Annotated in this window: 120 protein-coding genes and 2 pseudogenes (2 of these 122 running past the window's edge); 43 read left to right on the top strand and 79 right to left on the bottom strand. The window is 50.6% G+C overall.

Features of this window, described 5'->3' with window-relative positions; translation table 11 throughout:
• Positions 1-788, top strand: partial view of a Gfo/Idh/MocA family protein gene (locus J2I47_RS08145; protein WP_207364068.1) — the 3' portion only. It extends 667 nt beyond the left edge of the window; 788 of the gene's 1,455 nt are visible here — the last part of the coding sequence; the start codon falls outside the window, past its left edge; it ends in the stop codon at positions 786-788.
• A gap of 286 nt (positions 789-1,074) precedes the next feature.
• Here the strand turns inward: J2I47_RS08145 and J2I47_RS08140 are convergent, their stop codons facing one another.
• From J2I47_RS08140 to J2I47_RS08110, 7 genes are all read right to left on the bottom strand, one after another.
• Positions 1,075-2,358 (bottom strand): OmpA family protein, encoded by a 1,284-nt coding sequence (locus tag J2I47_RS08140; protein WP_207364067.1) that lies wholly within the window; start codon positions 2,356-2,358, stop codon positions 1,075-1,077.
• A 152-nt stretch (positions 2,359-2,510) separates the two neighbouring features.
• Positions 2,511-3,434 carry a YsnF/AvaK domain-containing protein gene (locus J2I47_RS08135; protein ID WP_207364066.1) on the bottom strand — a complete coding sequence of 308 codons (924 nt, stop codon included), beginning with the start codon at positions 3,432-3,434 and terminating at the stop codon, positions 2,511-2,513.
• A gap of 139 nt (positions 3,435-3,573) precedes the next feature.
• Positions 3,574-4,611 carry a YrzE family protein gene (locus J2I47_RS08130; protein ID WP_207364065.1) on the bottom strand — a complete coding sequence of 346 codons (1,038 nt, stop codon included), beginning with the start codon at positions 4,609-4,611 and terminating at the stop codon, positions 3,574-3,576.
• A 304-nt stretch (positions 4,612-4,915) separates the two neighbouring features.
• The gene (locus tag J2I47_RS08125) at positions 4,916-5,251 is read right to left on the bottom strand and encodes a hypothetical protein (protein ID WP_207364064.1); all 336 of its coding nucleotides are present in this window, start codon (positions 5,249-5,251) and stop codon (positions 4,916-4,918) included.
• Positions 5,252-5,356: 105 nt separating this feature from the next.
• Positions 5,357-5,647, bottom strand: a complete 291-nt coding sequence (locus J2I47_RS08120; RefSeq protein WP_207364063.1) for a hypothetical protein — start codon at positions 5,645-5,647, stop codon at positions 5,357-5,359.
• 41 nt (positions 5,648-5,688) lie between these two features.
• The gene (locus J2I47_RS08115; protein ID WP_207364062.1) at positions 5,689-6,240 is read right to left on the bottom strand and encodes a YceI family protein; all 552 of its coding nucleotides are present in this window, start codon (positions 6,238-6,240) and stop codon (positions 5,689-5,691) included.
• A 31-nt stretch (positions 6,241-6,271) separates the two neighbouring features.
• Positions 6,272-7,045 carry a DUF5777 family beta-barrel protein gene (locus J2I47_RS08110; protein ID WP_262899007.1) on the bottom strand — a complete coding sequence of 258 codons (774 nt, stop codon included), beginning with the start codon at positions 7,043-7,045 and terminating at the stop codon, positions 6,272-6,274.
• A gap of 81 nt (positions 7,046-7,126) precedes the next feature.
• On the opposite strand from J2I47_RS08110, the gene J2I47_RS08105 reads away from it, so the two are divergent.
• Positions 7,127-7,924, top strand: coding sequence for an IS5 family transposase (locus tag J2I47_RS08105; RefSeq protein WP_207363904.1), 798 nt, complete (start codon positions 7,127-7,129; stop codon positions 7,922-7,924).
• Here the strand turns inward: J2I47_RS08105 and J2I47_RS08100 are convergent.
• Positions 7,921-8,277: an ATP-binding protein gene (locus J2I47_RS08100; protein WP_207364060.1), complete on the bottom strand. Its 357-nt coding sequence runs from the start codon at positions 8,275-8,277 to the stop codon at positions 7,921-7,923. The two genes, J2I47_RS08105 and J2I47_RS08100, sit on opposite strands and share 4 nt — an antisense overlap.
• Here J2I47_RS08100 and J2I47_RS08095 point away from each other — a divergent pair.
• Positions 8,276-8,617: a hypothetical protein gene (locus tag J2I47_RS08095; protein WP_207364059.1), complete on the top strand. Its 342-nt coding sequence runs from the start codon at positions 8,276-8,278 to the stop codon at positions 8,615-8,617. The two genes, J2I47_RS08100 and J2I47_RS08095, sit on opposite strands and share 2 nt — an antisense overlap.
• A gap of 181 nt (positions 8,618-8,798) precedes the next feature.
• Here the strand turns inward: J2I47_RS08095 and J2I47_RS08090 are convergent, their stop codons facing one another.
• The 6 genes from J2I47_RS08090 to J2I47_RS08065 form a co-directional block, all read right to left on the bottom strand.
• Positions 8,799-9,296 carry a hypothetical protein gene (locus J2I47_RS08090; protein ID WP_207364058.1) on the bottom strand — a complete coding sequence of 166 codons (498 nt, stop codon included), beginning with the start codon at positions 9,294-9,296 and terminating at the stop codon, positions 8,799-8,801.
• A gap of 23 nt (positions 9,297-9,319) precedes the next feature.
• A complete protein-coding gene (locus tag J2I47_RS08085) occupies positions 9,320-10,570 on the bottom strand; it encodes a sulfite oxidase (RefSeq protein ID WP_207364057.1) in 1,251 nt (416 codons plus the stop codon).
• Between the two features lie 65 nt (positions 10,571-10,635).
• Positions 10,636-11,643 (bottom strand): YeiH family protein, encoded by a 1,008-nt coding sequence (locus tag J2I47_RS08080; RefSeq protein WP_207364056.1) that lies wholly within the window; start codon positions 11,641-11,643, stop codon positions 10,636-10,638.
• A 75-nt stretch (positions 11,644-11,718) separates the two neighbouring features.
• The gene (locus J2I47_RS08075; RefSeq protein WP_207364055.1) at positions 11,719-12,615 is read right to left on the bottom strand and encodes a LysR family transcriptional regulator; all 897 of its coding nucleotides are present in this window, start codon (positions 12,613-12,615) and stop codon (positions 11,719-11,721) included.
• 26 nt (positions 12,616-12,641) lie between these two features.
• A complete protein-coding gene (locus J2I47_RS08070; protein WP_207364054.1) occupies positions 12,642-14,093 on the bottom strand; it encodes a YncE family protein in 1,452 nt (483 codons plus the stop codon).
• Between the two features lie 118 nt (positions 14,094-14,211).
• On the bottom strand, positions 14,212-15,369 hold the full coding sequence (locus tag J2I47_RS08065; RefSeq protein WP_229374410.1) for a hypothetical protein: 1,158 nt from the start codon (positions 15,367-15,369) through the stop codon (positions 14,212-14,214).
• Positions 15,370-15,470: 101 nt separating this feature from the next.
• On the opposite strand from J2I47_RS08065, the gene J2I47_RS08060 reads away from it, so the two are divergent.
• The 4 genes from J2I47_RS08060 (at position 15,471) to J2I47_RS08045 (ending at position 19,442) form a co-directional block, all read left to right on the top strand.
• Positions 15,471-15,788 (top strand): efflux RND transporter permease subunit, encoded by a 318-nt coding sequence (locus J2I47_RS08060; protein ID WP_229374409.1) that lies wholly within the window; start codon positions 15,471-15,473, stop codon positions 15,786-15,788.
• A 35-nt stretch (positions 15,789-15,823) separates the two neighbouring features.
• Complete coding sequence (locus J2I47_RS08055; protein ID WP_229374408.1) at positions 15,824-16,522, top strand: COG4705 family protein; 699 nt, start codon at positions 15,824-15,826, stop codon at positions 16,520-16,522.
• Between the two features lie 824 nt (positions 16,523-17,346).
• On the top strand, positions 17,347-18,603 hold the full coding sequence (locus J2I47_RS08050) for an AAA family ATPase (protein WP_207364052.1): 1,257 nt from the start codon (positions 17,347-17,349) through the stop codon (positions 18,601-18,603).
• Positions 18,600-19,442: an HNH endonuclease family protein gene (locus tag J2I47_RS08045; protein WP_207364051.1), complete on the top strand. Its 843-nt coding sequence runs from the start codon at positions 18,600-18,602 to the stop codon at positions 19,440-19,442. Before J2I47_RS08050 ends, J2I47_RS08045 begins: the two co-directional genes overlap by 4 nt.
• A gap of 2 nt (positions 19,443-19,444) precedes the next feature.
• Here J2I47_RS08045 and J2I47_RS08040 read toward each other — a convergent pair whose 3' ends face one another.
• The 6 genes from J2I47_RS08040 to J2I47_RS08015 are packed head-to-tail and all read right to left on the bottom strand — an operon-like array spanning position 19,445 to position 25,639.
• Positions 19,445-20,599, bottom strand: coding sequence for a hypothetical protein (locus J2I47_RS08040; RefSeq protein ID WP_207364050.1), 1,155 nt, complete (start codon positions 20,597-20,599; stop codon positions 19,445-19,447).
• Between the two features lie 5 nt (positions 20,600-20,604).
• Positions 20,605-21,009 carry a hypothetical protein gene (locus J2I47_RS08035; RefSeq protein ID WP_207364049.1) on the bottom strand — a complete coding sequence of 135 codons (405 nt, stop codon included), beginning with the start codon at positions 21,007-21,009 and terminating at the stop codon, positions 20,605-20,607.
• A gap of 4 nt (positions 21,010-21,013) precedes the next feature.
• Complete coding sequence (locus J2I47_RS08030) at positions 21,014-23,503, bottom strand: argonaute/piwi family protein (RefSeq protein WP_207364048.1); 2,490 nt, start codon at positions 23,501-23,503, stop codon at positions 21,014-21,016.
• Positions 23,457-24,467 (bottom strand): PD-(D/E)XK nuclease family protein, encoded by a 1,011-nt coding sequence (locus J2I47_RS08025; RefSeq protein WP_207364047.1) that lies wholly within the window; start codon positions 24,465-24,467, stop codon positions 23,457-23,459. Before J2I47_RS08025 ends, J2I47_RS08030 begins: the two co-directional genes overlap by 47 nt.
• A gap of 3 nt (positions 24,468-24,470) precedes the next feature.
• Positions 24,471-25,028, bottom strand: coding sequence for a hypothetical protein (locus J2I47_RS08020; protein ID WP_207364046.1), 558 nt, complete (start codon positions 25,026-25,028; stop codon positions 24,471-24,473).
• Complete coding sequence (locus J2I47_RS08015) at positions 25,025-25,639, bottom strand: RNA polymerase sigma factor (RefSeq protein ID WP_207364045.1); 615 nt, start codon at positions 25,637-25,639, stop codon at positions 25,025-25,027. Before J2I47_RS08015 ends, J2I47_RS08020 begins: the two co-directional genes overlap by 4 nt.
• 1,315 nt (positions 25,640-26,954) lie before the next feature.
• On the opposite strand from J2I47_RS08015, the gene J2I47_RS08010 reads away from it, so the two are divergent.
• Complete coding sequence (locus J2I47_RS08010; protein ID WP_207364044.1) at positions 26,955-27,551, top strand: outer membrane beta-barrel protein; 597 nt, start codon at positions 26,955-26,957, stop codon at positions 27,549-27,551.
• A gap of 498 nt (positions 27,552-28,049) precedes the next feature.
• Here J2I47_RS08010 and J2I47_RS26530 read toward each other — a convergent pair whose 3' ends face one another.
• From J2I47_RS26530 to J2I47_RS07990, 4 genes are all read right to left on the bottom strand, one after another.
• On the bottom strand, positions 28,050-28,439 hold the full coding sequence (locus tag J2I47_RS26530; RefSeq protein ID WP_229374406.1) for a transposase: 390 nt from the start codon (positions 28,437-28,439) through the stop codon (positions 28,050-28,052).
• A 75-nt stretch (positions 28,440-28,514) separates the two neighbouring features.
• Positions 28,515-28,781 (bottom strand): hypothetical protein, encoded by a 267-nt coding sequence (locus J2I47_RS08000; protein WP_207364043.1) that lies wholly within the window; start codon positions 28,779-28,781, stop codon positions 28,515-28,517.
• Positions 28,782-29,057: 276 nt separating this feature from the next.
• Positions 29,058-29,447 (bottom strand): response regulator, encoded by a 390-nt coding sequence (locus J2I47_RS07995; RefSeq protein ID WP_207364042.1) that lies wholly within the window; start codon positions 29,445-29,447, stop codon positions 29,058-29,060.
• A gap of 2,123 nt (positions 29,448-31,570) precedes the next feature.
• Positions 31,571-31,927: a hypothetical protein gene (locus J2I47_RS07990; RefSeq protein ID WP_207364041.1), complete on the bottom strand. Its 357-nt coding sequence runs from the start codon at positions 31,925-31,927 to the stop codon at positions 31,571-31,573.
• A 452-nt stretch (positions 31,928-32,379) separates the two neighbouring features.
• Here J2I47_RS07990 and J2I47_RS07985 point away from each other — a divergent pair, with 452 nt between their 5' ends.
• The 7 genes from J2I47_RS07985 to J2I47_RS07955 all read left to right on the top strand — a co-directional run bounded on the left by J2I47_RS07985 (position 32,380) and on the right by J2I47_RS07955 (position 36,746).
• Positions 32,380-32,913: a hypothetical protein gene (locus J2I47_RS07985; RefSeq protein WP_207364040.1), complete on the top strand. Its 534-nt coding sequence runs from the start codon at positions 32,380-32,382 to the stop codon at positions 32,911-32,913.
• Positions 32,914-33,826: 913 nt separating this feature from the next.
• Positions 33,827-34,321 carry a hypothetical protein gene (locus J2I47_RS07980; RefSeq protein ID WP_207364039.1) on the top strand — a complete coding sequence of 165 codons (495 nt, stop codon included), beginning with the start codon at positions 33,827-33,829 and terminating at the stop codon, positions 34,319-34,321.
• Positions 34,322-34,751: 430 nt separating this feature from the next.
• The gene (locus J2I47_RS07975) at positions 34,752-35,150 is read left to right on the top strand and encodes a hypothetical protein (RefSeq protein ID WP_207364038.1); all 399 of its coding nucleotides are present in this window, start codon (positions 34,752-34,754) and stop codon (positions 35,148-35,150) included.
• Positions 35,151-35,234: 84 nt separating this feature from the next.
• Positions 35,235-35,489 (top strand): hypothetical protein, encoded by a 255-nt coding sequence (locus J2I47_RS07970; RefSeq protein WP_207364037.1) that lies wholly within the window; start codon positions 35,235-35,237, stop codon positions 35,487-35,489.
• A gap of 121 nt (positions 35,490-35,610) precedes the next feature.
• Positions 35,611-35,868 carry a hypothetical protein gene (locus J2I47_RS07965; RefSeq protein WP_207364036.1) on the top strand — a complete coding sequence of 86 codons (258 nt, stop codon included), beginning with the start codon at positions 35,611-35,613 and terminating at the stop codon, positions 35,866-35,868.
• Positions 35,869-35,980: 112 nt separating this feature from the next.
• Positions 35,981-36,346, top strand: coding sequence for a hypothetical protein (locus tag J2I47_RS07960; RefSeq protein ID WP_207364035.1), 366 nt, complete (start codon positions 35,981-35,983; stop codon positions 36,344-36,346).
• 13 nt (positions 36,347-36,359) lie between these two features.
• On the top strand, positions 36,360-36,746 hold the full coding sequence (locus J2I47_RS07955) for a hypothetical protein (RefSeq protein WP_207364034.1): 387 nt from the start codon (positions 36,360-36,362) through the stop codon (positions 36,744-36,746).
• Between the two features lie 166 nt (positions 36,747-36,912).
• Here the strand turns inward: J2I47_RS07955 and J2I47_RS07950 are convergent, their stop codons facing one another.
• The 13 genes from J2I47_RS07950 to J2I47_RS07910 form a co-directional block, all read right to left on the bottom strand.
• Positions 36,913-38,475, bottom strand: a complete 1,563-nt coding sequence (locus tag J2I47_RS07950; RefSeq protein WP_207364033.1) for a thiol-activated cytolysin family protein — start codon at positions 38,473-38,475, stop codon at positions 36,913-36,915.
• Positions 38,476-39,050: 575 nt separating this feature from the next.
• Positions 39,051-39,785: a transposase gene (locus J2I47_RS07945; protein ID WP_207364032.1), complete on the bottom strand. Its 735-nt coding sequence runs from the start codon at positions 39,783-39,785 to the stop codon at positions 39,051-39,053.
• Between the two features lie 342 nt (positions 39,786-40,127).
• A complete protein-coding gene (locus tag J2I47_RS26855) occupies positions 40,128-40,928 on the bottom strand; it encodes an ABC transporter permease (RefSeq protein WP_310587645.1) in 801 nt (266 codons plus the stop codon).
• On the bottom strand, positions 40,925-42,262 hold the full coding sequence (locus tag J2I47_RS26850; protein WP_310587644.1) for an ABC transporter permease: 1,338 nt from the start codon (positions 42,260-42,262) through the stop codon (positions 40,925-40,927). The genes J2I47_RS26855 and J2I47_RS26850 overlap by 4 nt, the downstream gene beginning before the upstream one ends.
• A 63-nt stretch (positions 42,263-42,325) precedes the next feature.
• Entirely contained in the window at positions 42,326-42,511 is a 186-nt protein-coding gene (locus J2I47_RS26845; protein ID WP_310587643.1) for a hypothetical protein, read from the bottom strand.
• Positions 42,512-42,767: 256 nt separating this feature from the next.
• A complete protein-coding gene (locus tag J2I47_RS26525) occupies positions 42,768-43,301 on the bottom strand; it encodes a transposase (protein ID WP_229374404.1) in 534 nt (177 codons plus the stop codon).
• A gap of 164 nt (positions 43,302-43,465) precedes the next feature.
• Entirely contained in the window at positions 43,466-43,669 is a 204-nt protein-coding gene (locus J2I47_RS26980; protein ID WP_374759899.1) for a permease prefix domain 2-containing transporter, read from the bottom strand.
• Entirely contained in the window at positions 43,666-43,992 is a 327-nt protein-coding gene (locus J2I47_RS07930; protein ID WP_207364031.1) for a PadR family transcriptional regulator, read from the bottom strand. Before J2I47_RS07930 ends, J2I47_RS26980 begins: the two co-directional genes overlap by 4 nt.
• 802 nt (positions 43,993-44,794) lie before the next feature.
• The gene (locus J2I47_RS07925) at positions 44,795-46,426 is read right to left on the bottom strand and encodes an AAA family ATPase (protein WP_207364030.1); all 1,632 of its coding nucleotides are present in this window, start codon (positions 46,424-46,426) and stop codon (positions 44,795-44,797) included.
• Between the two features lie 252 nt (positions 46,427-46,678).
• Positions 46,679-47,242, bottom strand: a complete 564-nt coding sequence (locus tag J2I47_RS07920) for a transposase (protein ID WP_229374402.1) — start codon at positions 47,240-47,242, stop codon at positions 46,679-46,681.
• Positions 47,243-47,252: 10 nt separating this feature from the next.
• Positions 47,253-47,390 (bottom strand): transposase, encoded by a 138-nt coding sequence (locus tag J2I47_RS26520; RefSeq protein ID WP_229374441.1) that lies wholly within the window; start codon positions 47,388-47,390, stop codon positions 47,253-47,255.
• A 252-nt stretch (positions 47,391-47,642) separates the two neighbouring features.
• A complete protein-coding gene (locus tag J2I47_RS07915; RefSeq protein ID WP_229374400.1) occupies positions 47,643-49,625 on the bottom strand; it encodes a beta strand repeat-containing protein in 1,983 nt (660 codons plus the stop codon).
• A 771-nt stretch (positions 49,626-50,396) separates the two neighbouring features.
• Positions 50,397-50,615 carry a hypothetical protein gene (locus J2I47_RS07910; protein WP_207364029.1) on the bottom strand — a complete coding sequence of 73 codons (219 nt, stop codon included), beginning with the start codon at positions 50,613-50,615 and terminating at the stop codon, positions 50,397-50,399.
• A 942-nt stretch (positions 50,616-51,557) separates the two neighbouring features.
• Here J2I47_RS07910 and J2I47_RS07905 point away from each other — a divergent pair.
• Positions 51,558-52,304, top strand: coding sequence for an SIMPL domain-containing protein (locus tag J2I47_RS07905; protein ID WP_207364028.1), 747 nt, complete (start codon positions 51,558-51,560; stop codon positions 52,302-52,304).
• A 951-nt stretch (positions 52,305-53,255) separates the two neighbouring features.
• Here the strand turns inward: J2I47_RS07905 and J2I47_RS07900 are convergent.
• The 4 genes and pseudogenes from J2I47_RS07900 to J2I47_RS26500 all read right to left on the bottom strand — a co-directional run bounded on the left by J2I47_RS07900 (position 53,256) and on the right by J2I47_RS26500 (position 54,700).
• Positions 53,256-53,582: a hypothetical protein gene (locus J2I47_RS07900; RefSeq protein ID WP_207364027.1), complete on the bottom strand. Its 327-nt coding sequence runs from the start codon at positions 53,580-53,582 to the stop codon at positions 53,256-53,258.
• A gap of 188 nt (positions 53,583-53,770) precedes the next feature.
• Positions 53,771-54,160, bottom strand: a pseudogene (locus J2I47_RS26510) (RES family NAD+ phosphorylase); the annotation flags it as partial.
• Positions 54,161-54,276: 116 nt separating this feature from the next.
• A complete protein-coding gene (locus J2I47_RS26505; protein WP_229374396.1) occupies positions 54,277-54,429 on the bottom strand; it encodes an MbcA/ParS/Xre antitoxin family protein in 153 nt (50 codons plus the stop codon).
• Complete coding sequence (locus J2I47_RS26500; RefSeq protein WP_229374462.1) at positions 54,404-54,700, bottom strand: antitoxin Xre-like helix-turn-helix domain-containing protein; 297 nt, start codon at positions 54,698-54,700, stop codon at positions 54,404-54,406. The genes J2I47_RS26505 and J2I47_RS26500 overlap by 26 nt, the downstream gene beginning before the upstream one ends.
• 369 nt (positions 54,701-55,069) lie before the next feature.
• Between J2I47_RS26500 and J2I47_RS07885 the strand changes: the two genes are divergently transcribed.
• The 6 genes from J2I47_RS07885 to J2I47_RS07860 all read left to right on the top strand — a co-directional run bounded on the left by J2I47_RS07885 (position 55,070) and on the right by J2I47_RS07860 (position 60,203).
• Positions 55,070-57,004 carry a tetratricopeptide repeat-containing sensor histidine kinase gene (locus J2I47_RS07885; protein WP_207364026.1) on the top strand — a complete coding sequence of 645 codons (1,935 nt, stop codon included), beginning with the start codon at positions 55,070-55,072 and terminating at the stop codon, positions 57,002-57,004.
• Positions 57,005-57,069: 65 nt separating this feature from the next.
• Positions 57,070-57,708: a response regulator transcription factor gene (locus tag J2I47_RS07880; protein WP_207364025.1), complete on the top strand. Its 639-nt coding sequence runs from the start codon at positions 57,070-57,072 to the stop codon at positions 57,706-57,708.
• A 150-nt stretch (positions 57,709-57,858) separates the two neighbouring features.
• Entirely contained in the window at positions 57,859-58,746 is an 888-nt protein-coding gene (locus J2I47_RS07875; protein ID WP_207364024.1) for a DUF4190 domain-containing protein, read from the top strand.
• Positions 58,747-58,842: 96 nt separating this feature from the next.
• Positions 58,843-59,235 carry a hypothetical protein gene (locus J2I47_RS07870; RefSeq protein ID WP_207364023.1) on the top strand — a complete coding sequence of 131 codons (393 nt, stop codon included), beginning with the start codon at positions 58,843-58,845 and terminating at the stop codon, positions 59,233-59,235.
• A gap of 443 nt (positions 59,236-59,678) precedes the next feature.
• A complete protein-coding gene (locus J2I47_RS26975) occupies positions 59,679-59,831 on the top strand; it encodes a T9SS type A sorting domain-containing protein (protein WP_207364022.1) in 153 nt (50 codons plus the stop codon).
• 9 nt (positions 59,832-59,840) lie between these two features.
• The gene (locus J2I47_RS07860; protein ID WP_207364021.1) at positions 59,841-60,203 is read left to right on the top strand and encodes a hypothetical protein; all 363 of its coding nucleotides are present in this window, start codon (positions 59,841-59,843) and stop codon (positions 60,201-60,203) included.
• A 39-nt stretch (positions 60,204-60,242) separates the two neighbouring features.
• Here the strand turns inward: J2I47_RS07860 and J2I47_RS07855 are convergent, their stop codons facing one another.
• On the bottom strand, positions 60,243-60,683 hold the full coding sequence (locus tag J2I47_RS07855; protein WP_229374394.1) for a recombinase family protein: 441 nt from the start codon (positions 60,681-60,683) through the stop codon (positions 60,243-60,245).
• A gap of 5 nt (positions 60,684-60,688) precedes the next feature.
• Between J2I47_RS07855 and J2I47_RS07850 the strand changes: the two genes are divergently transcribed.
• The 3 genes from J2I47_RS07850 to J2I47_RS07840 all read left to right on the top strand — a co-directional run bounded on the left by J2I47_RS07850 (position 60,689) and on the right by J2I47_RS07840 (position 63,617).
• Positions 60,689-61,201, top strand: a complete 513-nt coding sequence (locus J2I47_RS07850; RefSeq protein ID WP_310587642.1) for an AAA family ATPase — start codon at positions 60,689-60,691, stop codon at positions 61,199-61,201.
• Between the two features lie 109 nt (positions 61,202-61,310).
• Positions 61,311-62,330 carry a tyrosine-type recombinase/integrase gene (locus tag J2I47_RS07845; RefSeq protein WP_207364020.1) on the top strand — a complete coding sequence of 340 codons (1,020 nt, stop codon included), beginning with the start codon at positions 61,311-61,313 and terminating at the stop codon, positions 62,328-62,330.
• Between the two features lie 375 nt (positions 62,331-62,705).
• On the top strand, positions 62,706-63,617 hold the full coding sequence (locus J2I47_RS07840; protein ID WP_207364019.1) for a DUF1016 N-terminal domain-containing protein: 912 nt from the start codon (positions 62,706-62,708) through the stop codon (positions 63,615-63,617).
• Between the two features lies 1 nt (position 63,618).
• Here the strand turns inward: J2I47_RS07840 and J2I47_RS07835 are convergent, their stop codons facing one another.
• From J2I47_RS07835 to J2I47_RS07825, 3 genes are all read right to left on the bottom strand, one after another.
• Positions 63,619-64,506, bottom strand: coding sequence for a replication initiation protein (locus tag J2I47_RS07835; protein WP_207364018.1), 888 nt, complete (start codon positions 64,504-64,506; stop codon positions 63,619-63,621).
• A gap of 497 nt (positions 64,507-65,003) precedes the next feature.
• Complete coding sequence (locus tag J2I47_RS07830) at positions 65,004-66,284, bottom strand: Y-family DNA polymerase (RefSeq protein WP_207364017.1); 1,281 nt, start codon at positions 66,282-66,284, stop codon at positions 65,004-65,006.
• Positions 66,285-66,289: 5 nt separating this feature from the next.
• The gene (locus J2I47_RS07825; protein WP_207364016.1) at positions 66,290-66,736 is read right to left on the bottom strand and encodes a LexA family protein; all 447 of its coding nucleotides are present in this window, start codon (positions 66,734-66,736) and stop codon (positions 66,290-66,292) included.
• A gap of 128 nt (positions 66,737-66,864) precedes the next feature.
• Here J2I47_RS07825 and J2I47_RS07820 point away from each other — a divergent pair, with 128 nt between their 5' ends.
• Complete coding sequence (locus J2I47_RS07820; protein WP_207364015.1) at positions 66,865-67,761, top strand: DNA/RNA non-specific endonuclease; 897 nt, start codon at positions 66,865-66,867, stop codon at positions 67,759-67,761.
• A 57-nt stretch (positions 67,762-67,818) separates the two neighbouring features.
• On the opposite strand, the gene J2I47_RS07815 is transcribed toward J2I47_RS07820, so the two are convergent.
• Complete coding sequence (locus J2I47_RS07815) at positions 67,819-68,103, bottom strand: hypothetical protein (RefSeq protein ID WP_229374392.1); 285 nt, start codon at positions 68,101-68,103, stop codon at positions 67,819-67,821.
• Between the two features lie 39 nt (positions 68,104-68,142).
• On the bottom strand, positions 68,143-68,394 hold the full coding sequence (locus J2I47_RS07810) for a hypothetical protein (RefSeq protein WP_207364013.1): 252 nt from the start codon (positions 68,392-68,394) through the stop codon (positions 68,143-68,145).
• A gap of 302 nt (positions 68,395-68,696) precedes the next feature.
• On the opposite strand from J2I47_RS07810, the gene J2I47_RS07805 reads away from it, so the two are divergent.
• The 5 genes from J2I47_RS07805 (at position 68,697) to J2I47_RS07785 (ending at position 71,254) form a co-directional block, all read left to right on the top strand.
• Complete coding sequence (locus J2I47_RS07805; protein ID WP_207364012.1) at positions 68,697-68,879, top strand: hypothetical protein; 183 nt, start codon at positions 68,697-68,699, stop codon at positions 68,877-68,879.
• A gap of 10 nt (positions 68,880-68,889) precedes the next feature.
• On the top strand, positions 68,890-69,117 hold the full coding sequence (locus tag J2I47_RS07800; RefSeq protein WP_207364011.1) for a hypothetical protein: 228 nt from the start codon (positions 68,890-68,892) through the stop codon (positions 69,115-69,117).
• 167 nt (positions 69,118-69,284) lie between these two features.
• Positions 69,285-69,908 (top strand): hypothetical protein, encoded by a 624-nt coding sequence (locus tag J2I47_RS07795; protein WP_207364292.1) that lies wholly within the window; start codon positions 69,285-69,287, stop codon positions 69,906-69,908.
• Positions 69,909-70,150: 242 nt separating this feature from the next.
• Positions 70,151-70,543, top strand: a complete 393-nt coding sequence (locus J2I47_RS07790) for a DUF3846 domain-containing protein (RefSeq protein WP_229374390.1) — start codon at positions 70,151-70,153, stop codon at positions 70,541-70,543.
• Positions 70,544-70,636: 93 nt separating this feature from the next.
• The gene (locus J2I47_RS07785) at positions 70,637-71,254 is read left to right on the top strand and encodes a PD-(D/E)XK nuclease-like domain-containing protein (RefSeq protein ID WP_207364010.1); all 618 of its coding nucleotides are present in this window, start codon (positions 70,637-70,639) and stop codon (positions 71,252-71,254) included.
• Between the two features lie 154 nt (positions 71,255-71,408).
• On the opposite strand, the gene J2I47_RS07780 is transcribed toward J2I47_RS07785, so the two are convergent.
• The 15 genes from J2I47_RS07780 to J2I47_RS07710 all read right to left on the bottom strand — a co-directional run bounded on the left by J2I47_RS07780 (position 71,409) and on the right by J2I47_RS07710 (position 84,603).
• On the bottom strand, positions 71,409-72,656 hold the full coding sequence (locus tag J2I47_RS07780; protein ID WP_207364009.1) for an HNH endonuclease: 1,248 nt from the start codon (positions 72,654-72,656) through the stop codon (positions 71,409-71,411).
• A gap of 104 nt (positions 72,657-72,760) precedes the next feature.
• A complete protein-coding gene (traN, locus tag J2I47_RS07775; RefSeq protein WP_207364008.1) occupies positions 72,761-73,789 on the bottom strand; it encodes a conjugative transposon protein TraN in 1,029 nt (342 codons plus the stop codon).
• 40 nt (positions 73,790-73,829) lie between these two features.
• Positions 73,830-75,125, bottom strand: a complete 1,296-nt coding sequence (gene traM / locus J2I47_RS07770; RefSeq protein ID WP_207364007.1) for a conjugative transposon protein TraM — start codon at positions 75,123-75,125, stop codon at positions 73,830-73,832.
• Positions 75,079-75,360, bottom strand: coding sequence for a hypothetical protein (locus J2I47_RS07765; protein WP_207364006.1), 282 nt, complete (start codon positions 75,358-75,360; stop codon positions 75,079-75,081). The genes traM and J2I47_RS07765 overlap by 47 nt, the downstream gene beginning before the upstream one ends.
• Positions 75,361-75,364: 4 nt before the next feature.
• On the bottom strand, positions 75,365-75,997 hold the full coding sequence (gene traK / locus J2I47_RS07760; RefSeq protein WP_207364005.1) for a conjugative transposon protein TraK: 633 nt from the start codon (positions 75,995-75,997) through the stop codon (positions 75,365-75,367).
• 12 nt (positions 75,998-76,009) lie between these two features.
• Complete coding sequence (locus J2I47_RS07755) at positions 76,010-77,035, bottom strand: TraJ family protein (protein WP_207364004.1); 1,026 nt, start codon at positions 77,033-77,035, stop codon at positions 76,010-76,012.
• A gap of 12 nt (positions 77,036-77,047) precedes the next feature.
• A complete protein-coding gene (locus J2I47_RS07750; protein ID WP_207364003.1) occupies positions 77,048-77,917 on the bottom strand; it encodes a hypothetical protein in 870 nt (289 codons plus the stop codon).
• 33 nt (positions 77,918-77,950) lie between these two features.
• Positions 77,951-78,703, bottom strand: a complete 753-nt coding sequence (locus J2I47_RS07745; RefSeq protein ID WP_207364002.1) for a hypothetical protein — start codon at positions 78,701-78,703, stop codon at positions 77,951-77,953.
• Between the two features lie 36 nt (positions 78,704-78,739).
• Entirely contained in the window at positions 78,740-79,207 is a 468-nt protein-coding gene (locus J2I47_RS07740) for a hypothetical protein (protein ID WP_207364001.1), read from the bottom strand.
• Position 79,208: 1 nt separating this feature from the next.
• A complete protein-coding gene (locus tag J2I47_RS07735) occupies positions 79,209-81,725 on the bottom strand; it encodes a TraG family conjugative transposon ATPase (RefSeq protein WP_207364000.1) in 2,517 nt (838 codons plus the stop codon).
• Between the two features lie 19 nt (positions 81,726-81,744).
• Entirely contained in the window at positions 81,745-82,077 is a 333-nt protein-coding gene (locus J2I47_RS07730; RefSeq protein WP_207363999.1) for a DUF4133 domain-containing protein, read from the bottom strand.
• A complete protein-coding gene (locus J2I47_RS07725; RefSeq protein ID WP_207363998.1) occupies positions 82,077-82,379 on the bottom strand; it encodes a DUF4134 family protein in 303 nt (100 codons plus the stop codon). Before J2I47_RS07725 ends, J2I47_RS07730 begins: the two co-directional genes overlap by 1 nt.
• 51 nt (positions 82,380-82,430) lie before the next feature.
• Positions 82,431-83,318, bottom strand: a complete 888-nt coding sequence (locus tag J2I47_RS07720; RefSeq protein WP_207363997.1) for a hypothetical protein — start codon at positions 83,316-83,318, stop codon at positions 82,431-82,433.
• 29 nt (positions 83,319-83,347) lie between these two features.
• Positions 83,348-83,902 carry a DUF3408 domain-containing protein gene (locus J2I47_RS07715; protein WP_207363996.1) on the bottom strand — a complete coding sequence of 185 codons (555 nt, stop codon included), beginning with the start codon at positions 83,900-83,902 and terminating at the stop codon, positions 83,348-83,350.
• Positions 83,903-83,919: 17 nt separating this feature from the next.
• Positions 83,920-84,603 (bottom strand): ParA family protein, encoded by a 684-nt coding sequence (locus tag J2I47_RS07710; protein ID WP_207363995.1) that lies wholly within the window; start codon positions 84,601-84,603, stop codon positions 83,920-83,922.
• Between the two features lie 480 nt (positions 84,604-85,083).
• On the opposite strand from J2I47_RS07710, the gene J2I47_RS07705 reads away from it, so the two are divergent.
• The 4 genes from J2I47_RS07705 to J2I47_RS07690 all read left to right on the top strand — a co-directional run bounded on the left by J2I47_RS07705 (position 85,084) and on the right by J2I47_RS07690 (position 90,345).
• The gene (locus J2I47_RS07705; protein ID WP_207363994.1) at positions 85,084-85,527 is read left to right on the top strand and encodes a hypothetical protein; all 444 of its coding nucleotides are present in this window, start codon (positions 85,084-85,086) and stop codon (positions 85,525-85,527) included.
• Positions 85,494-87,719: a relaxase/mobilization nuclease domain-containing protein gene (locus J2I47_RS07700; protein ID WP_207363993.1), complete on the top strand. Its 2,226-nt coding sequence runs from the start codon at positions 85,494-85,496 to the stop codon at positions 87,717-87,719. Before J2I47_RS07705 ends, J2I47_RS07700 begins: the two co-directional genes overlap by 34 nt.
• Before the next feature lie 238 nt (positions 87,720-87,957).
• Entirely contained in the window at positions 87,958-89,958 is a 2,001-nt protein-coding gene (gene mobC, locus J2I47_RS07695; protein WP_207363992.1) for a conjugal transfer protein MobC, read from the top strand.
• 42 nt (positions 89,959-90,000) lie between these two features.
• Entirely contained in the window at positions 90,001-90,345 is a 345-nt protein-coding gene (locus J2I47_RS07690; RefSeq protein WP_207363991.1) for a helix-turn-helix domain-containing protein, read from the top strand.
• Here J2I47_RS07690 and J2I47_RS07685 read toward each other — a convergent pair.
• On the bottom strand, positions 90,342-91,052 hold the full coding sequence (locus tag J2I47_RS07685; protein WP_207363990.1) for a hypothetical protein: 711 nt from the start codon (positions 91,050-91,052) through the stop codon (positions 90,342-90,344). The two genes, J2I47_RS07690 and J2I47_RS07685, sit on opposite strands and share 4 nt — an antisense overlap.
• Positions 91,053-91,081: 29 nt before the next feature.
• Positions 91,082-91,396: a M23 family metallopeptidase gene (locus tag J2I47_RS26970; RefSeq protein WP_374759902.1), complete on the bottom strand. Its 315-nt coding sequence runs from the start codon at positions 91,394-91,396 to the stop codon at positions 91,082-91,084.
• A 478-nt stretch (positions 91,397-91,874) separates the two neighbouring features.
• Here J2I47_RS26970 and J2I47_RS07675 point away from each other — a divergent pair, with 478 nt between their 5' ends.
• Together J2I47_RS07675 and J2I47_RS07670 are read left to right on the top strand one after the other, a co-directional pair.
• Positions 91,875-93,350 (top strand): DUF3945 domain-containing protein, encoded by a 1,476-nt coding sequence (locus J2I47_RS07675; protein ID WP_207363988.1) that lies wholly within the window; start codon positions 91,875-91,877, stop codon positions 93,348-93,350.
• 10 nt (positions 93,351-93,360) lie between these two features.
• Positions 93,361-94,731 (top strand): toprim domain-containing protein, encoded by a 1,371-nt coding sequence (locus J2I47_RS07670; protein ID WP_207363987.1) that lies wholly within the window; start codon positions 93,361-93,363, stop codon positions 94,729-94,731.
• Positions 94,732-94,808: 77 nt separating this feature from the next.
• On the opposite strand, the gene J2I47_RS07665 is transcribed toward J2I47_RS07670, so the two are convergent.
• From J2I47_RS07665 to J2I47_RS07655, 3 genes are all read right to left on the bottom strand, one after another.
• Entirely contained in the window at positions 94,809-95,141 is a 333-nt protein-coding gene (locus tag J2I47_RS07665; protein ID WP_207363986.1) for a hypothetical protein, read from the bottom strand.
• 268 nt (positions 95,142-95,409) lie between these two features.
• Positions 95,410-95,727 (bottom strand): hypothetical protein, encoded by a 318-nt coding sequence (locus J2I47_RS26495; RefSeq protein ID WP_229374388.1) that lies wholly within the window; start codon positions 95,725-95,727, stop codon positions 95,410-95,412.
• Complete coding sequence (locus tag J2I47_RS07655) at positions 95,720-96,079, bottom strand: hypothetical protein (protein WP_207363985.1); 360 nt, start codon at positions 96,077-96,079, stop codon at positions 95,720-95,722. The genes J2I47_RS26495 and J2I47_RS07655 overlap by 8 nt, the downstream gene beginning before the upstream one ends.
• Before the next feature lie 245 nt (positions 96,080-96,324).
• Here J2I47_RS07655 and J2I47_RS07650 point away from each other — a divergent pair, with 245 nt between their 5' ends.
• Positions 96,325-97,608, top strand: coding sequence for a GIY-YIG nuclease family protein (locus tag J2I47_RS07650; RefSeq protein ID WP_207363984.1), 1,284 nt, complete (start codon positions 96,325-96,327; stop codon positions 97,606-97,608).
• 216 nt (positions 97,609-97,824) lie between these two features.
• Here J2I47_RS07650 and J2I47_RS07645 read toward each other — a convergent pair whose 3' ends face one another.
• The 10 genes and pseudogenes from J2I47_RS07645 to J2I47_RS07600 all read right to left on the bottom strand — a co-directional run bounded on the left by J2I47_RS07645 (position 97,825) and on the right by J2I47_RS07600 (position 109,027).
• Positions 97,825-98,793 carry a sugar phosphate isomerase/epimerase family protein gene (locus J2I47_RS07645; protein WP_207363983.1) on the bottom strand — a complete coding sequence of 323 codons (969 nt, stop codon included), beginning with the start codon at positions 98,791-98,793 and terminating at the stop codon, positions 97,825-97,827.
• 137 nt (positions 98,794-98,930) lie between these two features.
• The gene (locus J2I47_RS07640; protein WP_207363982.1) at positions 98,931-99,386 is read right to left on the bottom strand and encodes a hypothetical protein; all 456 of its coding nucleotides are present in this window, start codon (positions 99,384-99,386) and stop codon (positions 98,931-98,933) included.
• Positions 99,387-99,896: 510 nt separating this feature from the next.
• Positions 99,897-100,223, bottom strand: a pseudogene (locus J2I47_RS07635) (helix-turn-helix domain-containing protein); the annotation flags it as partial.
• A gap of 7 nt (positions 100,224-100,230) precedes the next feature.
• Complete coding sequence (locus J2I47_RS07630) at positions 100,231-100,923, bottom strand: HD domain-containing protein (protein ID WP_229374385.1); 693 nt, start codon at positions 100,921-100,923, stop codon at positions 100,231-100,233.
• A gap of 197 nt (positions 100,924-101,120) precedes the next feature.
• Complete coding sequence (locus tag J2I47_RS07625) at positions 101,121-102,635, bottom strand: TolC family protein (RefSeq protein WP_207363981.1); 1,515 nt, start codon at positions 102,633-102,635, stop codon at positions 101,121-101,123.
• The gene (locus J2I47_RS07620; protein WP_207363980.1) at positions 102,613-105,858 is read right to left on the bottom strand and encodes an efflux RND transporter permease subunit; all 3,246 of its coding nucleotides are present in this window, start codon (positions 105,856-105,858) and stop codon (positions 102,613-102,615) included. The genes J2I47_RS07625 and J2I47_RS07620 overlap by 23 nt, the downstream gene beginning before the upstream one ends.
• A gap of 34 nt (positions 105,859-105,892) precedes the next feature.
• The gene (locus J2I47_RS07615) at positions 105,893-107,029 is read right to left on the bottom strand and encodes an efflux RND transporter periplasmic adaptor subunit (protein ID WP_207363979.1); all 1,137 of its coding nucleotides are present in this window, start codon (positions 107,027-107,029) and stop codon (positions 105,893-105,895) included.
• A gap of 39 nt (positions 107,030-107,068) precedes the next feature.
• Positions 107,069-107,479, bottom strand: a complete 411-nt coding sequence (locus tag J2I47_RS07610) for a GreA/GreB family elongation factor (RefSeq protein WP_207363978.1) — start codon at positions 107,477-107,479, stop codon at positions 107,069-107,071.
• Positions 107,480-107,564: 85 nt separating this feature from the next.
• Complete coding sequence (locus J2I47_RS07605; RefSeq protein WP_207363977.1) at positions 107,565-108,248, bottom strand: MCP four helix bundle domain-containing protein; 684 nt, start codon at positions 108,246-108,248, stop codon at positions 107,565-107,567.
• Between the two features lie 605 nt (positions 108,249-108,853).
• Positions 108,854-109,027, bottom strand: a complete 174-nt coding sequence (locus J2I47_RS07600; protein WP_207363976.1) for a hypothetical protein — start codon at positions 109,025-109,027, stop codon at positions 108,854-108,856.
• A gap of 69 nt (positions 109,028-109,096) precedes the next feature.
• On the opposite strand from J2I47_RS07600, the gene J2I47_RS07595 reads away from it, so the two are divergent.
• The 5 genes from J2I47_RS07595 (at position 109,097) to J2I47_RS07575 (ending at position 112,838) form a co-directional block, all read left to right on the top strand.
• Positions 109,097-110,074: a hypothetical protein gene (locus J2I47_RS07595; protein ID WP_207363975.1), complete on the top strand. Its 978-nt coding sequence runs from the start codon at positions 109,097-109,099 to the stop codon at positions 110,072-110,074.
• 51 nt (positions 110,075-110,125) lie between these two features.
• Positions 110,126-110,479, top strand: a complete 354-nt coding sequence (locus J2I47_RS07590) for a tellurite resistance TerB family protein (RefSeq protein ID WP_207363974.1) — start codon at positions 110,126-110,128, stop codon at positions 110,477-110,479.
• Positions 110,480-110,523: 44 nt separating this feature from the next.
• Positions 110,524-111,231 carry a TerC family protein gene (locus J2I47_RS07585; RefSeq protein ID WP_207363973.1) on the top strand — a complete coding sequence of 236 codons (708 nt, stop codon included), beginning with the start codon at positions 110,524-110,526 and terminating at the stop codon, positions 111,229-111,231.
• A gap of 21 nt (positions 111,232-111,252) precedes the next feature.
• A complete protein-coding gene (locus J2I47_RS07580; protein ID WP_207363972.1) occupies positions 111,253-112,131 on the top strand; it encodes a YitT family protein in 879 nt (292 codons plus the stop codon).
• A gap of 71 nt (positions 112,132-112,202) precedes the next feature.
• Entirely contained in the window at positions 112,203-112,838 is a 636-nt protein-coding gene (locus tag J2I47_RS07575; RefSeq protein WP_207363971.1) for an MCP four helix bundle domain-containing protein, read from the top strand.
• 29 nt (positions 112,839-112,867) lie between these two features.
• On the opposite strand, the gene J2I47_RS07570 is transcribed toward J2I47_RS07575, so the two are convergent.
• Together J2I47_RS07570 and J2I47_RS07565 are read right to left on the bottom strand one after the other, a co-directional pair.
• Positions 112,868-113,404, bottom strand: coding sequence for a hypothetical protein (locus tag J2I47_RS07570; RefSeq protein ID WP_207363970.1), 537 nt, complete (start codon positions 113,402-113,404; stop codon positions 112,868-112,870).
• Positions 113,405-113,451: 47 nt separating this feature from the next.
• Positions 113,452-114,175: the end of an NACHT domain-containing protein gene (locus J2I47_RS07565; RefSeq protein ID WP_207363969.1), read on the bottom strand. The gene runs 2,849 nt beyond the window's last position; only the last 724 of its 3,573 coding nucleotides appear in the window; its start codon lies off the right edge, out of view; the stop codon is at positions 113,452-113,454.

Genomic DNA, 114,175 nt, shown 5'->3' with positions numbered 1-114,175 from the left:
TCACCACGCTGGACTGGGACCGTTTCCTGGGCGACGCCCCCAAACGGCCCTTCGACGCCAAGCGATTTTTCCGGTGGCGCAACTACAAAGATTACGGCACCGGCGTGGCGGGCGACCTGTTCGTTCACCTCATCACGGGTGTACATTTCGTGACCAATTCGCTGGGGCCAACGCGCATTTTCTCGTCGGGTAATCTGGCTTACTGGAAAGATGGCCGCGACGTGCCCGATGTAATGACGAGCGTGATGGACTACCCCAAAACCGACAACCACGAGGCCTTCCAGATGGTGCTGCGGGTGAACTTCGCCAACGCGGGCAAGATCAGCAACGTGACGCGCATCATTGGCAACGAAGGGCAGATCGAGTTTTCGGAAGACAACCTCATTCTGACCAAAAAGAAGCTGCCCGTTGCGCCAGGCTATGGCGGCTATGACAGCTATTTCACCTTCACTGAACCGGTGAAGCAGCAGTTCAAAGAGCAGTACGACGCGCAGTATCCTCAGGAAACCCGCACCGCCGAACCCGTGAAAGAAGTGCGTTTCGATGCCCCCAAGAACGAAGATGCCCACACGGCCCATTTTACCGACTTCTTCAAAAACGTGCGGCTGGGTAGTCAGGGCACCATCGAAGATCCGGTCTTCGGTTTCCGCGCCGCCGCGCCTGTGCTGGCCTGCAACGAAAGCTATTTCGACCAGAAAGTGGTGGAATGGGACCCTGTCACGATGACCAAAAAAGGGCAGCCCGTAGCCGTGGCAGGTGGCGCAAAAGGTAAAAAGAAGCGAGCCTGATCAGGATTCTGGTGTTGATGTTCTTTGTAACTGGAACTGGTTGGCTTCGGGCTTTGGTGGGCTGGCGCATGGCCCTTCGACAAGCTCAGGGTGACAGGAAACTAGAATCAGGCACCTGAACTGCATTAGATGGGCTGTCACCCTGAGCTTGTCGAAGGGCCATGCGCCAGCCCACCAAAGCCCGAAGCCAACCAGTTCCAGTTACAAAAAACATTTATTGACTAAAAAGCCGCGCTCAGCAATAGCTGGCGCGGCTTTTTAAGTAAAACAGGCATCAGTGGTGACCCTACATTTTGGTAACAATAACGTCGATGCGGCGGTTTTTCTCCCGCCCGTCCGGCGTCGCGTTTGAGGCTACTGGCTTTGAATCACCCCGTTCGCGGGTGGCAATGCGGTCGGCCGAGATACCTCCTTTGATCAGCGCTTCTTTCACCGCCTCGGCCCGCTCACCCGACAAGGGGTCGTTAATGGCGTCGTCGCCGGTGCTGTCGGTGTTGCCCTCAATCCGGATCGCTAGTGTGGGGTAGGCTTGCATGATCTGAATCAGATCGTCTACGTTAGTCCGCGCCTTATCTGTAATCCGGGCCGAATTGGTATCGAACGTCAGGTTATCGAAGGTGAATACTTTGGGCGTCTTACCGTTTTTGGCAGCCAGAAATCTGGCCAGCGAATAGTTGAATGAGTTTTCGGCTACGTTCAGTTGCCGCCCGCCGGGCAAGTCTACGCCCACCCGTACTTCCGGTTTGTTTAGCGACACAGAATCTGGCCCGTTACCGTCCAGATCGCTGGCTACTGTATCGGCCGTTACTGCCGCGCCAGCACCGTTATTTACTGGTGCCGTTGTGGTTGTGTCGGTAGTGGTTGTTGCTTTATTGTCTCCCTTACCACAGTTACGCAACAGCAAAAACAGCAACAGCATCGGCAGCAGGTACAGTAACCACCGCCACCAGGGAGTGCCCGCTGCCTGATCGTTTCTGATGGGCTGACTGACCGTTTCGGTACGTAAGGGTGTTGCCAGACGGGTTGTGTCGCCCCCGATAAACCAGCCGAGCAACGGGAGTAAAGCGGCAGGTATGGCGCTACGTACAGACTCCGAGTCTCCCCGCAGCATACTGGCGAGTTGAGATCCGGTCAGGTTCTGAGTAGTAAGTTCCCTGTGCAAAAAGCCCATCAACACCGACATAACCAGGCCGGTTATTGTGCTGGCTGAACTTGTATTGATACCGCTATGCGAAGCAATAACCTCGGGCAGTCGCTCAACGCGATCGGTGAACAGTTGCTGGAGCAGCCGATTACCCGACGCGGCGGCTTTCTGCCGGTGTTCATCCTGCCCAACCAACTGATTGACACTCGGATCGGTACTGAAGGAAGTAGTAGTTAACAGGCTGTTGAGTTTTGTGGCCCCTTCGCTTGTCGCTATCTGGTTAATGACACCCGCTGTGATAGCCGGTAGTAAGCCATCAATTGCTTTCTGGGTATGGGCGATGTCTTCACCAGTGATGCGGGCCAGGTCATTGATTGCCGGACCTGTAAAAACCGACCTCAAATGGTCGAGTAACAGAGTTGCCATATAAGCAGAATGAATGCAGGAAGAAATGAGATGATGGAACAGGTCGAAACAGGTCATATGTACCGGCCGAACTGACCTATTAGCAAAACAACGTGGCGCTTGTTGAAGGCTACCACGTTGTTTACTGGGCTGTTACTAATAGGTGTCGACGCTTACTTCGTTGAGTAAGTCACGTCGGTGTCGGTGCTCTGATCGCCGCTAGCCGGGCGGGTTGTCTGCTCGGTATTGCCCAATTGCTCAACGTCGACTTCGGTTTTGCGGACTGTGTCGCGAACCACCTCGTCGCGCTCCGATACAGTTTTCCCTACCGTGATCTCTTCAACTACGTTGGCCGTTTTCGACACCACCGCCCGTTCGGCATGTTCGGTCAATTCGATTTGGCCTTCTTTAAAGGCATCGAGGTCAGCCGTTGAGGCAGGACGGTTTACGGGGTTACGCTGCACCACTACGCGCTCTTCGCGCAGCCGCACGCTTTCTTCCACCGGCTTTTCGATAATCCGGCTCCGCAGCCGAACACCGCCGGTTTCTACTGTGCGCTTGCCCACTTCCAGATTCTCTTCGATGACTTTGAGCGTCTGATCGCCGTCGGTCACAGCCGGACGGGTGGTGTCGGTCATGTTGGCCGACGTAGCTCCGTACCCGTACTGGGCAGCACGCTCGTCTACGTCCACAGCGCCGTTATCATCCAGAATGTCGGCGGCATCTTCGGCCTCAGCCTCGGTTTGTGCGTGTACCGTTACTACTGATCCCCGCTCGGCTACAGTAGCATAACGGCGATGATCGTCGTCGTTGTCATCACCAAACAGTGAGCTAAAGAAGTTGCCAATGCTGCTGCCCACATCTTTGGTGTCGTCTACAACCTCTTCGGTCATTGTGCCCGATGTGTTGGTGTGCCGGTCTGGAATAATGGCACCGGTATTGTTGGTGCTGCCGGTCATGCCGGTGTTGCTACCTTCTGAGTCGCGGCTGGCAGATAGATCAATGTTGTCGCGGCTGATGCCTTTGTTAACAAGGGCTTCAACGGCTTGTTGGGCTTGGGTAGCATTGTCGAAAATGCCGACTACGGTAAGTGCCATGTCTGGAACTAGTTTTGGGTTGAATTGAAAAACGTTGATTTATAACGAGGGTCTACATAACAGACCGGACGTTCGGTATTGGGTAAGGTTGTGGGGCGTTGCCTGGCATTTGACAGCTGAGCCTACCCCGTTTGTGCGTTTACCGCACAGGGCGCACGGGACGGTCAAGACGGTTGTCATCGTCTTTGGAGTCGGTACCCATTTTGGCACCGTATCCTGCAGCGGCGGCGCCGAGGAGCAGGCCAAAGAACCCAAAGATGGCACCCTTTGAACCTGCCGAGGCAGCGTCGTCAGCCGTTTGGCGGGCCTTCACTTCGGCTTCTTTCTTGGTTTGCTCGAACTTGACACGGGCCTGCTCGTAGGTTTTAATCCAGTTGTCGACTGTCTGCTCCGCTTCGGCCCGGCTCTTACCGCTTCGCTTCATAACCACATTAACGGCGTCTTCCCGGTCTACACTGTTGACAGTAGCCTGCCCCTGTTTGAAAAGACGGTTAAACAAACCACCCGCAACGTCGTCGGCAGCCTGTGGATTGCTGGCGGCTTTGTCGGCGGCATTTTCGGCCTCATTGCCCGCCTGGTTGGCTTTACGCTCCAGGGTTTTTGGATTCAGGTTTGGGTCACCCGTCTGGCGCAGAATCTTGTTGGCTTCGTTTTTCAGATCGCCCAGATCCAGGTTGTCAAGATCGACACCGTTCTCTTTAAGCTGTCCTTTTACGGCATCACCAATGCCGGGTGCGGCGGCGGCGGCAGCCGAGCCTGCTGTGCTCACAATACCACCCACCAGCCTGCCTGCACCACCAATGATGCTGCCAATGGTTGTAGTGAGGAAATAGATGGTGAGCAGCGTGACCAGGCACCAAGTCAACACCCCGTGAATAATGCCGTCGAACAACCGGGGGGCACTTGCCAGCCGACCCGCCACCCAGCCGCCAAGCAACAGCGACACCAGACTGCTGATGATGTACCAGATGGCACTACCCGTACCCAATCCATCCGTTGGATTGCGCTCCTGAACGGCGTCGATGGTACCCAGACCAATGCCCAAACCCAGCAGGGTAAGCAGCATCTGTGTAACAATAGCAACCAGCACCCCGGCAAATACGGCGCTCCAAGAAATGCGCTTCATAAAATCCATCCCTCCGCTGGGACTAGTGGCGTATAACGGTTCACGTTCCATTGCTGTTTTTGGTTGATTCGTTATGTCCATCACCGGCGACTTCCAACGGGGAAATCATTACCGGTGTGGCTCTGCAAACTGGCTTGCCAAAAACCATGCTATCAAGGAAAAAGCCCCATTCCAGTTAGTTGTCTATTTATTCGACGTGTTAACTAGATTATTGGCCCGAACGCAAACGTGGTGAACCTGCCTCAGTGTTGTGGAATTATGACCAACTGCCTCTTGTGCAACCGTAGGGAACAGGGCCAGTCAACAAACGCGGGTTTATCAGTCAACGCCACCAGGCTGTTTGGTGGCGAAAAGCTTACTGGTTGCTGCTTAAAAAGGTCTTGTTGCCGTTCTTGTTGATGTAATATTTTCCTCCCCGTTCGCCGGTATAAACAACTTCTCCGTTAGGGCCTTTCTGTACTTTGTCAACGGGGGCTTTGTAGTCGGCTGGTGTTGCCCGTATTACTTTTTGAGGCGACCCGGACTGGTTAGCCGCCGAGGCATTTGATCGCTTTTCAGCCCTGGCGGCACGGGCCTTAGCCATACGCTCCTCTACCGACAGTTTACCGTCGGGCGTAGCATTCTGAGCCAGTGTATTCACTGACATAAACAGGCCGATAACCATACAGAGGAAGATTAGTGAGTTCTTCATAGCTTGAGTTGGATGATAAACTGCCGGTGAGAATTTTGGCAGTTTCTGCTAAACCAGCTACATCCCCCTAAAGGTTATGTAGTCGATCAAAATTTAATCGGCTACTCATCCAGCTTTTGGCGCATCAAGCGCACACTTCGCCTGCAAGGGCCTGCAACGAAAGCGATGCTGCGTAGAACAGGGGGAGATGGCCCCGTTACGGTGGTCGGGTAAGGCTGGCTCCTGCCGCCTGCCGTGGTGCTCAAACACCGAAAACAGGGCAAATAGCCCCGCTGGGTTGGCACGCAGCCGCATGGTATAAGTGCCCTGGTAAACGGAAAGGCCCGCGACCTGGTGCTTGTTCCCTACGCCGATGCGAGCCAAACCGGTGGGGTGAGCGTAGTATGGATGAAACAATAGGTGCGGCTATCGAAATACTGCCGAGAAACAGAAAAGGATTATTTTTTTACGTAGGGATTGAATACGTATTTCGATTTTACCGCAATGACTTCGGCCACTTTTGTGAAAACCAGTTTGGGTACGTCAATTTTGTGATCTACCAGTTTTACGTCAAAATTGTTGATTAGCGTAATCTTTTGATCTTCAATGGTCAAGGTGCCCCGCAGTTCTCTTGGTTGCGCAATACCGTGGATAATTAATTGTCCTTTGGCTGTTACGGTATACGTTCCGTTTTTTGCGTAGTCAATCGCTTCGGTAATTTTTCCTTTAAACATGCTGATCGGGTATTTTTCCGATTCTACATAGTTCTCGTTAAAATGTTCCTTCATGAGCTTATTTGGAAAATCGAAGGCGGTCATTTTTATGCCGACGGCTATTTCGTTCGTCGCCGTGTTGAGCATGGCACCAACTGATTTATTAATGGCCGCAATGTTTTCGACGGGCGTTTCTGAAAAAAAGCTGGTCTCACCAGTTTGCGTTGAAAACAACTGCCCAAATGAAGGAAAAGATAGAAATACCTGTGCGATAAACAGGATGATGTAGCGTTTCATGCTGTTGGCTGGTTATGGGTATAAACTAAATTTATTTAGCCAGTTCCTTCGGCTTTTTGTCGAGGCTAAAACTCCTGGAGATATTAAATCCGTAGAAAATACCTCCGTCACGCCATTGCTTTGTGGTCTGGGCAACAAACTGTCGCTCAATCATTCCTCTTGAATTGGTAAAATGTAGTTGAAAAACGTGACCACCCGTTTCAACATCAAATCCCAGCGCCAATGAATTATGGTAATCGGTCGTGCTGGATATGGTACCCGTTCGATGGTAATATTCTCCGGTGATGCTTAATCGTTTTGTCAGTTTCATGCGACCGCCAACGCCCATGGCGAATAAATCATTTGGGGTATCAGCCGTCTCTGTTTTGTTGAAATGCAAAAACGTGGGCATAAGCTGAAGCGAAAATCGTTCGCTGAATTTCCGGGCCAGCAGTGCCTGCCCGGTATACGTCATGCGGTCCAGATTGGTATAGTAGCGCATCACTGTTCCTGATTCCAATGGCGTACGACTGACAACCGTGCTGATGGCATTACTTCCGTAAAGCGTGAGGGTAACAGGCATTTTATTCGACTGCCGTAATACCTTATATTTTCCGTAAAAGTCATATACTTTTTCCTGCGAACTCCGGCCAATGCCAATGGTAAACTGGTCGGTAATACCGTACTCTAGTCCTAACCGGATGCGGGCTTCATCGAGACCAAAAAAATTGTTGATAAACCCGGAATTAAGTGCGCCAAATCGGTGCGATATCCAAAAATTCAACTGGTTTTTACCAACCGTCTCAATTGTCTGCCCATTGATCAGCCTTGTTCCTTTAAGAGCGTGTTGGGAAATTGTAAAAAGCTGGTAGTCAGGTCAACTTTGTAGCGACCAAGCAACAAAGACATGACTCCTCAGTGGATGCCACTGACTGACTACCAGTGGGCAGCAATTTCGCCTTTTTTTGATCTGCAACGCAAGCGTAAACACGACTTGCGCCAAATTTTAGATTGCATTTTCTGGCTGTTGCGCACTGGTTGTCAGTGGCGTAATCTGCCGCCTACCTGGCCGCATTGGCAAGCCGTCTACTACTATTTTGACCAGTGGAAGAAGGCAGGTTTGTTTGAGCGTATCAACGCAACGGTCAATCAACTTGACCGTCAGCAAGCGGGTCGAGCCCCGTTGCCTTCAGTTTTGTGCATTGATACACAATCCGTTAAGTTAGCTCCGTTGATCTATGAATATCGCGGTAGTGATGCCCACAAACTCGTCAATGGCCGGAAGCGTACCTATGTGGTGGATACACAAGGGAGGTTGTGGGTCGCCGATGTGGATGCCGCTAATGTTCACGATGGCACCCTAGCTGTGCCGCTCATTGTCAGCATCTTGTGGCGGTGTGGGGAGCGGTTAGAGAAAATCTTTGGCGATCAGGCATACAATGGGGTCTTTGCCAGCGAACTAGCTGAGTGGAGCGTCGATTTTGAGAAAGCGTCACGTCCCGAATCGACCCGGGGGTTTGTACCCGTTGCCAAACGCTGGGTTGTTGAGCGGAGTATTAGCTGGACAAATTTCTTTCGACGTATCGTCAAAGATTATGAATACACGGTATCTTCCTCTGTCAATTGGTTATATCTAGCCAATATTCAGGTCATGTTGCAGCGTATTCAGCTACGACACCAAACACAATTCCCCAACATGCTCTAAAGGCGTTGTTTTGGCATGGACTCGCCCCGCAGCTCGATGCGATGGGCCTGATGAATCAGCCGGTCCGCAATGGCATCGGCAAACGTCAGTTTACCTAAGTAGTCGTAGCCCTTACTGCCCGGTAACTGCGAGGTGAGGATGGGTGCAGCCCCGCCGTGGCGGTCCTCTATGACCTGGAGCAGCGACAGCCGCGCCTGCTGATTCAGTGTCGGGATGCGCCAATCATCGAACATCAATACGTGTGGCTGGCCACTGCGGGCCAGTTCCCTCACACAGTCGTCGGCAGGGGCCGAGTGCAGTTTCTCCAGTAGGTTGGTCAGGTTTACAACTGATTGGGAAAAACGGGTATACATGATGAAAGCCATTCAAACAACGGCCCAACCGACTCAGTTTCCCCAGTTCTGGAATGAAGACTGGCTGCAAGTGACTATCGATGAGTTGGACAAACGAAAGATGACGCCCGCCGAGCGATTTGCTTACGAACGTACCTTGGCCATCAATGCTGAGGCTATCCAAATGGTCAATGTCCAAGTACAAGAAGCAAGGGTCAAGGCAAGAACTGAAACGCAGAAAGAAGCGGTCCTTCGGTTAGTGCGGCTTGGCAAACTAAGTATTTTGGAGATTGCCGAAGGGGTAGACGTTCTTATAACAGTTATTGAAGAGCTTCAACGGGATCACCGCACAGTCAACTGATAGCCCAAAAACCTATAGCCTCCTTAACTGATAAAGCCTAACCCATACCGGTTAGGCTTTATTTGTTGTAAGCTGTAGTGTCCCGAAACATCAACTGATTGTAGCAGGACACGCCCCTCAAAAAGTGGTCAGTATCAAGCTGAATCGCCCAAATTTCGCTGTGCCACTGGAATCACCTGATTTACCCCCCTGCTTCCTTGTACCATTTCGGCGCATCAAGCGGCAACCGCCGACCATCGAACGGCGTTTTGATTGGGCCGTAGTATTTGGTCAGGTAAGTGAGCACAGCGGGTTCTGACTCGCCTAAGTCCCAGAGCTTTTGCGTCCGTTGCATCCACCGAATCCGCTCCACCCATTTCTCCCGGTCGAAGTGACTCTGTAAAATCAACTTGCTGGAGTGGCAGGCCGTACATTGCCCCTGCACTAACATCCGGTTTTTGTCCAGGGCCAGCCCCGATTCAGAATCGACTGGAACGCCGTCGGCGTTGACCATAGTGGTCGATGCAGGCGTTGCCATCACAGGCTTCTGTTTGGCAACCTTTCTGGCCGACGTTGCTGAGTGAGCTTTGACCACTGTCTTTTTGGGCGGTGCGGGTTGCTGAGCTACTCCGGCGCAGAGTAGCCACACGCACAGGCTACCCAGTAGCCAGTGGTGTGCGTTGTTGGAGTTAGACTTCATGGCGTTGGTATTGTCGTTTTTCGTTAAACTACTTTGATGGCAATGCGATGGCAGGCGTTGTTGCAGTAGCCTTCGGGGTTCCACTGCGGCATTACCATCGGCTGCGACACCCCGGCATCATCGGTGGCCCGCGCCCAGACTTCGTAATACCCCTGAATCGGTAGTTTCACCTCCGTCGTCCAGTGTTGCCAGGCAAGCCGGTTTTTTGGCGTTTTCAGGTCGGCGGCTTGCCAGGTGGCCCCAAAATCGACCGAAACGGCTACGGCATTCACCTTGCGGTCGCCCGCCCAGGCATGGCCGCGTAGGGCCAGCGTTTGGCCCATGGGCAGTTCCAGCCCCATTTTGGGCGACGTAATCACCGACTTTACCGGCATCGATTCGATGATTCTGAAATCGCTTTCGGGCGGGTCTATCCCCGGCATCACGGGGTGAATGGGTAACCGGTAGCTCTTGCCCGTCATTTTGGCTCCATCGTGGACTTTATTACGAATCGCAATTGTATGCAGCCACTTTCCCGATACTGATGCGGGCCAGCCACCAATCACCAGCCGTAGTGGGTAGCCGTGTACCAGTGGAATATCCTGCCCGTTCATGGCCCAGGCAATCAGGGTTTCGTCTTCGAGGGCTTTGGCAATGGGTACGCCCCGCGAAATAACCGGCTGGTTAGGGTCCTGACTCAGGTGGAGGTCTTTGCCGTAGTAGCCAATGTACACGGCGGTGTCGGTCAGGCCCACATCGGCGAGCAGGTCTTTGAGCCGGATGCCAGTCCATTCGGCGCAGCTCACCCCGCCTTCGGTCCATTGGTTACCCGACGTTTTGGGGAAGAATCCCGCCCGGCCATTGCCGCCACACTCCAGCACCAACTGGTAGGTGTAGGGTTTGAATTTCGTTTTGAGGTCGTTCAGGGTGTAGGTCTTCGGCGCTTTCACCGACTCGCCGTTGATGGTCAACGTCCAGTTGGCCCCGTCGATGGTGGGCGGAATGAGGCCGTTGTTGCGGATAAACATTTTGTCGGCGGGTGTCACGGCATCGTCAAGGAGGTAGGCGGGTGTTTCCACGTTCCAGGGTTTGTCGTTGAGCACCACCAGCCCCTTATTTTTGGTCGCCATTGGGTCTGGTGGCCCGCCAATATGGTCAAACGCCAGGGGTAGGTAGTTTTTGGGCAGGCGGTCGGCAAAGACAATGTTAGTGCCGAGTAAGGCGGTGAGGGTCGTTAGGGAACCTGCTTTCAGGAAGCCCCGGCGGTCGAAGTGGTTAGAAGAGTTGATTTTCATTTTATGGTCATTAACAGTCTTGAATTGGTCAGAATAACGTCAGTCGGCTAGTCAGTCAATGACTGTCAACCAAGGTGCAGAATAGCGTAGAGAGATACTACCGAAATCAGTATCCATAGAACGATGCCCTGCACCATTGGTTTCCAGCCAACCGCCCGGATCACGCTAACTGACAAACCGGCTCCAATCAAAAACAGGGTTAGCGTTAGGCCAATGTGAGCCAGATGCACCAGCACCTGAGCTACCGGCTCAACAACGGGCAGATACGTATGGGCGACCATGGCCAGGATAAACAGGCCGATAAAGTACGGAATCGTGATCTTGCCCTTACCGGTCTTGAACAAAGCCGCCGTACCGAGAGCCACCGGAATGATCCAGAGGGCGCGGGCTAGTTTTACCGTCGTGGCTAACTGCAACGCTTCCGGTCCGAATTTAGCAGCTGCGCCCACCACCGAACTGGTGTCGTGGATGGCCAGAGCGCACCACAAACCAAACTGAGCCGGGGTCAGGTGCAGCCACTGCCCGATGAGCGGAAAAACGATCAGCGCAACGGAATTGAGCATAAAAACGGTTCCCAATGACACAGATAGCTGTTTTTCTTCGGCCTTTATCACGGGAGACAGAGCGGCAATAGCGCTACCTCCGCAAATAGCCGTACCAGCCGCGATCAGGTGAGCCGTTATGCGGTCGATCTTCAGCCATTTGCCCAACAGAATCCCCACCGTCAGCGTCCCGGCGATGGAGGCTACCGTAAACAGAACGCCTTCTTTCCCGGCCTGCACCGCACTGTGCACGTTCATGCCGAAGCCCAGCCCCACCACCGAGGCCTGCAACAGCCAGTGGGTTAATTTATTGTTCAGACGGAGGAATGGATGCCCCACAAACTGCGCCATAATCAGGCCCAGCAACAGAGCCAGCGGGGGTGACATCAGGGGTGTCAGGCACAAAATCAGAGCAGCCCCGAAAATGATTTCGCGGGTAGTATAGGTGTGGTAGAACAGGCCATGAGCCTGTTTGAACAGGGATTCAGGCTGGGGTTGGTCGGGTTTTTGGGTGATTGTTACGGGGTTCATAACCGGTTGCTTTATTGATGAAACAAAGGTACCTGGTCCCCCGCCCCGGGGCCAATCACCGTTCTTGATGGGTGATTACCTCCGGTTATAGTGCTGCCTCGTAAACCGCATGAAGGTGTCGGACAGCCCTTCGCCTACGCCCTGCAACTGAATCGAATAAAAGTCGCGCTGCATGGTCAGACCCGCCACGTCCAGCACCCGCAGGGTCCCGCTTTTGAGTTCATCCTGCACCGCGAAAATGGACACGAAGGCCATACTCTGCGAATTACCCAAGTAGGATTTGATGCCCTCAGTACTGCCCAGCTGCATCCTCACGGTGAGGTCGGTCAACCGTAAACCCACTTCCCGTAGGGCGTGTTCGACCACTTCGAGCGACCCCGAACCGCGTTCGCGCAACACAATCGAAACCGTTTTCAGCTCGTCCAGCGTGAGTTCGTCGCGGCTCGCCAACGGATGGTCGGCGCGGCAGACCAGCACCAGTTCGTCTTTCACAAAGGGCGTGTAGCGAATGTCGCTGTGGTGTGTCCGGCCTTCCACCAGTCCCAGGTCGATGTCGTTGGTCAGCAGCGCCTGTTCGATCTGTTCGGTGTTACCGCTCATCAGCGACAGAATCACCCCCGGCGACTGCTCACCAAAGCGGGCCAGCACCGCCGGAATCACATACTGCGCCACCGTCGAACTGGCCCCCAGTCGGAGTTGTCCGCCCGACTGCCCCTTGAGGGCGTTCATGTCGAATTCGGCTTGCCGGTAGCTGCCGATAATGGTATCAGCGTGGCGCAGCAGCACGTTTCCCGCCGTGGTGAGGCTGATCTGATTACCCCGTCGGTCGAAGAGGGCCATCCCGAATTGACTTTCCAGTTCCTGAATGTGCTTGGTAATGGCGGGCTGGGTGACGAATAATTCAGCCGCCGCTTTGGTGAAACTGAGCCGTTTGGCAACGGTATAAAAGACATTCAGGCGGAAATCGAGCATAAGGGTGTGGACCGTGTATCGTCCGGTTAAGGCGTACTTACTACGACGCCACCCGACGGGTTTTTGTCGCCCTGCAGCACGACGAAGTACCGCCCCGCCAGCCGCAGTTTGATCTGGTAGTAGGCATTGATTTCTACGGCTCCTTTGTCATCCGTCTCAAAGGCCACCACCGCTTCGGGGTTGACCGCCGCGCCTTTCTGATCAGACAAATAGAGCGTGTACTTCATCAGGGGCGTCAGCTTTTTGAGGGCCAGAATCAGCTCGTCGATGCCCCCGGTGGTCCGCAGTGTCACCCCGCCGCCAACGCCGGGAACAGGCGGTGTACCGGCGGGTGTCAGGCGGACGTTGATAGGTGTGGTAGGGTCAAAGGCCTCCAGGTTAGCCTGGCCGCTGGCGCCCTCAGGGATCGCTTTCACGGCGTAGATCAGGGCCTGCGGGGCTTGCCCGCTGCGTATCTGGTTGATCTTTGTGTTCGTTTTCGTATCGATCACGTCCACGGCATCCCCGTTTTCCAGGCCTACGTAGAGTTTGCTGCCGTCGCCCGATGGCCACACCCCGTGGGGGTTGGGGCCGACCGGGATGGTGGCCACCAGTTGCCGACTACGGCTGTAGACCTTCACGGCGTTTTCGCCCCCCACCGTCACGTAGGCGAACTCGCCGGCGGCACTGCCGCTATAGCGTGAGCCGCCACCGGCCCCGGCAAAATTGACGTGGTTGGTGCCCGGTCCGGTGTCAATTACGCCTTCGGTCTGGTAGGTCTGCGCGTTGACCACGCTGACTTTTCCTTCATCCTTGTGGGTGAACCAAACCTGCTGCCCGTCGAAAGTGGCGGCGATGTTGGGCGAAAAGGGCGTTACGGTCGGAATACGTTTGATAACCTGGTAGGTTCTAGTGTCGACCACGTCAAGCTCGGCGGTGAACGAGTGGTTGACGAAGGCCACTAGCCCGTCGGGGCGGAACACAATCATGCCCGGTCCTTTGGCCGTCGGTATCCGCCGGACTTCCTGCAAGGCCGCCACGTCAATCACCGACACGTAGTCCTCGCCCCGCACCGTGAGCCAGAACTGTTTGCCGTCGGGAGTAAAGAAGCCTTCGTGGGGGTTGCGCCCGACGTAGACTTTACCCTTGATTTTGTTGGTCGTCAGGTCCACGAAACTAACCGAATTGGTCAGCGTGGACACCACGCCCAGCGTGCGGTTATCGGGCGAAATGCCCAGGCCATGCACGTTGGCCTCCCGGTCGTAGAGTGGGCTAAAGTCGTTGGGCCGGGCGCTGCCAAAGCGGATCACGCCCAGCAGCTTGTCGGTGGAGGGGTCAATGACCGAGACCGTGTTGGAACTCTGGTCCGCCGTGTAGACCCGGTCCTGGGCCGATATGGCCACGGCCCCCGCCGTTGGGGGGCCTACGTCTACCAGCTGGTGATCCTGACAGGCGGTCAGTGCGCTTAGGAGCAATAGGGATACTAGTGGCGTTCTCATGGGTTGTTTTCGTTGAGTAAGCGTGTCGATTGTAGGCTGCATTTGGATCAACCAGGCAGGGCACCGGGCGCAGTACGTACCTAACGCGCCCGGTGCCCTGCCTGGTTGATTTATCCGATTATAAGTTCGGCGTCAGGGCCTGTCCGTTCACCACCGGGCTGATTTGCACCACGCTGGCGGCACTGCCGGTTTTGCCCGCATTGTCGGTCACGCGGGCGGTGATGGTCACGGACGTTTTGCCCGGCGGCAGGAGCAATGAACCACCCACTACCCAGCCAAAGGTGCTCCGCACGTAGCCCGTGGGGTCGAGTTCGCTGCCCGCAATGTTAAACACCGGGGCCAGGTTACCCCCCGCCACGATGATGTTGCCGTTGGGTTGCAGCAGGGGCACGTCGAAGGTTACGTTCAGGCCGGTTACGTAGCGGTTTGGCCCTTTCGACGACTGGGTGGGGTCAACGATGGTGCCCCGCGTGGCATCGTCGCGGCCCTCGCCGTTTTCGTTGACCCCAATGCCCGCCCGGCTCACGTCGAGTGCCGACACCTGGATAAAAAACAGCGACGCGTTGGTGGGTGGCGTGGGCGACGTTTTGGGTCCAGTCGCCACGCTCGACGGCACGCGGGGCGCCAGCAACGTGACCACCGGGCCAGCCGGGTCAACCGCACCGCTGGTGTTGAGGGTGGCCAGCGGGGGGGGCGTCAGGGCCTGCCCACTGGTGGCAATGCCGTTACCTTCGGCTACGTTGAGCGTAATTTTGTCAGTACCCGTCTTGCCCGCCTTATCCCGAACGGACACGGTAATGCTGAACTGATTGACGCCCACTGGCAACGATTCAAGCACGTGCCAGCCGGTCCAGATCGTGACGCCCGCGCCGGGGGTGTCGTCGGTACCGGCAATGTTAAACAGACTGGCCAGATTCGTATTTTTCGGGATAATGCCCCCGTCGGGCTTCACCAAATCCGTGTCAAAAAGGACCGTCAGGCCTGGCATATTGGGATTGGGGCTGCCCAGCAGGGCGGTGTTGCGGATGTTGAGGCTTTCGTTGGTGATGACATTGACCGAGTCATGAGTCACCACCTCCACGTTGATCTCGAAGCCGCTGCCGTTGAAACTACCGGCACCGGGCCGACCGTCACCCCGGACTACTTTGGCATTGGCCACTGGCGAAACAATATGGACCGTTGGCGACAGGTCAGTCTGCTCCCGGTGATCATTACAGGCTGCGGCGCTTAGGGCCAGCAGGCCGATTATCGCCTGTTTGTGTAACATTCTATACATAGTTCTCTTAAGATTAAAGACAATAGTGTCAATTGGCGATACGGCCCGACCGGCCTACCGGTTGCGTTGGGGAAGGGAATAGTTCGCCTTGACTTCGACCTATGATTGTAGGCATCATCGCCGAAAACGCCATTTTTACGGTCAACCAGTTTGAACATACCCTGGCCTGTACCGGCGACGTCGACGAGTCGGTCAACTATGCCATTGCCCTCCGGCTCCGGCCTAAACTAATGACGGCCATCGGGGCCATTCTAGCCCTGATGCCGCTAGCACTAGGCTTCGGGCTGGGTGCTCAGATGCAACAGCCGCTGGCGGTGGCCGTTATCGGCGGCTTTGTGGCAGGTCTGCCCTTATTGTTGTTAGTCTTACCAACGGCGCTACGTGCGCTGTTTCACCAACGCATGAAAAAAACAGCATGAAAAAAGTCCCGGAAATAACGCTCCTATTTTGGATTATGAAGATCTGTGCCACCACGCTCGGCGAAACAGCCGGCGATTTGTTGGCGCAGACGTTAAAGGTAGGGTACGCGGTCAGCTCGTTGCTGTTAGTGGGAGTTTTTATCCTCACACTCATTGGTCAACTCACGGCCCGGCGGTACATACCCGCCCTGTACTGGGCTGTGATCTTAGCCACCAGCACGGCTGGTACGACCATGTCCGATTATATGGACCGAACGCTGGGGTTAGGCTACGCTACGGGTTCGCTCATTTTGGTTAGCATCCTGATTCTGGTGCTGGGCGTGTGGTATGCCACTGAGAAAAGTTTATCGGTTACCAACATTAGTCGCCCCCGCCCCGAACTGTTCTATTGGACGGCCATTTTGTTTTCGAACACGCTGGGTACTGCACTGGGTGATTTCCTGGCAGACGATTCTGGTTTGGGCTTTGGTGGGGGCGCAATCCTGATTGGCAGTTTGATCGGCCTGGTGATCCTGGCGCACTACTTTACCCGTATTTCGTCGGTTGTGCTGTTCTGGATTGCCTTTGTATTGACTCGTCCTTTTGGTGCCACGTTCGGCGATCTGCTAACCAAACCTACGGAAAAAGGTGGCTTAGGTTTCGGTACCCAGGGGTCATCGTTGATTCTATTTTCGCTGTTGGTCGGGTTGGTAGTTTACACGTCGTTGATCGCAAGACGACGTACAGCGATTTAGGTTGTCGTTCCAGACCGACATAATTTAGGGGCTATACTGAGTGTGTCTTAGCTTGAAATAGGTTGTCAGTTCTCACCAAAAAACGACCGCAACGGCGAACCGTAATCATGCAAGACCATGTTCGCGACCTATTAGTCGAACCGCCGATGCGGTCGTCTTCAGTACAGCGAACAGCTCAAAGAGTCGGCTGTTTTTCGCATCCTGTTCGGCGGAGAGGGCAAAAGGCGGATAATGGCTGATCTATGCATCCACAGCAGCTATACACTTCGGGGTTGGTTGCAGGTGCACCGGCAGAAGATGTAGATAAGGCTGATAACTTTACCGGCCATGAAAACAACCGCAATGACGGTCTAATCGGAAACGGGATGCTACCGCCCTTAAACAGCGTAACGCTGAGTTAGAGTAGGCTTTACAAGAAGTCAATCTGTTGATTCTAGCCCTCAACACCATGACTAAGGTGGCTGAAAAGGAAATAAACGTGCCGATCCGAAAAAATTGACTTGTCCTAAATAAATTAAGTGTTTTTTTCGGTACGTTAGACTGGTGTTATATCCTAAATAGCGTTGACCTGTCCAATCCTGGAAAAAGGTTACGGTCTGCCGCCGTGGTCGTTTGGGGTGAAAAACTGACAATCTATTTCAGGAGAAGACAAGCAGCATGTCGGCTACACCCCGAATGAGTATCGGACGTTGAACTAACCATTTCCCTTCTTCGGAAATTTAGTATTGCTAATTACATTTGCTCGCCAGTGTCGATCCATTTGATGGATTAAAATATCCTAAAGGGTATGGCGAGACTGTACTTGGCCGAATTTTTGCTGCACTATGTTTTTAAAACGTATTACTATTCAGAATTTTCGGGGCATTCAGGAAATGGAACTCAATTTAGCGCAGCCGTCGGGGAACCGCAAGCAGACGCTGATTATTGGGGAGAACGGCACGGGAAAAACGAATCTGCTACGAGCCGTTGCGCTGGTAATGGGGGGCAGTGATGCCCTCGCTGAACTGCTGAATACGCCGGATGACTGGATATCCTTTGGTGCCCCGTTTTGTCAACTATCCGCCACCCTGCTCACCCAGGCGGGTGAAGAACGATCTATTCAATTAACTATTAATCGGGGCGATACGCTGAAGGGCATCGTTTTAGCCAATCAAGACCAACTGGCTGAAATTGATGCTGCGCTGGCCCATGCTACCCAAAACTATTTTGTGGTTGGGTACGGCTCGCTTCGGCGGCTGAACCGGAGCACTGGTTTCAGCCGGGGTGGTGAAACGATATTCAGACAAGCCCGGGCTACCAACGTGGCTACCCTGTTCAACCAGGAGGCCCTTTTAAATCCGCTCAATACCTGGGCGATGGAAGTCGATTACCGGACGAATGGGAAAGGACTGGATATTATTCGTCAATCGTTAAATGATTTTTTGCCCGCTGTTAAGTTTCATTCGATCGATAAAGAGAAAGGACATTTAATTTTTCTTTATGGTTCAACTCAAGTTCCGTTGCATCTACTCAGTGATGGCTACCAAAATATGATTGGATGGTTGGGTGATCTGCTTTACCGGATCAGCAGTGCCTTCAATGATTACCAATCACCCCTAAAAGCCCATGGCCTTTTGTTGATTGACGAGATCGATCTGCACTTGCATCCAAAATGGCAGCGTAAAGTACTGGACTATATCCGGCACAAGCTACCAAACCTGCAGCTCATTGCCACCACGCATTCACCCCTGCTTGCTCAACAGGCTCAGGAGCATGAACTCTACGCCCTGAAACGAACCAGCCGGGGGAAAATCGCCTTGGAAGCGTTCAGGGGAACTCCTGACCGGCTTTTATTGCACCAACTTTTATTGTCGCCTATTTTTGATCTGGAAACAGACGAATCCCTGGCGGTTGAAGAACTTAAAAAGCAGTACGAATCGCTGAAAAGGCGAAAAGACCCCCCTCAAGGAAAGCTGCATTATCTGGCTACTCAGATTGAGCAGCTTCCTCAAAATCAACGCTCAAACATGAATTACGGCAACGACCAACTGGATCTGCTGCGCGAGATTAAATCCGAACTAAAAGCGCGTAGAGATTCATGATTGGCTTAACCCGTGAACGGACCCCGCAGGCAGTACCAGATACCTTTAGAGGCATAAAACGCCAGCGACTAACGCTGGATTTGCTCAAGCAACAACGGGCGCTGTTGCAAGCCGGGGAAGGCGTCCATAGTTTCAAATCTAGCCATTGGAAGGTAGTTAAAGACCAACTCTGGATTGAGACCGTTAACAAATGTGCGTATTGTGAAGCGACCACTAAGGAGGTGGCGCACGGTGACGTGGAGCACTACCGGCCTAAGAGTATCTACTGGTGGCTGGCCTACTGTTACGATAACTATTTGGTTTCCTGCCAAATTTGCAATGAAATATTCAAACGCGATGAGTTTCCCATTGCCGGAAGTCAGTTGACCGGTCCACTCGTGACGCCCATCACAACTGATGATGAGCTAAAAAAAATGGCTCATGACTGCGTCCCTGATCCGATCAACGATTCGGACGGGATGTCCCTGGCCAGTTTTATGGCTCAGCACCAGGCCGAGCGGCCCTACCTGCTCAATCCGTACGTCGATAATCCGGAGCAGTACTACGGTTGGGAAGTCGAGCCCATCCTCAGACGCGTCTACATAGTGCCCGCTCATAAGTCCACCAAGCACTTTGTTGACGAAGCGGAACGGTTGTATGGCCTTAACCGAAAGGAGTTGTTAGAACTCCGCTACTTTTTTTACAACATTTACGACACGTTTCGGCTTACCTTGGCAGATGAGGGCATTAGTGCGAAAACCAGAATCCGGGTTGAAAAAGAAATCCAGACCATGAAGGCGGCAACCGCTCCTTTTGCGGGCATGATTCGGTATTTTGACCAACAGTTTCGGCATGCTTAATCCTACTGAATGGACTGCTTAATGGACGTAATGGCGTCTGCTTCCCAACGGGCAAAGCGTTCCGGTGCCGCGTGAATCTGCCGCCAAGCCTCATTTAACAGGGCCGAAACAGGCCGGCTGGCGGCTACCGAACACTGATCGGCATAGGATTGTAGCGTCTGCCGTTGGCAGTTTTGATAAACGGTTCTAGCTAAGTCTTCGAGGAGTTCATCCGGGCAGGCACTATCGTAGTAATCTGGTTTTTGATAGGCCCCTTTTACTAATTCCCAGGCCTCGTCTAACTCGCTAACGGATTCGCTCTGCCCGGTTTCAAAAAGCATAAAGCGAATGGCCCGAAACCGGGCTTCGTCCGCTGGATGGTTAGGCGACTCGGTTCCGTAAAGATCATAACTGGCTTTTCCTTCAGAAAGCACTAATTTGAGATGAGTCCAGGCGTAAGCCGGCCCTGTTAGATACGTAGCGATTAGATCACAGACAAATTCTTCCAGCCACTTGCACTCCTGCGTTTTCAACCACATGTCCCGCCATCCTTCGAGCTTCCGGCAGAACACGGGAGGCAGCTGATTTTGAGTAGCTTCAAAGATCTGATCATTAAAATGCACCTGTAGGTTTTTTTCAAACTTACCGGTTATCCAGTTGTAACCAGAAAATACGTAAGCCAGCATAAAAATGATGTGACCTATTTCGTGGTACAGATCAGATAAGTGCAGCAGATCATCTTCGCCACCGGGGGGCACGCCGATGATATCGTGTTTGGGATATACCCAGTAGTAGTTTTGCGGTGCAGCGGTTGTGGTCAGCAGGGGGATACGGCGCGTGCTAACAAACCCAATTTCCTGGTAAATCCGCTCAATGAGCTTGTTCAGGTAGCGCTCCGGCTTGCCGTAATTCCGAATCACCAAGCAGCGATTTACCTCCAACTCGGTACAGTGGTCGTTCAACGATCGAAATTGACGCAGGTAATCACTGGCAAAAAGCGGCTCGGCTAACAACCCATCACCGATTACGTTTTCAACCTGTTGCTTTAACCCGGCTAGCAGCTCATGGGTGTGGTCGACAAAAGCCGGATCTAAATCCTGATCGAAAGGGGCGTCGATAAGCCTGTTACTCAGTTTGGTGATGCGGGATAGTAAATCGTGAAAAGCACCCTTCAGCATATGTTTTATTTACCGGTTCGCAATTTTCGAAATAAGACGGATCGCTCCCCGTCCAGAACGTCCAATAGCCGGTTCAGCGTAGAAAAATACTTTTCCTGCAGGATACCGTTTTGCTCAATAGTGGTTACGATATCCTTTAGCTCAGCGCTTGGCGGTAGTTGCTTGGATTCAATCAAGCGGCCAGTCGGGCCGCACTCCGCTGGATATACCATGGGCTTAAGCACCTCCAGAATATAGGCCTGCGCCCGGTTAAGCTCTTCAGCGTTAACCGATAGGTTTGGATATTTACGCCGAGTGCCGGGCTGAGTCAGCAACCAGCTTTTTTTTAGCAGAAGCACGGCCTCATTCAACACCTGGTTGGTTTGCGCGAGTCGTTCGTACTGATTAGAAAGATAACCGATTTCACTCATGGGGTTAAAGATTTTGGTCATCCGGGAGAATTTCTTGATCCACCTCGTCTGTATCCAGGTCGGCAGCTATTACGGGCTTGCCTCCCCAGTCCTCTTCGGTGTAGGAGAGGGGCTCTAAGAATGTGTCCAGCAGCTTAATGATAATGGGCAACGAACAGGGTCGGTCGGGGGCGGAAAAGGCCATTAGCGTCTGGGCGAACAGATCCTCAATGATTCGATCAAAATTCGCCGTCCCCTCAATGAAACTTACGTGAAGCGGACGTGCGGACCCGTTGAGCTTAAAGGGATAGCCAGTAGTAAAGACAAAGGCTTCGGTTAAGTGGCGTCCCAGCTTTTTTACGGTGCCGATCGTGGGTAATTCGTAGGGTCGCTGCTCATTGGCAGCCAGGGCTACCCGCAGCGGGATCGCACTTTGCTTGTGAATATCGACCACCGCCCATGCGACGGAGTCTGCCTTCAGGATGCCATCCTGCTGCAGTTGAGCGATTGTGCGCTGTAGACCGGCGGGTTCTCCGCCATGACTTCGGCCGTCCCGAGCTAAAATAATGCCGTTCGGACTTGGGCAGATGTGGGGAATGTGTAGTTTGAGCTTCTCGTACAGTTTCTCATAAATGAGGTTTTCGGGGAGTTTTTCCGCCCGGCTGTGGCGGTTCTTCTGGGGTACATCAACCGAATCGAAATAAATTTTCTCCCCATTTTTATAAAAGAACACAAAGCCGCCATTTCGGTCGTGAACGTCAATGCCGATGTAAATGTCGTACTGCAGTGAATTCTTCAAGGCGTACGGGAATACCCGGTTAATCAGTAGGTAAGCCGTGCTGAGGTAAAACAGGTAGGAATCGAATTTATAGGCTTCGTTAGTATTAGCCAACTTGTAGAGTACCCCCGCGTCGGCGTCGGGGAAGGCGCGGTAAAACCGGTTAATGCGCTCGTAGGATGCGCACTGAAACCATAGGTCCTGCTGGGAAAACTTTTTCTTCAAACAGTCATGGAACCGCTTGATCGACCGCTTGTTACACCGGCCGTGACTGGGTAGAATCAGCAGCCCACGCCCTGCCGAGACGCCCGCTTCAGCCGCTACAACTTTGAGCAGGTTGACTTGGTCGGTAGCCGATAGGTTGGGGTTGAAGGGGTAGGTAATTACTTTCGTAAAGCCTGTAAAGCTGGGGGCCAGTTGCCGTAATTTACGGTCAAAATCGCTCTGAAAGACTTTGATCATCGCTTCGTTTACCTCAAATTGATGATGCGACTCGGGCACAAAAAGATACTGGGGAACGGTATGAAACTTGCCCATAAAGCCGTTATTCTGCACCCATTTCCGGCGCTGTTCGGCTAGGTTAGGCGCCAGAGCATGGTCACCCCACGAGGGGCGGATCGATACTACTTTACTTTTATTGAAGAGTAAGTCCGGCGCAGGGCACTCCCGCAGCGTTTCCTGCTGGGGAGCCTGATGAATCGTCAGTGGTTGGCCGTTGAAAGCTAATTTATTCAGAAATTGACCCACTTTCCGGGCGATGTTATCAAATCGTTTGGGTGTAGGCAGAATGGACTCGCGGTGCATTCGTTGTACATCCTTATCTTGGGTATCGTACACCAAGCGCATCAGCGAAGCGGCTCCATGCCGCAACTCATCCGAACTGTCCCGCCGACCTGGGTAACAATACACGACTGAAACATCGTCAGGACGAAGCAGTTTGGCTATCTGGAAAGCGTGATCCTTGGTTTCGGTCCGCGTGTACTCGTAGACGGTTCGTATTTTCTTATTGCGATCCTCAAATTCCTGCTGGTCGATTCGTTTACCGAAGCCCATAATCTCCACCAGAAACCACGAGTCGCCAAACATCATCAAGGCTTTCTGACCCCGCTTCCGTTGGCGCAACTGCTGATCAAACGCTTTTGCATTATAAACATTAACCGATGTGGAAAGTGGCTTTTTATCCACGTACCGGTACGATATGTCCAAAGAAATGGTCAGTTGATCGCGTCCCTCAGCGACAATCTTTATCACAAAGCCCTCCAGCATGTCAATGACTGCGCCGTGGGGACTCGCCAAAGGCTCCTTAAAAAAGAACCGGCCCGTCTGATCTTCAATGACCAGACCAGTATCTTTTATTTGTTTGCGAATGGCGAATTCTAGAAATTCAATTACTAACGAGTGTTCTTCGTCCGAGCAGCCCGCCATCCTAAGGGTATAGATGGGCGCATTGGCCGGAAAATTGAGCCGGACGATACCACACAACGGGGAGCGGTGAACAATGGATTTGGCCAGCGTCCGGTCCGCCGGGATCGCAATGTACTTTTTGCCCGCCCGGGTCACGATAGCCGCCGGCCCCTGAGTGGCCGACCGTACTTTCCGGGCCAGATTTTGCAGTTCACGGTAGTGGTCAGCGGGGGCGCCCGCCGTCGTCGATAACTCGACCGAAATGAGCTTGTAAGAAAAGTCTAGCTCAAGCGCATTGGTAAGCACGAACAAATTCAGCGTATGCTTCTTCATCGTATTCGTTGTTATGTTGGTTAAGATGGGTACAAAGTGCGTAAAAAGGACAAGTATCGCACAGGTAACCACCATATTCCAGACCAGGAAAATCGGTGATTGGAATTTCCTTGGGAAGCCGGTCCTTGGTTAGCTGAGTAATATCACCGCTACTCAAATTAATATCGTCTAGAATGTCATTGGCCCGCTCTTGGGTAAAGGCATGCTCCCAGACATGGCCGCCGTCTTTGATTAAATTGACCTCCAGTAACCGAATATCACTGTATTCGTAGGGTTGCTTACTGGTCACCACTAGATTCCGATGCCGAAGAATCGCTAAGCCAATGATGATCAGCTGACGGGCGTAATCACTGGTCGGGCTGAGTGATACCTTCCAGTCGATGACAACCGGTTTACCGTTCACATAGGCAATCAAGTCGATCTGGGGGCACACGTACGCTTCTTCTACCCGCATGTAGCGGTTGGTTACGTCCGCGCGCAGACTGTAGGCTTGTTGCAAAAATTCGAGTAGCGACTGCCGGTTATCTGGCATCCGAAGGCGTGGAATGTTTAGAATAGCCTGACGAATCGTGGCGTAGGCCGCATCGACATCCGCCGACTCATACGGTTGATTGATTTCGTGGATATCTAGAATACAGTACACCATACCCGCTGCTTCTTTGGTCTGATTGGCGTATAAGCCCTGACTTGAAAAGTCAAACTGAGCGTTGGCCAACTGGACCGCAGCTTCGGCAAATGATTCGAAGTCCAACGGCTGTCCTTGGGCAATAGAGGGAATGATTTCCTGGGTCAGGTAGGCATCGACCACGCTCCCCGCCCACATGGTCAGATCCTGCATATTTTTTAGCTCGAACGCTTTCCGGCGCAACGCATTGCTATGGCGATGGGCCGGCAGCACGTCGCTGAAGAAATATTTTCGACGGCATTGACGAAATACGTTGCTGGTGGAATGACTCCATTTCATGCGTCAAGAAGGCATATACTGCGCCAATCGCTCCAAGTATTGATTTAAACTTTCTTCATTACCAACCAAATCCTGCCATCCCGTGGCAGAGCGGGTCGTGTCCAGCTCGGATGTTTTGCGGGCAGCCATACCGAAACCCAGCGTGGGTTGATGAGCGAGCTGAATAACTTTAAACTGCTCAAAGGACGCTCGCAGTGCCGTACGCGCCGTTTCGAGCGAGACATTCAGCCGTTCCAGCAGCCGTTTCATCACCAGAATGGGAATGGTGGCCGGATGAATCGTATCGCTGACCAAATACTCAATCACCTCAGTGGGAAGCCCCAATTCAGTGGCCAGGGATGGGGCGGATACGTTGGTCGTGCGAAACTGTTCGGACAAGATTTGGCCAAACGTCGTCGACGCGTGCTTTTGGGCGAGCAAGCCTAGAAGCTTATTTTTTTGCTCCTCGGGCATACTCGTCGACTCGCCCCCGGGCAGCCGTTGAAGAGGCCAGTATTGATCCGGTTCGGCCAGCATCAATAGCCTTAATAGCTGATCTACCTTATCATCCACTTGGTTCATGGCTGGGTCTGGTTAAATAAGTTGATTAGTCGTTGCTTAGCACGAAAATGACGGACTTTTAACTGATTGTTTTCCAGGCTAAGCATCTGGGCAATCTCATCGTAGCTAAACTGCTGCGCTTTGAGTAGCAGTAAACTCTGATCTGTTTCGTCCAACTGAGCCAAGGCCGCTTCCAACCGAGCAAGCATTGGCTGCGTATGGGTCTCCTCGGCAGCAAGTAGTTGCTCGTAGGTTTGATCCGACAGCGCCAACTCGGCGGGATCGTCCGCATCAGTGTACGGCTCCGCCATCGAATCGCGGTTCATGGGTACTAGGCGCATGGTTTCATGCCGCCGGGCCTGCTCGCGAAGGCATTGCCGTAGATTATTAATAAACACTTTAAAAAGGTAATTTTCAAAGTGAGCAGGTGGGTCAGTCGGCAAGCTCGTTCGTTTAGCCAGTAGAGTATCCAGCGTTTTATAGATGACATCCCAGGCTGAATCGGCATCTAAGCCCCACCGAGTTGTTGCCGTGCCGTACCACCGCTGGGCATACTGCTCATAGAGCCACTCCAGTAACTTAGACGTTGGCTGGCTTAGCTGCTGAGCGATATCATGGGTGGTCATTCTCATGGGGCGATGCAAATCGGTTTACGCGCATGCATGTTCATTTACTTACCTATATGATTCTAGGTTACAGAACCGGTAATTGGGGACCTGTTTATTAGCTACCTTACGGGCAATGCGGGGCTCTACGCCACCTTTAACAACCGGCTCGACTACCGCCTGAACTCGGATGATGACCAGACCCGTGCCCAAGTGTACGCAACCACTTTATCAACTACACTATACCTATGCTCCACTTGTAGACCAATGTGTGTTTCGGGTCATATCTGCTATGTAAAACCTTTCAGACACCTTGGCACCCTCTACCGCATCAACTTCACCACTCTTGTCCGTAACAATGCCTTAACTATTGCTAAGGTTAATTCTGCGTGATTACTTAATATGCCTTCACATGATGATTGAGCTAGTACCATCATCCAATAGTTTCAATCATGGAACCAATATGAGTTAACATAAGCTCAACTTATACATCATCTTTCTTGGAGAGAGTTTATGGACTTTGTCCAGTCTAGGCATCTTTACGCAAACGTTAAACAATATATCCCAATGGATGTATTACCATCGAATGCAATTCGTAATAGCCTCTTTCCTACTGGGCATTTGTATGTATGGACCTGTTAATGCCCAGCAAAAGAATAGTCCCGAGCAAATTGACATGGCTACTTTGCCGCCCATACCGTCATTACCAGATTCGGCGATGTTCATTCGCATGGTGAAGACGGCCTGTAAAGATTCTACTTACTTTACTCGACAAGTTAACGAGTTGAGTGGAACAGTTAAGTATCGGTCAGATTTGAAATCCTATGTTATTGTCTACTATGTTCCCGGTACGATGGATAGTTTTTGGACGGGCGTTATTTGTAATTGTACCCAAATAGATAAGTGGCTCAATAAGTCAGTAATTTTTAGTGGCCGATACTATCAAGCTCTTACTATTGAGCCACGCTATGGGGGAGAGGAAGTCTTTTATTTACATCTGATAGGCGCTCGGCTACTTAATAAGTAAAGTGATGTAGCATTTTACCAATTTATTTTGTAATCTTGGTTGAAATAAGGATAGTTGAACAACATAACATTTGATTATAGAACAAGTGTAGCCTATGAAGCTTACAAAAACTGTTCGCCTTGTATTAGCCTTGACAATCGCATTTATTGGAGGAATACTGTTTGTAACAGGTCATGCTAGGCCATTAGATAGCCGGGTGACAAAGATAGTTGTATCTTACTCAGGCACCATAATTGGCTTTTTAGGATTAAGCTGGCTTATAAAAATTATCAAGTCAGAAGGTTAACGTAAGCTCAACTTATACAACTCAATGACATGAATAAACTTTATTTAATAGTAAGTTTCCATTTGTTAATCTGCTCTTTCACGACAGCTCAAGTAATTAATTACAAAAACTCAATTCGAGTCGGTATTGATTACATGAGTTTAGATGCCCCTGACGACTTCGGACTTCGGTATGGAGTTCGATACGGACGATATTTTGCTGATGATCGAATCGTCATCGAGGGCAGTTTGGGCTATCTCAACATAAAAAACCGCCGCTTAGTAATCAATAACTTTTACTTCGAAGGTCGGCCTCGACAACGTGTTACAGCTGATTTGACCGCTTTGTATGATTTGTTGGGCGCTAGTCGTCAAGCTCTTCGTTTGGGAGGAGGGCTTTCGGTTTGGCACCGGAAAGATGAGGTTTTACGAGAAGCTAGATCTTTCCCAGGGCAGAATGGTCAACCATTGGGAATCGAGGTTGTCAGTGAAAAAGCAGATGAGACTAATCCTGGATTTCATTTGGTTGTTGAATACGAGTATGTTATTCGCGCTCGGACTAGCTTAGGTGGCCGGGTTGGTATGGCCAATTTAGATAAGGCTGGTATCAGTTCTTTTGCTGGGGTCAATGTTGGTTATCGATTTTAATCTTTATAAGATTGAATACTTTTTAGCAGACTATTATCACCTATGTTTAGAAGGTGTTGAGGAATTATGTTTAGTGCTGACAGTCTATTCGCTGTAGCATGAGCGGTCCGCCGCCGCGGCTGAATGTTAGCTAAATACAGCCAACTTACCGAAGATGATACGGTGTACTCATAATCCTTGACTAGACGCCGGAAGAAATTCGTCCAAGCGATGCTCCCGCACCGGCGGACCGGTTCCACGACCCAGCGCTTGGCCACCGGCACAAATCCTCGAACTGATTCAGGCCGCGATGCTTTCTCAAAGTCAATATTCCACTCGGCTAGTTCCCGGGCGAACACCCCGTTGTAGGCCTGGTCCCCAAAGACTTTTTCCAACCGCTCCCCACATCGCCACACGATGCTCTCCACCAGCGGTAGAGCTAAGGGTCCATCAGCCTCAGTGGCACTAGCTACATCGGCTACCCACAAGCGGCCCTGCGTATCAACGACGAAGGTACGTTTACGGCCGCAGCGGCGGACCGTCGTTAACGAGTTTATGAGCGTCCTTCCCCCGAAACTCCCAGATCATAGGTGCTAATTTAACGGACTGTGTATCAACGCATAAAACAGAAGGAAACGGCTCCCGGCCCGCTTGCTGACGGTCAAGTTGGTTCAACGTAGTGTTGATATGCTCAAAGAGGTAGGCCTTTTTCCACTGGTCAAAGTAATAATGGACGGCCTGCCAAGGCGGCCAGCAAGGCGGCAGGTTACGCCATTGGCAGCCCGTGCGGAGCAACCATAAAATGATGTTGATTATCTGTCGTAAATCGTGTTTTCGCTTGCGTTTAAGCCGGGCCGCCGGCCGATTGGCCCATTGAGGGTTGGTCAGTGGCTTCCACTGTTTGGTCATGGCTTTGCATTTTGGTCGATACAAAGTTGACACGACTCTCAATCTTTCTCAATTCCCCAACACGCTCTTAGAGTGTTATTTATCCTGATCGTGATTTTTCGCTGTTCTTCGCACATGAGCTAGTAACCCACTCAGACCTTCATTATTTTTTATTTGTTCCTCTAACTCACTCAATAAAGTTTCATAGTCTGTCTCCTGCTCCAGAGTGAGTAGCTGAAGAGGAAGGTTATGCAGTGCATTAGAAATCGAGAAAATTTTGTTGCTTTTAACTTCGGTTGCTTCGTACCTTATTTCGACCAACGCCCAGTGTAAAAGCTTATAAAGGGTGTCCTGTGCCTTCATCACATATCATCGCTTTCTGCCTCGATATAGCCACTTATTTCCTAGCCGCCCGCCTAGCAATCAGGACATGATCATTAAAGATTGCCACCAAGAGTTTGCTAACAAAGAAATAAGTTGCGTTATCCTGATCGAACCCACCAATTGGGCAGGCCAGTCCGTGTTGCCTTAACTGACCCTGCGAGCTGATTCAGGCACTGGTCATGTGCCTAGCTGTAGGCAATAAGCTCAGCAATCAATAGGCCACTGATTCTGGTCCATTCGCCTCAGCGGAGGCCCTTACGTTGCTTGGGTTAGCATGCGATCAACGACTTGCCTCAGGCCAGCAGCCGTAGCCACTTTCGGGATGAAATCTACCGCCCCCGCGGCCAGCATGTCCGCCCGGTCCCCCGGGGCTTCGCTGCCTGAGTAGATCACTGTCGGCACACCTTGGCAACAAATATGACTTAAGAAGATGCCCTGCCAGTGCTTGCCTGCCTCCCCGCCCAGGTTTAAGTCCAACACGATCAAATCAAGTGGGTGTTGCTGCCAAACCAAGGCGTCTAAAAAAGCCTGTGGCGAGTCAAACCAGATCAGCCTGACGGACGGAGCATGCTGGTCGAATGCGTGCCGAAGCAGCAGATACTCGTCGTTGTCATCATCGATCATCAGGATGTGCTTGGACTCCATAGAACGTACCCTTGATACTATCCTTTCAAACCTAATCGAAGCCCGATTGTTTGGCCCCTTTAGTTTACATCACCTCTGGCTTTGTTTTACAGGCAGGCACAGCCGATAGCCTCCTAGACCGGCTGGCGGCGGACGGTGATGACCCTGCCGTGCTTGGTTGCCGTATCACCAATAATAAGACCAATATCCGTGCCAGGATGGGGGCACCTGCTGGCTGCTTACACAACGGAAAGATCCAGGCGCTGCACCTCTGCTGATCAGGAATGTCCTTGCCGCTCAGCCCAAGACGGAACCACTCGCCCTTGGCTGCCGACCCGGGCCTGTCTGGCCAGGCAAAAGCTAGCCTAACCCGCCTAGTGAGTGGTTAAGTAGGTAGTAATAGGCAACGCCCACGGCCCGGCAGCCCGTGCGGAAGGGGCACCCACCAGTTTTCACGGTGTTGAGCTGGGAGCACGACTCGATGCCCTCTCAGTAGCCTTAACTGATCTCAGGCTGCATCGCAGGAAGACACAAGCTGGGCTGCTCCACACGACGACCCAGCACCAAAGAAGTCGGTGGCATGAGTCCGCCAGCCTCTCCGCGTTGGTCTCTATTGATTACTAGTTGTATAGGTTTTGTTGCCGTTTTTATTGATATAGTACAAGGCCCCTCGTTCGCTAATCTGGGTTGTTTTACCGCTTGGTCCTTTAGCTAACTTGTTGATGCCGATAGCTTGCTGGCCGCCGTAAGAGTACCGGATTTGCCAAACGAGCTTCCCTGATGGCGGGTGGCTTGAGGATTAGCCAGGGCGCTTTTTTTGCCACTGTAGCAGCTCGGGCTTTTGCCCTCCGATCGGTTATCGACAGGGGCTGCCCACCACTCGCTGCCGGCTGATGAGGCGTACTGAGCGAAGAAAGTAACCCCTGTGTCCGTTGCGAGATTGTCAGCCGTGGTTTCATATAATCGCCAAAGCCAGTGTTAACCCTGCGTTTGGCTAACGTGCTTGACTCAAAGTCGGTGACCTCGTACTAGGCCAAATGTTGCCCGAAGCCAGCCTCGACAGGCTCTTTTGGCTTCAATCAAGCCGGTTGGCTATAAACCCCGCTGTCGCGTCAATCTGATGACTGCTTGTTAATACTAGACCAGCGCTTTGGGGTGCCAAACGGCACCTAGTCGTTGAGCGGTTATACCCCTACTTGTTCCTTAACTCGCTCTCGATTGGCGGTTCAGTAAGCAAAGCTTGGCCTGTTTAGTAGCCCCTATCGCCTGCCGAGTTAAGGCATTACCCTGACTTCAACAGGAACAGCATCGTGAAAAAGGATGGGATTACCTGCCTGAAAAAAGGTCAGCAGGTTTGAGTCGATTTTGCGCCCTTGTCAAGCAAGAGATACCATCTACCAGCACACGGCCAGCCCGCTGGTGCGGGGTGTGTGCCGCCAATTCGCTCATGGCTGCCCCGCAACCAGACGGGCTGGAGAGGGCAGACAACGACAGACGGCTAGCCTAAATCAATACTACAGGGAGCCTTTGGTAACCGCGCCGGCCAAGTGGGCGTAGCGATGCCTGCGGTGGTAGCCTGCCACCACCAGGCGAGGGGGGCTGTTCTCGGGCGCACCTCATTAAGCTTGACCCAGTCAGGCTCAGGGCTGATAGCTCCCGAATCGGTTGCTAGAAGGTCCAATCCGCCCTCGACAGTTCATGGGCCAGGTCCCGATCCGCAGGGAGCTGTTAGTCGGGTCGGTGTAGTCGCCGGCTTGATGCCGGTAAGCCTTGATGGCGACGATGATTCGGCTTGAAGTGGGCCGGTCAGCCGGGAGGGTTATGGGCTGGATACTGTTTTCTATACTGCCGCGTGTCTAGCTATCTGTGAAGCCGTTAAACCAACCGAAAGGTAGTTGACGTGCTAAGGGAAAAACGAAAGTAATAAGCCAACTCCTGTTTTAGCACAGGCCTCATCAGCCATCGAGATGACATTGGTCATCCGTTACCGAAAGAAAGCGTAAAAGTCAAGGCTACCAGGTAATTAAGGGATTAGATTGGCACCATTATCGGTTAGGGAGATGCCTGAGCGTCCCCTAGTATTTGTCTCAATTAATCCTTTGCTTCACGTAGGCTCAACCTATCTACCAGAATCAGAATAATACTCAGAAATACATTTTAGGATAGTTTGAATAAGTGATAAGCCACTCGTTGTCGGGTAGTGTTTGATTTAAATAGGCGTATTTGTAGCCTTTTCTAAGCTTGAAACGAGTACAGCCATGATCAACAGTTTCAAGAGTAATTGTTCCTATGCGTGGACGAGCAATTACAAAGCTTCGCTCAACCCTTCCTATGTCACCTGCCGTTATCATATATTCCTTCACAACTAATCTACCATCGACACGTATAGATACTGTGTCCGCTTTTATAACCTCAAAAATGAAGACAATTTTCTGCTCATACCGTTCAAATTTCGCCTTATTAAATTTATGAGGGTGGATCCAAATACTGTCTTTAGCCACTGGACAGTTGTTGACCTGACCAAAGTGCGGACCCAAGAGAAGAATAAATAGGACTTTCGTCAGTAGCCCCCTTGGCATAGACTTACAACGATTATAGGTTTAGTTTTTTACATGAATATAGCCATGCAACGCATCCAGAAGACATATAACTGACTGTCTGTTGACTATATTATATGCTAGATAGGTTGACGGTTAAAACTGACGGAATTTGTACAAAACGGCAGGTGCCCCAGCTTAGCACTTTATTTGCTGCCTTCGCCGACCCCTTAATGGGGAGCAGGCATAACAAAGCGACCAGGAGGGGGTAAGATCGGGCGCAAACCCCACCCGTAGCTCGTCCATTCCACCTCTAGCGACCAAACTTTATTATGTGCTGGAAACGCTACTAATAACATAATCCATTGCTTTTTCTCGTTTGTTGGATGCTACCTGAAACTAACGTCTGACTGACTATGCGCCGATTAATACTACTCTTATTCATGCCTATTTATAGTTGGGGCCAGCCTAACGAGAGGTCTGCCCCGCTGACTTATGAGGAGTGTAATCCCGAACGGTTTGCTTATGTACCCCCAAACGATACGGTCAGACAACGCGCCATTATTGATTCAACCACTAAGATGTTAGTAGGCCGTTGGGAGTTGGCCGAAGAGGGTGCAGGCGCCTGTTTCGTTGCAGCTCACGCCCCGGCTCAAGCGACCCAAATCAGGATAAACCAACAAGGGCAGGGCCTGCTTTTAGTCGCTGGTAGTCAGGTAGCCCGGTTCCAATTGCAGCTAAGTTTCTACTGGTCAAACGTGCACTTCGTGATGAATCAGGACGACAACGCCAATTACTTTGAGTTTTTCCCGCAAAAAAACGGTCCCTCCGATGCTGAAGGAAACTTGACAAATCATTACCCCAATATACTACGAGTCTGCGAGGCGACATTGATTTTATACGGTCCAAGAACTGGTTTAAGTTATGTATTTCGCCGAATAGCTGATTAGCAAAGCGGGGCCAGTAAGCCGACCACTACGGGTTACGTTTCATCATTGTTCGTATTAAATCGTACCCTTTATAATTAACGCTCTCTGGATACAGCAACCTATCTTATGCGCTCGATTTTGATAGTCTATCTACCGCTCATTGTGGCCTCTTTTCCCCTTTTGGCCTTATTAAAACTGACGGGTTTAGCTTCAGTCAGGGCATCAACACTACTACTTTTTTTAAGTACACTGAGTAGTGGATTGATTGGTTGCTTTAGTACCTTCTTCGCTTTTATGATTAGTTCGTATGGAATGGCAGTAGGAGTAGAGCAGAAAGGGTTGTGCGTACTAGGTGCCTTAACTTTCTTGCTAATCGGAGGCTTTTTCACCATCACGAGTTTATTGATCGGTTTATATAGGTCTATATATCGAGCCGCTCAATAAGCTATTTCTTCACAAAGCGCCATGCCCTGCCCCTCGCGAGAGGCAGGGCATGGCGCTTTGTGAAGGATCGTTTTATAACAAGGGTTATGTATTGTCAGACACCATATAAGTCAAAACAGGACCGCTCATGGAGGATTTATGCCAGCTAATTAATCTCTAAAAGTGACGGTAACTGGAGAGGATCTGTTGCCCTAAACTCGCTGATCGGCACCTAGAGACGTGGCTGACATGCACAGATAAGCATCAATTTTCGGAAAGATAGGTTGTCCTCATGTTGATTAACAGTAACTTGCCATCAACGCAACGTATCGCCGTTGTTGATCGCTCATCAACACCGTTCAGCGACTACTATTCAGGCCACTTATTTTTATCGATCATTGAAACGAGCATTGGCAAACGAATAAATTTGCAACCTGTAACTAATGAGTCGGCGGCTTTTCGCCATTCTCGCTTCAACAAAATTTAGACAGATCATTACCCATTGCCGCACATGAAAGAGAAAAGCATTCGTTTTTTTACGTCTCAGGACAACCTAAAGACCCGCCAGCAATTAGATAAGCCGAGAAAAGCCAAAAAGCAACCGACGCTGACGGGCAGCATTTCGGCTAAAGGGATCGTGGTATTCCCCGTAAAAACGGCGTCGGCTCTTGGCATGGGCACGGCCCCAATGCGTTTCAAAGTAGGTATCCAGGAAGGCAAGCGCAAGCTTGCTTCGCTCTACCTGGTGCAAACGGATGCACCAGCCGATGGCTTCGAGCTGGTCAAAGCCGGGCGCAGCTACGGCATCGAACTGGCCGGTGTACTCACCAAGAATGGGCTGGACTTTAAAAGGGCCAAACACGTTTTTGTGGTCAAGGAATTTGGCCAGGATGGGCTGAATGGCTATGTATTACGCTTAACAGGCAGCGAACCAAAAGTAAAGTCGGCCATGTCAGTAACGGGCAAAAAACGCGGCCGGCCCAGAAAGACAGGCGTAGCGGCCTGATCCAAGGCTCAATAGGTGAGCAGGGAGCAGCTTACGAATGTAGTATTGTTCCGCTTGATTTGCTGCGAGAAAAGTGGTTCACAGTTGGCGAATTTGTCAGCCATGACACTTTTTTATGCCCTCGCGCTGACGTGTTTACCTGGATCGACTAATCATCTTCAGGGGACGATTTTTGCGGTCCGCCGTTGTGGTACGAACTGGCAAAACTACCCGTAGTTATGGGCAATGGCGTTCATTGGTCACCTGGCTCATTGCCTTGCATCAACCACCCAACTAGGGTCAGACGGTCTTCTGGCTCAACAAATCATAACTTTCTCAACTGTAGGCCAATCGGTTTGCACTCACTAAAGCCGTTGGCTCGATTGGAAAGGCCCAAGGACGAATTAAGTACGTTTCTGCGGAACGACCCATCCTTGAATTTAGCATTAAGATGGCCCGGCAGCTTGCCCAGGTGGCGGTTGAAGAAGACCGGCGGCAAATTTGCCAGATGTCCCTTCACGAAGCCGTAGCAACGGCCTGGCGGTTAATGGCTACTTACAAATTGAAGGCCTGGCAAAAGGACTGTATCACGGCTGACTACACCCTACTGGGAACGTTTTTCCGCGTAGACGCTGAACTGGTAAATGGATTGCGGCCTGAAGTAAGAAATCCAACCGCCTACTTAGCTAAATCATTGGGCTTAGATCAGCAAACGGCACCAAAGCCCGTTGGTAGAATTCCGAAAAAAGTGGTGGCCAATGCGCCAACGATGCCCTTGGATGACACAGCCAGGACAGCCGACACCCACTCGCTGGCCACGTTACTGGCTAACTTAACCAAACCGTCGTGACCAGCGAGTGGGCAATTAAGCTATCGATTTGACAAGAAACTCTATTCCGCAGAGAAATACCCCCATCCGGCGGTACAACAAGTTATGGAACAACAGCCAAAACTTCTTTACGAGACCATTTATGACCTGATTGAGTTTCGAGGCATCAAGCAAGGCAAGATTGCTGAAGCCATGACGATGTCCAATAACAACTGGTATAAGGCCAGACAGAAGAAGCTACGTAACCTGAACATTCAGGATATCAATCAACTGGCCACTTTCTTGGATCTTCCTGCCGAGCAGGTTTTTAGTCTTTGCTACGCCGTCTACAAACAGGCAGATGCCGAGTTACCTCTATGACCGGATAAAGCGCAATTAAGCAAAGCGAGTCGGGCGAATTGACCAGTTTATGGTTTAGCTCCCTTATCGCAATGACAGGAGCAACGAGGGTGCATCTCGACACGACAAGAACAAACGAGCTATGAATGACGCATCAAATCTCATCGAAACCAAGTTGGGTGGGTCAACCGCTGTTAAGCAGTGGATCGTTAGTCCAACGGGTGATTTAACGTATGAGCCCCGTGCCTATACAATTACGGCAGATCGATTGAACGAAGAGGATTGGTTCCTGCACATGATGACCAAAGGTTGGTGCGACATGAGTGAGTTTGTGCCAACCTATTTTAAAGCACTACAGAATGCCGACGTGCAAACTGTGCTCATCAGATCACACTACTAACCTTTAGCTGCCTCAACCTATTTGCATCGGTATTCCAAGCAGTATCACTTCAGCCACGCAGAAGTTGGCTAACTTATTGCGCAGTACTTTAGATATCACGCCTACGATTCTTATGCATTATTATACTTGGTATCCTGTCAACCTGGCGGGGCTACTTCCGCTTACGGCTGGACCAACATTACCCGACGGGACCGCTGTCAGGATGGTTGACGTCGCCTGGTCAAATTTGCTGTTGTTTGACCAGGCGACCGGAATACAAAGCGGCTTTTACGACCCGAATGAACAAGTGCTCTATCGGCACTACGAGGAATATGACGTAGAGGAAGAGCGCTATGACTGGGCGTATGAGCCATACCCTGAGGCCACTCATTTTATGGTTATTACTTTTCCCAGCCTAGACGGCACCCACTCATCTGAGTCCTTATTGCGGGCCATACCCTCATGGTTGATGCAGGCTGAACGGTTAACCTGTAACTGATGGTTATTCTACCATGACGACAACGGAAGCCTCTCTTTTACCGACTTTGCTGGGTCAGATGATTGATGAACTGGCTGGCTCTCAGTGGTACTACTGGCTCCATGCCAATTACTTTGACATTCAACCGCCAACGAAACGGACGCAAACCCGGTGGTGGCAGGCTCCGTTGTTCTTCGACGACGATGCGCTACGAAACCCTGTCATTGCAGTAGACGCGCTGCTGATCGACGTGATTCTGATCAACAAGCTGCCTGCTGAGTGGGAACGTATTCGGATAGATTACAGCCAGATTTATTCGCTCAAACGGTTTAACAGGCACCAGCAACGTATGCAGACTGACGAGTATCTACTCTATTACGATGCAGCCAAACTCCAGATGCCCCCGCTTGATAAGGCATGAGACATCCCATCGAAGCCTATAATGTTCGACAGGCTGCCATGCTGGCCTCTCTTCCTGAAGACCAACACGGCTGCTCAACAAATGGCGTCGGCGGGCCAACCAAGGCCAGGTGGCTTGAAAGCCGACGGGTGGCCAGCTTACGAGTGAGTAGGCATCAGCTAAACACCTACTCCCAGTTCAGACTTAGCACAAGCTGAATCTTCCCGTCGTTGGATTGAAGGATAAGCTGTGATTGGGGAAACTTGCCCACCGGATCGAACGCAACGACGCCCATATCATCGTCGTCATTCCCGGAATCGAAATCCCAGAAGCGGATTTGTGCGGGTGTTAGCGCATCTAGTTTAATGGGGGCCTTCGACATGTCCCAGCTCACGGCGGAGGCCAGCAAATCCGCCGCGCTAACATTTTCCTTCCGCAAGTTGACGTCTAGGGCAAACCGCTTCTCGCCACCGGCATCGATGACGATGAAATACACATCCGGCAAGCCCACCAATCCAAGATCCCACGAACTACCCATAGGATCGACCGCTGGTAAGGCTTTGACTGTCAGCTTAGTAATGACAACCTGTTTAGGTTGAACTAAACGAAACTCGCTGAACTCCGTGTAGTCCGCAGCGGCACCCAACACCACCGGGGTGTTGTCGGCCAGATACCGCAGCTTATAAGACAGAGGAGCCGCTTTTTGGGCTGTGTTGGCCCCATCTGCAATCCACTGCTGAATGGCCGATAACGCCTGAATGCCGCTCGTTCTGGTCAGCTTGGCGGCACTGGCCGCGTCACCTCCCAACACACTTAACTCCACGGTTGAAGTTGTCAATTGCTCCCTCAATTGATCATCAACGCTAAAGTTCGTCCGAAGAGACGATAGCAGCCCGGCGGCTAACTTCGCACCCACTTCGGTCTTAGCGGTAACGCTAGTGCTGCTAAACCGAAACCGGGCCAACAACAGCCGGCCATAAGTAATCTCGCTGACGTACCCCAACGGGTCATCTGCGAGAGCCGCCGCCCGTAGCGCGGCCATATCCACGGAAGAAGCGAAGAAGCCTGCCGCGCTGCCGGGATACTCCATGCTCACAGTATGTTGTACCTGCCGAAAGGCGACCAGGATATCCTGTTGCTGAAAATCGGTCGTCGTACTGAACTTACTGGTGAGCGACACCGGCCCCCAGCCCACGTTGATGCCCCGCTCCAACAACGCCTGGGTCGTCGAGTTCATCACGCTGGCCTCATAGGTAAAGGCCGCACTCACCCCGGAGGCCTGCTGAGTCCAGTCCGTGAGGACCGTCTGGTAGGTGCTTTTAGCGGGCAAAATTACTTTGGGAACCGCCCCCGGCAGGTTGCTCGTCAAGCTAACGGATTCACGGGTTGTCTGGCCGATGGACGTCAGATCACCCTGTTGCGCGAATGCTTTTAGGTGAACAATGGACCCCACATACAGCCCCTGCGTCGTGTTAGGGCCTTGTTGGTCAAAGTCAGTTGCGTTGGCATGCGTAGCAAACCGTTTGGTCTGTCGAAAGGTCCGTTTCCGGGTGGTGTAGCCTGATCCGTTAATCAGTTGTGAAGCCGGTTCATCACCAATGAGCAGGGTACCCTCAGCCACCGGCTGAGGCAGCAGGGTCTGGCCACTGATAAGCTGGTTGATCTCAGCACTGGGCTTAATTAGTTCTTTTTCCTGACGGCAACCGACGAGCAGGCCCAGCAGGAGCAGGGTAGCGGTAGTGTGTTTCATGCGATGGCAAGTGTAGTGCGAATAGGATCTCAAACATAAGCCAAAAAACGTACACTACGCACCCTATATCCGGTGAGGCATCCACCTGGATAAGGTGGGTTAGTGTACTGATTTAAAGCTCTCCTGATTTGTCTGTCTCATAGGTGTTTTTCTTCTAACGGGGCATTCCTACACGCTGGGCAACTAAGGCATTAGTTATTCCTTGTCAGGATGGCGCAAGGGGCGCAGATTGCCGCTGTCAAACCCAGTGCTATCATCGAAGCTGTATTTTCCCAACCGATTGATGTGTTCAAAACGACAGGATGATAAATGCTCAAACTGAGTCTCGTCAACTGCGTAGCCTTCCGATGTCAATGGGATTTTTCTTGTAAATGGGCAAAACTATACGCTAAGCAACTAGGGGTAGTCTACACAACTCGGGTATGTTCGCCAGACTACTGGACAAAACTAAATCGACGCTTACCGACGTCTTCAAAGACAGATTGCAAGTAAACCAAGAAATGCTCAAAGATGATTAACATCGCGTTCAAAACTTCGAGTCCTTTCTTGAACAAGGACTGAGTTGGAGCGATGGATTAGTCAGCATATCGCTTAGGCGTAATCTGTTTCTTATGGTTTACCCCTTCGTGAATACTGAGAACGTAGACAAAGACAACTACGGCCATCAGCAACTCAATCTTACTGGTCTTTTGGAAGTTCATCGCTTCCAGATTAAAGCCGTTCGACTTGAGGGCTTTAAAGCACTGCTCGATCCGCCATCGTTTGCGATACAACTCGGCCGCCGTATGCACGTTGTCCAAACTGGTCAGCCAGTAAAAGACCGGTTCGTCTTTCTTACGTGGATCATGACCAAGTTCGCGATTGCGGCACATCACCAGTTTAAGTCGACAGTCTGGCCAGTTGAGCCACGTCCACACCGCCCGCTTCCGACGCAGCGCTTTTCGCTCCAATCCCCGATAACTGGTGACTGTATTATGTTTGTAGCACTCGCGTTGTAGACGAATGACAAAGTCGATGCCCTGATGATGTAGAAACGTGAACCACCGCTGGCCTGTATACTCCCGGTCAGCCAGCAGGATTTCCCCTTTCAGATTGAAAAGTTGAGCCGCTTTTTCAATAAACGCCCGCCGCCCTTTTTCGCTACTGTGCCCTTTCTTGTTTAAGTCTTGCCAAAAAATGGGTATGGCCACCTCCTGATACAAAAAGCTCAGCACTAACAGTTGGACGTTTTTCTGGCCTACCTGCCAAGTTGTGGCGTCTAAAACTAAGTACCGTACCCGGCCACTCAGCATGGCAAACGTGCACTGCATGATGCGTAGGGACAAATTATCTGGTTGGACGTAGTTGAAGAATCGAATTAGTCGTTTGTAATGACTGCACGGCTGGCGGTCGTTTACTTGTCGAAGCGCCCCAATCCGGTCTTTGGCTACATTTAAGTTGGTTGACTTGGCGGTTAAAATGGCTTGCGCAATTAGCTAAAAGTTTTTGACCACACTGAAACGAATAGCCGGAAAGTAAGGAATGAGCGACTTAATAGCTGGAACGGTCATAACATACCAGAAAGACGGGTGAGTAGGCTTAGGTGTTGAGCCGATAAGAAAAAAGCACCGAGTGTAAGTCGATGCTTTTCATTAAGTAAGAGAGGGTGTTATTTATTCACTTCGCAAACTTTTCATTGGATTTACTAAGGCCGCTTTTACGCTTTGATAGCTGACGGTCAGTAGAGTAATGAGTAGGGCTCCTGCGCCCGCCACCGCAAAAGTCCACCAGCCAATCTCCGTGTGATAGTTATATTTCTGGAGCCAGTCGTTGAGAAAGAACCAAGCCGTTGGGCTGGCAATCACCAGCGCGAGGATAACCAGGAGCACGAAGTCTTTGGACAGCAAATGCCACAGGTTGAACACCGACGCCCCCAGCACCTTTCGAACGCCGATCTCTTTGGTCCGCTGTTCGGCCATGAACGAAGCTAGTCCGAACAGACCCAGACAGGAGATAAAAATGGTCAATCCCGCAAAAATGCCCGCCAGTTTGCCAATCCATTCTTCGGCCGCAAACTTGGTAGCATATTCCTGATTAACAAAATCGTAATCAAAAGGAATGGAGGGAATCACTTTCTTAAACACCGCTTCGATTTTTGGTAAGGCGTCGGCAGCCGCTACGTTCGGCTTGATTTTGATGTTAATCCAGTTGATAGGACCTCTAAGGAAAAAGACCGTTGGATTCACCGGCTCAAAGGGCGAACTCATCACCATGTCTTCAATGACGCCCACAATCTGGAAGGGCTTACCATACCAACGAATGGTTTTACCAACCGGCTCCTGTATGCCTATGAACTTGACGGCGGCTTCGTTGACCACTAAGGCTACGGAATCAGAAGCAAAATTCCGCGAGAAATCGCGCCCAGCAACGAACTGCCAGCCAATTGTTTTGCCGTATTCAGGTGAAACCGTCAACGTGCCAAAGTTTGCCTGTAACGAAGGGTCTTTACCCGGCCAATCAAAACCGCCATTATCCGACCACAACTCCGTAGCCCGGCTCGCCGACTGCGCTGTTTGTAGACGACTCCGCTATTCTTCAGCCCCTGCCGCAGTACGTCGAATTTGGTGTAGAAGTCATCCACGCTCATGTGCACATCGATCAAGCCATCGCGCGTGTAACCAACCGGTCGGTTTTTAGCGTATTGAATTTGGCGGTAGACGATGATAGTGCCGATAATCAACGTAACGGATACGGCAAACTGAACCACCACCAACACTTGTCGCGGAATAGCCGCGAGCCGGCCCACCCGGAAGGTGCCCTTTAAGACCTTGATAGGTTGGAAACCGGATAAGTACATGGCCGGATAACTACCGGCTAATAAACCGGTGATTAAAATGAAGCCTAGACTAAACAACCAGAAGAAAGGGTTGTTCCAGAGAATGGTCATCTGTTTGTCGGCGAGGTCATTGAACCAATTGATGAAAATCGTGACCAAGCCAAGAGCGATCACGAACGCCAGCATGACAACTAAGAACGACTCGCTGAAGAATTGCCCAATCAACTGGCCCCGCAGGGAACCAACGGCTTTACGGATACCCACCTCTTTGGCGCGTTTTTCGGAGCGGGCCGTTGAGAGGTTCATAAAGTTGATGCAGGCCAAGAGCAGCACAAACCCGCCGATGATGCTGAACAACCATACGTACTGAATCAGCCCGCCAGTGTTGTTGCCTTGCTTGTCGAACTCCGAGTAAAGATGCCACTTACTCATCGGGTGCAGGAAGATCTGGAAGTTGAAAGCGAGCTGCTCTTTGTTGTTAGTTATGTTTTTAAGCTTGATGTCCTTGATCTTGGCCGATAGTTTATCGACATCCACATTTGGCTGAAGCTCAGCCCATGTACGGATGAAATTATTCGCCCAACCCTGCTCTTTTATCCAGGGATTCGCTGACACATACAAGTCCCAAGGAGCAAAGAACTTAACTTCATGAAACTCGGTGCTATGGGGCAAGTCCTCGTAAACGCCCGTGACCTTGGCATCCATGGCGTTGTTAATCTTCACCACTTTTCCCATCGGATCCGTGTTGCCAAAAAGCGCCTTGGCGGCTGAGGTCGACAGCAGCACCGAACTCAGGTCCTGTAACCCCGCCCGCGTTCCTTTCAGCATGTGTAAGGTCAGCATGTCGGGGGCTTCGGCTTCGATAAACGCGCCGGTTAACGAGAGCTTATCGTCACCCACTGCTACAATGTGGTCCACTATCCCCCACGCCTTCAGCACGCGCTTAAAATCGTTGGGGTACTTGGTTTTCAACTCGGTGCCCAGTGGATAAGGCAACGAAGCTCCAGTCCAAGTTTCACCATTGACAGTCCCATGTTACGCTACTTGTACGATGCGGTTATAGTTCTCGTGGTATTTATTAAAAGAGAGTTCGTCCCACACCCAGAGGCCAATCAACATAGCAACGGCTAAGCCCACAGAGAGACCAGCGATGTTAATAAACGAAAAAGCTTTGTTTTTGACGAGGTTGCGCCAGGCGATTTTGACGTAGTTGCGTAACATGTCCGTGTTTGTTGGATTTGGATACGGGTTGGGATTGCGCTTCATAACAAAAGGCCGCATCAGGCTTAGAGCGTGTTGGGAAATTATGTTTGGTGATAGGCTTCTATTCGTTGTAGCATAATCTGGATATTGGCCAGATATAACCAGCTCACCGAAGAAGCTATTGTATACTCATAATCCTTGACGATACGCCGGAAGAAGTTTGTCCAAGCGATGCTCCCGCACCGGCGGACCGGTTCCACGACCCATCGCTTGACTATCGGCACAAAACCACGGGCCGATTCAGGCCGCGCCACGGGGGCCGCGAAGCTTTCTCAAACTCGATCGCACCGGCGCACCGGCCCCAACCATCCAACTCGCGGGCGAATACCCCGTTGTAAGCCTGATCACCGAAGACTTTCTCTACTCTTTCGCCAACTCGCCACAACAGGTCGCCCACCAGATCGATGGCGGCGGGACCGTCACCTTGCTGAGCGGCGTGCACGCCTACCACCCAAATCCGCCCTTGAGTATCGACAATAAGTTGCCGTTTGCGGCCATTGACACACTTATGGGAATCAAATCCTCGGTCTTCCCAAATCATTGGATGCAGCTTAACACTTTGTGAGTCAATACAAAACGCGGATGGGAGTGGCGTTCTGCCCACGCTCTGCCGATCAACTTCGTTCAGAGCAGCGTTGATCTGCGCCCACAAATTGGTCTGTTTCCACTGGTCGAAGTAATAGTAGACGGCTTGCCAGTGTGGCCACTGCGGGGGTAAATTACGCCACTGACAGCCAGTGCGAAGCATCCATAAAATGGCATCTAAAACATGGCGTAGATTGTGTTTTCGCTTGCGTTTAAGAGCGAAGAAAGGCGAACCGGAACGCCGGCCGATTGGCCCACTGGTGGTCGGTTAGTGGCTTCCACTGCTTGGTCATGCATTTGTCGTTTGGCGACTACAAGTTGACCCGACTACCAGTTCTTTTCAATTTCCCAACAAGCTCTTAGTACATCTCGAACATAGCACCATCGCGCTCGATTGAGGCCCACCGTTGCGACCCGTTGCTGGAACAGCTCGTTGAGATCATCTTCCAGATCGTCAAGTAAATGAGGAGCGCAGAACCAGCGGAGCAGACGCTTGGCCCAACGGGGCGGTGTGTGAGGTTGCTCGCTCATGACCAAGCGGTTTGGGGAATGGCGTCCCACATCTGATTGCGCAGTTGCCGGACCTCTTCCAACGCCCGCCGACCGGCTCCTGTCAAGACGTACAGCCGTTTCCGCCGACCACCCCGTTCAGCCGTTACGCCACCGACTTCGGAGGTGACTAAGCCTTTCTCCTGAAGCCGGTGCAGAGCCGAATGGACGGCTCCGAGGTTAACCGAGCGGCCCATCTGCTGTTCAATCTCGCCGACAACGGTGGCTCCGTAGGCTGCTCCAACCCGAATGGCGACGGCCAGCAAGACCACCTCTTCGAACTCGCCCAAGTACGTTCCCTTCATGGTTAGTAGTTATTCCCTTAAATGTATAATAAATAACACGCCATGTTTGAAAAAGGACGATTGGGATTAGTCAAGGGGGTTTGTTGAAAATAGAGAGTGATTAACCTGTCCGCAAACGGACAGTAATTGTACTATCGCGGACAAATAAGGAAGGAGTAGGAATGAGACCAGACGGGAAGTTAAGGTCATTTTTAGTTTTGTCCAGTAGTGTGTATATTCGCCAAAAAAGATAATTAAGTTACTAATAATCAAGTGGATACGTTAAAATTCGTACAGGTTTTATAACGTGATGTATGTTGATTTCTTGCTAAACTTTTAAGCCCAGGCCGCTTTTGCTTTAACGGTTAGTAGATACGCAGTGACAGGCAATAGAGGTTTTCAGATTGCCAGAAGTTTTTTTATCTTTGATTATCTCTGCCACTGAGAAAAGACCTTCCTAGTTCAAAGTTTTACTAATACATTTTTAACCTCAAAACCATCTACTATTATGCCGCTCAAACCAGGACCAAAACCCAAAAAACCAGATGGCACGCCTGATAGAAGAAGACGGGTTGATCCACCAAACCAGCCGAAATACCCCGATTTAAAGCCTCACAGACATAAGCCAGGCGATTGACAGGGATTTCGACCATAATCCTTCTCAGGTCACTAAATCAAGAACCCTTGCACTAGCTATGAAGAGGCTGATGCGAGGGTTTTTAGCTTTCGCGGGGCAATATAGCATGGCTTTGTTCACAAGCAAACGGTCGTTTGCATGTGAACAAAATGGGTTAGTTTATCATGTGTACGGCCCATCGCAGAATTAACTTGGGTAGATGACAGGAAGAGTTATTTTGAATTGTTCTACAAGACCGGGAACCGAATTATTACCTAAAGCGCGGATGAACCAGCTCTCGAAATCGTTTTTTCTTGTCGCTTTCATATGTTGGGCTACGAGAGCAACAAGGCCCTTGTCGTCATAAAGTGACAATAACTTGGGAATGTTTTTGCTGTCGATGCACTCTTGAATATCACTTCTTCTTTTGTTCGCGATAGCTTGTACATCTAAACTGCTCGTCTCCTTCGCGTATTTCGTGACAATGTCTGCGACGCTGATGGCTTTACTCAGGTCAATTTTTTTCAATATACGGTCTATTCGTCGCCTACAATATTGAGCGACCTTGGCTTCAATGTTCCCTGGTTTCTGCACTTGAACGATGATCGCATCGTTCAACGCTTCTACTCTACAATTGAGGTCATGGCCAACATAGCCTTCATGCGTTCCAACCGCTTTAGCGATACTCGGCAAAAGAAAAAGGTTCTCTATCTCGCTAACTGGGAGAACCCTAATTCCTAGAGTGTTCAGCGCGTCAATTTCTGACTGTTCGTAGTCATCAGCATCTACAAGACCAGCGCATGTAACACGAGTCAGGGAGGCGTTATTTCGCATCGTTACAACTGCATGGATGACTTCTTCGCAAGAATTTCGAGGAATGACCGTCCATTGCGAATAACAATTTCTGTATATGGCATAATCTAAACTGGACGTCGCGCCTTCGACGAAAAGAATTGGTTTACGACTTCCGAGTATTTTCGTCGTAATCTCTTCTGTAAAACCGGTTTGTGGCACCTCATCTATAGTCCAGATTGGAGTATGAATATTAGTAGGATTATAGTCACGGATGACGTATTTCTGGCCAGTTCGTGACGCTACAAATTCTAAATCATGAGAAATTAAGATAAAAGCACAGTCTGACCTTGATGCTTCGAGTGCATCCCAGAGCTTAGACATTATTGCTCGATGTATATGAAGTTCAGGCTCATCAAATATGAGCAAACTATTTTCTTTGGCACAGAGAGTCTGACCAATTAGGTAGAATACAGCACGCTCTCCGTCGCTCATATCCCCTGCTTTATAGGGAACCTCAACGCCTACTCCTGACACCGTTATATTATCACCTGTTATCAATAATGTACGGTGGGGTATTAAAGCTTCCCAAATACTCTTGAGCTTTTCAAAGTTGGTTTCTTTTGCTCTTTCCGTATATCCTTCTCGATTCCTTTTATGAGTTTCAAGGGCCGTTATACTCTGTTCAGCAAACAAGGCTTGTACCAGATAATCGTAGTCGTTTAGCAGAGAGGTCGCTTGATTGGATCGCCATCTTTGGCCTGGACGATTCATCAATGAATGTTCTTCACTAATGTCTGTCATGCCTATCCTAAGACCTTGCATAGCCTGGGATAAGTTGATCTTGGCTATGCTCGGATTAAGCGATAATGCTCTGTGTGCGGAGATGCGGTGAGCATTGAGTCCAAGGGCATTTTCAATGTGTGCAGCAAGACGTGTTTTGCCGCTACCGTTTGCGCCAACGATTAAAAGAGATGACCCAGTCTCAATTTCAAAAGATTTGTCACCTTGTAATGTTGGTACACTGAAATTTATGATTGCAGGCATGCAAATAGGTTCTGATAAAAAGTTAGGGGTTGAAAGCCATTTCACGAAATACCGTGTGCAAGTGATAAGTAAGACCTACAAAGGGAGATAATGAGCTGCTTAGCTTCAGCTAGCTTCATCGGTCTTTTGGGTGGCGAAAAATCTTGCTCGCCATGACGCGTTTGAGAACCAAGTAATCCAAAATTGTTCGCTGTCTTATTGAAATCTTTTAGCTTGACAGCTGTGACTGGGGCTTTAGAGCGTGTTGGGGAATTAAGTAGCTGATTTTGAGTGAATTTGTTGTAGCATGAGTTGAATATTAGCTAGATACAGCCAGTTAATCGACGAACTCAGCGTATACTCATAGTCTTTCACTATCCGTCGAAAAAAGTTAATCCAGGCAATGCTCCGCTCCACGACCCAGCGTTTGGCAACAGGCACAAAGCCTTGCTGCGATTCGGCCCGTGAGGCTTTTTCAAAATCGATGCCCCAGGCTTCCAAAGCCTCTTTAAAGACCCCATTGTAAGCTTGGTCTCCGTAGACTTTTTCCAACCGCTCATTAGCCCCCCACAAGATATCGCCAATCACCCGCAAGGCACCGGGTCCGTCACCTGCATTGGCCGCATGAACATCGGCTGCCCACAGCCGCCCCTGGGTATCGACCAGGAGTTGCCTTTTACGCCCATTAACTCGTTTGTGGGCATCCAGGCCCCTGAATTCATGGATAAACGGAGCTAGCTTAACCGCATCGGCGGACCGACTCTGTGAATCAATGCACAACACAGACGGGGTGGGGTCTCGTCCCTCGCGCTGGCGATCAGCCTGATTGAGGGCCAAATTAATCTGCTCAAAGGTAGCGTTGCTTTTCCACTGGTCGTAATAATACCGGGCTGGCGTACCAGTAGACGGCTTGCCAGTGGGGCCATTGTGGGCCTAAATTACGCCACTGCGCCCCGGTTCGTAGCAGCCACAGAATGGCGTCCATGACCTCTCGGAGATCGATGCTGCGTTTGCGTTGAAGCCGGGCCGCCGGAGCGGTTGAAAAAAGGCGAACCGGAACGCCGGCCGATTGGCCCACAGGTAGTCAGTCAGTGGTTGCCACCGCAGCGGCGGACCGTTGAGGTGTCATGTCTTTGTTGCTTGGTCGCTACAAAGTTGACCTGACTACCAGCCTTTTACAATTCCCCAACATGCTCTTATAATTCTGTTCGCATACATGCGCTCATGGCTTTAATTCTTAGTGTTTACGCAATACCTCTTTTAGGAGTTGCTCAAGTTGAGTTTGTTTCTGCTTGATAACTTCCAACGCCCGACCCTGCCGTCGAATGGTACTTTCCTGCTGCTGGTTAGCCCTTTCCAGTTGAATGCTGTAAAGCGTTAGTTCTTCAATCTTTTCCAACAGTTGCGCATCCATCTCTCCCAGATTGATCCCTTTCTTGACAACCTCACCGGCTGAGGGTATGCCTGGTAGATGACCTGATTGGCTAATATATTGTTCTACTTCGGTTAAGCTTTTGAGCCGGTACCCTTTCGTAAATACCTTATCGCTCCATTCACCCGTATTTTTGATGGCTACTTTTACCTTCTCGGTTAAAATGCCTTTACTTACGAACAGATTATAATCGGAGGAAGTCTTACTAATGTCCCTACCGATGATTATCGCTTCTCCCAGGGTATTAACCATAAAAGTGCCTCTACGCTCCCAGAGAGATTCGCTAGCGGCTTTTCGGGCCGAGCCGTTGATACTACCTAGAATACTACCTAGAATCAAATTGCCGCTTCCGTCTACGGTCAGAAACTTAGTGTGGTTCAAGGCAATCGCCGGTGAAATACTAGTTAGATTTTGCAAACGGATTCCCGATGTGTTGGCCACGCCAGTATTGACATGTAGCCGCGTGGAGGGCGCGCTTGTGCCAATACCCACATTAACCCCGCTACCCAGTATGATGCTGTTATTTTGACTAACCTGGGCTCCCGCCCCAATGGCTACCGAATTGGTCACACTGGCAGCACCGGGGGCTGGGTTGGCCCCATAGCCGATGAAGACATTATTTGAACCTGTGTTGCTAGCTCCCGCGTTTTGCCCAATAGCGGTATTGCGTTGACCGGTTGCATTAGCCAGCAAAGAGCCGTCTCCTATGGCCGTATTACCTGACCCTGTAGTGGTAGTGCTGCCGCTGGTAGTACCTAGAAAGACGTTCCCATTACCAACCGTATTGGTCTTGCCCGCTTCAAATCCGATAAAAACATTATTGCTGCCCGATGTCGTAAAAAGTCCAGCCCGACTACCGACAATGCTGTTGTTATTGCCCGTAGTGGTGCCATAGCCCGCATTTAAGCCCATGAATGTGTTGTTGCTTGCTGTGGAGCCAGAATAGCCCGCTTGAAAACCAATGTACGTATTGGCTACCCCTGCACTATTAATGTACCCAGCATTGGATCCCACGAAGACATTGTAATTGCCGGTTGTGTTGGCATAACCCGCATGGTTGCCAATAAAGGCATTGGCCGTTCCGACTGAATTATTGTAGCCGGTTTTCGAACCTATCATTACATTGTTGGAGGCCATATTGTTATAGCCCGACGAATCACCCACCACTACGTTGTTAAAGCCCGTTTGATTTTGAAAGCCCGCATAGGCACCCAAATACACATTTGAATACCCACTCGTGTTGTTGAAACCAGCTACATTGCCCACGAAGGTATTGGCTGAACCTATGGTATTGGTGAAACCAGATCGCATGCCCAAAAACGAGTTGCCCCGTCCACTGGTATTTTGATAACCAGTGCCCTGGCCTACAAAGGTATTAGTTGCCCCAGTACTGTTCGAGATGCCAGCGGCCTGGCCCAGGAAAGTATTATAAGAACCAGTAGTATTGGCTTTTCCAGCGTTAATCCCCATAAACACATTGAATTCACCGGTCAAGTTTTCCAGGCCTGCCGTACTGCCAATGAAGGTATTAAAAGATCCAGAGGTCGTTTTTTTTCCGGCTTGATCACCAATAAAAATGTTAAACGATCCAGACGTACTGTGTTGACCCGCAGAAAGACCAATGAAAATATTTTCCCCTCCGGACATACTAGCGTTTCCCGCAGAGGGCCCAACTAGGGTGTTGGAGTTCCCCGGTGTAAATGAGTTAGGCTTGTTGGCTACATAGTTGGTTTGAGCCAGAAGGCAACGAGGCAACGAGAATAGCAGTAGAGCGAAGATATAGTTCATGAAGTGAGGTCAGGAATTTTTGGGGACAGTTTAATTAAACAACGGAAAGTAATTAGAAAAGAGGTGTGTATTAAATGATAGCTATTCAGGCAGTTAACTCTTTTATTTAACGGCTGGGGTGGTTAGTAGCTTCCCATGAATTACGAGCATTCTGTTACAAATTTCGATGGCACTAACTGTTACTAGCCAGTACTAGCAGAAGAGACAGCGCATACAATAGACAGGCTTTACGATCGTCCAGGCTTAATGTGTTCAGGAAATGGCCAATGAGAAGAAGGAAGGTCATTTATCCTGATTAGCATGCCAGAAGCTCAAACATTGACCCAAATCACTGACGAATTGAACGAGACCGGTGTCCGTACATTCCGTGGTCACGTCTTTATCGCCACCCAAGTTGAGCCGCTTTTTTACTTAGTCTCCGATGGCCTAGCGCCAGAAGTAACCCTGCTACAACCGGGTGTTCATAACAACTAGTCTACCCTTGAATAGCGGCAACTAGATGGCCTCGGGCGTCAACTCTCAATCCGTTGCTATCTATTATGCTCCTACCTTACTATTCGGATAATAGTTGCCATTGCCTAACTTCATGGCGAGATGACTCGTCCTGAAATAGGTTGACACTTCCCCGCTTCTTTTATGGAGATGCCAACTAATCAGCGCCTTAAGCGCACCCAGCGCCATTACACCCTCGCCTTTAAACGTAGTGTCGTTCAGCAGGTTGAACAAGGCACCCTCACCTAGCACCCTCACCTACAAACAAGCTTAGCGCCACTATGGCATCCAGGGCCGCTCGACGGGCTTGGTTTGGTTGCGCAAACTCGGTAGCTTGGACTGGCAATACCCCCCACGACACCCCCGTATGGCTAGGCCTGCCCCGCCCAAACCACCCCCCCCCAGCAACGCATCAAAGAACTCGAAGCGGCCCTGCAACTCGAACGGGATCGAGTGCTGGCCTACCAGACGCTGATCGAGGTAGCCGAAAAAGAGCATGGGCTGGTGATCCAAAAAAAGGCTTTGCCCGCACGGTTCAACCTTCAGCGGAAGTCTTTTTCATTATCTTAAAACAGCTTCAACATATTAACAACCCTCTGCAAGGGATAAGTGACGGTTTTTGTAATGCCAAAAACTCGACGGGCCTTATCTGGCGCTTAGCTTATTCTTCGTCAGCCTTCGTAAGAGTACCAGTTAATTGAATAGAAGAAGCGCCGGAGAATCAAGGATGACGTGTGACTAATTTTTTTTATCTGCTCACTTTTCAGTCTAAAAGGTTGAGCATGCAACAATTCAGCATGAGATGCTATGTCATAACTATTGATTACTGCTTATATAAGTCCTGTTATTATTCTTGTTAATATAGTACTTCCCGCCGCGATCCCCTGAATATACCTTTTCACCATTTGGCCCTTTCTGCGGTTTATTATTTGGCAACCTGTTACCAGCGTCGGTGGTTTGTTGCACTTTTAGTGTTTGGCTGGATGACGCTAGGGTCATTCGTTTGGCTGCTTTGGCAGCACGGGCCTTGGCCATACGCTCCGTGAAGGAGAGCTTAGTGGCTGTATCGGCAGACTGGACTACTCTGTTTGTTGTATACATGTGGAAAGGCGCTTACTAGAGGGACAGCAAGAGGCGTTTTATAACCTAATTGGAGGAAGTAGCAGGTAGGCCTGATCGGTTTGGTTAATGCTCCTAAAACAATTCATGTACTTCATCTGGGTAGACAATGTTGTTAAATTTTATCTTCGACCCATCCAGCAAGATGCACTTCCGCTTCTTGGGCCCTTTCTGATAGATAGTCGTTAACATGTTTTTATCCACCTGGTAAGTAAGATGCTGCGAAATATCTAACTACGGGCACGTTATGCCAGTAACTGTCGGCATATCGTTTTGTCCTTCTTTGACGTTTAAACGCTTTGGATACTTTCATCAACCTCAATGCTCAACAACCAGCCTAATAAGTTTAGTAACGCGCTTCGCAGTGCCATTTTCATAGGGTCCTTGTTGACCCTCTCCCCCCTGGCTGCCCAACCAACAGACCAGCGCATTTTCGTCTTGGGGGATGCCACCGAGGAAGTGCTAGCCGATCAGGCCACCCTCAACCTCAATCTCTCCTTCAGCGATGAGCGGGACGTCAACGTGGCCTTTGAGGAACACCAACAAGCGCGACAACAACTCACTACCTTGCTTACACAACAACGAGTCGCCAATCAGGATATCCAATTCTTGCAACTCTTAAGCCGTAAAGGACGTGATTACCAGCGTGGCCAGCAGGGCGAGCGGTTTACCACCTATCAACGGGTCCTGATCAAATTCGCTGATTTGACTCGGTTCAACCAGGTGCAGCAGGCATTGGCCTCGAATGGCTACACGGACATGACCGCCTCTTTTTCCGTCAGTGACCAACGAGCCATTGAACTGCGCTTGCTGGATAAAGCACTGGCCCGCGCTCAGGAGAAAGCTACTCAGCTGGCCAAAGCGACGAGCCGAACGATCAAGCGCGTTGTTCGCGTGAGTGATGTGGGTGAAAACGAGGGTTTTTATGCCTACCGGGATTTAAACCGCGCCACTCAATCGCAAACTGTGGTTAATTATGATGATAATGGCATCCGCCAGATGGCCATCACGCCCCAACTGTTTCGTTATGGCGCTGCGGTGAAGGTTGAGTTTGAGCTCACTAATTGAATCAAACAGGGCAAACAGCAATCTAGCTAGCCTTACAATCCCCAACACGCTCTAAGCATCTTGCGTGCTGTGCGTCGGTTAACAGGTTAGTGTGAGCTAGCTTTATCATCGTCGATAGCTCGTCCACCTTCGTTGAACCGTTTAGGTATGACACCGTCGACCGTGTCTCCCTGCCACTTAAGGGCAACCTGGTGGTACCTGTTTGAATCAGTAAAAAATAGCTTTTGTAGTAACCGTCAGTGTTCCGGCAAGTACAAGCCTCTCACACCTGCGAATAGCGCCTTCTACACTTTTTCTAACAAAAGGAAACCCAAGCGTTGAGGTAGATAACTTACTCATCAGTGAAATCAAAGATTATGGAGGAGCTTACAACTTAGTTGCCGTCATGGAGGATTACTGTGAGTGTTCATCAGATGGCTTCGGTTTAGAAAGCAATAGGGCGATGTTAACCCGATAGTGTCGGCGCAGTAACCACGCTTTTACTTCGTTAGGTTTGCCCCTGTTTCAGGATGCTATACTGGCAGCACACTAACCACCGCTTGCTCGTGGCAAGACCCGCCCTGCTAAGCCCAAATAGATGCTACACCCCGCGCTTTTAGTACCTCCCAGGGATGGATGCGTCTTCGTCCACACGAATAGTATTTCGCTCGGCAAATGCTCGGATGTCGTTAAAATCAAGCTCCGCAAATTTGCCAAAGGTCTTCTGTGCCACAATCTTCCATTCAATCGCCAGCCGGGTATCTTATTTCCACTGCCGTAGAGGGTGGCTAGCCTAATCTTAAAGATGGCCGCTGCTGGATAGGTTTTGCCTGCTACTGTGACCGTATCCGGGCCTAGTTGCATGCTTCTGGGAAAGCGTGTTGGGTAGCCACCTTCCAATGAAGCCACCAACCGTGACAAAAAACGTTTCAGGCGGCTATGATAGCTCCCTACTTCGGGATGCGCGATGAGTCAGCTTCGGCCCTGCTTGAGAATGATGTTCCGGTAGCCGACTAACCGCCGCTCGGCATCCTGCTGGCTTCGTTCGTAGTGCTGCTGGTGATTTTGGCGAACTTCCTGTACTGTCTGCACAATCAAGCTGTTGGGGCCCACCTCCTGGATCAACTCCTCAAGCTGCTGGCCTATGAGTCGGTCTAGCTTAGCCCACTCTTGGGCGCGCGCTTGTTGGGCCTGGTTCGTGCGGCGAACTTCGTTCAGGGCATTTTCATAATTGTGCCGCCGCCGGGCTTCGGTAGGATCCTGGACAGCAAGCCGACGAAAGAAACTAAGTAGGGCCATGGGCGGTAGGCGTGAAAGGTGGGATTAGTCAGCAGGCTTCGGCAAAGAGTATGTGTAGGACGGCCCAAACCGTAACCCTAAGCTACTAAAAAGGTCGCAAGAAGCCCAAAAAATAGTGGCATGTATTAAAATAGAAATTATTTAAGGACAACCATGATTAAGCTGCAGAGGCAGGTCATACCCCTGTTTTAGCGCAAGGTGGCAGTAGGCAACCGGGGGTCGATGGGGTAATGGCGTATAGAAGCTATTTCACAGGCCACCCGTTGCTTATATAGCGGATCGAGCAACATGTTCGGCGAGGGCGAGAGCGGAACCACTGCTGAAGGGATGGCCAGACACAGCGTTCGGTGTTGGCTGAACTGGTAGGCTGCAAACTCAGCTAAGCCCAATGGAGTAGCTTCAGGCTCATCCCAGCCGGAGGACAGTTGCTCAACGGCCAGAAATTTGACTGAGTCATCGGGCACAAGGATCTCACAGAGGATTAACGGCGGTAGGTCCGCTAAAGCCGTCCCTGCCAGCTGGATCATGTACTCCAAAAAGCAAAGCTCGGGTGTGGCGGCGGTGTAGACCATCGGTCGCCCTTTAGCATTCTAGTGACCGCCTCCTAACAGGGCACCCAATCCGTCTAAGATCGTGTCCCGATAAATATTGGTCTGAATGCGATAGAGGCGGTTCGCCGATGCTATGATGGCCATCAGCTAAAGCCCCCATACTCAATGCGCCCCAAGATATCATCTACCAACTGGATGCCCGTCAGGCTATCGAGTAGATCCAGCGGGGAACGCTCGCCCAATAGCCGCAGGGGGCGGCGCAGCCTTGGCTTAGTCTTGAAAGACACTAGCCCCATAAGTGGCTAGCTGGCTTAACAACAACAGGCGTTCAGAGGTAGCAGCATCAAGCCGTACCGCTTTAGCCTGGCGGTGAAAGGTGGCTACAGACTGATTAAGTAAGCGGGTCATTTCTTTATCGGTGATGGCCAATAACCTAGCGATCTGCCCGGCCTCGGTGCCTACTAGGCCCTGGCGGGAGCGGTCGATGAGTTGTGGGGCACTCAACCGATTACTCACTGGCATGGCAGTAGCGGTGAGAGGCGGGGTTGTATAGACCGGTGTATGCATGCCAGCTTGGTAACAAAATCGTTTCAAAACGGCCAATTTTCGCTGGACTGCTGGAAATCACCCTTTTCGGTGTACATAAAGCAATAAAGCGGGCTGTGATTATGGTGTAACTAAGTGCTCCCCCACCATCTTTGAACTGACCACTTGGTCTGGTCAGGCAATCTACTGGCAGTTCACCAAAACGGGTTTTGCTCGTAAGGAACCCTGGTAAATGCTCGTTCTGCTACCAGACAAATAAGGCCCTTGTACAGACCGGATACGGAACTAACGCCTCACTTTTTCTCTTGCGCCCTGTTGCCTCTCAACGTAGCCGACTCTATCTTCAACAAGCAGATTGTCCAATAACGTACGAAGCAACTTAATTTGTGGATGAACGTAGATCGATTTGTCTGGCTTAGCCTGGCGTTAACCCTGTGGACTATTGGTGGCTATGCGCAGTCGAGGCCCCGCCCCGCCGATACCAGTGCCATCATGACTCAGTTGCGTCAGGCTGAAGCCATCGAGCAGCAGCAGCCTCAACAAGCCCTCAGCCTGTATCGGCAGGCTTTAGAAGAATCCCGCCAAAAGGGCTATGCCAAAGGCTACTACGCCAGCCTGCGGCTGCTGACGTATGTACTTGACCTGTTAGGTCGACATCAGGAATCGCACCAGATCGCGGCGGCAGGACTACAACAGGCCCTGCGCGACACGGTCCAGGAATACCAGAGTATCTGTTACTTTGCCTTGGCTCAGTCAGCTAAATGGCAGGGCAAAAACAAGCAGGCCATTGCCTATTTCAAACAGGCGGCACCCTACCGGCTGGCCCATCGAGACCGCCGCAAAGCCGCCGCCCTGTTTCAGAACTTGGGCCTACTCTACGAAACAGAACGGCTATTCCCTCAGGCCATTACCTATTTCAACCGGGCCCTGCATGACGACCAGTTGGCTGGGAGTAGCGCCCAGGATATAGGTCTAGATTATGCCAGTCTGGCCGCGGTATACATGAAGCAGAGGCGACTCGAGCTAGCCATGCGCCATTTTCGGATGGCCATGGTTCGCTTCGACCCCGTACGTGATCGGCAGTTTCTGATGAATACCTACGGCAACATGGCGAATTTGCACAAGGAACTGGCCCGCTTTGACTCCTCACTCTACTATTACCGGCAAGCCCGGCAATTGAACCGCCCGAACCCCAACCCCCTCCAGGAACTACACCTGTTGGCTGGAGAGGCCGAAACATACAACCAAATGGGTCAGTTTGGCCGCGCTAAAGATCGGCTGACCACCGCCTACGCACTGGCTAAGCAACAGCAGGTGGGGTTAGCTGAATTTCGCAACATCTACCGCGAAATGGCCAATGCCAGTTTGGGACTGCACGATTATGAAGGGGCCATTCCCTGGTACGACAAGTACCTGCAAACCAAGGATTCCCTCTCGACAATCGAAGCTAAAGCGCTGCTGGCCGACTATGATCTTAAGCTTCGACAGGCGCAGGCGGGCCAGCAACTGGCCGAAAAGCAAGGCCGCATTGATCGGCTCGAACAGGCTGGGCAGCGCCGTAGCCTGTGGACGTTGGTGGCCGCCCTGGTAGGCGTAAGCGGGCTGGGTGGACTGCTACTCGCTTACGGCTATACCCGCCAGCGGCGGCAGGCGGCCGACAGCGCCCTGCTGGCTGCTCAGCGCAGCCATGCCCTGGCTGTCGCGGAGTCGGAGGTGCAGGGACAGCATAAGGAACGCCTGCGGATTGCCAAAGAAATGCACGACGATCTAGGTGCCTCCATGACCGCCATTGGCCTGCTGAGCGAGGTGGTCAAGACGCGCATGGGCGAAGCAACTACCCCAGAAGTGGAGAAAATCTCTACCATTTCCTCCGAAATGATCACCACCCTGAATGAGATTATCTGGTCGCTGAACACCAAAAATGACCACCTCAACGGCTTGATTGCCTACATCCGCGCTTACAGCAGCGAATTCATCGACAACACCAACCTTGACCTCTACACCCAGGTAGCCGAATCAGCCCGGGAGATGGCTGTTTGCGGGACTGACCGCCGCAACGTGTTTCTGACGGTGAAAGAAGCGCTTCACAACGTAGTCAAGCATGCGCAGGCGACCCACGTTACGCTTACGATTCGCTCCGAATCCCACCAATTGCTGATTAACGTGGTCGATAACGGACAGGGCTTTACTCCAACGCAACAAACAGGGTTGCGAAACGGGCTGACTAACATGCGCCAGCGGATGCGTGAGTCGGGGGGCAGCTGCACCATTACCTCGTCATCGGTGGGCACTAGCGTGCACATTGTGTACCCGTATGCGCCATAGGACACACCACAAAATACTACAAATGCAGTATCGCTTGGGAGGGCGAAAACGCCCACTATTGCCCCATGAAAACCGACATCACCGTCGCCATCGTTGAAGACAAAGAACTCATCCGCGAGTCGCTGGCCATTTTGGTGGATGGGGCCGAGGGCTTTTGTTGTCAGGCGACCTTTGAACACGCCGAAGCCGCCCTGGCCTACCTGCCCTATCACGGCGTGGACGTGGTGTTGATGGACATCGACTTGCCGGGCATCAGTGGGATTGAGTGTGTCCGGCAGCTGAAAGCCCGCTGCCCCCAAACGCAGTTCATGATGTGCACCATCTACGACGAGGCCGAACCCGTCTTTGAGGCGCTTACAGCAGGGGCGAATGCCTATATTCTCAAACGAAGCCCGCCGCACAAGCTGCTGGAAGCTATCACTGAACTTCACGAAGGGGGGGCACCGATGAGTAGTACGATAGCCCGTAAAATTGCCGATTCGTTTTACAGCGGCCCCCCGGCAGTGGCCACGGAGTTAACCTTGCTAACTCTACGCGAAGGTGACATTCTGGACCGGTTGGCGAAAGGATACAGTCATAAAGAGGTCGCTAGTGAGCTGTTCATCAGTCCCACAACGGTGCGTAAACACATCTTTAACATTTACGAGAAACTGCAGGTCCACTCCAAAGTAGCGGCGGTCAATAAATACCTAGGGCGGTGCTAAAGCGTTCCCTGGCGGAGGGGTCAGTAGGTCTGTTGGCCACTAGTGCGTACGTCCAAAATCATACAAATGCAGTATTGCCGCCCCGCCCGCCTGCCGGTAGTTTTGCCCCAGTGACTGCTAGTAGTCACCAAGCTAAATCAACTGCTGAGTATGAAGCTACCCTTTCCCTACCAACGACAACCAAGGCTCGTTGCCCCCTTTACAGCCACTACCTTTAGTTACCTGGCTATCCGGCTGATGGTTTTCATCGCGGTACTGCACCTGGCCGCTTGTCAGCGGCGGACGCAGGGCTATTTCGTGCCCATGCCCCGACCTGCCATCGAGCGGGTCGTCACTGCCTCGAATGCGACAAGCCTGATCCCGATGGGTGCCGACCTACCGCTGACGGCTTCCACGGCGGATGGTGTGCCCGCCTTGTTCTCATCCGTAAGTTCTCAAACGCCCGCTACCAGTGAGCAGGCATCAGCCTTGGGCCAGCTTACCCCCCGGCTGGGAAGAGCTCGGCGTCAACCTCAGCATGAGCGGGCATCCCAGCGGGTTACCGTTCCTTGCGACCAGATTGTCTTGCGCAGCGGTGACGTGATCGAGGCCAAAGTGAAAGAGGTCGGCGTCTCCGAGATTAAATACAAAAAATGTGACCGGCAAGATGGCCCGGATTACACCATTTCAAAGCGCGACGTACTGAGCATCAAGTACAGCAACGGCGAGGTGGAGCGATTCAGTACGGCGGCTACCCCCTCGGCGGGCAGCACCACGTCGGGTGGTTATCGCCCCGCCTATGACAGTCCCACCAACGGGGCCAACGATGGCCCCCGCACCGACCCCTTCGCCATCGTGGCCGTCGCGGCGGGTGGCCTGGCTATCCTGACAGGGTATGGCGCGTTTCTGCTGGGCGGGGCGGCCATTGTCTTTGGGGCCTTAAGCCTAAGCCGCATTCGCCGGGAGCCCAACCGCTTTAAGGGGAAGGGGCTGGCCATCGGGGGTATGGTCGCCGGCTTGCTGTCGGCGGCAGCCATCCTGCTCTACATTCTACTCTAGCGCCCGTTATCGAACAGGTCTGCGCCGATAGACGGTCGTTGGCCTACTTCTTATTGATTCGCTCATCCTCCTCTGTTTCCCTAACGTCGCCACGTGATGAAAACCAGACTAATTATTCTTTTATACCTGAGTGTGAGTGCCTGTTTGCCCAAGAAAAAGGCGGGCAATGATCCTGAACCCCAACTGGCCGGCACCTACCAGATTAGTCGGTTCGTCAGTGACGGGGTTACCCTGATTCCCCGATCGGGCGTTAGTGGCCAAGTGCTGGTGGTCAAAGACAGCGATACGAAGTTGTCGATTTCGTTCACCGTCACCAACAATGGCAAAACCACCTCGACGGCTGCCCAGGCCGTCACCATCAGCAAGGCGAACGGAACCAGTTATACGCTGGTGGATAACGGAGCGTCAATCGGTTCAATTGACGGCATGCGGTTATCGCTGGATTACAGCGATAACACGAGCAGCCTTTCGCTGTCGGCGGCCAAATAGCCGTCGGTGCGGTAGAGGTACGTTATGGCGGTCCGTTCAAAAAATGACATGGAGTGTTTTCGCGCCGGATCAGGCCTGCCACTTTTTCCGGTTCGTTGGTTTGGTCAGTTGTTCACCTATTTTTCAAGCGTTGATTGAGCAGGCGTAACTAACCAGATAACGACTTTCAATACATGAATAAAGTCTAAACAATAACAACCGAACGTTGACCCTAATAAATAATTTTAATAGCTCCGGTTCACAGGGAAGTTTTTCAGTATCGGTTAATGCTACCATTAATGGCCTTACGCGGACGAGTGGGATAACCTCAGTATGGAATACGTGTGGAGCAAGAATGGCGGCTCATGAAGAGCCAAACTTACGGCTAGATGTTTATCCCAACCCAGCGACAAATCTTATAAATGTGAACTTGTCGAATTCTGTAAGTATACCATATACTCGAAGTGACAAGGTTAGGTGGCAATTTGCTTTTAAGAAAGGGGGTAGGCCAGCAACAAATTGTTGTCGATTTAGGAAATATTCCTACAGGTATGTACATTTTAACGGTGAAAGGCGAAGCATGGGTGGAGCGTCGTAAAATTTTGGTTAATAAATAATGAAGGGTTATGAAAGAGGTAGTTATTCTCTCATGGGTACTGCTGTGTTCTTATGGCTGTCAGAATAAGAATGCGATGGTTGGTTGTTCTGGACCTGATCGAATTGTTTTTACAGATGCTAAAGGTGCTTTTTTAGAAAGTGGATTTGTCTTTCTTGACATGACGCAAGACACAAGTTATGCCAAGAGACCTTACGTGAACTGTCAGCCTTGCAGCCAAGTTAATACGGCCCGTCTTCATGTGCAGAGTGACAGAACAGCAATTAAGCTGGATTATCTCATCACCTGTGGCATAAAATACGACGACCCAAGTAGAACTTCTTATTTACCTGTTGCACCTCGAGTTGTTATTTATTCTATAAAGCCCCTCTAAACCAAGTTTTTAGAACAAGCGAATTTATATAGCGAGTGTCTACGGAGTTCGTGTGCCTGCTGTTTTTCGCTTGTGTACGTAGTTGTACACCTTGTCGTAAGCTACCCCAATTCGCTTGCTAACTTGATTCATTGACTTCCCTTTCTCGAACAGGGCATGAATGGCCTCTTGCTTCAACTCGGCTAACGGCGGACGGGTAATGTGCTTGCCCTGCGCCTTAGCGCGAGCCATCCCAGCCTGTACGCGCTGACTGATTAGTGAACTCTCAAATTGGGCTAGCGAGGCCATGACGTGGAAAACCAGATCTCCGGTTGGGCTAGTGGTATCAATGTTTTCTTGGAAAGAGATGAAGTCGACACCCAGGCTATGGAATTCTTTTGAGGCATTGACCAACGCCTGAGTAGACCGGGCAAAGCGATCGTACCGCCACACTAGTACCACGTCGATTTTTCGTTTTCGGGCTGTATCGAATATAAGCATAAACTGTGCTGACGCCGACGGATCGGGAACCTCTGGTCAAAGCCATTTACTACACCGCCCCGGTCACCGACACGCCCCGCCGGTTACAGGTCGATCTCTCACTCGATTTTAACATGTATCGACAGGTGGGCTGTCTGTCGGAGGAGCCAAGCAGTACCCCACTATCCAAGGTGCCCTCTATTCTGCTGGTTGATGAAGCGGATCGGCTCAACGTGAATTCTCTGGAGTTCTCACGCGATCTTTACGATCACCACGGCTTTGGGCTGGTCTTGATTGGTATACATGGTCTAGGGAAGCGGCTCAAACGCTACCCACAGTTGTTTTCCCGAGTGGGTTTTGCCCACCAGTTTCGGGAGTTGGTCACCCAAGATCTAACCACGCTGCTTACCGGGCGGGAACAGGCCAATCGACCGTTGCTGGCTCACCCACCTTTCGCCGATGAACTGGCCCTCTCCATTGTGGAGAATATAGAAGCCGCTCTCAGCAGTTTGCGAACTGTAGCCGGACAATTGCAGTAACTTTGGTTATTATCCCATATGTATGCAGCCAATTATCAGTCGTGGTGTCGTGTAAGTTGAACCTACGCCTCATCATTATAGTGTCAGAATCGTTGTCAGTCCAGATCAGATGAACTTAACACTTGTTACGCCCTCTAGTGCCACGCCCGTTCAGGTTGATGCGTCAATCGAGGCTTTGATCGACCGATTTGCACGGGATCAGGATGTAGTCGAGTCATCGCGGGAACTGTATATGCGGACGTTGCGGCTGTTCATGAACTGGCTTCAAAATAAAAGATACGTACTTAGCCAGGTTGACAGGTCGATCATCATTCAATACAAGGAAGAGGGACTGGCGAAGGGACTAAGTGGCCTTACAGTCGGTTCGTACCTGACCACTGTGCGTAAATTTTACGAATGGGCTGAAGCGAACAAACTGTACCCGAACGTGGCACGGGGCGTAAAGTCACCCAAACGTAAACGACATTTTCGCCGTCAGCCGCTTACAGCGCAACAAGGGAAGGACTTGTTGACCAGTACGTCGCCACTATCTGAAAACGCGGAGCAGGTCGTCGTAACTGGTCAAGAGTTGCTAATGATCTTACGCGATCACGCTATTGCTAATCTGCTGCTGCGTACAGGTTTGCGTACCATCGAATTGATTCGGGCCAATGTCGGCGACATCACGATGAAGGCCGGTAAACGAGTACTGAAGATTCAAGGTAAGGGTCGGGATGAAAAAGACGATTTTGTCATTCTGACCGATAAGGCTTACAAACCTATCGCAACGTACCTCAAACAGCGAATCTCCATGACCACGCACAAGGCTCGGCAACGCCTAGATTTGCTCGCACCGTTGTTTGTCTCTCACTCGAACAACAACCGAGACGGGCGGCTGACTACGCGGACGATTCGTCAGATGGCCAAAGAACAGCTGCGAGGAATTGGAATTGACAGTCCAGAATACACGGCACACTCATTTCGTCACAGCACAGCCGTCAATATCTTGCTCAACGGCGGCACAATCGAGGAAGCACAAGGGGTCTTGCGTCATGCCTCCCCAGCCACTACGCAGATCTACACCTACACAGTGCAGGAGCAGATGCGCCTTACGCGAGCTACGGAAGAGCGTTTGGATGACGTATTTTGATAAACTACATTCGACTTCCGTAATGTATAATTTATGGAAGTCGAGAAATTTAAAAGAGGAGGGATGTACAATCTCACAACTAACAGAATCAATGGAGCCAATTAAGCCAGTGTTCTTTATTGAAGGCCATGCACACCCCGACGATCACTTACAGCAAACCGTCCGGCTTAAAATTAATGCAGACGCATAGATCAGTATTACGTTGGAGCAACATCCAATTGATGGGGTTGAAGTAAATGTGAAGTCGGCCAACCTGAGTGCTGAGCAAATCAATCAAATTTTACGATATGCAGTTGATACCACCAGTGGACCGCCTTCGTCCCGCAACTAACGATAAGATAATACAAACTGCTTTCTGATCTTTATTTTGATACAATGGCAACTATGCAACTTTTCCCAAACGCTGACTCACTCATTGAACTGCACCAATTTCTTCGGCAGCTCGTGTCACTTGATGACGTGGCTGTTCGGGGGGAACCGGATTTTGCACGAGTTGAAGCGTATTGGCATATCGGCAGGATCGTTGTCGAGACAGAGCAGCAAGGACAAGATCGGGCGGATTATGGTGTCCATCTTGTTGAAACTCTATCCCAGGAGCTAACACAACACTACGGTAAGGGGTACAAAACGTCCAATATATGGTGGTTCAAGCAGTTCTATTTAGCATTTCCAATTCTCCACGCACTGCGTGGAGAATTCATTGAGATACGAAAGCATCTGCGCACTGAACTGACGTGGACCCATTACCGCTTATTGTTAGCCATTGACAATCAGCAGGAACGGCACTTTTACTTACACAATGCGGCAGATGAGGCCTGGTCATACCGTACGCTTAACCGCCTGATCAAATCGCGCTACTACTATCAGGTTGCGCTAAACGAAGATCAGTTGCTGGCCATGCCTGCTACACGAAAAAAAGTGGGCGACAAAGAGAAACAACGGAGCCGAGTAGCCCAGGCTCGACAAAGTTTGCTAAGTCGACTAGGTTGGGCTTTAGTAGAACGAGTAGCATCGGGCTTGCCAATGACGGCATCAAAACCAGACGTATTGTTCTTTCACTACAAGTTGCAACGCTTTATAGGTGTTTGGGCAAACGACCCCAACACCGTTCTAATAGAACAAATACGGAAGCAACTTGATGAATGGGCACAGCAACAGCCAATAGAGATTACTGGTTACCCAGTTGCCCTACTCTTGAATGCAAAAAACGAGTTGCAGTTCATCACGACGGCCAATACCCCTACCCTATCAGATCATGAAAAGGAACAAATTCCCAAGTCTTTGTGAATTATACACCAAAGGTCTTGGCTGTATAACCGCCGATATTCTGAATCTTATTATCAGAACGAAGTAGCTGAATATCATATAATCGCTTAGCGATGTCAGCTGCGCTGAACCGATCAATAACAGCCTGGGCTTGCTCTTTTCGCAGTCTAAAATCATTAACTAATCGACTAAACAAAGCTGTGTTTTCGTCCTTGTAGTCGATAACCATCTGTTGCGCTCCTGCCTTGATGGTGAAATGCAGGGATGCTACCCGCCTTCCTGCTTTGTTGGGCGTATAGGTTACCCGTAGGTCAGTTTTGTCGTTGATCTCCTTTTGCGCAACCGTCAATATGCGTCGCTCAAAATCAGCCCAGTTCTTATACTGTTCGGTTCCCGTTTTATCATCATACAAATAGAGCCGCCGCTTCAACTCAATGACATCAATAGTCAATTCACCCAGATTCCGATATTGAGCGAGCATTTCATAGACCCGCTTGGCATACTTGCTGTCCAGGCTAAGTGCCATATGCAGTTGAAAGGCGGTAAAGTTCTGCTTTAGATCGAAGAAGAACGGACGAATCTTAGGATCAAGGCCAATCTCAACTATGCCCTGGCCAACGATGTATTCAGCCGACGAGATCATGGCCACTTGCAGTAAATTTCCGTTTGGCCGATGTATCTGGAGAACCCTGCCTACTAGTTGTTCAGTTGCACGCTTGAAGTCGTCATAAGAGTTCCTAGTGCCCGTTTTATCCATCAGTTCACGAACCGATATATAGTAGATCGTGTCAGCGCTATCATCCTTGCGCAACTGAGCCATCATCATATAAATGATGTTCTTTTCAAGCGCATTCATCTCATAACGTGCGCTGGTAATGGCATTATCCTGAACTATAAGCTTGTGATCCATCTACCTAAAGCTATATATATAATTGCAAGTTATACACAATTACGACATGTAAAAGCGACAGTCGTAATTGCTTGTCGTAGTTCACGAGGAATCTGTCGTAGTCTCACGAGGAATCCGTCGCATAAAACGAGGAATCTGTCGCATTCATACTAGGATTTTGTCGTATAAAACGAGGATTTTGTCGTAGTAGATGCTCCTAAATAACTGTAAATGAATTAGTTACGTAGTCTCATAAATAGTAAATAAACCAAAAAATTTCCAAATTTTGTGAGGTCGGCTTATAAGGGTAAAAAAAGTGTGGATAACTATATGCATAATCGTAGCACTTCAGTTAAAGCAAAAAAAAGCAAAAAACAAAAAAAGAAAATTTACAAAATAATAAGTGCTGGCCCCCTGTCACGAGGATTTTGTCGTAGCTCACGAGGATTTTGTCGTAGATGATCGAAGACCATACATATTTACGTATACAGACACTAATTCAAATCCCTACAGATCATTCACTTTACAGCCAGTATATCCTTCCACTGGGTTGTGTAGTGAGGCGACACCCACTGCTGTTTAATTTTCCAAGTGGGGTCATACCCCTGAGCGGCAAACCGCACTTTGTCACGCCCATAACGATGGTTGAGCCGATCCGTTACCTGATGCAATTTGACAAGCCGCTCATCAAGACTGTCAGAAAAAAGAGCCAATTGTCGATGGTTGTCAGGTACTAAGTTAGATAATATGATACCCACCTTCTGATAAGCGTAGCCAAATCGATAAACAGACTTCAACGCTGCTGAAGCATAAGCAACCAGTTCAGCATTACTCGACGTTGGGTGTGGTAAATCGACGGTACGACTATTATAATATTGCTTGGCCAACTCTCCGTTCGGGGAACGTTGAAACCGATTCGTATGCAAAAAAACAGTTAGCGTGCCGGCAGCAGAATTTTGCTTACGAAGCTTGTAGGCAGCACGTGCTATGTACGTGGCTAACCCTTGAGCAATCGTATTATAGTCAGGAATCAATCGACCAAAACTAGGCGCAAAACAAATCGCCTTCTTAGGCAGCACCTCAACTTCCAAAAGTTTGCAGGGTATACTTCTTAACTCATAAGCCAAGCGAAGGCCGTTTACGGTTAGATGCTGACTGATCCAGTCATCAGGAGCGTTGCGAAACTGGGCAGCTGTACGGATACCGTTACGACGAAGCAGGCTCGCATATCGGGAACCAATGCCCCATAGATCAGCCACCTCAAACTCGTGCAGTACGTCGTCAATTTTATCAGGTCTGTCAAGTAGTAATACACCCTCGTGCTCGACCATCCGTTTGGCAAAATAGTTGGCAACCTTACACAACGTTTTCGTCGGAGCTAACCCGATAGAAACAGGAATGCGGTGCCACTGTGCAACAGTTTGTCGCAGTTCTCGTCCAAACTGATTTAAATCCGGGTAAACTGACTCGTAGCTAGCTAAATTCATAAACGCTTCGTCAATGGAGTAAATCTCTACCTGTTCGACAAAACGACCAATAGTAGCCATAATCCGGGCCGACATGTCGCCATACAACGTATAATTAGATGAAAAGACCCGAATGTCATGTTGCTGACGCAACTTATCCAATTGAAAAAACGGCGTACCCATCTTAATACCCAACTCCTTAGCCTCGTTACTACGGGCAATCACACAGCCGTCATTATTTGATAGAACAACAACTGCTTGGTTATCAAGAGAGCAATCAAAACTGCGTTCACAAGAAACATACATGTTGTTGACATCAAGCAATCCAATCATATGAATCAATGCGTTTTTTGAATAACAAACGTAACGGTCCCAAAAACACGAAAATCGTCATCAGGATGCACGTAGATAGGCTCATACTTATGATTAGAAGGCATAAGAACGACAAGTGGCGGAGCGTAATACAATCGTTTAACAGTATACTCCCCATTGTACCAAACCACTGCAATTTTCCCATCAACTGCCTCTCGCGAGCAATCAACAATCAATACATCACCAGGTTCAATACGGTCCCCTGTCATACTATCGCCAGTCACCCGGACAAAATAAGTTGCCTCCTGATTTGTAACGCATAAATCGTTGAGATCACAGACTCGCTCAACGTAATTCTCTGCGGGTGAAGGAAATCCGGCTCGTATTAAAGATGCATAAAAGGGGATAGTGAGCCGGGATAACACACCCGCTTTGACCATGTGCTCACCATCAAGGGTTAGAGTTTCGCGCATTTTAACAAAAGAAAAACATAAAACAGGTTGCTATAATATAAGTTTTATATATTCTTGCAAAACAAGTGATGACGATTGCCCATATATATTGAATTACTGCTCTATTCAATAAGTCAAAACACCGCATAATGCACCTTAACTCATTAGCTCGATTAGTATCATTGAAGGCTTTTACTATCGCTTTATCAGTTGGTTGCACACCACATCATATTTCACCTGATCGGGCCGATAATGCGTCATCGCCTACTCGAGATGCTAATCTGACGATGGGCAACCCATCCGAAGCAGCGAACACTGATTTTACTAATTATCTAATCGACCAAGGAACGTATGTGGTTGGATATAATGCCGGTAAAGGGATACCTAACTGGGTCAGCTGGCACCTTTCCAACGCTTGGAAGGGTACAGCCAGTCGCTATTCCGGTCGATTCATAACGAACACAACGTTACCAACCGGGATGAGTCGCATTACCCATGACGACTACTCAACTGACTTTGACCGGGGACACCTATGTCCTTCTGATGATCGAGACAGCACGGCTGTGGAAAATCGCAGTACATTCTTATTGACAAACGTAGCTCCACAAGCTCCCAGAGCCAATCGGCAGACGTGGTACAGACTGGAAGACTATACTCGAAAGCTGATCGATCAGAGAAATAAATGTTATATCATCGCCGGCACCTACGGACAAGGTGGTATGGGCGACAAGGGTTTAGTGCAAAAATTATCCGATGGCAAGTTGACCATACCAGCGGCATTCTGGAAGGTCATCGTCGTGTTACCAGTCGGTGACAACGACATCCAGCGAATTAACGATCAGACTCGTGTAATCGCCGTTTGGATGCCCAACGATAAGGTGATCAGCAGCCAGAAGTGGGCTGAATTCCGAGTAAGCGTGGATTATATCGAGCAACGTACTGGCTATAACCTATTGTCGTCCGTGGCGGAGGAGGTACAACGCATAATTGAGTCCCGTCAAGACAAGACAGTGATCAATTCATGGCTGGAGTCATATAGCTTGTGATGGCTCAAGTCGTTGCCCCACGGGTAGGGTTAACTGTATCAATGTTGACTGATAGGATCACTCCTCAATTAAATGCAACAACCGATTCATAGCACTCTCTTTGTCGGTCTCGCCAAGTCCATAGAAGTACACCGTTCGCCCAACCAGCCGAACACCGTCCCATCGACTCATACTATCTCTGTAAATAACCGAGTAGCCAGCTAAATCGCCAATCTTCAACCGGATATCGTCGAGAACGTTTTCAATGTCGTTCGTCACGCTGCGGTTGCCAAGGTCGAGATCCACGATAACAATGATAGTACCCTCGATGGTGTACGTATAATCGGCACGAAAACGCCCCATTGTCATAGACGCGAATCGAATTGAGGTTAGTATAATCAGCTAGTCTTCCTCCAGCTTTTTGATCTTATCCAGCGTTCTGACAACCTCTTCATTACTGTAGAAGACCTGCTCCAAGAACTCTCGCATATTCTTGCCCAGTAGTGCCGACACCTTCTTTAAATCGCGGTGCATATAAGGCTCCAGCAGCATCGTCTTGTACTCGTTTGGGTTGGCCTTTTCCTCCCGCCTAAGTTTTGACTTAGGGCGCCCTGGGCCACTGCTCTCTTCGGGAGTCGTCTGTTCGTTGCTCATAATTTTAGTGCATTTATAAATAGTATGCACTAAAGGCAAAGGTACTGATTTGTCGAAATGCTGCAACAAAGTCCAGTGAATTGCGCTAAGCCACTATTCACTTCCTGCGGTCGCTCGGACCTGTTACGCATGCTGAATTTGAGCGTTTCGTCATCAAACAGCCTACACATAAAATAGCAAAAGGGCTTAAGGGAAATAAAGATCAGACTATGTAAAAAACAGTACATAAATAATTATAGTGCATTGTATTTATTAGTGCTCTGTATTATCTTTACAGAGTAATCAATGATACAGAAAAGCACATGACAACGATCAGCCAACCACAAACCGAGCAGCAAGCGACAGACACCAATCAAGAGACAATCAGCTTATTGAACAGCCGCCTTAACTACCACAACTACGAAGAACGGGGTACGCTCAACAGCATGATACAAGCCCTGTACATGCCATCTGTCGAGGAATTTTTTACTGACTTCAGTTTCTAATCTCCCGACTATGACAACGACGATAACGCTTGAAATCGAACTGGAAATTGAATTCGAGCACACCCCCGGAACACGCGCCGATTATTGGCATCCCGGCGACCCCGCCGAAGTGGATATAAAGGCGGTCAAGTTGGGTAGCCACGTGATACCAGTAAATGCTCTAAGTGCCGACGATCAGAAGGCCATTGAGGAAGCCGCATTTGAAGAAGCGGGCGAGTACGAACCTGACTACGATTAATCCTGAGATGGCCCGGCTGGGCAACCACCGGGCCATTCTTCTAAACTAAAACTTCATCAGTGCATATGAAAGCGACCAGCAAAGGCACCCCTACAGTGGCAGTAAACAACACCAATTCAATTAATCAAACCTCAACTATGGAAGCCATCGACAGCATTCCCGAAGTAATGCCTATTGAAATACATGCTGCCACAGGTATAAAGGCCTGGGAGAGAGTCCACCCGCTAACGGGTGAGGTCGTCAGCAAGTACAAGTACTTGGAGGGCCACCCCCGACAATATCGGTTCGACGCGAAGGAGGGCGTTTTTAACATCAACGGCGTAACCAAGATCGGGCAGACGCTCACGTTTCAGCCGCTGGCATGGCGGATTTTCACGGATAACATCTTGAAGATGGGTACGAAAAATTGGGCCGAAATCTTCTTTATTGACGCGCAGGACTGCGTTTCGGCGGTACTCTTTCATGGGTATTCAGTGGACAATATTTTCCGCCTGATTGAGCCACTGTATTATGATGATATGACCCTCGCCGACGTGGTGATTACCGCGACTGCCGAGAAAAAGGAAAACACAAAGATTCAGCCGAAAGGTATTTATCACATTGCTCGGTTCAGCTACGAGTTCGGCAACACGGAACGTACCCAAGAATTGAAGGCATACGCCGAAACCCGTAAGTTTTTCCGGCAGGAGACCCTTACCGACGTAGCCGACGTAAGAACGGCGTTCAACTTCTTTAACCCGTTCGCCGAGGGCAACAACGGCGACAGTGAAACGGCCTTACTCACACAATAATCAGGAATAGGGCCGGATTTGTCCGCCTGACAGGTTACAGCGCAACGGCTGACCGTCCGGTCCCTCCTACCCTTTTCCATGTATGAGTTTCTAACGACGGACGGGCGAGTATTCAGCACCGCGTACAGCCCCCGCGAGATTGCAATCCAATGGTGTTTTGACGCCTATGACGAAGACGGTAACAGCCACGTCATTCTAACCGCAGAGACCAATTTTAAAACCTTTCAATTCAATCAATGATAATGAGCAAGTTTGATATAACCCAGCCATTTAAGGTAATCAGCATTGACCCCACGCGCCGAGTTGTGGAAGAGGTCGAGCTAAACGCCAACAGCTTACGCGCTATTTATGACCACATCGGGTGTCAATGCATCGACATCATTTGTCGCCAGCCGAACGGCGACGCCCTGACGGTGGACGACGAAGCCCTGTTAGTTGACCCACAGCCGCCCGCATTCCGATTCGAAGGCTTCTGCGGACGCATTCACGGCAAAGCCATCGTTACCGGCTGCAATAAGAGGGGCAACACCATTTCGCCTAAAATGACGGTCGATGAAGTACGCCGGAAGGTGCAGTTTATCGACGACGTATATACAGAACCGTTAATTATGGTCATGTCGTTTGACTGGCCGTAGCGAGCAGGGGGTACTTCCCCCTGCACCCCCGCCGTACCAGCCTCTACCCCAGCTGCCTCTGGTCTTTATTTCCCTTCAGCCCTATTCTCAAGTATGGATTACCGACAATTGCCTCGCATCGCCAACAGCGACCTAACCGAACTGAAAAATCATCTCTTTGGCCTGCCGCAACGTAAACACAGCCCTGCGCAGGTGTTTGGGACCCGCTTTCATGATTTGCTTCTAGAAGATGCTGGTGCTGTGCCGACTGGCAAGGGAGCTGCGGCTACCAAGCGAATGCTTGACGTCATGCGTGCTAATCCGTTCTTCAATCACATTATAGCAGATGCCCAAATTGAAACGGCGCAGTACTGGGACGATGAGCTGACAGGCCTACCCTGCAAAGCCCGGCTTGATATTCGCCACCCGGCACAGGGCCTGGTCGTGGACGTGAAAACGACCTCCGCCCGCAGCCAGCGAGAGTTTGAGGAAAGCTGCTATCAGTACGAGTACGACCGGCAGGCGGCCTTCTATCTCGATGGTTGTCAATTAACCGGAGCGTGCGCTAACCGCTTCATTCTACTGGGTATTCAAAAGCAGAAGCCACATAACCTGTACGTCGTTGAAGTGCTGGCCGACAGTATCTTCATAGATAATGGCCGACGCAAATACCGTCGGCTACTCCGTTCGTGGCAGGAAGTAGGCTTTAAACCCTCGTCGTGGGTGGCCTGAGAAATAAGTACCTTTGCACTCGGCTGGAATTCAGCTTACTTATCATTGATCACAAGACACCCCGTCGGCACTTGCTAACGGGGTGTTTTTATGCTTGAGTGCTTTAGGCATGTTGCATGCAATTTGTGATCATAATTCGTTTAGGTTGATATTATCATATTGGTTTAATAGGAGGCTTTTCTTCTATTACAGCAAGCACCCGGTGTAATTGTTCAGTAGGAAGTTCTTTCACAAATAATTCTTCGTCAAGCTGATATTTTAAAATAACCTTATCTAAGTCATATGAAATGTCAGGTGTTATGTTAGAACCATCTAACATCATAGATGCGCGTGGATAGGCAATTCTCCCATCAGAGTAGAAAAGCGATGTCTCCCCATTATTATCTGCTAGAGCGAATTTTGGGGTTGATTGCCGTTGGAGGAACTGCTGATGATCAGTATCCGAAATAAATTTACACTGAAACTGTAAATGCGTCGGACCTTGATTCCAGCTTTCCTTAACTATACTGTTAATATTATATATATCGAACCGATGATTTTCAATATCATTCTTACCAATAATAATTTCATTGTCATAAGAAAGAGTGCTCATCCGAACGGCTATATAAAATAGGTCAAAAATATTGACTAAGCATACTAAACCATACTCTTCAAAATTAAGTAAAATAATGTAATGATTGTTGTTTTTAAAATTCACATATCTATCTAAAAAAGAAAAAACATCTTTATCAATACCATTATTGAGAAATTCAACGTCAGTATCGACTGCATTATAATCTGCTGTCTCCAGAATTTTGGCAATTCTTTTGGCTTGTGGATCATCAAAATAGTCAGGCATTTCAGAAACGGTAAATTCATAAGCTATTTTCAAAAGCGCAATTTTGAATCCATTTGTATCAACTTTTAATTGACCATGTAACGTTGGTTTTGCTGATACGTTTTCGAACTGTATAGACTGAATTTGTTCAGTCGATGTGCCTCTCCTACTTAGAAATTTAGCTATTATGGTATCTTTATCAGCCACTTCGCTCTGGTCGATAATGAGCTTAAAAGAGCCATATCCGTCAATTTGCTTTATATTTCTCACTACCTTCGGAATTAAACGATCCATCGGGTCAAGCTCTAATCGCACACGTTGCCTATCTTGACCAGGTATCTCATAGTCGCCAATAAGCGGGTTAGGTAACCGGCCGCTATAACCTGACATCTTTAATTCGTAACGAATAAAGTTAATCAAGGAATGAGTAGTTAATTTGACATCTATTTTATTTCCAAGGTTACTATTACAACCTATACATACGGTATAGATATGATAGTAACCACCAATCGCTTGGGGAATGACGTGCTCATCATTAAATTCTGTTTCTTTTTTCTGTTTACGACAAATTATGCAGTTTCTCATCTTAATTTTTGCTAGTGTGTGATCGATTTTATATAACCCCGGTAGAGTCAACACTATGGAGCATCACTAACAGTAATAGTGGTGCTCCATAACAACAAAAATGCTTATAACGTTTTAGCATTCATAATAAGCCGATTATTTACCACAAAAGCCAGTTGCCGACCGCCGTTCTGTTCGCCGGTTTGCACCTGCAATACCTTGTCAGCGGGAATAGTAAACCGCTGAAAGGCATAGACCTTTTCGGCTTGCGAGTGGCCTTTTACAGTGCGGATTGGGTCATTGTGGATGTAGATCGGACGTACCTCGATCTCCTGGTGAGAGGCTTCTTTGGCCACGGTCTTATCGACGATGAAGAAGCGCACGTAGTCGAGGTCGTAGTTAAGGTTTGAGTTGTTGTTGAAAGTTAAACGGTAGTACAGCACGTTGTCCTTCACGTACACCCCTCTCATCTTCACGGCCATCTTACTGCCCTCTGCGCCAATTCGCCGAAATCGCCGGGCTTTGTGCAGAATCCGGTCACTGGCTACGGCCATGTCCGATTGCAAAGCCGCCGCACCGGCGAAGTGCACCGATCCGCTTTTCGCTTCATTACCCGTACCGGTTATCGGTTGGCCAGCCACTGTCAGGTTGAGTGCCAGCGCAGCCGGGCTTTCGTTATAGCTGACAATAAAACTGTAAAACTTGCCGTCAGCCGTGATAACAGAGAAATTGGTCTCGTTAAAACCAATCTGGTTCGCTTTTACCTTCAGTACGTTCTCTACGTCGGCGGCTTTGTCGGCGATGATGTCGCGGCTACCGAGGTCCACCGAGCGGACCGGGGCGGGGAAGATAATCGACACGGTTTTGTTAAACGCCAGTTCGACAGAATACGACCGGATCACCTGCGCGGTTGGGGCAGGCATTTCTGGTAGCAGCGTAGTCGGCGACGCGGGAGCACTTACGGGGGTCGGTTGGTCAATGCTCGTTGTTGGATTAAGTGCTACCGGCACTGTCGCCGGTGCCTTCGTTGAGGTCGCTACTACTGCTGTGCTTGCGGGGCGGCGTTTAATCAAAGCGTAGGTGGCCCGTTTTTGTGCGTACAGGTTGGTGAGCGACGCGCTGCCGATCAGCAACAGACAAATGATCTTCTTCATAATTACAGTAATACTAAAAAATAGTAATGTAGTTTTTTAGTTAGCGCAGTAAAACGTAGTAATTGCCTTTAAGGCTGGCCTTCTGGAGCCGAGCCTTGCGCTGAAATAGGTTTTGCACCCCCCGAACGCCCGCCTGTGCTGCCGACGCTGCCGCAGCTTGACCGATGTTGCTGCCCGTTGGTGTGCTGACGTTGATGCCGCCTACTGCCTGCGCGGTAGCCAACCGTCCTTCCTGAACCGCAATTACGTTGGGTACGTAGATGCCTGGCAACCCGTCCATATCGTATACTGACAGTTTGATGGGATAGATTCGGTTATGAAGTTGTACCGACGAGACCTGCACCGATACCCGTTCGGCCCCAAAGTTGCCAACGCCATACACCAGTGTCCCTCTCGGAATGACCATATCCTGAATTGTCATGTCTTCGAGTAAGCGCAGTTGCACCCGCCCGCCATTTATGACGGTTTGATTTTGGTTGATGACTGCCCGGAACGTACCGTTGATGGCTTCGTCGCGGGCTTCGCCTTCCTGACGAGACTCCTGCGAGAACAGCCCATAAAATCCGTTGCGCGACCGGTCGATACCGTCCAGGCCACTCACGACATCAGACTGAGCGAGTTTGTACGGTTTCAGTTCGGCTTCCTGTCGGGCAGTGGCCTTCTCTTCTTTGTCACGCTTATACTCTTCCAACAATGATTTCAGCCGGTTGAGGTCCTGCGCCTTTTTGTACTGCACCGCAGGCGATACCGGGGCCACCTCGTCATCGTCGTCACGAGTAGAAACCGACCGCGCACGGGCCGATGAGCGCGGGGCGGTAGCTACGTCAGTACCGGCCCCATCCGGTTCGTAGTAATCGCTCAGCGTCTTGAAGTCCTCATCCGACGGGGTCGATTTACGGTACATGTAACGGTCAAGGGAGCCGGGTACCGATGCGCCGGGTGCCGCCCCCCCTCCCCCACCGTTGGGCAGTGACATACCGGGAAGTGCCATCGAAGGGGAAACCACTGGGCTGCTTGGTGATTGCATACCTGTGCCGACTGATGTTAGTGAGGTTGGCGTATCAGTGCCTGGCATAGCCATCGGCATTGACTCGTGGGCTTGCGCCTGCGCCATTACGTCTAATTTTGATTTTGGTATAGAATCAACCGTTGCCGAGGGTACCGTTGTGTTGAGGTTATTGGCTTCGAGCGGTTCTTCCTTGCGGTTTTTAACCAGGTAGATGAGCAGGGCAGCAATCGCCAGCGCGAGCAAGGCGAGGGCCAGCCGAAACCGTTGATCCGAGAACAGATCACGGACGTCGCGCTTGTGATGACTGGGTTGCGTGAGGGTTGCCATAGTTGGAGGGTTGTTTATAGGGTACGTTGTTTACGGATTCATTGAATAAATACAGCCGGGCGTAGCGAACACTTAGTACCAACGTACCCAGCAGGCCGACAAAGACCAGCATCAGTCCAGTACGTCGGCGGATAAGCGGCTGCTGTTCCCACCGACGTACCTGGCGTAGTAACCACCGGGCCGATGGCCACCACGCCCGGCGCAACGTAGGCCGTAGTAGGTTCGTTGGGCGCATCGTGTTAGTCACGGGTGATGGTTTCGAGATCGCGGTTCTCCAGCACTTTCAACCGCTCGATCATGAAGCCGTGTGAGTTGTTGTCCGACCGGTCAATGTCGATCAGGTTACACTCCGTTACGAGTCGGCGCGTCGTAATCGTATTGGCCCGTACCAGCAGTTGCCGGGCGTAGGTTCGGGCCGTAAATGGTGACTGGCTGCCCGTCAACGTGATGGAATCGATTTCCACTTTCTGAATGACGTTGCCCTGAATGAGCTGGCTGAAGTACCCTTTTTCCCTTAAATCCGAGTAGAGCCGCATCACAGAGGCATCACCATAGTAAGCAGCCTCATGCACGTGTGAGTCAATTACTGTTTCGTCGGGGTCGAGATTGAAGAACAACCGGTGAAACGCCCGAATGTGGTCTTTCGCTTCGGCGGAGCGGTTCACGTTCATGTCCTGCGCCAGGGCCAGCGTTAGCGACTTGCTCCCGTCGAGCACGTAAATTTTTTCACGACTCTTATTGACGGTATCAAACGCCCACCAAGCGATGCCCGCCGCGAAGGCAACCGACAGTACTATGACGGCAATGGCCACAAAGCGGATCAGCCGAAAAGAGGATTCAAGGTTGGTCAGGTATCTAAAATTAGTTTGCATAGTTGGATGGAATTAGCGGATTGCCCGTTGATATCGACCGGATACATTGCCAATAACGGCCCCAGTTGCGGCACTGCCTACGTTGGCCGTTGTTCTGCCGGCTGACGCGATGGGCTGCACGGCTGACGTAGCCCCGCTACCAACGCCCGCCGATTCGAGTATCCAACCGGTAACCTTCGGCACGAGCAGGTAGCCAATGGTCCCGATGACGTAAAAGACAATCATCGTAAAGTCGGTGCCGACAGTCGCTTCGGGCGCGGTGTTTTGCAACTGAGCGATGTCGATTCTGAGCATGGTGATGTGTACCTGCTCAATGATGCCACCGAAGATGTTGGCCACTGGAATCCACAAAATCACGTGAACCACCCGCGCAAACCAGGTAGCCAGCGATCCGTAAAACCAATCGAAACAAGCAAGCCCAAAAGTCAGCGGCCCGACGATGAAGAGAATGAGCAGAAAGAATGTCTGAATGACCTTCAGGCCAGTCGCCGCGGCTGTGTACAGCATTTCCGATACCCAGCGGATCATCTCGTCAAACCACACGCTCATACCATACTGCATGGCGTTGGCCGCTAACCGACCTAGTGCCACACCTGGTATAATTTTCTGGGCGGTGGCCAGCCAGTCGCTGCCTTCACCCGTCATGATCTCCGTATTGGTCTGTTCCCATTTCTTCTTGAGCAGAGCATCCTTCTGCGCATTCAGAATCTTAACTTCCTGTCGGCTGTCGTTGACCAGCGTTGAGGTGCCACTGTCCAGCGACTGGCCGAGGCCCGTGAGTCCGTCCACGATGAACGGATAGCCAACCAACGCCAGAAATAGCGCGATAGGCCGCAGCAACGGGTAGATATCGATGGGTGGCGTTAGCATACCCTGCCAGATTCGGGCAAAAACGTAGCATAGCGCACCTACGCCCCCCACCGCCTGCGCCAGTGCAATGAAGTCGCGGAAGTGCGGGCGCATCGTGGCGAACAATTGCTCGGTGGCCACCTCAACCGATGAGACTACCGGTGCCTGTAAAAGAATTGTTGTCAGCATGGTAAGCCGGATTTAGTAGGATGTTGTGCCGAGTGCTTGTCGTAGTTGCTGCTCAGTATTTCGTTTTTGCTGATGTTTCAGGGCTGCATTGACATCCTGCCGCATTCTGATGATGCCATTTTGCCGTTTTAGGGCCTCCCGTCGTGTCTCCCGAATCAATTCCAGCCGTTCGTAGGGCGACAGGTACGTTAGCCGACCGCCTTTTTTAGCCAGCGCCAGCTTCGCTTCCAGCATCTTGGTGTCGGCCAAACCACTGGCTGAGGTAGCAAACAAAGCGTAGCCAACGTCGCCGGGATATTGTTCCTTCAGCAACTTCTCAATCTCAGCTTTACCCTGGTAGTCGTTGATTAGATTGACGGTATTGCCGTGTAGCCCTTTCATGACGGTCTGCGCGTCGGTCATGCGGCCACTCTGCTCCCACCCTGCTGGTGATTCGTTCATCGCCTTCTGGAAAGCTACCCGCAACTTGAGGTTCTGGTACCTCAGCTTGCCGACCCGGCCCATACCATCTTTCATAAGGGCTGTCAACTTGCGCAGCTCTTTCGTTAAGGCTTCCTGCTTTTGCTTGTAGCGCATTTCCATAACGGTCACTGCCGGCATGGAGAAAACAGTAGCTTCGGCGACTCCTTTGTACACCTCATCAAGTACTTTCTCGGCGATGATAGTACCCCAGTCAACACCGGGGTCATCCAGGCCGCTCATAATGGCCCACTCGTTCTCGCCAAGGAGCTGATCAATCGTCTGTTCTAGTTCTCGTTGAGAAGCCGGACCATTGCGCAAATCGCCCGTACCAGGTACGTAGTGCTGAGCCTGCACCGTCGAAAGGGCAAGGAGGCCCCAACCCGTCAGGCAACACAGCCCGACTCGCAATTGTCGATTCATAGGTGGTGATTGGTATAGGTACGTTGGATCAGCCTACTTGCTACCGACGTACCAGTTCAGACTGGTTTTGTCTTTGTAAAACGCCTTGGCCGCAGCCGCTTCGTAAGCCTGTTTAGCCCGGTAAGCATAGGCCCGCTGTAACTCCCCGTTGATGGTCCGCAACGCCTGCTGCCGTTGGGCTAACTCTTGCTGTACGTTCTCCAGTACCTTCACCCGTTCACCTTCCGACATCCAGATGGGTTTCTGGCCAAGGTTGACCGTAAAGCGCACCTCCATCGCCAGATCGTCGGTGTTGGCTAACTGATCAACGATCTTCTGATAAACGGCTGCTTCCTTCGGGGCAAATGGGCCTTTGCTCAGCAATGTTTGTATGGGCGTGGCCGCACTACTGACCTGGGTGAAGTCGGACTTCAGGTTAAGCTGATCATAGAACTTGACAAATGTTGGCGACAATTCCGTATGGGCCTTCTTCCATTCGTAGTTTACCTTGTAGTCCTGGTACTCGATCTTTTGTTGCCGAGAAAACCCCTCCTTCATCATTTTGCGGAGCCGAGCAACCTCGCTGGTGGGTGATACATTGAGGATGTCGCTGAGGATGCTCATCAGTTCATCCTTGATGCCCTGCATGATGTCGCGCTCCGTTTCGCCCAAGATGCCCTCAATCTGTTGGGTGATGTCGTTATCCATTCCCTGGTCAGGTCGGTCGCCGGGCAGAATTGTTTGCGCATAGCCCGCCGTGCTTAGGAAGGCACTCAGTAAGAGCGTACCAATACACGTACCTTTCATTTGGCTTCAGCTTTTTTTGTTTCAGTGGTCCTGTGTTTAGTGGGGCTTTCGGGTGAGCACCAACGGTCCCCGTCCAGCCGCAGGGCGGTCTGATGCCGTCGGGCTTCGGTTTTCTAACCGACCATCGACGAGAAACAGACTATCCTTCACGAACTGCCTTGCTGAACCACAAGCCAAGCACTCACGGTAGGGTATATACGTACAGGTTAGTGGCCCACTTAACTTGTTCCGAAACCATTCCTTGCGGGTCTTGATGTCCAAGGCTGCCGACCATTTCGTCAGCGAGGTTGTATCCGCATCTTGGCTAATCTCGTATTCCGTGCGGTCATAATGATCCGGCTGAGGGTCAGGAGGTGTTCGTGCCGGCACGTCGCTAATCCAGGAGCCATAAAAAGCCGTCGGTACATCGGCTGACGTACCGGTGCCCGACTCCGACGCGCCGTTGTTTCCCGAACAGGCCGTCAGACCGGCGCACATGAGCAGAAGCAAATATTGGTGTCGCATATCAGTTGTAGCGGATTTCATCGGCGTATTCGCGCAGTGCCACGTCGTAGCTACCGCCGTTTTCGTAAACCTTTTTTTGAAGGCGTAGTTTTTCTGTTTGCTCGGTCGAAAAAGCCAGGTATTCTTCCAGCGACACCTCCACGCCATACACTTTGGACATCTGACCACCCCACGAGATAAACACCTCCTTGTACTTCCGGCGTGGGTCGAGGTCGCGGTTAAGTGACAGGCAGAGGTCCTTTTCTTTCACCGTCAGAGCCAGCAGGTCCATCACCTGTTTGAACTTGTTCTGGTATTTCCGCTGGTCGAGCAAAATCTTGGTATCCGCGTTATTGATGATGGATTCCTTAACAATTGGCGAACCGATGATGTCGTCCACTTCCTGCGTCACGATCCAGGCCTCGCCGAGAAACTTCCGCACCGTTTTGTAGAGATACTTGATGTACTCAGCCATGCTGTCTTTCATGATCGCCTTCCAGGCCTCCTCGATCAGGATAATCTTCCGCACCCCGCCCAGTTTGCGCATCTTCGAGATAAACGTATCCATGATGATGATCGTCAGGATGGGATACAGAATCGGGTGGTCCTTGATGTTATCCAGCTCGAAGACGATAAACCGCTCGTGTAATAGGTTGAGATTTTCCTGGCTGTTGAGCAAGTCCGCGTACTCCCCTCCCTGGTAGAACGGCTTCAGTACGTACATGAAGTTGTCGTAGTTGAAGTAATCGTCCCGCAGTTTGTGCTCGGTCATATAGGTTCGGAAATCAACCTGCATGAATTCGTAGAAGCTGTCGAAGCACGGAAATACGTCCTGGTTTTGAGCCAGGTGTTCATAATATCCGCTGATGGCCGCTGACAAGGCCGTGTATTCGGCCATTGTTTGCCGCTCATCGCTTCGCTTCCACAGCGTTTGTAGCAGCACTTTTAGTGCCTCCCGTTTTTCAACGTCAGGGTTTAGCCGCCCTTCGATATAGAATGGATTGAAGCTGATCGGCGATTCCTCTGAGTAGGTCAGGTACCGCCCGCCGAGTAGCGCGCACAGTCCCTGGTACGAGTGGCCCACGTCGACAATAACCGTATGGCTTCCCTGCGTGTGGTACGACCGCAAGGCGTGGTTGGTGAAAAACGACTTCCCACTTCCCGACGGTCCAATAATGAACTTGTTGCGGTTCGTTACCCAACCCTTACTCATCGGTTCATCCGACAGGTCGACCAGGATAGGTTTCCCCGATAACCGTTCCACCAGCTTCACGCCCTGGGTACTCATCGAGTCGTGATAGTTGGTCTCGTGGTTAAAAAAACAGACTGCCTGTGGCACAAACGACCAAAACTTATCTTCACGGGGTAAGTCCGCTGCGTTTCCTGGAATGCCCGCCCAGAAGAGCGTAGCCGCATCAAGGCTATTTTCGCGGGGACGTACCCCCATCTTGGCGATGGCCGATGAAACCATGTTACGGAGCACTGGTAGCTGCGTTTTGTTCTCCGTCCAGATCTGCACGTTGTAATGCACCCGAACCGGTGAATAGCCCGTCTCCGCCGCGTAGTTGAGAAACTGATCGATCAAGCGCGAGTTAACCTCGTTGTTCGTCGAAAAGTTGGCCAATGACCGCATCTGTGTTGCCCGCTGTTCCAACTGGGGAGACACCTGCTGCTTATCTTCCACGAAAATGTACTGATTGTAAAGGTGGTTGCAGTTTAGCATCAAACTGACCGGCGCAGCGTACCCCACCGATACGTTCGAGTTTTCCGACGACAAGTTCTCTAAGCGGTTATTAGTGCTTAGCTGTTCGGGCAGATCCTCGACATCAGAGATCGTGTAGAATTTCGAGTATTTCCCGCCGACGCGCAGCTCCTCTCCCATTTCGATATCAGCCAATGTGACAACGTTATCTCGAAGTGACAAACTCATGTACCGTTCAAGCAAACCCGGCTGAGCGGGCTGATCCGTCCGCCGATCAGCATCGCGCCCGGCTAGGTCATCGTTAGTTAGCCGTCGAAGTGTGATGCGACGGGTACTTTCCAAGATAGCCTTGAACTGTTCTATGGCGTTCAGAAACTCGTCAACCTTGCGCTTATCGCTGATCTCCCGTGGCAGCAGCCGACCGCGTGACAGGGTAGTCTGCACGGACGAAGCGTTATGCCGCTCGCCATGCGACTTTGTGATGAAGAGATAGCAGGCGTGGTGCAGGAAGGGTCGCTCGTTAAAGTGCCGCTCACTGGCCTTGTCTAAGAAGTTGGCTACCTGACCGCCAGGTTGGTAATCCTCTTCGACGAACCAATCTTGCTTGTGAAGAATCGTGTGTGCAGGTAAGACACCAATGGCTTTTGTCCAAGCCTCACACAACTCACGATAATCGCCGAGTTCGACACGCTCATCGAACTGTACGTTCAGCGTGAAGATTTCGGGCAGCGTTAGAACGAAAGCTACGGTGATGTCGCCGTGCTTGGAAATCAGACAGTCGTTCTCAACGGCCCCAATCGGAAACACCGACCGGATGTCTTTCATGCGAACATGCATACCGTTACCGTTTTTGTAATCAACCCTTACGGGTCGTTCTGTTTCTTAATTGCCGATACACTGCCGAGTCCCGCACCAGGACCACTTTGGGCTGCCGCTCCCGGCTTCGCTGTTTGATAAACCCCCGTTCGCCGTATTGTTTCGAGATGCGGGTCATCAACGTGTAGGCTGCGAACAGCGAGCCGAAGTAAGCACTGAACCCAATCTTGGCGGGGATGTCTGCAATCGCCATCACGATCATGGTCAGCACCAACAAGCCAATCGCAGTTAGGCCAATTCCCTTGATGAAATTCATGCCTCGAATGCCCAACACCTCAGGTGGGCGATCAACCCCTTTATTAACCCGGAACATTAAAAGAAGATAGCTTCTAAGACCAGCACTGACACTGTGGCAAAAATCAAGGCACCCACCCATGAACCGGCTGACTTCTTCGTATCAGGGTCACCGCTGAACATTTTCGAAATCACCTGAATAGCGCTGAGCAGACCAATAGCCGCGCTGATATACAGCATAAGCTTTGACAAAGGCTTGAAGACGTTTTTTACTTCGGAAGCCGCCTTGTCAATGCCTCCATCAATTGGACCGGCCTGCGCCCCAATTACACATACAACCAGCAGCATCGCTGCCAGCACCCAAACGTTTGGCTTTTTCATTGCACTCGATAGTTTATAGAAGTTGGACTTGATTGCGCTAAGTAGGTCCGCTTAGGCGTTGGTCGCCTCCGGCTCATTCTCCATCTGCTCGAACAGTGTGGCGTAGAACGCAAAGCCGGTCGCTGACTCCTCCCCTACCCCACCGGTGGCGGATGATTCGACACGAACGTCTTCAGCCACAGCGTTGACAACCCGCTCAAGATTAGCATCACCAAACTGGGGCAAAGATTCAAGGTAGGTACGTAGCTGAGGCCACAGTTCATGCGTGATGAGCGCAGCAACTTTTGGCACGATGGGCGTCCACTGGTTGAGGTAATCGGTCAGATCAACCTCTGGTAGTTCACCCGTTACTTCATCCAAGTCATCGCCAACTACGACAAAATCCTCGTCGTTGGTTTCTGGGTAAAGTGGTTCGCTTACCGCCGAAAGCGCAGGATTTGATTCAACTACGACAAAATCCTCGTCGACGGAGGGTGGACCAGTCTCTCCGAGTTTGGTGAGGTCAATTAGTGTGTCTTCTTTCCTACTGTTGCCGAGATCGGCACGAGGCTGAACTACGACAAAATCCTCGTGTCTATTTGATGTCAGGTTGATATCCTGATCCTCCAGGCTGTATCCATTGCCATCCACCGGCTGAATTACTGTGCCAATCGGCTGACTATGAGTCGATTCACTATCACAATCAGGTTCATAATCAGCCGATTGATCTATCTGAGTTAAGTCATGAACCCCTCCCCAGTTTGTTTGTGTACTGCCTAACAAATTAGCATCGGCAGACACCTGACCGTCCGTACTGTATGATCGATGCATCCGGGCGGCAGGACTATTGACGGCGGATCGATTAAATACCCGTACTCCGCTCCAGTCGTAGTCCTGCCACACTGTCCATCCTAACCAGCCCGCCCCGGCGAAGCCAGCCGCCGAAATCCACAATAACATGCGATACTCCGGCGCGACCCGGCGTTACGCTAAAATCCTTTTGATAATCGCTCTAAATGCTCTTTCTGCATTTGAGTGATGACGCCTTCGTTGTCCTTAATATGCTGACTGATAATGTTTTCCATTATCTCTGGCATTGTGACTTTGGTGTTTGCCTCTTTTGAGCAACGTAGCAAAAAAGCCAGTAACTTATACGTCTTTTCACTCATATACATCATATTCGTCGGCTTCTTAAAGCCTTCGATCCGTTGGAAAAACTGAGTTTGATAGCGTTCACGCTGTTTACCTGTTTTTCCCGTCGCAGTTCCGGTTATGGCTCCTTCTTCTGGAGATTGGGCCTCCAGTGAAGGTTCTTCCTTTAATTTAGCCGGAGTTGGCTCTGCCTTAATCTCCTCAGCCGATGCTGCCGGAGCGTTTTTCGTCTCCTGCCTAGCTTCAGGCTGGTTCGTAACTGCGACAACCCCTTTGTCTTCCTCTCCGCTGATGCCCTGCTGATTTAGCCAGGCATCGAGATCCGATCCCATTGCTGCGGATGCCATCAGCGCAATGTCATCGGCAGCTCCCTTGTTTGTTTTCTTGGCCATAAAGGTACGTGTCTAAATCAGTTCAATGCAAATTTTTGATTTATCTCAGCAATCAAATTTTTGATTTCGCTGTGTGGAAAGATGGTTGAGCGATTGTTTTTCCAAATCACTGAGTCTTTGATTCGAGTGCTGAGAATACCCAGTTCAGGCCGTTGCGTGGCCATGTTCTCAATCGATTGGTAGATCGTCTGCCGTTCGCTCGACTTGTACTTGTTCCAAAGCAGGAAGCTTTTGAGTGGCTTGTCGGCGGGACGGGAAATCTTGGCGAACGCATCCAGCGTCATCATGCCGGCAGCGAACGTTAACTTATCAGCCTCCATCGGTAGGATTACGTAATCCAGCCTCTTCACGACTTGATCATATCCGGCAATGTTGATCGTACCAGGCATATCTAGAAAGACCATTGTATCCGGCTGTCCGGCCAGTTGATCTAACAGAGCGGGAACATCTGCCATTGCCACTTTCCTGACTTCATATGGAGCACGGCCCTGCTTTTGTAAGTCAGCGATCAACTCAGGGTCTTGTCGTAGTTTGGTAATCTCCAGTGCTCGCTCATTGTAATAGGAGTGCTGCGGAAAGTCGGCATCCAGTACAATCACATTCCGTTTTTCAATGGCGTGATAATAGGTTGCCATGTGCATGGTCAAGGTAGTCTTACCCGTCCCCCCCTTCTGCGTACAGATAGAAATGAATACTGCCATATAGTAGTGCTTTGTTTTAGACAAACATACTGACTTTCTTCAAAGCTTATATACTGTATGACATGATTACTGTCTGACTGAAATGATTACTGTTAAAAAACAAAAAATAAATACTATTATACTAAAATTATTTATAAAATACTGTAATACTAAAATATAGTATTACAGTATTTTGGCAAAGTTGTAGTGTTAATAAAACGTAGTATTGCAGTATTTATGAATCACTGCAATACTAGTGGATGCGTATGGACCGGTATGTGTCGATGTATGAACGAAGCACTAAAATGCAGCTTTTATAAAATTTAGTATTATCTAGTTTTAATATTTTAGTGAATTTGGAGATGATTCCATGCACGATCACCAGCCACCTTGAACAGTGTTCTCTTTATTGGAATAAGCAAGAAGTGTTTTTTGGCACAAAAAACACTTCTTGCTTATATTCGAGGTAGAAATTAGTGTGAGAACAGCAGTAGGCGAACAATGGGACGGGGTGGCCGGACACAGAAAAAGCAAGAAGAGCAAGTTAGCGAGGTAGTAAAGACCACTCTTACGCTGGATGCTTTAGAAAAGCTCCAGGCTGAGTATAAGCGCGAAACAGCCGGTCAAAAAGTAAGCTTTGCTGAGTTCATACGCCAGCGGTTGACGATGGGATCGCGAAGCCAGGAAAGGGAAGTCCAACGGGCGGCTGCACTGGCACTTCAACTTGAACTGGCCGACATAAAAGACCAACTCAAACGGATAGAATCTACCATACAGGAGCAACATCTATCTAATCATCAAGAGAAAATTCAAGCGAATTGGGCTACTATTTTTTTATCCAGTGGCATCGATTCAGTAAAATTTGAGCCGGTTTCAGAACGTTTGGAGGAAACAATCAAACAAATTTCCCGATGGTTGTACGGCTCCTCACCGGAAAAAATATAGCTGGCGCATTACAATACAACGAGCAAAAGGTAACTACTGGAGAAGCCCAGCGGTTGGCCGCCGGTAACTTCCCGGACCCCCAAACGGCCTTGTGGTCGTGGCAGGCCAAGCGGGAAATGTTTGAGTTCTTAGCTCATAAAAACCCGCGAGTAGAGAAGCCAACCGTACATATCTCATTGGCGTTTCATCCGAAGGAGCAGCTATCCAACGAGCAGCTATGTCGCATCACCCAGGCATTTCTTGACGAAGCGGGCTATGAGAAACAACCGTACATGCTATATCGGCATCAGGATACAGCCCACCCGCATGTGCATATACTGACCGTCTGCGTGGATCGGAATGGCCAAAAAATTTCAGATACATACAGCAAGAACCGGATGAACACCATCCGACAGAGACTTGAGGTACGTTTCGGTCTTGTGCAGGCCGAACAGATGCAGCCGCGACTTGAGCGGAGGCCTGACATCGCAGATAGCCAAGGTGAGCCACTAAGCCGGTTGGGGCAGTCGGAGGCAAGAGTAGCTATTGATACAACGCTGCACCGAATCATGAGCGAGTATGCCTGTTCCTCGTTTGATGACCTAACCTGTTTGCTGACCGCCTACCACATTCAGGCCAGACGCATCAACCGAAAAGTGAGTGGGCGAGAAGCCATTGGCGTAACGTTTCGATTGACCAATGGCGAGAAAGCTATCTCACCGGCAATTAAGGCAAGTAAACTGATTAGTAAGCCGACGTTCAACCGGCTCCAAGAAGTCTTCACACGCGGTCAAGCTACCAAAGCAGGAGCAAAGGCATCCATTTATAACATCTTGCAGCGTGAGTTGACCGCGTTCAAAACAGTAAGCGAGCCGGATTTTTACACGACGTTGCGGCAGGCAGGGGTACACGTGCTCGATGACGGCCACAACTATTTGTATGTTGACCACCGCAACAAGATAATCTGGAATGAAGCCGAACTGGGTGCCGCCTATAGTCGGGCTGTCTTGCAAAGTGCCTTTACTGTTAGCACTGAGCGATTACGCATTAGTTTAGGAACAGAGGAAGGTAAATTATTGGGGCAGCGGGTAGCTGAACAATACAAGCTATATCGCCAGGAGACAGGATTGCCACATGAAAGCCAACTAATAGAAGCATTCCCGTTTACGCAGCTAATTCAGCGGCTACGCAGCCAGGGCGTTCCAGCCGATCAAGCCGTAGTAGCCCTACAACAATTTGAAAAATATAAGCTGGGGCAACTACCGGTCATCCGAATGAGAGAGGAAACTCAGTTTCAACGGTATGCAACTGGACATCTGGAGCTTGCCAGCCAGTTAACGCTATCCGTAGCAGGTCGAATAACGTACCTGCGATCTATGGATTTACTGTTGACTGATCAGGGCCTACAACATGCTCACAATAGCAGCTTTAGTCTACCACTACCAGCGGAGAGACGCATGGCTTTGTTAACCTCGACGTACAATCAGCGTATCAGTTTTGGGTCGATGCAGTCGATGGCCGAAAAGGAATTGCTGATCCAGTTGGCAGAAGGGGAGGGGAGAGGCTCTGAAAAGATCTGTGGGACTGATCTATCCCGATTGCAGAAAATACTGCCGATCAGGCTTTGGAATCAGGTTGGTAGGCTGTTCAATCAAGCTCAGGCAGAGCAGGCAGGCGAAATGAAGGAGGCAGTTCAACAAACGTTGCTTGCCTGGTACCAGCAGGGCATCGTTGTGTGGCCCGAAGGCGGAACGTACCGAGTAGGTCATTATTTAACTGATCCGACCACGTATGCCACATTGCCCCAAGAGACCGCTGATCGGTTAAGGGCGATTAGTTATGACCACGAGCAGGCACTTCGTTATCAAACGGCCTTGACTACTGTACAGGGAAGACTCATGGCTGTGTTGGCTGATTCGATTGCCAAAGAGAGTCGAAACGAGGTTGATGTGGCAAATCGTTTGATTGATTTGATAAATCAAAAAACGTTTCCGTCTTTTGCTGATGAAACGGCGTTGCTAAATCATTTAACGCAAGCAAGTCTGTCGAATGTCAACAATAAACGCTTAGCCAACACCTCAACGCAACAACCTAACGAAGTAACAAAAGCTGTCGTCAAGCAGGAATCACGACTAACCGAAGGGCCTCCAGCAAAGAGTGATGAGGACCCAAACTTGACCGAGGGCGTCTCGCGAGGAATCCGTCGTAATTGACTCTACGCTCATCAGACAAGGATTTTGTCGTAATTCCGCCATGCCCCCTTTTTGAATTACACTACTATAGCGACGAGGATTTTGTCGTAGTTGGGATAGGTTTGCCCTTAACGAGGATTTTGTCGTAGTTAAGGATTGACGGTTCAACGGGCGGCAATTGGCTATTAAGGAGCAGCGAGGGTTTTGTCGTAGTTATAAAATCGGGTTGATGATAGGGTAGGGGCGGCACCTCAATCCCATGAGCGCAGAACAGGACAAAGAGTACCGGGGTATTCTTTCAGTCATCCTTTATCTGGCCTTTGCTGTCATCGCAGGCCATCTTTACTTCTACGGTTATGAAACCTGGCAGCGGCAGGGCTTATCTCATGCGGTGCTCGACCGATTCTTGGTCAACCTGAATAACAACCTGCACGTACTGGAGCGTCCTGGAATTAGCAAGCTCATTGCCTTGGTGCCTTTATCGGTGTATGTGTTCGGTAACAAGGCGAAGAAGTCGCTGGACATTACTTGGCGTCGAGTTCTCATAGGGTTAGGTATTGGACTAATGTTACTGTTCGGTAACACGGGCGTAATGCGGTGGTCGTGGCTGGAAGCGGATACCCGGACATACGTCTATGTGTTGACTACCTTGGCTGGCCTGCTTATATTAATACGGGCAGGAAATGATGCCAACCGGATTATTAACATACGGGTAGACAAGGATCTGTTCAATGACGAAAACGAATCCTTTCCGCAGGAGAACGCCTTAGTCGAAAACGACTATTCAATCAACATACCAACCCAGTACAGTTATCGCGGACGTACCTGGCAGGGTTGGGTGAACGTAGTAAATCCTTTCCGGGCGGCAATGGTGCTGGGTACACCGGGGTCAGGTAAGACCTTCGCCGTGATTAACAATTACATCCGACAGCACATTATGAAGGGCTTCGCAATGTATATCTACGACTTCAAGTTTCCTGATCTGTCGACCGTCGCCTACAACTACCTGCTTCAGCACTACCAGCAATACGACGTCAAGCCAAGATTCTACGTCATTAATTTTGATGACCCCCGCCGGTCGCACCGGTGCAATCCGCTATCACCGGAAGGAATGACCGACATCGTGGACGCGCAGGAGGCGGCCCGAACGATCCTACTCAACCTCAATAAAACGTGGATTCAACGGCAGGGTGACTTCTTCGTGGAATCGCCCATGAATTTCCTGACGGCCTGCATCTGGTTTCTGAAGAAGTACAAGGATGGTCGCTATTGTACGTTTCCGCATGTTATCGAATTTGCCAACCGCGAATACGACAAGATATTCCCTGTGCTGCTGGCGGAGCGCGATGTCGAAAACTACACCATACCCTTTGCTAGTGCCTTAAAAAAACGTGCCTTCGAGCAATTGGAGGGACAGATTGCATCCGCTCGCATTCCGTTGGCCCGGCTGGCATCACCGGCACTGTACTGGGTGATGACGGGGGACGACTTCACGCTGGAGATCAACGACCCGATGGCTCCCAAGATTCTGTGTGTTGGTAATAATCCGGCCCGTCAGGAAGTGTATGGGGCAGCGTTAGGACTCTATAATGCCCGGCTCGTGCGACTCGTTAACCGGAAGGGTAGGCTGAAGTCATCGATCATAATTGACGAGTTACCCACCATTTATTTCCGGGGTCTGGACAACCTCATCGCCACGGCCCGAAGCAATAAGGTATCAACCTGCTTAGGCTTGCAGGATCTCAGCCAACTGAAGCGAGACTACGGCGACAAAGAGGCTACGGTCATCTTCAACACCGTAGGTAACGTGTTTTCTGGGCAGGTGGTCGGTGAAACAGCTAAGACATTGTCGACCCGGTTTGGTAAGATCGTGCAGCGTCGGCAGTCCTATACGATTACGGAACGGGACACAACGACGAGCATTTCGACCCAACTTGACTCACTAATTCCTGAGAGTAAGTTAAGTAATCTGTCACAGGGCTTTTTTGTAGGGGCTGTTGCGGATAATTTTGCCGAGACGATCAGCCAGAAAATCTTTCACGGGCAATTGGTCGTCGATGAGCAGACGCAGCAGGAGATGGCTACGTTCCGTCCGATACCGGAACTGACCGACCGGGCGCAGCTATCTGACGATGCCTTGGCGACCCTACTGGAACAAAATTACAGGCAGGTCAAGACAGACATCGATACGCTGTTGGCCGAGGAGTTGAACCGGATCGAGCAGCACCCGGAACTCAACCATTTGCTGGTCGGCTCGTAGCTTAGCCTCAGCAATGCCAACACCAATGCCAACACCAATGAGATGATCGTTACCATAGACCCATACCGCATTGAACTGGCCCGTCGGCTTGGTCTGCTTCGTAATCAATTTGACCTGTCACAACGCGACTTCCAAGAACCACTCAATTTAGGACAGAACGTGATTTACCGAGCTGAAAAGGATTTAAGCATGAGTGTCGAAGCCTTATTGGCCCTGGCTCTTTACTACGTTCAGCAATGCGATATTAACCCCGACTGGCTTTTCAACCCGGACAACACAGATATTCCTCAATTAAACACACAGGCCGTTCGCAATCGTAGAAAAGTACAAATATTCGATAAAATGGTTGAGGAAATGAGGGTGGCGGAACTCGTAGAACAGGCCTAAGCTGCTTTCTCTTCAGCAACTGGTAAAACTTCTGGCTCAACCTTCTCTCCACGAAATTCTTTACGTAAACGAGCAATGCTCGATGCTAAGTCTTTAACTGCGTCCTCAAATGCTCTGGCAACTCGCCCATTAACTTTAGCAACAGTGTCTTCCGATAGTTGAAGGCCGAGCGTTTTCAGTGAAACATCGGCGAATTTTTCAAAAAACTCAATTCGCGCTTCTGAGGTATGAGGTAGGCTATCAGGCCTCCAAATCCCTTTGTATGCATGGCTAGCTAACCACCCTATGTGTTTAGAGTCTTCACTAGAAATTGTGGGCGATTTAGGTATTTTACTACTGTAGTCAGGCATTGTTACATCCTTAACCCATGCAAGCGACTTCATCACGTAAGAGGTGAAGAGATGCTCAGAGATGATAAGAGTATCGAAATCACTATCTGTTGAATATTCTTTGTTAATAAAGTTTGCCTTCAAACTTCTACCTGCCATCGCGCTACCCACGATGAAGATACTCGTTGGTTCTACATTGAAAGCGTCAGCAATTGTTTTTCTAAACAGAGCGAATTTCAAGGGCTCATCACGAAACACGAAAGGCACATGTGACAATAATAATTTATGAGCAATGGCCTCAGGTGAGAATTCTTCAACGAGCGAGCGCCATTCATCGGCTGTTAGATACGGTGTTGCTAGTAAACTACCTTTTGCCATAAGTGTCGAATTTGTTCATGGCAATGTAATCAATGTTTTCTTTCTAGTATTAAAAAGCAATGCCGTCTGGGGTCGATTGCCTGCCCCTTGTAACGCACAATATAATGTAGGTGCGGGCCTGTAGTTATGCCGGTCTGTCCGACCTGTCCGATCCGCTGGCCACGACGTACCCGTTGGCCAGGTTGAACCTCGTAGCGGCTAAGATGCCCGTAGGTCGTTATGTAGCCGCTTTCGTGTATAAGCTGAATCGACAAGCCTAATCCGTCTGACTGTAAGCCCACCTGACTAACGTACCCATCCGCCGTTGCATATACCGGCGTACCAACAGGTTGGGGAAAGTCCATGCCATTGTGTGACTGCCGCCGACCAGTAACGGGATGGCAGCGCATTCCAAACCAACTACTGACGCGATATTGCTCCCGCTGGACTATGCGAACGGGAAGGATCGAAGGGATATACTGAAACCGGTCGAGAGTAGTACTCTGTAAGTTGCCCGGCAACATGGAGTCGTCCGTTAATTGTGCGGCTAATCGAGCAATTTGTAAGCTGTCGGGCGTAGCATCGGTGAGTTTAGTGCCAGTCTTATTGATTTGTCTTGTAAATCTGACTTGATTGTTGAATAGGCTTATTCTTAATGTGTCGGACTGCCTCGCTTTTGGCGAAAAAAGCACTTGAGCTACGCAGATTGGCTCAGAAATCATAAAATTTAACAGAATGAGTAACACACAGCAGCTAGGCATGACTTGAAAATATCATTGCGGGCATTTACTTTTACTGTGGTGAAGATATATAGTTGATTTGTAAAAACAATCAAACGGAATCATGACGAAAAGCCAAGTGATCGCCGAGCAGGTAGAGACGGAGCACTATTCGTTGCAGCTACCGGCCAAGTCTGAGAAACTCCGGCAGTACCTTGAAAATGATGGGCTGCTGTCAAATGAGGAAATAACAAGTGCGTTGTATGACGATGCCTTAACCAAGAAAGCACTACGAGAGAAGGTAGCTGCTGCTGGTGTCACCACCGACAAGCGGCTGATTGATCAACTTACCAATCACCTTTGGGATACGCATCAGTCGGTTAAAGCTGCCAAACAACTGTTGCCATCGGAAGGAATTGATCCCAAGGCAACGTACCGGCTCACCATTCAGGAGGGGCAAGAGCATCGATTGCAGGCCTTGGAACAACGTGCACAGGACGTTCCCATGCCGAAGGTAGTCGTGGTAAGTGGCAATCTCTTGGCCAACTTTCTGCACAATTACCGCCTGAACCGGGATATGCAGCTAACGATTGATAAAGTCGTCGGCCCAAGCCAAGGTGTGCAGGCCGCTGCAATTCACAAGGTTCATCAATCTCCTGACATAGCGGGCGGACAGAAACGGACGGAAGTCAATTCTGTCAGACGTACTGAGCAACCTGTTGATGGGCGGACTGCAATTCAAGGCAACCAGAGCAAGGTAAAGCAAGAACCTCAACCGGTAGAATCAACAAGTAAATCCCAGGGTGAGGTAGCTTCGGCGAAAAACTACGCGTGGGAGCAGGTGGCCAGTCAACTGGCAGCAGCAGGGATAACCCGTGAGCAGCTTGTCGGGCTGGGGCAGCTTTCAACCTTGCTGAGCGGCAAGCAAACTGGTCCTGTCTCGTTTGAGCAAAAAATTGATAATCGGTACGTATCCTTAACGGGTAAACTGCGCGTCGCCGAAGTAAATGGGCAACTTAAGCTCCGGTTTCAGCCGATTCAAGATGAAAAGGCACTGCGGGCGATAACGATCCCAAAGCAAGTGCAGGGGTACGTTATAACCCCAAACGACCGGGCTACTCTCATTAAAACAGGTGAAATGGGGAACGTGGTTGAGTTGACCAACCTCCAAACAAACCAAACATATCGGGCCTACATTGGCACTGATCCCAAAACTCAGCAGCTTGTTGTAACACGTCAGGAACAGGTTAAACTGCCTAAAAGCATCAATGGTGTCACATTGACCCAAACACAACGGGAGATGATCGGGCAAGGGAAAGCCATCCGACTTGACGGACTGAAGGGAGAGAACGGACAAACTTTCTCAGCTTATGTTCAGGTATCAGCCGCCAAGGGGGCGTTGAACGTGATAAATGTGCCTGATAACGCCGTCAAGAAGACGACCGATTTGAAAACGGCCCAAGACCTGAGACGACCCAGCCACAAGTTAGACGGTACAACATCAGGCCAAAGTGCTAAGACAGAAAGAGCACCGGTGCGGCACGTCGCCCAGGAAGGTACGTTGCGTGATGATGCAAAGCAGGGGCCGCGGCTCCGTTAACTGACCGGCTATGCAACATACACACTCATTAGACGATTACCGGAGAGACATTGATCTGGTAACGTTTCTGGAGCAGGAGGGGTTTCGGATCAAAACGAGCAAAGGGTCGAGGCACAGCAAATGGGTCACGATGGAGCAGCCGGATGCAGATCGGCGGCTTATCGTGTCCCGGAAGCAAAGTGGTGAATACCGCTTTTACAACCCTTGTGACGACTTCGACAAAGGTACCATCATTGACTTCGTGGCCAGTAAGAAGCACTACGACCTCAGTACCAAGAAAGGCTGGCGGGAAGTAGCTGACTATCTCAACAACTATTTAGGTCGCCCCACGCATCAACAGCATACGGTGCGACCGCAGCCCAGTGAGGAGGTCAAGCGGAGCCGGGCCGTAGCGCAGTATTTTCAGTTGGAGCCGCTAACGGACACGCGCTACTTGGAGAGTCGTGGCATTCGGCCAGAAACGCTGACTTCGTTTCCCTTCAGCCAGCGCATTTTCAATCAAACCTACACCAACGAGGCCAGAACATTCTTAGTTACCAACACGGTGTTTCCGCTGGAAAACGAACAAGGGATGCTAGGTCTGGTGGTTCGCAACGACAAGTATAACAAGATCAAAGGCAGCAAAGAGGATGGTATCTGGGTTAGTAACATCGACCCTGCGCGCGCCCCGAAGGAAGTATTCATCTGCGAAAGCCCGATTGATGCCCTGTCGTATCATGAACTGCACCCGCCCGCCCAGCCTCACGAGCGGATGTACATTTCGATGGCAGGTACGCCTTCGCATACGCAACCACTCACGGTGCAAAGGCTCATCAGCCGTCTACGACCAGAAAAAATCCTGCTTGGCAATGACAATGATCCTTCGGGTATCTACTACAACGCCATGTGGCTGGCGCAACTCAATCCGGCGCAGTCGGGGGTAGGAGTGGGGCCTGTCGGACGCGTGATGGCATCTGACCGAAAATGCACGATGTTATTTGATGGGTTGGCCACCGGCACCCCACAGACGGAGGCGTTTATCCGCTACTGGCAGCAGGGAGTCGCCATTCTTAACCGCGGCTACGAACCAGACCAACAGCGGGCAAACCTGGACGTGATAGGAGGGGGGGCATCACCTATCACCCAGATTCGGATGGAACTGCCCAAGCAGCGACCGTTTCTTATCCGGCTAGAAAAAATGATATCCGATTTTCGGGGGATTACCCAGTTTGTCGAGGTAAAGCGTTCAATTGAGAAGGATTGGAACGAACAGCTACAGCATCAAAGACAAAATATGAAGCTGGCCGAAAAACCAACCAGTTTATTCAAGGAGTCGCCGAGCGGTATGATGTTGGCAGCAAACAGCCAGTCAATTACCTCCTCGCTTTACAAGCTTGGGTAGTTAAGCAAAACGGTAGTGATAGCTGATGTCCTGTATTGAACCGCTGCCGGATGACGTCCGGTCATTGCCCGTAGTAATCAGTCCGGGATGCTCATCCCATCGACACGCTGAACGGGGTATTGGCCTTTCTGACGCGGCATTAGGTGAATAAAACGTGATGTTGCCTCCTGGATGACGTGATCTTCACCGAATAATAGAGCTACCTGGTACCCGGTGATGTTTACCTGAACGGGCTTATTGAATTGTAGAGTTGACTCTAAACCCTCCCGCGTGATGGGTGGATGCAGGCTAAAATCATCTTCATTAAGAAACGCGGTGAGCCAGTTATACAAGTCATTGATCGACCGGCACATGTCGGGATTGATCAATACGTCGGGGCGTCCGGTTTTAATAAAGCCAATGGTGTACATAGTAGTCTTTACAAGCAAGGAATACTTTTCGCCGGTAGTCAGGTACGGCTATCGCGATTCAGTAATTGACTGATCACAAGCTCAGCATCTGGCTCTGGTAAGGCGAGCAGGTAATCACCCCAATTCGCTGCGTTGCCAAATCGGAGAGCAAAATTCTGCGGTACCGACGGCAAGGTAACATCCGGCGACGATTGTAAACTGATACCGTGGTTTTCAAAATACAGTACCAATTCATGAAGTTGACGTACCAACGGTGGCGGTGGCCCCATTAACGTAAATCGACTATCGCGCTGACATTCCCATAAATAAGTGGCGTCCTCGTAATGGTTGATCTCCCAGTGTTGCAATAAATAGAGTTGTCGGTAATGGGGTAAATTGAGATAGAACCGGCCCAACGCCCGTCCTTACTGTACCAATGGGCGCGAAAATGTTTCTTAAGCTGTTGCTGAGATGCTTCATCAGGATCTGTTGATATGCAGGCCAACTCGGCGAAACCGTCTTCCAATGGCAGTTGTTCGAGCCGCCGATAGCAGCGGATGAAGTGCAACACCGTCTCGGCGGGGGGCACGGACGATGCGTTAGTCATGGTCGTTGGAGTCTTCGGGGTGTTGATCCTGTAGAAGCTGGCTCAAGCGTTGCTTCCACCCCATTGCCCCGTCGATGTTGCGGTAGGCCTCTTCTCCGTAACGCTGCATGGCGTAGTCCAACAGGAATGCCTGCGTTTCTAACTCAAACTTATCGGACCAAGTCGCCCAAAACTGCTCAATCGTCACTCCATTCTCATCGCCGTTCCAGTAGTATGTCCAGGCATAGTCGAAAGCGTGATTTTGTCGTAAGTAAGCTACATCCTCCTGGCTATAATTGTGTACCAGCTTGTTGAGCGCATTAATCGTGGTTAGTTCCAGGCGGTAGGTTCCAACTAATCGAGCTGTTGTCATTGTCTGAGCTTAGTGAAGCTAACCTACGTTAAATTCAATGGCTTCACAAGGGTGTATCAAAAAAAGGGTTGATAGGCAACAACTTCGTACTACCTTGTATCAAAAAAAAGATGCGCAACCCCGATGCCAGCCTGTACCAAGCCTGGTTGCAGGTAGGCCTTAACCGACAAGATCAGTTGATTCATATCAGCGAGTCGCCCCGAGGGGAGGCTTGTGGGGTAGTATGTCCTTACTGCCGTGGGTCTTTGACCGCAAAAAAAGGCCGCATCAAGGTGCATCACTATGCGCACGTAGCCAATAGCTGTCGGCCACCAATCCCCTATTTTGATTTTTGGGCAACCAACATCGATGAGACGACTTGGCCGCTAGATGAATTTGCCCAGCGTCATGCTCAGCAGCTTTTGGCCGAACAACAGCGGTTGGATGAGCAACACACGAACGCCCAAACCAACTGGCAACGAATCAAAAGCTTAATGGCTGAGTTGCTCGACATCCTGGGCGACGTATCGCAGCCCTACAAAACCGGGACCCGACCGGCAAACCGGCAGGCTAATTTTGAAATACTGACCGATGTGCAGGCATTTTTGGAAAGTCTCTCCGCTGATCGGGGACCAGTGCCAGCCCTATACAAGGTGCGCCACAGTCAGTTTAGTGGCTATTGGAATCTGGATTTAAAGCCAAGGAGATGGGGCAGCTTCTCCGACTGGGGCTGTGCCGTTTCGCCCGGTCAGCTTTGGCAGGAGGAGCTATCCGGTATATCATACATAATTCCGTCGAAGCTTCGTAAGCATTACAACGCTCTGATTGAGTATCACCGCGCTTACAATGAACTGACCGATCTGACGACGGAGCACGATGCCTTCGAACGGACATTATCGCGATTCATCTCCTTCAACTTTTACTTTCTGCGCGTGGGCTTGCCTTCAGGTACGTTGTACAAGTCCGGCGTAACGAGTCGTCCGCTGCCCGAGCGACTAGTCGAGATTGAGCGTGACCTTCGTTCATTAGGGCCGGTCACTATCGAGCCGTTAGCCCATGTGAAGCAGGTGGGCTACCTGGAAGCGTATTTTAAACGAAAATACGCCCCATACCAACACGCATTGAGTACAGCCAGCGGTCCTTTAACTGAGTATTTTGACTTGCCACCCGATGAGGTAACGGATATTGTGATTGCCCTACGGTCGTTGATGCGAGACGACGTTGCTCCAGCTGAGCCAACGACTCGGTCAGAGCGGGTTCGGGCTGGCATGCGGCGGGCACAAGCATCGGGTAAAATGTTAGGCCGACCTAAAGCACCTGAACGTACCGATGCGTTTTTGCAGAAGACGAAATCGCAGACGATCACGCAGCTTTTACAAGCTGGTCATTCGCTCCGTGAGATCGAACGGCAGACTGGCTTTTCTATCAATACCATTCGCAAAGTCAACGAGACGTTTAAAGCCCCCAACGTACCATTTGTCAGATCTAATCCAAGCCAAGCGGGCCAGACGGGGGGTCAATGCGGTAGCGGACGAAGTAAACGGTGGTGATCCCAATGGGGTAGCCAAGCCCAGTTCCATTGACAGAATCGAAAATGGCTACGAACCTGCTGCTGACTTACTGCTAGCCTTATGCCAGTGGCTTGGGGTGACCCCGTCCCAATCGAAACCGTTTAAGCAGCGGATAGTGGTGAAACGGCCAGTTTAAGTGAAAAACTATAGGACATATTTCTGAGCGCAATTTTTGTTACAGCACCAAAATGCCCCTCAAGCCAATATTTTTTTAAGATTGGCAATACTAGTTGTAATACTTCGGAGCGGATTTTCAGGTAGATCTTGCTCGACAAAGAAATGCTTGAGGCCAGCTGATTTGGCGTACGGAAAGATGTGCTTGTAATCAACAATCCCGTTGCCGACCTCGGTGATAGAAGTCTTATCGGCTTTAATGTCCTTAATGTGCCAGAGTGGGTAGCGGCCAGGATAATTCTTAAAGAGCGTTTCAAAATTTTGTCCCGCTTTTGTGGCCCACGCCAAATCAAGCTCCATTTTTACCAGCTCTTTATCGGTATGCTCCATGATATAATCAAAGGGGCGGTGGCCTTCTACCAGGTCGAACTCAGTGGCATGGTTATGATACACGAATTGAAGGCCTGCTTTTTTGGCCGTTTCCCCAGCTTTATTGAACACATCTACGGCGGTCTTAATTTCATCTAAGGTGCCCACTGGAATTGCCGAACAGACCAAGTAGTCAACTCCCCCTTCAGCTGCATTGTCGACTAATAACTGATCGTTGTTTTTCAAGTTTAGTCCGCCGGCTCCATTTGCCACTTGCCGGGCATATGCCTCAACCTTGAGCGTATCGTCATGGGTTTTGGGCTTCATGTAGCTGTAGAGATCCGCCTTACTCATTTTCATCGGTGCCCCGCTTACGTGAGCGGAACGCCAACGAAGCCCCATACTTTTGAGCAGTTGGGAAAAATCCTTGGGTTTGTAGCCATATAAACTATTCTCTGTGACACCAACGCTTTCAATTTCCTGATAACCGATGGTCGCTATCTTGTGTAAAGTGGCTTTGGGATTTTGTTTAAGTAAATCGCCCACAGTGTATAACTGCAAGCCGATTGGCCAGCGATTGGTCTTCAGTGAGACGAAGGATGTGTTGCCCGGAAAAGGTAGTAGCAAGCTGGCTAAAGTCGCCTTGCTTGATTGTAAAAGAAATTCGCGTCGAGAAGCCATTGCAGCAGGTTTTTATGAGATGGGTACGTTGGTCAACAGTACGAAGCGTCCCTTCCATAGAAGCGATCATAAAGGGAAGAATGAAATCCATTAACATACCGTAATTCTTTACATATTGTCAACAAGCACTGGTTGCCTTATACCGGCAAAATGGGTAGGAGCAGACCCGTTAGCATCACCAAGCCATCGAGGTAGACGTAGTACCAGTAGTCCGATAACCGTTTGGTAACCCATCGGGCTGTCAGAATCAACAAAAGCATTGGCAGGCTGATGCATATTACCACCCATCCGCCAACTCCTCCCACGTAAAATGCTACGGTTGCTGCGGAAAAAAGCAGTACGATGCTCCCGAAAAATCGGTCGATTTGCGGCTCTGTCAGCATTGACACAATGGTTAGCCAACGTGACTGGCCATCATCGGGGCGGTCGCGATAATCAAACCAAAGACAGACGGCATAAATGAACAGAAAGCGATTCGCCAACCACGCTGACCACAGCAACGTGCTTAGTGAAACGGGCGAGGAAGCCATCAAAATTGGCAAGGCAGCGGTGGTGTAGGTCCAGATAGCAGCCAGGTACGCCGTTTTGAGCACGGCTATCCGGCGTAATACTTTGAACTGCCCATCTTAGGGGCTGTGTAAAGGAACGTCAAGACGACCACCGGCACCAGCTCGAGCCAGTACTGCTTTAAGCTCAGTAGGTATCACCCACCCGGCACCACTGACAGTAGTAACAAAGCCAAAAGCAACCAGCGGTGTTGGTCGTTCCAGAGAAGCCGTTCAGACCTCTTCGCTAATTCCGTCGAAGGCAAAGATGTCAGATACCAGTGTAGCGAATAGCTACCCAGCGTCCCGATAAAGACAAATGGCAGCAGGGCGTCAGGTAACTCTAGGGTAAGCAACCGGGCCGTCGTTCAGGCCATTACTACGGCACAAAGGGCGATGTAGCCGTTACTGTACACAAACCATCGGAAGGCGGTTTCCAGCCAGCGAAGAGGTAATCTAGTCATGCCAAAGTAACCATCCTATCGAGCATACGGTACGACCGTGATCCAGTTATTTCCAATCCAAGCAACGTACCAACATCAACGCGCCACTTAAATATCAGTTACTATGAAATCTGCGGTAGTCATTTGGCGATTGCCCAACGCGCTGTTTGAAGAGGCGCATGAAATGCTGAGGATATTCAAAACTCAACTTGTAGGCGATCTGACTAACCGATTTGCTTTGGTCGAAGATCTGTTCTTTGGCGGCTTCGATCACCTTCGATTGAATGTACTCCTGCGCCGTATGGCGTGTTTCCTTCTTGATTAAATCGCCGAAGTAGTTGGCCGACAAATTCAGTTCGCTCGCACAGTAGGCAACTGAGGGTAGACCAGTTGTCTGCGGCTTATCGGTTTGATAATATGCGTTCAAGAGCTGCTCGAATTGTTTACATTCACTCTTTTTTCAAAATTCCTTTTTCAACGCTGTCATTTAGTAGGCGCTCTGCATACTCCCAAATAGGAGAAGAGCCATAGTTGATAACCTGCTTTTTCTGGTAAACCTTGTCGAAATCTACTCCAAATTCATTCCAAGTGCCACCATTATTTGAGACATTTTGAAGCAGCGGCTCTAACCGGTCCATTGCCCTGGCAAATTTGGCTTCATCCGTTTTTTGTTCTTCGAACTCCTCCCAAATCGCTATTAATTCATTGGCTTGGTCGCTGGGAAGCAGGCCAAAAATTCGCTCTGCCGCCTTCCTTTCCTCTTCGGTGTTATCGTGACTTTTTTGAAGATCATAGATGAATGTGTCTCCTGCGTCAATCTCAACTACATCATGGATGAGAAGCATTTTCACTACTTTCAGCACGTCGATAGGCGAGTTGGAATGCTCCGATAGTATAATAGCCATCACTGCCAGATGCCAACTATGTTCAGCATCATTTTCAGGCCTATCGCTATTAAATAATTTGGTTCTACGTACGATGTACTTAAGTTTATCAATTTCCTTAATAAACTCGATCTGCTTGAGTATTTGGTTAGCTTGCATATCACCTATTTTTAGGTTAAGGTAATCTTCTGCGTACAGTTGGAATGGAATAGGCCTCAAAGAACCTGGGATAATCTTATCGAAGGACACGTGACTCATCGTTTGAAGATCAGTTGACCGCAACGGCGAACCGTGAGACATCCGCTCCGGCGTCCCCGTCCGTTTCTGCCAAGCTACCTCACGTGACCAGGTTTATACGGAACGGCAAAACTACTAAAACGACGAATTGTACGGTCCGCCGCGCGGTACGTTTCTGTCAAAACACCCAATTATGCTGACTCCTAAATACGTCTTGTCTACTCCCAACCACCTCCCAAACTGCGGTACAGGCTCGTCAATGACAGGAACTGCGCTCGCTTCGTGTTGATTAAGGCTAGTTCGGCTTCCAGCACACTGCGTTGGGCGGTAATCACTTCCAGGTACGTCGCATAGCCGCTACGGAACAAGTCATTGGCGGTGCCTACCGCGTTGCTCAATGTTTGCACTTCCTCAATTTGCAAGTCGGCCACCTGACGGTAGTTTTCTACGCCCCGCAACTGGCTGGTCACTTCGCTAACACCATCGACAATCGTTTGTCGGTACCGATAAAAAGCCTCGCGGCTCTGGGCTACCGATCCGTTGTAGTTGGCCCGAACAAATCGTCGGTTAAAAACTGGGGCCGATAAGCCGCTCAACAGCCCAGCAGCCACCGAAGCCGGGTTGACCAACGTACCAAGCCGAAATGTATTTAATCCCAAATAACCCGTCACGTTTAAGCTGGGCAAGAACTCGGCCCGCGCTACGTCCACGTCTACTTGGGTTGCCTGTAGTGTCCGTTCAGCCTGACGAATGTCGGGCCGACGAAAAACCATCCGGGCGGGTAAGCCCGTTGCCACCTGACCAGGCAGTTCACGGCTTTGCAGCGACCGTCCCCGCGCAATTGGCTGCGGATAACGGCCCAACAGTCGGTTTAGCTCGTTTTCAGCTTCGATGATTTGCTGACGGACCTGCCCCTGCCGGCTACGGGTGTTCAGCAATTGAGCTGCAAACTGTTGAACGGCGAGTTCCGTAACGCGCCCGGCTTGCTTTTGCACCCGGACCAGATCAAGGGCATTACGTTGGTAGTCTACGTTCTTTTGAATGATTTCCAGCTCACCATCTAAGGCCAGCAACGTGTAGTAGTAGCGGGCTACTTCGGCGACCAGTCCCGTCACGATGGCATGGCGGCCTTCTTCGGAAGCCAGCAAGCGAAGATACGCGGCTTTGCGCTGGTTGCGGAGCTTACCCCAGATGTCTACCTCCCACGTACTACGGGCACCGACGAAAAAATCCGGCGTGGGGTTTGGAATACGCCGACTGCCATCAATGTTGGGCGACAGGTTCGTGTCAAAATTGCCTACCCCGTTGAGCGTATTCTGCCCGTATCGATCAAGGCCCGCCGAGGCAACCGCATTGACCTGCGGAGTCAGAAAGCCACGCGTGTAGTCGAATGTAGCTCGCGCCTGCTCGATGCGCTGCGTGGCGATTCGCAGATCCAGATTGGCCGTCAAAGCCGTGTCGATGAGGGCCGCTAATTCTTTATCGTCGAAGAATGTTCGCCAATGCCGACCAGCAATGCCGGTGGAGTCGGCAACGAAGGATAATTGATCGGACTGCGCTGATGTACCAGTCGCTGTGCCGCTATCAATGTTGGTGCCAAATGTGGTCGGAATAGGTTGCTGGCTTGGGGCCAGCATGGCTTTGGGTACCTGGCAGCTACTCAACGGCAACAGGCCTACTATCAGTAGTTGGACACTTAGTCGAACGGGTTTAAGAATGAACTGTGGTTTCATTAGCTTGATGACGTTGAGACGTTGTAGCTTGGTTATCAGAGACCTGATTCGGCGAAAGCATGATTCCGGCGTTTTGATCTGGTATGTCCGCTTCGGCGGCAAGATCGTCTGACGCTTTCGTGCTGAAGCGTTCGCCGATTTTAGTGAAAAACACGTATAGGCCTGGAATGATGACGAGGCCGAATACCGTACCGATGAACATGCCCCCGGCGGCTGCGGCCCCAATGGAACGGTTGCCCAGTGCACCCGCCCCCGATGCGATACAGAGCGGAATCAGCCCGGCAATAAAGGCGAACGAAGTCATCAAAATGGGGCGCAGGCGCGAGATGGCTCCGTCAATGGCCGCGTTCACAATCGACAATCCGTTCCGGCGTCGTTGCTCGGCAAATTCGATAATCAGAATCGCGTTTTTCCCCAAAAGTCCGATCAACATCACCAGGGCCACCTGCGCGTAGATGTTGTTTTGCAGGCCCATCAGGTATAGCAAGCCAAACGCGCCGAAGATACCCGTTGGCAACGACAACAGCACTGGCAGCGGCAGCAGGACACTTTCGTACTGCGCCATCAACAGGATGTAGACGAACACCAAACAGATGGCAAAAATGTAGATGGCCTGATCGCCCGAAATGATTTCTTCCCGCGTGATACCCGACCATTCGTACCCAAACCCCCTGGGCAGTTCGTTGGCGGCCACGGCCTCAATGGCTTTGATCGCATCCCCGCTGCTATAGCCGGGGGCGGCATCACCGTTGACCATCGCTGAGGTGTACATATTGTAGCGCGTAAGCTGTTCGGGGCCGTATACCCGCTCCAGCCGCACAAAATTGCCGTAGGGTACCATCTCGCCCTGCTCGTTTTTAACCCGCATGTTCAGTACGTCGTCGGGTTTAGTGCGGTAGGCGGGATCGGCCTGTACCATCACTTTGTACATCTGGCCGAAACGGATGAAGTTCGAGGCATAGAAGCTGCCCATCAGCGTTTGCAGGCCCCCCATTGCATTATCAACTGATACGCCCTGCTGAGCCGCTTTCTCCTGATCAACGTGCAACATATACTGCGGAAAGCTGGGGTCAAAATTGGTAAAGGCATCGCCGATTTCAGGCCGCTTTTTCAGGGCCGCGATAAAGCGGTTGGTGGCTGCGGCCATCTGGCCCAAATCACCGCTCTTGCCCCGATCCAGCAGCCGAAGTTCAAAGCCGCTGGCGTTACCAAAGCCTGGCACGGTAGGCGGGGGGAAAAATTGAATCGTAGCATCGGTGACGGTCTTAGCCTTTTCGCTCAGGCGGTCCATCAGTGCCTGGATCGACTCCCTACGCTGATCCCAGGGTTTGAGGTTAATCATACCCATGCCATAGGAAGCCCCCGCCCCGTCGGTGAGTAAACTGAACCCCGCTAGGGTCGAGACATTTTCAACGGATTCTTCTTCCGACACAATGGCTTCGATGGCATCCAGCACCTGTTCGGTACGGGCGACGGTGGCTCCCGGTGGTGTTGTCACGTTGACGTACAGCATCCCCTGATCTTCCGTCGGAATAAAGCCCCCCGGCAGGATCGTGGCCATGCCCCACGTACCTGCCACAAACAGGCCCAACAACCCCCACGTCACCGCTTTGCGGCCAACGGTACGGGTCAGTAATCCTCGGTAGCGGAGGGTCAGCGCATCAAAGCCCCGGTTGAAACGGGCAAAGAACCGGCCCAGCAGCCCTTTCTGTTCGCCGTGCATGGGTCGAAGCAGCAGCGCGCAGAGGGCAGGCGTAAGCGTCAGAGCATTGACCCCCGAAATAACAATGGCAATGGCCAGCGTGAGCGAAAATTGCCGGTAGAAAATACCCGCCGGTCCCGACATAAAGGCCACCGGCACAAATACCGCCGACATCACCAGCGTGATTGAGATGATAGCCGGGGCTATATCGCCCATCGTGGCGAAAGCCGCCTGTCGGGGAGGTAAACCTTCCTCCATTTTGGCGTGAACGGCCTCGACCACCACGATGCCGTCATCAACCACAATGCCAATGGCCAGCACCAAGGCAAAGAGCGTCAGCAGGTTGATCGAAAAGCCGATCATGCCCATGAACGCGAACGTACCTACCAAGGCCACCGGCACGGCCAACGCGCAGATCAGCGTGGACCGCCAATCCTGTAAAAACAGAAACACGATGATGAATACCAGCACAAACGCCTCAAACAAGGTGTGCAGCACGGCCTCAATGGACGCGTCTAAAAAACGGGATACGTCGTAGGCGTAGTTGTAGGTCATGCGGGGCGGAAACGAGCTTTTTTTGAGTTCGTCCATCCGCGTTTTTACGTTGGCGATGACCTCGCGGGCGTTGGAGCCGGGCCGCTGCTTGAGCATGATGGCTGCCGAGGGTTTCCCGTCCGTTTTGGACAGAATACCGTAGTCCTGCGACCCAAACTCGACATCGGCTACGTCCTTAAGTCGGAGTAGCGACCCATCGGGGTTTTTGCGCAGTACCAGGTTTTCATATTGTTTTGGTTCGAAGAACTTGCCCGTGTAGCGAAGCACATACTGTAGCGTCTGCGGGTCGCGGTCGGCACTCTCGCCCGCTTTGCCGGGGGCCGCTTCCACGTTCTGCTGCCGAATGGCCTCTACCACCTCTGCCGCGGACACTTCGTAGACCGTCATCCGATCCGGTTTGAGCCAGACGCGCATGGCGTAATCACGACTGCCCATAATGGCCGCGAACCCAACCCCGTCGATGCGCTTCAGCTCCGCCAGAATGTTGATATCGGCGAAATTGTAGATGAATTTTTCGTCTACGGTGGGGTCTTCGCTAAACACGTTAAGGTACAGCAGCATACTGTTGACCTCCTTCTCGGTCACCACGCCCGCTTTGATGACCTCAGTGGGCAACTCATCCAGCACCGTCGTGACGCGGTTTTGCACGTTCACTGCCGCCAGGTCGGGGTCAGTGCCCACCTTGAAAAAGATGGTAATGATGGTAGTGCCGTCGTTGCCCGATATGGAGGTCATATAGGTCATGCCCGGAACCCCGTTGATAGCCCGTTCCAGCGGAGTAGCCACCGCCTTCACACTAACATCGGCGGAGGCCCCGGTGTAGCGGGTCGTGACAGTTACCGAGGGAGGTACGATGTCGGGGAACTGGGTAACGGGAAGCCCCGTCAGGGCTAATATGCCCACCAGCACAATGAGCACCGAGATGGCCGTTGATAGCAACGGTCGTTTAATGAAGGTATTTAACATAACGGTTTGAGTAGGGAAGGGTACGTTCTTTACGCTACCGGGCTGCCGCAAAGAGTGCGCGGACGCTATCGGCAGACATTGGTCGAGGAGTTACGGGCATACCGTCCCGAAGTTGCTGTATGCCCTCATAAACTACCCGGTCGCCTACGTATAGACCCGATTTGACGACGTAGAACTGATCGATTTGGCTTTGGGGAACAAACGAGCGGGTACGTACCTTGTTGCCGCCATCCACTACATACACGAAGTGCTTATCCTGTACCTCAAAGGCGGCCTTCTGCGGCACCAACACCGCATCATCTACGTCGGTAGTCAGCCGTATTTTGCCAGTAGCCCCGTGGCGTAGCAGCCGGTTGGGATTAGTAAATGCGGCCCGGAACGCGATGGTGCCGGAGGTGCCCTCGAAGATGGTCTCGGTCGTTTCAATCTTACCCTTGTACGGATAAAGCGATCCGTCGGCTAGTAGCAGTTCTACCTCCCGGACGGTAGCCTGTTGGGGATCGCGCCGTTTGCGGGCGAAGGCCAGATACTCCTTTTCAGAAATGTTCACATAGGCGTACATGCGGCTCAGATCGGAAATGGTCGTCAGCAACGCCCCCTGATCAATCAGGCTGCCGCGTTTAAGCGGAATTCGGTTGATGACTCCGTCGAAGGGCGCACGGATGCTCGTCAGCGACATCAGCAGCCGGGCGTTCGACAGCGCCGCCTTGGCCTGATCGATGCCCGCCCGGGCGGTGGTCATCTTGGCCCGGACGAGCTTAAGCTCAGTGGGCGAAATAACGTTTTTATCAACAAGCAGTTTGACCCGCTCCAGCTCTACTTCTGCCGACTGTTGCTGGGCCTGAGCATTTTCCAAACTGGCCTGAGCCTCGGCCACCTTCACTTGGTATTCAGCTTGGTTGAGCTGGAAGAGCAACTGACCCTTCCGCACGGGTTGTCCCTCGTCCACCAATAGATTATCTAAATAACCAGCTACACGGGCGCGGATTTCTACGTTCTGCACGGCTTCAATGTGGCCTGCGTAGTCGTGGTCGATTTCAGTGTCCTGCCGGATAAGCTGCACAACCGGTACGAATGGCTTGTCAGCTTTTTTCTTATCTTCTTTTTGCTGGGTGCAGCCAACCAGTATCGCACTAATGAGTAGGGTATTCAGGCTTGTTATAGCGGTCATAAGGATAAACGTCGGGAGAAGGGATAGTTGTCGGCTTACTTAATTGGTCAAGTCGCCGGCTGCTTCTGGTTGATAGAGAATTTGACTAATTCGGACGTTTACCGAACCGAAGGGAGTAGGTAGACTGATTATGGCCCCCTGTTTGTAGCCAAATAGAGCAGTAGCCAAGGGTGCGAAAATGGAAATCCGGTTTTGTGTGCTGTCAGCTTCTTCGGGGTAAACTAGACAGACATCCAGTTTTCGGCCCGTCTCGACATACTCCAGGGTTACTACCGACCGCATGGTGACGACATTTCGCGGCATTTTGACCGGGTCTAACAGAGTCGCGGCATCAATGCCTCGCAATAAGTTTATTACTTGCAGTGGAGAGATTTTGTCGTTGGTTTTAGCTTGTTCGACCCGCTCTTTCAAGCGTTGACAGTCCAATTTGCTGATGATTCTGTTCACCATGATTTCGTTCGGTTTATTCGTAGGCGATATAGTTGCTGCATTCACAACCAACGGCTTTTAGAGTAGGCTCTGTTAGCGGAGGCTGTTAATTAAGTTGGTACGACGGTGGTTCCTGGTTCAGTAATGTCGCCTTGTGCAGTAGTCCCAATATCACCAAGCCGACGATGAGCGAAATGGCCATTAGCAAAGTTACGTTAAGCGATCCTCCAGCGGCCATCCGATGAGCCTCCTTCACCGCTTTCAAGCCTGTTTCGGTCTGAATTAGACCCAACGTCTGGATTGCCTGAACGCTGTGTTTGTGCACTAGCGTGCCCGGCCCGTAAAAAACCTGACGCGCTTTAGGCAACTGATTGTCAGACAATAAGACTTGAATTGACCGCTCAAGGTTTTGGCCATGTTTCCATTTCTTCTTGAGTGCATTCAACCAGGTTGTCTCGCTTGCCGTTAGTTTTGTTTTTTCGTACTGATTAATCCGCTTTTGAATTTGCCGGTCATGCCGCTCTAGTTGCCTGGAAAGCGCAACAGATGAGGAAGGCGATTCAGTCACGAATTGATTTTCCAGCAGTAGCCGTTTGGCGTGTAAACTCTCGCTGATATAGATCAAATCTACAGCGGGCTGCAAACGATCTGCCTGAAGAGAGCTCACCGTTTGGTCTAACTCCCGCACTTCACGTTTTAAGCTGATAGCCGTGAAAAAGATGATCAGCATGAGGCTGAACAACAGTCCGGCTGCCTTGAGCTTTTGTTGTCTGATGAACGACCATTTCATAAGGTTGAGGAAGAAAATAATACGTATGATAATTTTTCTCGATTACTCATTAATCCGGTAGAAGAGTGGGTTCTGCCCGTTGCCAAGGTTTGTGCTGACGACACCAACGCAATAGCTGAATACGCTCAACCACAGACAGATAACAGAGCAACTTTCGCAGTTCTTTGCGGAAAAGATTTTTGTCAAAGCTAACTTTCCGAAGCACACATTGACTATAATCGAACCAAGACATAGGAGTAGGAATTTAGAAGAAAACAGTGCGTGTATATAGCTGATCCACCCGCTTTCACTAGCGTTGGTTGAGCAGTAAGGGTAAACATGTGCTAGCTAATGGTAGCGAGCTAAGGCATTGGCAAGGTTTGACTAGTTGCTCATCTCTAAGTTGTTGCTGGCGGTGGCTCTCTGCCCAAAAACAGATCAGGAACACACCGACGAAAGCAACTAGATAGGCCAGGGGTAACCATGTGATCGACACTGACTGTTTGTGTGTGTAAGTAGTATGAAAGATTTGCATGCTGATTACCAGTTTAGGAACGCTATATGACTCTGCCTGACTATCTATAGCTACGAGTGCTTAAAAGCCGCTATATAGGTTGATCGAATCGCTAAATGCCTAGCCAGTCGATTCGATAATCGTTGACTGACGGCGTCGCCATCACCCTTTGACCAGTACGTAGCTTCCAATACGGGTAACTCAGCGCGGCGGCTCCAACACCGGCCAGTAGAGTGATGAATATGGCCGCGCTGGCGTACTTATGCTTCAAGTTCTGATTGTCCATGATCGTTGAATTTTGATTTGTAATTTTATGAATGTAAATTTACAACTGTAAAATTGAAAACGCAAATTTATGACCTATATAAGTTCTCAACCTGAACTATCGACCGATTGGAATGACATCTGCTTTCCCGTGGAGCCAGTGTTGTTGAGCGATCTACTTCCCGACTACGATATCATTGCTACGGATCGTCAGAAACTGATCGTGGGCCATCCGACGGGAGGGCGCAAAACCCTGTTTGGCATCCAAAGTGCCGACTACACGATTATTCCCAACAGTGCCATCCGAGAGGTAGTCGATGAGTTGATAGCAGATTATCAGCTCCTCATCAAGCACACCAACACGGGTGAGTTCAGCATCAGTATCATATTGCCCACATCGGTGTCCGTTGGTAGCGAACAGTTGCAACGAAGTCTAACCATTACCAACAGCTATAATGGGAAGACGCCTTTCGGCATTCAGGGCCAATCGCTGACGGCCCTTTTAGACCCCTTAACGCACCTGGGCAGCAGTGTGTATCGGAACGTTTGCCAGAACGGTCTGCTGGGCTGGGCTGATGCCTTTACCGACTTACCCACCTACCAGACCTGGTTAGGACAGGGAGCCAAAGGCCCACAGAAGATGTCGGCCACGAAGGCCTCGCCAATACCGCTCCGTCCACAACGGGCCACGGCTGACATTCGTAAACTCCACCAAAGTGCCATTACCATTCCCCTTTTTCAGCAGCAATTGCGCGAATTGCTTGCCGATCACTTAACGACCGGGATTACGCTAACAGCCAGTGTGTATGATCACTTTCAGCAGACGAACATGACCGGCAGTCACGAGCATGTCCTGCGTGAACTGCCCGTGCCGGTACAGTTGATTAAGCAGGCGCGGGAGCGCCTTCGGCTGGAGGAACGAATGTTGAATTCACCGCCTTCATGCTGGCTCTTATACAACGCCGTCAATTACGCCCTCTTTACCGCCCGCAGCAGCCTGACGCTAAATGACCGCTACCGTCTCGACGAGCGCGTGTTCCATCACCTGGCCGCTCAGGCGTATGCTTGAGCAACAGGAATCTTGACTACTTATTTAAAGCCATTTATAAACTCAACTGTTATGTACTCACCGGATGTCGCGATGGGATTAGGCAGTATCGTCTATGCCCTCTGCAAATTAGACGGTCAGCTTCACCGAGAGGAGACGAAGCTGGCCTGTGAACTGCTGGCTGACTGGCCCTACAGCGATTTAGCCATTTGCGCTATGTTCTTACGGGATAACGTAGGCGAGTCTGCCGAAGAAGCCTGTGCATTCGGCCTGCGCCGGATGGCCGACAAACGTGTTGAGATCAGTAAAGAAACCAAGAAGCGGTTTATTAATTTGCTGTTGCGGGTAGCAAGGGCACACGAGGGTGTATCACGAGAAGAGCGGGCTTTTATCCGACAGTTTTGGCGGGAACTACAACAGTTGTAAGGAGGAATGTACCCTCGCAATAAGCAAAACCTAATGACATCCTTATGGATAGCATCACCCAACTAATTCCCTTACTTACTCTGATTGTACTAGAGACTATTCTGGGCATTGACAACGTCATTTTCATCTCGATATTGGCTGGTAAATTACCCGCCGAGCAGCGAGATCGGTTTCGGTACTGGGGTCTTGGACTGGCCATGCTCATGCGGCTTGGTTTGCTAACGCTGCTGGCCTGGATTATGCAACTGAATACAACGTTGTTTACTATAGGAGCCATCGATATTAGCGGCAAAGGACTGATTTTGCTAGCCGGTGGACTGTTTCTCATCTACAAGAGTACCGCCGAGATTTATCATTACACCGAATTAGGTGACGAAGCCAACGCGCCGAATACGACCAAAAACTCATTTCGCGACCTTCTGCTTCAGGTTCTGATTCTTGACTTGGTGTTTTCACTGGATTCAATCATTACGGCGGTGGGCATGGTCAATCAATTGTGGGTGATGTATACAGCAATTGTCGTGTCGGTAGGAATTATGTTGGTGGCCGCCAAGCCCATTAGCGACTTTATTACCCAGCACCCATCGTTCAAGATTCTGGCCTTATGCTTCCTGCTCATCATTGGCATGTCGTTGGTGGCCGAGGGGCTGCACGTCGAGATTCCAAAAGGCTATATCTATTTCGCTATGGCGTTTGCCTTCTTGGTGGACGTGATACAGATGAAGACTATTCCAAAAGCTGGTCGCCAATAGATCAATTTGAACCCCCAACCTATGAATCAGCCGACATCAACAAACTTTGCCAAAGTGCTCAAAGACAGTTTCCTGATCCTGTTGGGCATTGCCAGTGCGGGCTTTGGTTTAAAGGGTTTCTTGCTGTCGAGCCATTTCATCGACGGGGGAGCCACGGGCATCTCGATGCTTCTCAACCAACTTACCGGTCTCTCGCTGGCGATCTTACTGCCCCTGATTAACCTGCCCTTTATTATAATGGCCTACCGACGTATCGGGCGGGGGTTTGCCCTGCGTAGCGTAGCGGCCATCGCGGGGCTTTCCCTCTGTCTGGCCGTAGTGCCCTTTCCCGATGTGACACCGGATCGCCTGCTGACCGCCGTGTTTGGTGGGTTTTTTATCGGTGCCGGCATTGGCCTGGCTATGCGGGGTGGGGCCGTGCTCGACGGGACTGAAGCCCTGGCCCTGCTGATTAGCCGGCAGTCACGGCTGCTCAAAGTGAGCGACGTGATTCTATTACTAAACGTCGTCATCTTCCTGACTGCCGCCCGCTTCTTGGGTGTAGAGTCCGCCTTGTATTCAATGCTCACCTACTTTGCTGCCTTTAAAACCATTGATTTTGTCGTTACCGGCATTGAGCAGTATACGGCGGTGCTGATCGTGTCGCCGCACTACCAGACCATCCGGCAACAGATTCAGGCGCAGGGCTGGGGAGTAACCAGCCTGAGTAGTGAGCAGGGACATGGTCACCGGGGAACGAGCGATCAGCCTCTTGATGCGCTCTACGTGGTCGTCACCCGCCTGGAAGCTGCCCGGCTGCTGGATCTGGTCGAGGCTATTGACGAGCAGGCTTTCATCAGTCAGTCGACGTTAGAGAATGTGGTCGGTGGCAAAGTGAAAAGCATGCCATTACATGGATAAACCGGCTGACTGTAACAACCCTTTGTTGCACCAAAGTAGGTGTTTGTACAATACTAAATCAATCTACTCCAATGGCACAACCAGATAACAAACGTTCTCTAGTACGCTCTATTTTATTGATTGTCAGCTTGATAGGGCTGATCTTGACCAGCATTTTTTTGAGCCGTCGCGGTGTGCATGATATTCAGCAAGCATCTGCATCTATCTACAAAGACCGGTTGGTGCCTACCGGTATGTTGGTCAATTTAACGGCTGCTGTTTACAAAAAACGACTCCTGTTGGAGACCTACGTGTTGGCTACTAACAAACCAAATATGGGATTGATCAAGTCAACGCTTGATCGGTTCAATCGACGAATCGATTCGCTGGTAACTGAGTTTGGACAAACTGAATTAACAGTCAAAGAAGCGGACCGATTCAAGTTGCTCAAGCAACGGCTGACTGTTTATAACCAGTTAGAAAGCGAGATCACTACGAACCTAATCAACCAACCGGCGGCGCAGCAAGCCATGTTTGCTGGCAGCGGTAGTACGACTTTCAGTCAATTAGCTGAGACTCTGGACGAATTGGCAGCTATACAGCTTTCCGTAGGAGAAGAGCTGTCAGAGGAGTCGAGAGGTGAAGTAAAGTACATCTATGTCCTATCGGCGATACAGATAGGCTTAGTTTTAATGATTGGACTAAGTTTGCTCTGGCACCGCATATAAATCTAATTCAAGTTGCTTACGGGCCACCGCTACGGTATCCATGTTTCTAACCCGACCAAGGCCTCTGGTAGGGTTGCACAATCAACCTTCTGTAAATAGTACTCCTGCTCAAAGAGGGCCAAATTTCGGCGCAACTTTGCCTGATCGGGGTGAGTTGGGTACGTCTGCAAGAGGGTATCCAGATCTGCATGAACCGCCTGATACAGCCCCTCTTTGGTGATCGTTAGTTCTTTCAGGCAGTGAACAAAGATGTCGATGGGTTCGTCGAACCGATCCGTTTCGATTGTCTCTTGGAAAGCGAAGTGGATCAACTCGGCAAAAAGTAAGGTCGCTTCTGTTGTTGGTAGCCGTCGGATATTTAATAAACGGTCATACGTTCGGGGCAGGCGATGATTGGTTTTGACCCAATCAACGTAGAATTGCAAGCCCTCAATAGCCCCAACATTAATAAGCAATTTCATCACCCGAAAGTCGTCAGAGGCGACTTGTTGATTACCAATCAGTTTAAGCAGAAACTGGCTGATCCGTTTGGCAAACCCAGGCAGTTCGGTCAGCTTCTCTAGCAAGGTCCAGCTAAAGTCTTGTTGTGGATCGAAGGTGCGGAAGATGAACGTCAGTTGGGCGAGATCACCCCCAAGTCTAGGTAAAAGCTCAGTAGCCGTTCCCGGTTATGCGTGCTGTAATGCTGAACATCCTGAAGGGCAGCCTTCAAATAAGGTAGGGCCGCCGTAACGCCCAGTTGGTGGCACAACTGGAAGTGGTTCATCTGGAGGATCGATGCCCGGAACGGTCGCGCCAAATTTTCCACTAACCGCTCCGCAACGGCCTGTTGGTCGTTGAGTTCATCAATCACCTTAGCCGAAAGCGACCGTTCGGTTCCTTTCTCTACCCAGTCCAAGCCATAGAAATCCGTGCCCAACATATTGAGCAGCACCGACCGGTCAAAGGTTACGGGGGTCAGTCGATAAAACTCCGACAAGTCCCATTCCAGCCCCTTCTGGCTAGTGGTTGGGCCAGTATCAGTCGCAGTCTGCTGAATGGATGCCCAAAAGTCAGCGCGGTGGATGTTGGCCTGACACCAAGCGATAATTCGCTCCAAATGGTTGTCTGGTAACGGTAAGGCGTACTTATTATGCAGCCGGTTGAAGAGTTCATTGAGTACGTATTGTTCCCAATGGGCTGTTAACCAAGCTACCTCTTCCTGCCGGTTGACCGTTTTAGCAGACGAATCCCTAACAGTTAAAAAGTGAATGACTACCTCGTTATCCAGATCCTCCCACTCGCGCCGGTAGCGGTAGAGACGTTCCACATCAATTGTATCGGCTTGGTAGTGGTCA

The organism is Fibrella rubiginis (assembly GCF_017353185.1).
Lineage (GTDB): Bacteria > Bacteroidota > Bacteroidia > Cytophagales > Spirosomataceae > Fibrella > Fibrella rubiginis.
This window is presented reverse-complemented; position numbering and strand designations above follow the sequence as displayed.

Coding starts and splice junctions, on each gene's coding strand:
- J2I47_RS07665 (WP_207363986.1), bottom strand. CDS start 95,141: ATGTACACCATTGGCTTTATTAAAACCGGACGCCCCGACGTATTGATC.
- J2I47_RS07950 (WP_207364033.1), bottom strand. CDS start 38,475: ATGAAACACACTACCGCTACCCTGCTCCTGCTGGGCCTGCTCGTCGGT.
- J2I47_RS08025 (WP_207364047.1), bottom strand. CDS start 24,467: ATGAAATGGAGTCATTCCACCAGCAACGTATTTCGTCAATGCCGTCGA.
- J2I47_RS07740 (WP_207364001.1), bottom strand. CDS start 79,207: ATGCGACACCAATATTTGCTTCTGCTCATGTGCGCCGGTCTGACGGCC.
- J2I47_RS07690 (WP_207363991.1), top strand. CDS start 90,001: ATGATCGTTACCATAGACCCATACCGCATTGAACTGGCCCGTCGGCTT.
- J2I47_RS07815 (WP_229374392.1), bottom strand. CDS start 68,103: ATGGGGCGTTTTCGTGCCGATTATACGTACACCATCGAGGGTACTATC.
- J2I47_RS07900 (WP_207364027.1), bottom strand. CDS start 53,582: ATGGCCCTACTTAGTTTCTTTCGTCGGCTTGCTGTCCAGGATCCTACC.
- J2I47_RS07705 (WP_207363994.1), top strand. CDS start 85,084: ATGGGACGGGGTGGCCGGACACAGAAAAAGCAAGAAGAGCAAGTTAGC.
- J2I47_RS08010 (WP_207364044.1), top strand. CDS start 26,955: ATGAATAAACTTTATTTAATAGTAAGTTTCCATTTGTTAATCTGCTCT.
- J2I47_RS26845 (WP_310587643.1), bottom strand. CDS start 42,511: ATGTTACGCAACTACGTCAAAATCGCCTGGCGCAACCTCGTCAAAAAC.
- J2I47_RS07925 (WP_207364030.1), bottom strand. CDS start 46,426: ATGCCTGCAATCATAAATTTCAGTGTACCAACATTACAAGGTGACAAA.
- J2I47_RS07975 (WP_207364038.1), top strand. CDS start 34,752: ATGGCCCGGCAGCTTGCCCAGGTGGCGGTTGAAGAAGACCGGCGGCAA.
- J2I47_RS08055 (WP_229374408.1), top strand. CDS start 15,824: ATGAAGATCTGTGCCACCACGCTCGGCGAAACAGCCGGCGATTTGTTG.
- J2I47_RS07795 (WP_207364292.1), top strand. CDS start 69,285: ATGCCTATTGAAATACATGCTGCCACAGGTATAAAGGCCTGGGAGAGA.
- J2I47_RS07855 (WP_229374394.1), bottom strand. CDS start 60,683: ATGCTTATATTCGATACAGCCCGAAAACGAAAAATCGACGTGGTACTA.
- J2I47_RS07800 (WP_207364011.1), top strand. CDS start 68,890: ATGACAACGACGATAACGCTTGAAATCGAACTGGAAATTGAATTCGAG.
- J2I47_RS07765 (WP_207364006.1), bottom strand. CDS start 75,360: ATGCGCCCAACGAACCTACTACGGCCTACGTTGCGCCGGGCGTGGTGG.
- J2I47_RS07580 (WP_207363972.1), top strand. CDS start 111,253: ATGAATCAGCCGACATCAACAAACTTTGCCAAAGTGCTCAAAGACAGT.
- J2I47_RS07625 (WP_207363981.1), bottom strand. CDS start 102,635: ATGAAACCACAGTTCATTCTTAAACCCGTTCGACTAAGTGTCCAACTA.
- J2I47_RS08115 (WP_207364062.1), bottom strand. CDS start 6,240: ATGAAACGCTACATCATCCTGTTTATCGCACAGGTATTTCTATCTTTT.
- J2I47_RS26495 (WP_229374388.1), bottom strand. CDS start 95,727: ATGACTAACGCATCGTCCGTGCCCCCCGCCGAGACGGTGTTGCACTTC.
- J2I47_RS07825 (WP_207364016.1), bottom strand. CDS start 66,736: ATGCGCGAAACTCTAACCCTTGATGGTGAGCACATGGTCAAAGCGGGT.
- J2I47_RS08045 (WP_207364051.1), top strand. CDS start 18,600: ATGATTGGCTTAACCCGTGAACGGACCCCGCAGGCAGTACCAGATACC.
- J2I47_RS08125 (WP_207364064.1), bottom strand. CDS start 5,251: ATGAAGAACTCACTAATCTTCCTCTGTATGGTTATCGGCCTGTTTATG.
- J2I47_RS07955 (WP_207364034.1), top strand. CDS start 36,360: ATGACGACAACGGAAGCCTCTCTTTTACCGACTTTGCTGGGTCAGATG.
- J2I47_RS07790 (WP_229374390.1), top strand. CDS start 70,151: ATGAGCAAGTTTGATATAACCCAGCCATTTAAGGTAATCAGCATTGAC.
- J2I47_RS08040 (WP_207364050.1), bottom strand. CDS start 20,599: ATGCTGAAGGGTGCTTTTCACGATTTACTATCCCGCATCACCAAACTG.
- traN (WP_207364008.1), bottom strand. CDS start 73,789: ATGAAGAAGATCATTTGTCTGTTGCTGATCGGCAGCGCGTCGCTCACC.
- J2I47_RS07875 (WP_207364024.1), top strand. CDS start 57,859: ATGAAGCTACCCTTTCCCTACCAACGACAACCAAGGCTCGTTGCCCCC.
- J2I47_RS07965 (WP_207364036.1), top strand. CDS start 35,611: ATGAATGACGCATCAAATCTCATCGAAACCAAGTTGGGTGGGTCAACC.
- J2I47_RS08080 (WP_207364056.1), bottom strand. CDS start 11,643: ATGAACCCCGTAACAATCACCCAAAAACCCGACCAACCCCAGCCTGAA.
- traK (WP_207364005.1), bottom strand. CDS start 75,997: ATGCAAACTAATTTTAGATACCTGACCAACCTTGAATCCTCTTTTCGG.
- J2I47_RS07630 (WP_229374385.1), bottom strand. CDS start 100,923: ATGAGTCACGTGTCCTTCGATAAGATTATCCCAGGTTCTTTGAGGCCT.
- J2I47_RS07675 (WP_207363988.1), top strand. CDS start 91,875: ATGACGAAAAGCCAAGTGATCGCCGAGCAGGTAGAGACGGAGCACTAT.
- J2I47_RS07910 (WP_207364029.1), bottom strand. CDS start 50,615: ATGCTCTTTTTCGGCTACCTCGATCAGCGTCTGGTAGGCCAGCACTCG.
- J2I47_RS08095 (WP_207364059.1), top strand. CDS start 8,276: ATGATGAAAGCCATTCAAACAACGGCCCAACCGACTCAGTTTCCCCAG.
- J2I47_RS07960 (WP_207364035.1), top strand. CDS start 35,981: ATGCATTATTATACTTGGTATCCTGTCAACCTGGCGGGGCTACTTCCG.
- J2I47_RS07980 (WP_207364039.1), top strand. CDS start 33,827: ATGAAAGAGAAAAGCATTCGTTTTTTTACGTCTCAGGACAACCTAAAG.
- J2I47_RS07655 (WP_207363985.1), bottom strand. CDS start 96,079: ATGACAACAGCTCGATTAGTTGGAACCTACCGCCTGGAACTAACCACG.
- J2I47_RS07575 (WP_207363971.1), top strand. CDS start 112,203: ATGGCACAACCAGATAACAAACGTTCTCTAGTACGCTCTATTTTATTG.
- J2I47_RS08140 (WP_207364067.1), bottom strand. CDS start 2,358: ATGGCAACTCTGTTACTCGACCATTTGAGGTCGGTTTTTACAGGTCCG.
- J2I47_RS26525 (WP_229374404.1), bottom strand. CDS start 43,301: ATGCTTCGCACTGGCTGTCAGTGGCGTAATTTACCCCCGCAGTGGCCA.
- J2I47_RS07605 (WP_207363977.1), bottom strand. CDS start 108,248: ATGAAATGGTCGTTCATCAGACAACAAAAGCTCAAGGCAGCCGGACTG.
- J2I47_RS08090 (WP_207364058.1), bottom strand. CDS start 9,296: ATGAAGTCTAACTCCAACAACGCACACCACTGGCTACTGGGTAGCCTG.
- J2I47_RS07755 (WP_207364004.1), bottom strand. CDS start 77,035: ATGCTGACAACAATTCTTTTACAGGCACCGGTAGTCTCATCGGTTGAG.
- J2I47_RS07700 (WP_207363993.1), top strand. CDS start 85,494: ATGGTTGTACGGCTCCTCACCGGAAAAAATATAGCTGGCGCATTACAA.
- J2I47_RS08060 (WP_229374409.1), top strand. CDS start 15,471: ATGATTGTAGGCATCATCGCCGAAAACGCCATTTTTACGGTCAACCAG.
- J2I47_RS26980 (WP_374759899.1), bottom strand. CDS start 43,669: ATGAGCGAGCAACCTCACACACCGCCCCGTTGGGCCAAGCGTCTGCTC.
- J2I47_RS07985 (WP_207364040.1), top strand. CDS start 32,380: ATGCGCCGATTAATACTACTCTTATTCATGCCTATTTATAGTTGGGGC.
- J2I47_RS07715 (WP_207363996.1), bottom strand. CDS start 83,902: ATGGCCAAGAAAACAAACAAGGGAGCTGCCGATGACATTGCGCTGATG.
- J2I47_RS07810 (WP_207364013.1), bottom strand. CDS start 68,394: ATGAGCAACGAACAGACGACTCCCGAAGAGAGCAGTGGCCCAGGGCGC.
- J2I47_RS07870 (WP_207364023.1), top strand. CDS start 58,843: ATGAAAACCAGACTAATTATTCTTTTATACCTGAGTGTGAGTGCCTGT.
- J2I47_RS07585 (WP_207363973.1), top strand. CDS start 110,524: ATGGATAGCATCACCCAACTAATTCCCTTACTTACTCTGATTGTACTA.
- J2I47_RS08020 (WP_207364046.1), bottom strand. CDS start 25,028: ATGAACCAAGTGGATGATAAGGTAGATCAGCTATTAAGGCTATTGATG.
- J2I47_RS07615 (WP_207363979.1), bottom strand. CDS start 107,029: ATGACCGCTATAACAAGCCTGAATACCCTACTCATTAGTGCGATACTG.
- J2I47_RS08135 (WP_207364066.1), bottom strand. CDS start 3,434: ATGGCACTTACCGTAGTCGGCATTTTCGACAATGCTACCCAAGCCCAA.
- J2I47_RS07945 (WP_207364032.1), bottom strand. CDS start 39,785: ATGCAGTGCACGTTTGCCATGCTGAGTGGCCGGGTACGGTACTTAGTT.
- J2I47_RS07735 (WP_207364000.1), bottom strand. CDS start 81,725: ATGCATGTTCGCATGAAAGACATCCGGTCGGTGTTTCCGATTGGGGCC.
- J2I47_RS07720 (WP_207363997.1), bottom strand. CDS start 83,318: ATGTTATTGTGGATTTCGGCGGCTGGCTTCGCCGGGGCGGGCTGGTTA.
- J2I47_RS08130 (WP_207364065.1), bottom strand. CDS start 4,611: ATGGAACGTGAACCGTTATACGCCACTAGTCCCAGCGGAGGGATGGAT.
- J2I47_RS08085 (WP_207364057.1), bottom strand. CDS start 10,570: ATGAAAATCAACTCTTCTAACCACTTCGACCGCCGGGGCTTCCTGAAA.
- J2I47_RS07845 (WP_207364020.1), top strand. CDS start 61,311: ATGAACTTAACACTTGTTACGCCCTCTAGTGCCACGCCCGTTCAGGTT.
- J2I47_RS07970 (WP_207364037.1), top strand. CDS start 35,235: ATGGAACAACAGCCAAAACTTCTTTACGAGACCATTTATGACCTGATT.
- J2I47_RS08070 (WP_207364054.1), bottom strand. CDS start 14,093: ATGAGAACGCCACTAGTATCCCTATTGCTCCTAAGCGCACTGACCGCC.
- J2I47_RS07930 (WP_207364031.1), bottom strand. CDS start 43,992: ATGAAGGGAACGTACTTGGGCGAGTTCGAAGAGGTGGTCTTGCTGGCC.
- J2I47_RS07670 (WP_207363987.1), top strand. CDS start 93,361: ATGCAACATACACACTCATTAGACGATTACCGGAGAGACATTGATCTG.
- J2I47_RS08030 (WP_207364048.1), bottom strand. CDS start 23,503: ATGAAGAAGCATACGCTGAATTTGTTCGTGCTTACCAATGCGCTTGAG.
- J2I47_RS07730 (WP_207363999.1), bottom strand. CDS start 82,077: ATGTTCCGGGTTAATAAAGGGGTTGATCGCCCACCTGAGGTGTTGGGC.
- J2I47_RS07830 (WP_207364017.1), bottom strand. CDS start 66,284: ATGATTGGATTGCTTGATGTCAACAACATGTATGTTTCTTGTGAACGC.
- J2I47_RS07745 (WP_207364002.1), bottom strand. CDS start 78,703: ATGAAAGGTACGTGTATTGGTACGCTCTTACTGAGTGCCTTCCTAAGC.
- J2I47_RS07805 (WP_207364012.1), top strand. CDS start 68,697: ATGACAACGATCAGCCAACCACAAACCGAGCAGCAAGCGACAGACACC.
- J2I47_RS08075 (WP_207364055.1), bottom strand. CDS start 12,615: ATGCTCGATTTCCGCCTGAATGTCTTTTATACCGTTGCCAAACGGCTC.
- J2I47_RS07840 (WP_207364019.1), top strand. CDS start 62,706: ATGGCAACTATGCAACTTTTCCCAAACGCTGACTCACTCATTGAACTG.
- J2I47_RS07725 (WP_207363998.1), bottom strand. CDS start 82,379: ATGAAAAAGCCAAACGTTTGGGTGCTGGCAGCGATGCTGCTGGTTGTA.
- mobC (WP_207363992.1), top strand. CDS start 87,958: ATGAGCGCAGAACAGGACAAAGAGTACCGGGGTATTCTTTCAGTCATC.
- J2I47_RS07590 (WP_207363974.1), top strand. CDS start 110,126: ATGTACTCACCGGATGTCGCGATGGGATTAGGCAGTATCGTCTATGCC.
- traM (WP_207364007.1), bottom strand. CDS start 75,125: ATGGCAACCCTCACGCAACCCAGTCATCACAAGCGCGACGTCCGTGAT.
- J2I47_RS07620 (WP_207363980.1), bottom strand. CDS start 105,858: ATGTTAAATACCTTCATTAAACGACCGTTGCTATCAACGGCCATCTCG.
- J2I47_RS07905 (WP_207364028.1), top strand. CDS start 51,558: ATGCTCAACAACCAGCCTAATAAGTTTAGTAACGCGCTTCGCAGTGCC.
- J2I47_RS08015 (WP_207364045.1), bottom strand. CDS start 25,639: ATGAGAATGACCACCCATGATATCGCTCAGCAGCTAAGCCAGCCAACG.
- J2I47_RS07860 (WP_207364021.1), top strand. CDS start 59,841: ATGAAAGAGGTAGTTATTCTCTCATGGGTACTGCTGTGTTCTTATGGC.
- J2I47_RS07600 (WP_207363976.1), bottom strand. CDS start 109,027: ATGGACAATCAGAACTTGAAGCATAAGTACGCCAGCGCGGCCATATTC.
- J2I47_RS07645 (WP_207363983.1), bottom strand. CDS start 98,793: ATGGCTTCTCGACGCGAATTTCTTTTACAATCAAGCAAGGCGACTTTA.
- J2I47_RS07710 (WP_207363995.1), bottom strand. CDS start 84,603: ATGGCAGTATTCATTTCTATCTGTACGCAGAAGGGGGGGACGGGTAAG.
- J2I47_RS07835 (WP_207364018.1), bottom strand. CDS start 64,506: ATGGATCACAAGCTTATAGTTCAGGATAATGCCATTACCAGCGCACGT.
- J2I47_RS07750 (WP_207364003.1), bottom strand. CDS start 77,917: ATGAATCGACAATTGCGAGTCGGGCTGTGTTGCCTGACGGGTTGGGGC.
- J2I47_RS08000 (WP_207364043.1), bottom strand. CDS start 28,781: ATGAAGGCACAGGACACCCTTTATAAGCTTTTACACTGGGCGTTGGTC.
- J2I47_RS26970 (WP_374759902.1), bottom strand. CDS start 91,396: ATGGACTTTCCCCAACCTGTTGGTACGCCGGTATATGCAACGGCGGAT.
- J2I47_RS07885 (WP_207364026.1), top strand. CDS start 55,070: ATGAACGTAGATCGATTTGTCTGGCTTAGCCTGGCGTTAACCCTGTGG.
- J2I47_RS07995 (WP_207364042.1), bottom strand. CDS start 29,447: ATGGAGTCCAAGCACATCCTGATGATCGATGATGACAACGACGAGTAT.
- J2I47_RS07820 (WP_207364015.1), top strand. CDS start 66,865: ATGCACCTTAACTCATTAGCTCGATTAGTATCATTGAAGGCTTTTACT.
- J2I47_RS07915 (WP_229374400.1), bottom strand. CDS start 49,625: ATGAACTATATCTTCGCTCTACTGCTATTCTCGTTGCCTCGTTGCCTT.
- J2I47_RS08100 (WP_207364060.1), bottom strand. CDS start 8,277: ATGTATACCCGTTTTTCCCAATCAGTTGTAAACCTGACCAACCTACTG.
- J2I47_RS07785 (WP_207364010.1), top strand. CDS start 70,637: ATGGATTACCGACAATTGCCTCGCATCGCCAACAGCGACCTAACCGAA.
- J2I47_RS26505 (WP_229374396.1), bottom strand. CDS start 54,429: ATGGGGCTAGTGTCTTTCAAGACTAAGCCAAGGCTGCGCCGCCCCCTG.
- J2I47_RS26520 (WP_229374441.1), bottom strand. CDS start 47,390: ATGGACGCCATTCTGTGGCTGCTACGAACCGGGGCGCAGTGGCGTAAT.
- J2I47_RS07610 (WP_207363978.1), bottom strand. CDS start 107,479: ATGGTGAACAGAATCATCAGCAAATTGGACTGTCAACGCTTGAAAGAG.
- J2I47_RS07685 (WP_207363990.1), bottom strand. CDS start 91,052: ATGGCAAAAGGTAGTTTACTAGCAACACCGTATCTAACAGCCGATGAA.
- J2I47_RS08035 (WP_207364049.1), bottom strand. CDS start 21,009: ATGAGTGAAATCGGTTATCTTTCTAATCAGTACGAACGACTCGCGCAA.
- J2I47_RS08065 (WP_229374410.1), bottom strand. CDS start 15,369: ATGTATAGAATGTTACACAAACAGGCGATAATCGGCCTGCTGGCCCTA.
- J2I47_RS07595 (WP_207363975.1), top strand. CDS start 109,097: ATGACCTATATAAGTTCTCAACCTGAACTATCGACCGATTGGAATGAC.
- J2I47_RS08105 (WP_207363904.1), top strand. CDS start 7,127: ATGACTCCTCAGTGGATGCCACTGACTGACTACCAGTGGGCAGCAATT.
- J2I47_RS26530 (WP_229374406.1), bottom strand. CDS start 28,439: ATGACCAAACAGTGGAAGCCACTGACCAACCCTCAATGGGCCAATCGG.
- J2I47_RS07880 (WP_207364025.1), top strand. CDS start 57,070: ATGAAAACCGACATCACCGTCGCCATCGTTGAAGACAAAGAACTCATC.
- J2I47_RS07780 (WP_207364009.1), bottom strand. CDS start 72,656: ATGAGAAACTGCATAATTTGTCGTAAACAGAAAAAAGAAACAGAATTT.
- J2I47_RS26500 (WP_229374462.1), bottom strand. CDS start 54,700: ATGCATACACCGGTCTATACAACCCCGCCTCTCACCGCTACTGCCATG.
- J2I47_RS08050 (WP_207364052.1), top strand. CDS start 17,347: ATGTTTTTAAAACGTATTACTATTCAGAATTTTCGGGGCATTCAGGAA.